Consider the following 115,343-nt stretch of genomic DNA (forward strand, 5'->3'; position numbering starts at 1 on the left):
CTGATAGCTTATAGAGCTTAGTGATTAAGTTGCGTATAATGCGCGGCATTGTTATTAAGCTCTGTGATTTATCACAGTTGACTGTAGTCCGACGAGGATACAGTGAATCATTAACAGAATATATTTGAGTTGAAATAATTTGTTCAAACTCGTTTCAAGTAGGCAACTACAAGAAATGAGTTCTAGCGAAATTAACTGAATCAAGCGTTTTGGTATATGAATCTAATTGAAGCTGTACGGTGCTTAAGTGCACGAAACTCTAACTGTGAGAAAGGCTAGTTTACTAGTTGATCTTGTTGTTAATCTTACTTGTAAGGATTAACGACTGTTTGGGGTTGTATAGTCAAGTAATTAAGTGCATGTGGTGGATGCCTTGGCAGTCAGAGGCGAAGAAAGACGTGATAGCCTGCGAAAAGCTCCGGGGAGGCGGCAAATATCCTGTGATCCGGAGATGTCTGAATGGGGAAACCCACCTGGTATAAGCCAGGTATCGTATGATGAATACATAGTCATACGAGGCGAACGGAGGGAAGTGAAACATCTCAGTACCTCTAGGAAAAGAAATCAATTGAGATTCCCTCAGTAGCGGCGAGCGAACGGGGAACAGCCCATTAAGTCATATCAGTTTTAGTGGAATGCTCTGGGAAGTGCAACCATAGTGGGTGATAGTCCTGTACACGAAAGGGCTGATATGATGATGTCGAGTAGGGCGAGGCACGTGAAACCTTGTCTGAATATGGGGGGACCATCCTCCAAGGCTAAATACTCCTGACTGACCGATAGTGAACCAGTACCGTGAGGGAAAGGCGAAAAGAACCCCTGTGAGGGGAGTGAAATAGATCCTGAAACCGCATGCATACAAGCAGTGGGAGCCGACTTGTTCGGTGACTGCGTACCTTTTGTATAATGGGTCAGCGACTTATATTCAGTAGCGAGGTTAACCGAATAGGGGAGCCGTAGGGAAACCGAGTCTTAATAGGGCGTTTAGTTGCTGGGTATAGACCCGAAACCGGGTGATCTATCCATGAGCAGGTTGAAGGTTAGGTAACACTGACTGGAGGACCGAACCCACTGTCGTTGAAAAGCCAGGGGATGACTTGTGGATAGGGGTGAAAGGCTAATCAAACTCGGTGATAGCTGGTTCTCCCCGAAAGCTATTTAGGTAGCGCCTCGGACGAATACCATTGGGGGTAGAGCACTGTTTCGGCTAGGGGGTCATCCCGACTTACCAAACCGATGCAAACTCCGAATACCAATGAGTACTATCCGGGAGACAGACTGCGGGTGCTAACGTCCGTAGTCAAGAGGAAAACAATCCAGACCGCCAGCTAAGGCCCCTAAATTATAGTTAAGTGGGAAACGATGTGGGAAGGCATAGACAGCTAGGAGGTTGGCTTAGAAGCAGCCACCCTTTAAAGAAAGCGTAATAGCTCACTAGTCGAGTCGGCCTGCGCGGAAGATGTAACGGGGCTAAAACTATATGCCGAAGCTGCGGATTTGCAATTTATTGCAAGTGGTAGGGGAGCGTTCTGTAAGCCGATGAAGGTGGATTGAGAAGTCTGCTGGAGGTATCAGAAGTGCGAATGCTGACGTGAGTAACGACAAAGCGGGTGAAAAACCCGCTCGCTGAAAGACCAAGGGTTCCAGTCCAACGTTAATCGGGGCTGGGTGAGTCGACCCCTAAGGCGAGGCCGAGAGGCGTAGTCGATGGGAAATTGGTTAATATTCCAATACTTCTGTTTAATGCGATGAGAGGACGGAGAAGGTTAAGTCAGCCTGGCGTTGGTTGTCCAGGTGGAAGGTTGTAGGCATGTATCTTAGGCAAATCCGGGGTACTCTATGCTGAGAACTGATAGCAAGCTGTACTTGTACAGTGAAGTGGCTGATACCATACTTCCAGGAAAAGTCTCTAAGCTTCAGTTAAACAGGAATCGTACCCGAAACCGACACAGGTGGTCAGGTCGAGTAGACCAAAGCGCTTGAGAGAACTCTGCTGAAGGAACTAGGCAAAATGGTACCGTAACTTCGGGAGAAGGTACGCTGCCGGCGGTGATAGGACTTGCTCCTTGAGCTGTTGGCAGCCTCAGAAACCAGGCCCCTGCAACTGTTTATTAAAAACATAGCACTCTGCAAACACGAAAGTGGACGTATAGGGTGTGATGCCTGCCCGGTGCTGGAAGGTTAATTGATGGGGTTAGCGTAAGCGAAGCTCTTGATCGAAGCCCCAGTAAACGGCGGCCGTAACTATAACGGTCCTAAGGTAGCGAAATTCCTTGTCGGGTAAGTTCCGACCTGCACGAATGGCATAATGATGGGGGCGCTGTCTCCAGCAGAGGCTCAGTGAAATCGAAATCGCCGTGAAGATGCGGTGTACCCGCGGCTAGACGGAAAGACCCCGTGAACCTTTACTGCAGCTTGACATTGAACTTTGATCTTACTTGTGTAGGATAGGTGGGAGGCTTTGAAGTGGCGACGCTAGTTGCCATGGAGCCGTCCTTGAAATACCACCCTGGTAATATTGAGGTTCTAACTCTGTCCCGTTATCCGGGACGAGGACCATGTCTGGTGGGTAGTTTGACTGGGGCGGTCTCCTCCTAAAGAGTAACGGAGGAGTACGAAGGTGCGCTCAGCGTGGTCGGAAATCACGCGTAGAGTATAAAGGCAAAAGCGCGCTTAACTGCGAGACCCACAAGTCGAGCAGGTACGAAAGTAGGTCTTAGTGATCCGGTGGTTCTGTATGGAAGGGCCATCGCTCAACGGATAAAAGGTACTCTGGGGATAACAGGCTGATACCGCCCAAGAGTTCATATCGACGGCGGTGTTTGGCACCTCGATGTCGGCTCATCTCATCCTGGGGCTGAAGCAGGTCCCAAGGGTATGGCTGTTCGCCATTTAAAGAGGTACGCGAGCTGGGTTTAGAACGTCGTGAGACAGTTCGGTCCCTATCTACCGTGGGCGCTGGAAATTTGAGAGGATCTGCTCCTAGTACGAGAGGACCAGAGTGGACGAACCTCTGGTGTACCGGTTGTGACGCCAGTCGCATCGCCGGGTAGCTATGTTCGGAAGGGATAACCGCTGAAAGCATCTAAGCGGGAAGCCTACCTCAAGATAAGATTTCCCTGTGACTTTATGTCACCTAAAGAGCCGTTGAAGACTACGACGTTGATAGGTTGGATGTGGAAGTGTAGCGATACATGAAGCTGACCAATACTAATTGCTCGTGAGGCTTGACTATACAACACCCAAACAGTTGTTGTACGAACTGCGCAAGCAGTGAGCAGAGATTGATTCATTAAAGACCAAACGGTCTTGAAATACTTGATTCAGCTAACGCTAGAACATACAATTCGACTCAAATATTTCTATTAATGAACGATGTTCAAAACACTGTTTTGAACGAGTGCAAGATTTGACCAAGCAACGGCAAGCAAAGCAGCAATGCAAAGCGAATAAGACCAAACGCAAAGTCATACCAGTTGTGCTGGCGACCATAGCAAGAGTGAACCACCTGATCCCTTCCCGAACTCAGAAGTGAAACCTCTTAGCGCTGATGGTAGTGTGGGGTTTCCCATGTGAGAGTAAGTCATCGCCAGCTCATTATTCTAAAAACACCCCCTGCCAAATGACAGGGGGTGTTTTTTTTATGGCCGAGTCTGATCAATTGATTGCTTGCTGTAAACTGCGGACCAACAGCTCTATCAGGTGAAAATCTAATATAATTCAGCCTGTAGCAAGGGATGGTTTCAATATAGTTAGGACTTATCGGCGCAAGCTAGGATTATTTTCGTTTACGATTGTTAACCTTTTTATGCTTTTAGTGAGCGTTTGAGATGCTAAATTGTAAGTTATTCGTTTTAATAAGTATGTAGAATAACAATGAAACAGGTTCATCTCGCAGCAATGTTGTGTTTAGGCTTTATCCCTTATAGCCTGACTGCCTGTCATGCACAGAACAAGACGTCACAGGAACTCAATAAGAGTCCGGAAGCGGCAAACTCTACTTCCGAAACTGTAACTACACCTTCTTCCACTCAAGTACAGCAAGCCTATAAGGTTAATAATATTGCCGAGTTTAATGAACCATGGGCGATAACACCTTTAAAGGATGGTCGTCTACTGGTTACCGAGCGTAAAGGCAGACTGTATTTATTCGATCCAGAAACCAAGAAAAAGACTGAAATTAAAGGCACCCCGAAAGTGGCTTATGGCGGTCAGGGCGGCTTGGGAGATGTCGCATTACATCCTGATTTCGCAAATAACCCATGGATCTATCTGAGCTATGCTGAACAGAGTCAAGGCGGTTATGGTGCAGTGGTGATTCGTGGCAAGCTGGATTTGAAACAAAGTGCACCACAGCTCACCCAGATCGAAAAAATCTGGACTCAGATTCCTAAATTCTCTTCGGGGCAGGGCCACTATGGACACCGAATTGTATTCGGGCCGGATGGCAAGCTCTGGATCAGCTCAGGCGAACGTCAACAGTTTGATCCTGCACAAGATATGAAGTCTAATGCCGGTAAAATTATTCGCCTGAACGATGATGGCTCGATCCCTGCCGATAATCCCTTTATGAATCAGGGTAAAATTGCCCAGCAGGTTTGGAGTCTTGGACACCGTAATCCTCTGGGAATGGCGTTTGATCCCAAAGGGCAGCTCTGGGTCATTGAAATGGGACCGAAGGGCGGCGATGAACTGAACAAGATTATCAAGGCTAAAAATTATGGCTATCCTTTAGTATCAAATGGTGATCATTATAATGGAAAGCCAATTCCGGATCATAGTACCCGACCTGAATTTGAAGCACCTGTACTGGACTGGACACCGGTAATCTCTCCATCTGACCTGAACTTTTATACCGGAAAAATGTTCCCGCAATGGCAAAATAAAGCGATAGCCACAGGTCTTTCTTCCAAAGCAATTATTATTATAGATACGATGCAGCAACCTGCCAAAGAAGTTCAACGGCTGGATATGAAAGCACGGATTCGTGGCGCAGTACAGGCTCAGGATGGGGGCATCTGGGTGATTGAAGATGGTCCTCAGGCACGTTTGTTAAAGCTCACAGCGCTTTAAGTACTAATTTTTAAAAAAAGAGGATTTTTTGGAATCCTCTTTTCGTTTAAGAGTAAAAATATGCTTATAAAGGTATAAAAGAAAAAGCCCTGACATCCTGTCAGGGCTTTTCCAGATTCATTTATCAAGGTATAACTCCTGTCATACCGATCAGCTTCCTGCTGCATTTATTGTTTTTTATTCTTCAAGACATCCTGTCCTGTATGTCTTAACTATAAGAGGAATTATGGATTTGGTATAGCGTCAACTCTCCCCAATACTTGTGCGCCATAGCGTACAGTGATGCTGAAATTTGCAGCAGGATAGCGAGAAGTACTTAAGCTTATAGACAACCCATAAAGTAAAAGGCCTCGACATCCTGTCGAGGCCTTTTGGATTTGTTATGAAGATCTGACTCATGTCAGATCTGGCAACTTCCTGTTGTAATGCGCTTTTTCTTATTCTTGTATCGCTATTGGACATCCTGTCCGGTGATGACTTAAATATAGCGTGTATATTTGTAGGCAAATAGCAGTAATTTCTGCTTGGCTTGTAAGCTAAAACGGACGTGGCTGTCCGCGGCAACTTACGCACTGACATACTGAATCAGCTTGTCTACCACGCCTCGCAGGGTTTTATTATCGAATTCATTCCCTTCAAAGGTATAGTCTTTAGCACGACTAAAGATATCACGAATTTCGATTACCGCATTCGTATCCACTAAACCAAGCTGTGTACCGACCTGACGGATCTGATCGATAGAGCGCGAGCCGTTGGTCGCACCGTAGCCGACATAAGCCGCCGGTTTGCCTTGCCATTCCTTACCTAGATAATCCAGGGCATTTTTCAGGGCTGGACTGTAGCCATGGTTATATTCCGGGCTGATAAAAATAATGGCATCTGCAAGTGCAATAAAATCAGCCCATTCCTGCTGTTTAGGCTGGTCATAAATACCGGTGAGTGGAGGATGTGCGCCAGCAAACATCGGCAGGTCCCATTCTTTCAGATCGACAATTTCAGCTTCCACTGTACTGAAGTGATAGGTTTTAATTTGTTTAAAGATCCAGTCAGCTACTTTGATCGCTACACGTCCTTCGCGAATACTGCCTACAATGATGTAAATCTTCATCTTATTATCCTGTCATTGCTTCACTCAACTTAAATTAATCAAAATAAGCAAGGATGAATAGGCATGATTTGTATCTTGGTATTTGCATTATAAAAAAAAGCGCCCAAAGGCGCTTTGTCGTGAAATGATGCTTACATCAATTTCACACCTTGTTGACCGGCTGGGGTTACTTTAAAGATTTCTACTTCAAAAGTAATATTCTTGCCAGCTAGCGGGTGGTTGAAATCCACTTCAGTGATGTCATCACCGACGGTTTTCACCACGCCATACAGGCTTTGTTTCGCTTTGTCTTCAAACTCGATCATATGACCTTCAATTGGACGTTCGCCAAATTTCACAGTATCAAATTTTTGTACGTTTTCAGGATTCCATGGACCGAAAGCATCTTCAGGAGGAAGACTTACGGTACGACGGTCACCGGCGCGTAAACCGAACAGTGCTTTTTCAAAGCCTGGTAGCAAGCTGCCATCGCCCATTACCAGACTTACCGGCTCAGTACGACTGCGGGTATTGTCAATTTCAACACCATTTTCAATGGCTACTGAGAAATGAAGCTCAACCTTAGAGCCAGCTTCAATACGAGTTTCCTCGTTAGGATTAATAAAATCAGTCATGTTATTTCGCCTGCTGTTGGTTGCGTTTTCCTTCTAAGAAGAAGGTGTCAATCAGCATTAAAATAGTACCTAACGTAATGGCACTGTCTGCAAGGTTAAAGGCAGGGAAGTGGCTATTCTGATAATAAACATGAATAAAATCGACTACATAGCCGAGAGAAACACGGTCAATCAGGTTGCCGATGGCACCGCCCAGAATCAGGGCAACGGCCAAAGGTAAAACTTTCATGTTCTTTGGCATACGCATCAGCCAGAACACGAAAATCACAGACACTACTCCTGCCAGCGAAGTAAAGAAATAACGTTGCCATCCACCGGCATCGGACAGAAAACTAAAGGCTGCGCCATAGTTATGCAGTAATGTCCAATTTAAAAAGGGCAGGACGGGTACTGGATCTGCGTAATTCAGACTAGTGGTCGCAATCCATTTGGTCCATTGATCCAGAATAATTGAAATAATAGTCAGACCTAACCACCACAAGTTGTGAGGATAGAACTGGAATAAGCCCTTTTTTTCTTGTGGATTAGGCATATTTTCTCTCTTCGCCTTGGCCTGTCGGCAGGTTGATGATACAGCGGCCACACAAGCCTGGGTGTGATGCATGTGTGTTTACATCAGGAAGTACATGCCAGCAACGTACACATTTCTCACCGTCTGCGGCAGAAACTTTCACATTCAGACCTTCCAGATCAGATGCTTCACCTTGGGCAGCCTTAAAGTCATTCACGATCACTTGAGAGGTAATCAGTACAAAACGCAGTTCATCACCCAGTTTGTCCAATACCGCTTTCAGCTCGTTCGACGCCCAAAGTTCAACTTTGGCAGACAGGTTCGAACCCACTGTTTTTTCAGTACGCGCCGCTTCAATAAACTTGTTCACTGCAGATTTTACCGAAATCAGCGTTTGCCATTCAGCTTCAGTCACCAAGTTTGCAGTAGATGCAGCTGGAATATCATACCATTCAGCAGTGAACACATATTTCTCTGACTGCTCAGGAATCAGTGGCCAAGCTTCTTGTGCAGTAAAGCTCAAGATCGGTGCCATCCAGCGTACGAATGCCTGTACCAGATGATACAGTGCAGTTTGTGCAGAGTGACGTGCCTGAGAATCGGCTTTGGTAGTGTATTGGCGGTCTTTGATGATGTCGAGGTAGAAACCACCCAGGTCATTGATACAGAAATTGGTTAAGGCATTGGTTACGATATGGAAGTTCATATCTTCATAAGCTTGCTGAACGGTTTTCTGTACTTCAGCTGCACGTTGCAGGATGTATTGATCAAGCGCGATCAATTGATCTACAGGAAGCGCATCAGTTGATGGTTTGAAACCATTTAAGTTGGCAAGTAAGAAACGCAGTGTGTTACGGATACGACGGTAACCATCTGATGCACGGCTAAATATTTCTTTACCCGCAGTCATTTCATAGCGGTAGTCCGCCGATGCGATCCAGAAGCGTAAACCGTCTGCACCCATATCTTTAATGATGTCTTGTGGGGTAATAATGTTACCCAACGATTTTGACATCTTGCGGCCTTTCTCATCCACTACGAAACCATGCGTCAGCAAGCCTTTATATGGTGCACGTTCATTGATGGCAATCGATGTCAACAACGAAGACTGGAACCAGCCACGGTGCTGGTCAGAACCTTCAAGGTAAAGATCCGCAGGGTCTTGCAGCTCTTCACGTTCACGTAATACAGCGTAGTGCGTTGTACCCGAGTCGAACCATACGTCCAGGGTATCGCGTACCGCATTGTATTGTTCAGCATCATCACCGATGAACTCGCGTGCATCACGGTTGTACCAGCCATCAATACCTTCCTGTTCAATCAGTTTGGCAACTTCTTCGATCAGTTCAGGCGTACGTGGGTGCAATTCATTGGTATCTTTATGCACGAAGAACGGAATTGGCACACCCCAAGTGCGTTGACGAGAGATACACCAGTCTGGACGGCCTTCAATCATCGCCTGGATACGGTTTTTACCCCAGTCCGGCACAAAGCTGATCTCGTTTTCGATCGCATTCAATGCGCCTTGACGTAAGCCTTTGGCATCCATGCTGATGAACCATTGTGGTGTCGCACGGAAGATAATTGGGGTTTTATGACGCCAGCAGTGCGGGTAGCTGTGTTTGATTGGGTGATGTGCCCAAAGCTTGTTGGCCTCTGCTAATGCAGCAATAATTTGTGGATTGGCTTTGTAGATATGCTCGCCAGCAAACAGTGGAGACGTTGGTAAGTAAACACCGTTACCACCCACTGGATTTTCTACTTTCAGGTTGTACAGCAAGCCAACTTTATAGTCGTCCACACCATGGCCAGGCGCCGTATGCACTGCACCGGTACCACTGGTGGCAATCACGTGTTCGCCCAAGATTACAGGCACTTGACGATCGTTAATCAGTGGATGTTGCAGAACCAGGTGCTCAAGTTTGCTACCGGCAAAATCAGCAATGACTTCAACAGTGGTAAAACCGTAGCGTTCAGTTGCAGATTCCACCAGATCTTTCGCCAGGATAAAGTTTTGCGCCGCTTTTTCTTCGCCACGCGCTTTCACCAGTTGATATTCAATTTCAGCATGCAGGGCAACGGCTTGGTTCGCAGGAAGCGTCCAAGGCGTTGTGGTCCAGATCACGATATCAGTACGGTCAGCGACTTCTACACCTAAACGTGCAGACAGGTCAGCCAGATCGACTACAGTGAAACCCACGTCAATCGCATCGGATTTTTTATCTTCATATTCAACTTCTGCTTCAGCCAGAGATGAACCACAGTCCAGACACCAGTTGACCGGTTTCAGACCTGGTTCGATATGACCAGCTTTTGCGATTGCACCCAGTGAGAGAACAATATCCGCTTCCTGTTTGAAGTTCATTGTCAGGTAAGGATTGTCCCAATCACCGAACACGCCCATACGCACGAAGTCTTTCTTCTGTAATTCAACTTGTGTATACGCATATTCGCGGCAAGCTTTACGGAAAGTCGAAGCATCAACTTTTACGCCCACTTTACCGACTTTTTCTTCGACTTTCAGTTCGATTGGAAGACCGTGACAGTCCCAGCCCGGTACATATGGGGCATCAAAGCCATCCATGACACGGCTTTTAATAATGATGTCTTTTAAGACTTTATTGACTGCATGACCCAAATGGATTTGGCCGTTTGCGTACGGAGGGCCGTCATGAAGTACATATTTTTTCTTGCCAATACGCGACGCACGAATCTGCTGATAAATGTTGTCGGCATACCACTCTTCTAACCATTTCGCTTCACGTACTGCCAGATTTGCCTTCATTGCAAAGTCAGTACCTGGGAGGTTTAGCGTGGCTTTGTAATCCACTGCATTTTCAGGAGTTTGCTTATCGCTCATGCAAGTTGTCTTCCAATTCAATCTGTCATTTGACAGACACGTTTTACAATAAAAATATGGGGGATTAAAAGGGAAATGTGGGGTGATTTCGACGAAACTCAAGTAGTTTCTCGACATCGTCATCAATTCCGGCTTTTAGGGCTTCAAGCGAAGGATAATTCTTTTCGCCATGCAAATAGTTTAAGAATGTCACCCGCATCAACAGGCCATACAGATTAGCAGAAACATCAGGGAAATGTACTTCTAATCGCCATTCTGGTTGTTCCTGCTGAATGGCCGGGCGGGTCCCGACATGTCCGGCGCCAAACAGACCGGTGGGATCATAGCCAGCAATGCCTGTTTTGCTTGCATCACCAGCTCTAGCTTTATCTTTTAAAGATTCGGTTTCACATACCACTTCCACGCCATAAATACCCTGCAAACACGGTCTATGACGGTTTAAGCGCACATTAATAGTCGGGAAATCAATGGTGCGGCCAATCTGGTCACCATACTGTACCCGCCCGGTAATGCTATAAGGGCGCCCCAGGAGTTTGGCAGCCAGGGCAAGATCGCCTGCTTGTAGTGTCTGACGGATACGGGTCGAACTGACACGTTCGCCGTCGAGTTGTACGGTATCCAGATTGGTGACCTGAAAACCATAATTACGCAGGAATTCGCTATTGCCCTGACGGTGTTTACCGAAGTGGAAATCATCACCCAGCACCAGATGCTCGGCATTCAGTTTATCTTTTAGAATATCGGCAAACTGTTCTGCATTCAGGCTACGGAAACTTTCATCAAATTTCGCCACCGCAATATAGTCCACACCCAGTTCAGTCAGGTATTCCACCTTTTCACGTAAAGATGATATACGGGGTGGGGCCTCATAGCCTTTGAAATATTCCAGCGGCTGCGGTTCAAAGATCATTACCACGCTTTTCAGCTGTTGCTGTTCCGCCACGGCTTTCAGCTGTTTGATCATGACCTGATGACCTAAATGCACACCGTCAAAATTACCAATGGTAACCACCGTTTTAGGTAACTCTGTGCGAGACGATAAGGCATTTAGACGGAGCAGCTTCATGGGCGAATCAGGTGCTTGGAAATTCGAAGAGGCTATATATTGCCATAATCTTTACGTTTCGTCTTGTTGTTGTGTTTTTATGCAATATCTTTTATTTAAAAATCTTTAGCCCAGAACTTAATCGGCTGAATAAAATAAAAATTAATCAATATTTCCTGCTTCCTTAGCGCTCTAATAATCAGAGCTATCTCTATTTTTCTAGCAGTTTAAACAGGTTTATAGCAGACAGGGCAGAGGCCATTTTCTGCTGAGCAGAAATCGATTTTTATTTGCAGCGCTCACCTGTTTATCTTTTAATAGTCCAGTATTTTAAAATTGATATGGAAACCCAATGTCCGAACATGCACTAATTATGGCTTTGCCCAATGAATCCAAAGGCTTATTTGAAGCACAAGGTATTGATGTGCATTATAGCGGTATTGGCAAAGTCAACGCAGCCTTTAAAGCCTTTGAAGTGATTCAGAACACAGGCTGCAAGACTTTATTGAACTTGGGTACGGCAGGCAGTTCGCATTTTGATGCGCATGCCCTGGTCGAAGTCAGCCATTTTGTGCAGCGCGATATGGACGTATCACCACTCGGTTTTGACGTCGGCTTAACCCCGATGGATCAGCATTTCCCGGGAGCAATCGAGCTTGAGCCTTTCTTTGATCATTTGCCCAAGGGTATTTGCGGAACCGGAGATAGCTTCGAAACAGGACAACCCAAAGTGCCCTGCCAATTGGTCGACATGGAAGGCTATGCACTGGCCAAGGTATGCAAGAAACTTGGCGTACGCCTGATTTCTGTAAAATACATTACCGATGGTGCCAATGACACAGCGCATCTCGACTGGGAGGAAAACTTATTGTTAGGCGCGCAAAAACTGTTATTTTTATATCAGATGTTAAAATAAGAATAAGGTTAAAGACTGGATCGGCGACCATAATGACTATGGTCGTATGCCAAGCAAAACTTATGCGTTTTGTTCAGGACGTGGTAGTACACCGTAAAGCATCATATGTACAGTGTGCTGAATCACACGCTGCTGCATGCTACGGTTACGCAGCGTTTTGCCGGTCACCATTTCCATCTGTATGGCAAAGTCGGCATAGTTCTGTGTCACTGCCCAGATATTCAGGATCAGCAGTTCAGGGTCAATATCTTTAGAAATCTTGCCCTGTTCCTGCCAGTTACTGATCACCTTGGCTTTACGTTTCACCAGTTTTTTCAGTGGACCTTTCAGGATTTCCAGAATATGTGGTGCCCCCTGGATCACTTCCAAGGCGAACAGGCGAGATGCTTTCGGTTGCGTGCGTGATACTTCAATTTTCTGCATCAGATAATTGGTGATCGCTTCTTCCGGTTCTAGCTCGGCTTCAAGCATTTGCAGTGGTGCCAGCCACTTTTGCAGTACGGTGGTTAACACCTCTACATAGAGAGCTTCTTTATTTTCATAGTAATAGAAAATATTAGATTTATGCATTTCTGCAATTTGTGCGATTTCGTCCAGACTTGCCCCACTAAAGCCATATAGGGAAAAAACGTCTAGAGCGGCACTGAGCAGCTGGTTGCGCTTTTGAGTACTCTTTTTTTGTTCCATCAGCAATATAAAAACAATTAAAAAAGGGAATATTGAATTGTACGGCAAATCATCAGATTTGTGCACAAAGTAGAAGTCTAATTTTTTGAATAATGATGATTTATTCTGTAGATCAACTATGTAATCCTTACAAAACTAGCGAATCCCAGTATAAAAATCAAGCTTTTGAAAATGTTTAAATTATTTTGAAGTCTTTTGTTATTGAGAAATCAGTTTAATTAATGTCAGATTCATGACATTTTATTTTTAAGATGGACTGTAATTTTAATTTTGATGAAATTCTAAGAATTATCTATCCTTCAAAGTGAAAACCCGGATTCTAAATCCGGGTTTTGTTTCTTTTTAGGTTGCCAGTACGGCATTCAGAACTTGCTGTTCCAGTTCAGCAAACTGGATTCCTTTCTGACGTGGACGTGGCAAGTTGACACGGAACTCTTTGGCAATATGACCTTTGTCCAGCAGGATGATGCGATCTGCTAACTGTACGGCTTCACTGACATCATGAGTCACCAGGATTGCAGTAAAGCCCTGTTCAGTCCATAACTTTTCGATCAGGTTCTGCATGTCAAGACGGGTCAGGGCATCCAGGGCACCTAAGGGTTCATCTAGGAGCAGGATACGTGGTTTATGGGATAAAGCACGTGCCAAGGCTGTACGTTGACGCTGACCACCCGACAGTTGCGATGGCCATAGCCCTGCTTTTTCCTTTAAGCCGACTTTCTCCAGCATGCTTGATGCATTGGCATGCTGATCTTTCGGCAAGCCCAATTGCACATTTTGTTCAATGCTCCGCCATGGCAACAAACGCGGATCTTGGAACATCACCCGAATATCGTCCGCAGTAATACCTTCACGAATATGACGTGCTGACTTGAACTTGATTTCGCCGTAGCTCTGTTTTTCCAGATCGGCAATCAGACGCAGCAGGGTACTTTTACCACAACCACTACGACCGACAATTGCCAGGAATTCGCCCGGCTGAATATGCAGATCCAGATCTTCCAGAACCTTGACCGAGCCATAGAACTTGTGCAGCTGTTCAATAATAATTTCGGCACCGATGACTGCATGGGGATCAATATCTGCCGCAGCATAGTCTTGTGGTGCAGTTTGGTCATTGGCGAGACGCCCTAAGCTGAGATCAGTCATCACATGCTCCTCCATATTATTCATTTATTTTTGATAGCCAGCATGCCAGCGCAGCAGGAAACGTTCCAAGGCAACCGCCAGAACATCCGCCAGTTTGCCAAGTAAGGCATACAGTAAAATACCGACCAGTACCACATCGGTTTGCAGGAATTCACGCGCATTCATGGTCATATAACCAATCCCGGACTGTGCAGAAATGGTTTCAGCCACAATCAGCAGTACCCACACTAAACCTAACGAGAAACGTAAACCCACCAGAATCGAAGGCATTGCGCCCGGTAAAATAATTTCTTTATAGAGTTGCCAACGGGTGAGGCCATAGCTTTTACCCATTTCGATCAGCTGCGGATCGACTGAGCGAATACCATGATAGGTATTGATATAGATCGGGAAGAACACGCCAATGGCGACCAGAAACAGCTTGGCTGATTCATCGATGCCGAACCATAAAATCACCAGTGGAATTAAGGCCAGGGCAGGGATGTTCCGGATCATCTGTAAAGTGGTGTCGAGCAGGGTAGAGGCAGCTTTGGATGAACCATTGAGTAAACCTAAAAGCAGCCCCAAACCACCACCCACCAGTAAACCAGTAAGGGCACGGCCAGCACTGACTTTTACATGGGTCCAGAGTTCGCCACTCATCAGCAGAGCCCAGAATGCGGCGATGACTGCACTCGGTGCAGGCAAAATTCGGCTTTCCAGCAGACCGGTACTTGACGCGATCTGCCAGATCAAAATTAATCCAATAGGAACTAACCAGGGCAGCAAACGCTGCCCGAGTTGTGTTCCACGTGAAACCTTCTTTTCTGCGATGGTTTCAACAGAAACGACTTTCGACATTAAGCTGGCTCCTGAACACTCGCAGCCTTCTTGTTCTCATCTGGCGTGTAGTTATTTGCCACAATTTCACCGAATGGACCTGTCAGGTTTGGCTGAGTCAATTTTTTCTGGGTTTCAAGTGGTAAAAGTGGGAATACCAGTTCAGCAAAACGGATCGACTCCTCCAGATGTGGGTAGCCTGAGAAGATAAAAGTATCGATACCCAAGGCAGCATATTCCTGAATACGTGCTGCGATAGTTTTAGGGTCACCTACCAGTGCTGTACCTGCGCCACCACGTACCAGACCGACACCTGCCCAAAGGTTTGGAGAGACTTCAAGTTTGCTACGGTCGCCATTATGCAGTTCAGCCATACGACGCTGACCGACTGAATCCATTTGCTTGAATTTTGCCTGAGCTGCCGCAATAGTTGCATCATCCACATACTGGATCAGCTCTTCTGCGGCCTTCCATGCTTCTTCATTGGTTTCACGAACAATCACATGTAAACGGATACCGTAGCTAAGCTTACGGCCTTTCGCTTCAGCTTTGGCACGGACATTTTCAATCTTTTCTTTGACTGCTGCAGGTGGTTCACCCCAAGTCAGGTAAGTGTCAACCTGATCTGTTGCAAGTTCAATCGCAGCATCTGAAGAACCGCCGAACCACAGTGGAGGATGGGGCTCTTGAACGGGTGGATAGAGCAATTTTGCATCGTCTACACTTAAGTGTTCACCGTGGAAAGTGAAGCTCTCACCCGTGTGAGAGCGTTTCAGGATTTCACGCCAGATCGTCGTGTATTCAGTTGCAGTCTTGTAGCGGGTTTCGTGATCTTCATACACGCCATCGCCTTTTAGTTCCTGCTCATCACCACCAGTGACCAGATTTAGCAAGACACGGCCACCAGATAAACGGTCAAAGGTTGATGCCATACGTGCAGCCAGTGCAGGAGTCGTTACACCCGGACGTAGCGCAACCAGGAATTTCAATTTCTTGGTCGCGTCAATCAGGCTGGCTGCGGTTAACCATGGATCTTCACATGAACGGCCTGTTGGAATCAGTACACCTTCATAGCCAAGGTTATCGACTGCAACTGCAATCTGTTTCATGTAGGCATGATCGACCTGGCGTGCACCTTTGCTGGTACCTAGGTAGCGGCAGTCACCATGTGTCGGAATAAACCAGAAAATTTTCATGTCTTTGATCCTTGGATTATTTGCCTGCCCAAACGGCTTGCTGAATATTGATAGATTTTGGAATGATCTTGAGTTCGCTAAAACGGTTCGCGAGTTCTTGCTGGTCGGCAATCACTTTCTTGGTGAGCGGTGCAGCACCAGATGGATTAGGACGACGCTGGATAAAGGTCTGGCTGATAATTGGTGTTAAGCCGGTACTTTGCGCAAAGATTTTTGCAGTTTCAGTTTTATGACGCTGTACCCATTTATCTGCGACATTGACCTGTTTGATAATTCCTTTTAATGCTTGCGGGTGTTTTTTAATTAAATTTTCTGAAGCCAGATAGAAGGTATAATTGGGACTTAAGCCTTTCCCTGAAGATAAGACTCTGGCTTTATCTTCTACTTGAGCTGCAGCATAGTACGGGTCCCAAATCGCCCAAGCATCAATCGCACCTTTCTGGAAGGCTGCACGTGCATCCGCAGGGCTTAACCAGATTGGCTGGATATCGGTCCATTGCAAACCTGCCTTACGTACTGCCTGGACCAGTAAATAATGCGAGCTGGAACCGCGATGAACGCCGACACGCTTACCTTTGAGCTGGCTCAGTTTGGTAATTTTGGAATTGTGTTGTACCAGAATGGCAGAAGAGAGCGGTTTTGCAGTTTCATAAGCAAAATAATGCAATGGCTTATTACCAGCTTGAGCATAGACAGGAGGAGTGTCTCCAGTCGCACCGATATCAATAGAACCTACAGCTAATGCTTCTAAAATTTGTGGTCCGCCTGGAAATTCGTTCCAGCTGATTTTTGCATTTGGAAATTCCTGTTCAAGCAGCTTTTGCTGTTGTGCAATGACCAAGTTTACCGAAGCTTTTTGGTAGCCTACACGAAGCTGTTTCACTGACGGATCAACTGCCCAAGCGGCACTTGAACCCAACATCGCACAAGCAACTAATGCGGCATTCATAGCATGACTGGAGGTCTTGAACCATGTGATTGCTTTGTTGTGTCGCTGATGTTGAGTCATTATTAGATCCCCTGATATTTTCCTATGATTTATTTGGTTAAAATTGCTGATTGAATATTCAGTTTTGCTGGAATCAGTTGCTGGCCATAGAAGGCATCAGCGACCTGCTGCTGTTTTTGCGCCACTTCTGGTGTGAGGGGTTTTACCCCAAAGCCCATACGTGAAATTGAAGTTTTCAATACGTCAAATGCCAGGCCTGTTGGTTTTTCTAGAAGTTTCGCTGCCTCATCCTGATGGCTAGATACCCATTCAGTAGTCAGGTTCAGCTCATTCACTACCGCATCAATGATCTGTGGATTCGCTTCAGCGAACTTACGATCAGCCAGATAGAACTGATGATTGCTCACGATATTCTCACCAGTTGCAATCACACGTGCACCAATCTGATGTTCTGCTGCCGCAAAGAATGGATCCCAGATCACCCAGGCATCAACCGCTCCACGCTCAAAAGCAGCACGTGCATCAGAAGGCGGCAGGTACACCACTTCAATATCGCTGAGTTTCAGATTATTGGCTTCAAGGACTTTTAATAGTAAGTAATGAACATTTGAGCCTTTGTTGAGTGCAATACGTTTGCCTTTCAGGTCCTGGACAGACTGAATATTTGAGTCTTTTTGTACAATCAGAGCTTCAGCTTTAGGTGCTTCAGGCTGGTTTGCGACATACACCAGATTTGAGTTGGCTGCCTGAGCAAAGATTGGCGGTGCTTCACCGGCTTCACCAAAAGACACACTGCCTACATTCAGACCTTCAAGTAATTGTGGACCTGCCGGGAATTCCACCCATTTCACATTTACGCCTTGTTGTTTTAATGCAGTTTCTAAAGTGCCGCGTTCTTTCAAGATTGGAAGGACGCCATATTTTTGGAAACCGATATTCAGCGTTACACTTTCTTCTTTTTTAGAGCAGCCAGAGAGCAACATCACGCCAGCAATAGCAGTACTCAGAGCTGCTGTTTTTGCAATGAATTTAACCGTAGATTGGCGCATGAATATAAACTCCTGACAAAAAGCCAATTAGATGGAATAGACAAGTTAGGCATACGCTAATCGTTTTTTATTTTCCAAAAAAATAACAATTCGGGAATTTCTAATGAGAAAAAAAGATAAATAAAAAAGCGCAAAATTTATGTAGAAAAGTGATTTGGAATCTTTATGGAATTTAATTTTTATACAATTTAAGTTATTGAAATATATATTTAATTTTTTTAATAAAATATAAAGATATGGATATGAAAATCCATGCAAAGCTTTTTAAGTTAAATATTTGAGAAATCTACATATCTTTAGCAAAAAATAAGATATATAAACAAATAAAAAGTCACATTAAAGTGACTTTTTACAAACCAGGGAATTACGCTGATAGTTATATAGCGCCTGACGGGCATCGGGCAGATCATCGACAGAGGACTGTTCAAAACCCTGTTCCAGGAACCAATGTGCAGTGCGGGTGGTTAAAATAAACAGTTGCTGAATACCCATGCTCCGGGCTTTATCTTCCAGATAATTCAGAATCTGGCTGCCGCGGTTGGACTTGCGATAACTTGGATCGACAGCGACACAGGCAATTTCAGCAGAACGCAGCTCATTGCCTGTGGTTGGAATCGGATATAACGCGGCACAGGCCAGAATCATGCCGTCACGTTCAATGACTGCGAACTGTTCAATTTCATTTTCCAGACGTTCGCGTGAGCGATACACCAGAATGCCTTCTTCTTCCAAAGGCCGTAGCAGGTTAATCAGACCGCCAACATCCTGAATGGTAGCCATACGTACATCTTCATAATGAGCATCGGTAATCAGAGTGCCTGAACCATCTCGGGTGAAGAGTTCTTCCAGCAGCGCACCATCATGAGCATAGGAAATCAGATGCACACGGTTGACGCCATTCATCGAGGCTTCCTGTGCAGCGCGAAGTTGCAAGCTTAGTTCGGATGGCAGGTCTTGAGCATCCTGCATTATATAAGCATCCAGCTGACTTGGCTGCACTTCACGTTGCAATTGTCCATCCGTATTCAGCAGGCCATGCTGTTTACCCAGGAAAATCAGCTTGTCTGCCTTGATACGAATCGCAGTTTTGGTCGCAACTTCCTCCGCCAGCAGGTTGAACACTTCGCCAGTGGTGGAATAACCGGTTGGTCCAAGCACCACAATGTTATGGCTGTCAAGATGACGCTGAATCGCATTGGTATCTACGGTACGGACTTCACCGGTTAACTGGAAATCAATACCGTCACGAATCCCATAAGGCTTGGCAGTAACAAAATTACCGGATACGACATCTATACGGGCGCCATACATGGGTGAGTTGGCCAGTCCCATTGAGAGCAAGGCTTCAATCTGCAGGCGGATTGAACCCACCGCATTCATGACACAGCTCAACGATTCACGGGTTGTGATTCGGCGCTGACGATGAAAAGGCGTGCTGATCTGACTTGCTGCCAGATTCTGGTTGATCTGTGGACGCGCACCATGCACCAGAATCAGATGAATTCCGAGAGAATGCAGCAGGGCAATATCGTGAATAATATGCTGGAAATTGTCATGCAGCACCGCCTCGCCATCAAACATGATCACGAAGGTCTTGTTACGATGCGCATTAATATAGGGCGCAGAATGGCGAAACCAATGCACATATTGCAAAGTTGTGCTTTGAGACGGTTCTGCTGGGTTCATGCGCTGGCCTATATTAGAAAATAATACTTAATTGAATTTGATTCTAAAAAAAGCCGGGAACGAAGTACAGCAATAAAAAAACACCTGAAGCGTGGACTTCAGGTGCAATGGAGAAAAGATACAGAATTAAGATTTAGTTGAGGATACGGATAATCTTGTCATTACGCTCATTGACTAGCACATAATCACCATTGATTTTGTACCACTGCTGGTTTCTGCCTGCATTTGGCAGACGGCGTGCTTCATAACCACTTACTTCAAAACGGCGGTTGTCATACTGGTTAGGCAGCTTTTGACCGACACGCCAGTCACGGCTTGGATTTACCACGCGGTTGTTATAGCGTTTATCATTCCAGCGACGGTCATCACGGCGATCGTCCCATTTTTTCGCATCTTTATGATCCCAATGCGGTGCCGGTTTATGTGGCGCATAACGCGGATCATGTTGCGGTGCAGCCATTGCAGAAGTTGCAACTAAAGCACTCAAGGATAAAGCGATTGTTGTTAACACTTTTTTCATGGCATTCACCTGAATTCATCATTATCGTTTCGATGAGACTAAATTAGCGAATCAGTAGAGAGAAACCGTGAGGGCAATTTAGGCGAATTGTTAAATTTATGAAGAAAAAAAGAAGAATAAGAGGGAATTACAGGTTTTTTTAGTCAAGAACAGCATCCAATACCACCTGACTAAAATAAAAAAGACCCAAACAAGTTGGGTCTATGAAAATGTGAGGATTTAATGTCCAAGAATTCGAATGATACTGTTGTTGTCCGAATCCACCAAAATGTATTCATTATTGACTTTATACCATTGCTGTCTGCGGTCAGGTTTTGGCAACTTGTGGTCTTTATATTCAACTTTATAACCATTACCGCGATAATGCTGTGGCATCACATAGCCGGGTTGCCATTTCATTTGCTGTAAACGCTTTACACCACGCTCTTCACGCATACGGCGACGGTCTTCATGGTCATCATCTGCGCGATCACGGAATTTTTTAGACTGACCTTGACGTTGATCCATATGACGTTCATCATCAAAATGCGGCGCAGCATTGGCAACATTCGTCAGCATTAATGTACTGATAGACATTGTCAAAGCAACCAAAAGCTTTTTCATGGTGAACCCTCAATCAATTGTTCATTTTCTACAGTCTAATTTACGCAAAAATTGCAGAGAAACTGTGAAGATCAGGCATGTATTCTTTAAAGAATGCAGAGAGATTATGACTATGCCATGATTTCAGTAGTTTTTGAACACTTCATACAGGCTAAGCGCTTGAGAAGCTGTGAAATACTATCCTGAGGCTAATGTATGGTGAGGTCAAGAGAAACTCGGTTAATTAGGGCAATTTATCTCCTGTATTCCAATCGAATAGTACCTCAATATTTGCAGGTCTGAACTAGTTCCATTGTTCAGTCAAACCCTGTAACGACTGGATCGCTTCAGCCACACATTCCGCTTCAGTGGCATCATCTAAAGCTTGAATCAAGGTAGCTGATAATTGCAGGCTTTCAATATGGCGAATAGTCTCGATTTTACGTTTTTGGTCAGCCATGCTGGATTCTCCTTTATCTGGTCATCATCTTGAATACAGGTATCATAGCGCTCAGGCTTTAATTTGAAAAACCGAATAAAATTATTATTAGTATGTAAAAAACCGATTTATAGCTGTTTTTAATAGGTTTCCCGAATAAAAAAAGAACACGCTTGGCGTGCTCTTATATCGGTTTAAACCTGGCTTAGTAAGCGTAGTTCAGATCGGTATAGTCAGTCAGGGACTTCTGGATATGTGCATTAATAAAGGCACGTACATCATCCGTGGTCATGGGCTTGCCTTGATTGCTAATTACATGTTCGATATCCGGCTGATTTTCAATTTTAATGCGATACACAAAATGTTTAGCCAGACGGTAGCCATCATCCAGTTTTTCAATACCTGTCACATAGTAATAGGCATGTTCAAAGTTCAGATCGGTATGGGAAAAGATAAACTGCTCGAATAGTTTCAGCTTGCTGCCATTTTCGAGTGCCTTGATGTCGTCCACAATGCTGGCTTCAAACTTCACGCCGTATTTTTCAGAAACTGGCTGCTGATCAATCAGAAGTGACACCATGCCATCTTCCAAAGTGGTCACGGTGATGTTGTTTAGGTCAGTCATGTTGCACTCGAATCAAAATCTGTTAGCGATAGTATGGGTGAATTTTAACGAAACTCAATGCGACCAGGGTGGAGTCAGAGAAGATTTATGCATTATTTCTGTCTAAAATAGCAATGAAAAAGGGAGCCAAGGCTCCCTCATTTCAATCATGTTCACTTCAATCAGCAGTTAATCCTGCGCATCAATACTTTGACCATTCATATGCAGACTGTCATCACCCATCAGGTACAGATAAGCCGGCATAATCGATTCCGGGGTTGGCAAGGTTAGTGGATCTTCATCCGGATAGGCTTTAGAACGCATCGCAGTCCGGGTTGCACCCGGATTAATGCAGTTAAAACGCACATGTGGATGTACATTTTCTTTGGCAAACAGCTGGCTTACCGCTTCAATAGCAACCTTGGAAACTGAATAAGCTCCCCAGCGTTCACGCACCTGACGGCCTACACCTGAACTGGTAAAGACCACAGAAGCATGCTCAGATTTTTCGAGCAGAGGAAGCAGGGCCTGAGTCAGCACAAAGGGTGCACGCAGGTTGACAGCCATTACATCGTCCCAGACGCCGGGGCTATAGTTTGCCAGTTCAATCCGTTCACCGAGCATGCCTGCATTATGCAGAATTCCGTCCAGACGACCAAACTGTTTACTCAGTGTTTCGAACAGGAGCTCGTAATCACGCTCAGAAGCACTGGAAAGCTGTAAAGGCAGAATTGCCGGGCGTGGTGCACCCAAACCTTCAATTTCATCGTAGATAACTTCAAGCTTGTTCAGGGTGCGACCATGCAGCACTACCGTCGCGCCATGCAGGGCATAGCTGATCGCTGCTGCACGTCCAATGCCATCGCCGGCACCTGTGATCAGGATAATACGATCCTTTAACAGGTCTGAGCGAGGTTGATATTCTGAATACTTCATGAACGACCTCCTTATTTCTTGCTTATTGTTGTGAAGTTTAATGTTCTGACCGGAACCTGAGTTTTAGCCGAGTACTGGCTTTAAAACCAGATCCTGAATTCGTTGATGTAATTCTTCTACACTATGCACGATACAATCGGCCTGCCAGGCGTTTAAATTATCTTTATGTTCTAAAGGCAGATAACCATAGGCTGCCAGAATAGTATACATATTGGCTGCACGTCCGGCATCGATATCACGTGGATGATCGCCGACATAGATACAGTCTTCAGCCGCCAGGTCAATCTGTTTTGCTGCCAGATACATTGGCTCCGGATCCGGTTTGGTACGGCCCACATCTTCCGGGCAGACCAGTACCGAACAGCGCTCTGAGAGATTCAATGCCGCAAGCAGCGATTCACTTAACCAGCGTGGTTTATTGGTGACAATACCCCAAGGAATACTGCGTGCTTCCAAAGCTTCCAGCAGTGGATACATGCCGTCAAACAGGTCAGTATCTACTGCAATATCGGCACCATACAGGTCTAAGAAACGCTGACGATGCGCCAGCAGGAGTGGATCTTCCAGCTCGAGTTCCGGATAGACCAGCTTGACCATGGCACGAGCACCTTCTGAAACCTGAGTGCGGATCAACTCTGGTGCTACTACTTCACGGCCTTCTTCGCGGCACATATCCTGAATAATGCGGACAAAGTCGGCAGCAGTGTCAATTAAGGTACCATCGAGGTCAAAGAGAACTGCTTTCATTCAGCAGCTCCATTCGCCTGTTCTTTTGCCGTATAGACCATATAGTTAACATCTACATTTGGCGCTAACCAGTAACGTTTAGTCAGCGGGTTATAGTGCAGACCCGTCATATCTTTTAATTTCAGACCTGCGTTGCGGATGTCATGCGCCAGTTCAGATGGCTTGATAAATTTGCTGTAGTCATGCGTACCACGTGCCAGCATACGCAGCACATATTCTGCACCAATAATGGCAAACAGATAGGACTTCGGATTACGGTTAATGGTCGAGAAGAACACATGCCCGCCTGGTTTTACCAGCTTATGGCAAGCCTGAATGATCGATGCCGGATCTGGAACATGCTCCAGCATTTCCATGCAGGTCACCACATCGTATTGTCCTGCTTGTTCCTCGGCGAGTTGCTCAACAGGAACCTGACGGTATTGAATATTGCTGACACCTTCCTGTTCCGCATGTAGACGTGCCACATTCAGGGGTGCTTCACCCATATCGATACCAAGCACATCAGCCCCACGGCGTGCCATGCTTTCGGCCAGAATGCCACCGCCACAGCCCACATCCAGAACTTTTTTGCCGCTCAAGCCGCCAGCATGTTCGTCAATCCAGTTCAGACGTAGTGGATTAATCATGTGCAAAGGGCGGAACTCGGAATGCTGATCCCACCATATGGCTGCGAAAGCTTCAAATTTGGCAATTTCTTGTGGATCAACATTCAATTGCGACATCGGTGTCACCTCAATCAAGTCGTTATATTTTAAAAAAGTTCAATGTTGATTAGTGTAGCGCTTCCTGCAAAAAAAGCGATAAAAGCCTTAAAAAAGTTCACAGAATAAAAACGAAAGCCGCATATTTGATTTATAGTATCTGCATAAGCTAATCATAAAGATTTTGAGGATCATAATTCCAATGAAAAAATTTATTTTAGGCACTGTTGCTGCATCTGTTTTAGCATTTTCTGGTAGTGCGATGGCCAACTTTGTAGCAGGCCAAGACTATCAAGTGCTGGCTAAGCCAGTCAAAGTTGAAAAGCCAGGAAAAATCGAAGTACGTGAATTCTTCTGGTATGGCTGTGGTCACTGCTACACACTTGAACCGCATATGCAGACCTGGTTGAAACAACTGCCTAAAGATATTCGTTTTGTCCGTACTCCAGCTGCGATGAACCCACTATGGGAACAGGCAGCACGTGCCTATTATGTGTCTGAAGCCCTGGGTGTTCGTCAAAAAGCGCACTTGCAGTTGTTCCATGATATCCATGCGAAGCAAAAACCAATTTTAGAACAAGCACAACTCGCCAAGTTCTATACCCGTTATGGTATTTCAGAAGCGAAATTTAACAGTACGTATAAATCATTCCCGATTTCTTCAAAAATCGCCCAGGCGAAAAATCTGGCCGCATCTTATCAGTTAACGGGTGTACCAGCCGTGACCGTGAATGGTAAGTATGTCGTTCAGGGTGATGATGCCAAAGTAATTCAGGTGGTAAATTTCTTGGTAGAAAAAGAGCGTAAGGCAAAATAATTTCTGCCTGATCTTAAAAAACCTGCACCTTGCTGCAGGTTTTTTATTGTTGAAAATATCTATTCTAGCTGCCTGAAGGCTGTTTATGCATGAATGCCTTGAAATAGCAGTTTCATCTGAATAACCGTCTGAGCTTTAAATTCTGCCGCGCGACTTTGTTGAAGATTGACATCTGACAGACCTTGAATACTCAGCCAACCCATCGCCCAATTCAAGGATAAATCCACGAGCATCTGGACCAGCAGCTTCAAGTGTTGAGGCGATTCGATTCCCTGAGCGGAATAAAGATTTCCCAGCTCATCGACCAGATCAGCAACCAAAAATTGCAGTTCTCGCTCAATACTGGTCCGCAAAAAGTCTGATCCGCCCCAACGTTCTGTACTAAAAAATAGCCATGGCTCAGGATGTTCTTCAACAGCCTGAAGGAAAAGATCAATTGAGGTTTCAGTGTCTGAATGTACTTGATACAAGTAAGCTTCTACCAGCCGATTTAAGACACCTTTTAAATTAATGGCGACTTGGTCGAGCAGTTCCAGACCCAATTGCTGCATGTCCTTAAAATGCCGGTAGAACGCCGTCGGCACCAGTCCAACTTCACGGGACAGTTCACGCAGGCTGATATTGCTAAATGCACGACCACGGCTACTCAGTACCAGTGCGGCATCTAGTATTGCCTGATGACTTTGCTGTTTGCGTTCTGCACGTAAAGACATAAAAATCTTCTCGATATTTCCCTTTAAGTTTAACAAAAAATCGGCAATCACGCAGCGCCATTCAGATGGCCTGATTTTGTATTTTGATCGAACAAGACTGAATTGATTTTGTAAATCATGCCAAGGGCCGGGCAATCTTGGCAGAGGCTTCTGCTATACTGAGCCGCAATTATTTTTCAGTCAAAGCAGGACTTATTTATGCGTATCGACCAGCGAGCATTAGATCAATTACGTGACATCAAAATTACCCGCAATTACACACGTTATGCGGAAGGTTCAGTATTGGTTGAATTTGGTCATACTAAAGTGCTTTGTACTGCCAGCATTGACAACTCGGTTCCCCGTTTCCTGAAAGGTCAGGGCCAAGGCTGGGTAACCGCAGAATATGGCATGCTGCCACGTTCAACACATACCCGTAGCGACCGTGAAGCGGCACGTGGCAAACAGAGTGGCCGTACTCAGGAAATCCAGCGTCTGATCGGCCGTAGCCTGCGCGCTATGGTGGACCTGAAAAAACTCGGTGAAAATACGATTACTATCGACTGTGATGTGATCCAGGCAGATGGCGGGACACGTACAGCCTCTATTACCGGTGCTGCGGTAGCATTGATTGATGCGATGAATGTGTTGCTTGAGAAGAAAAAAATCAAGCAAGATCCACTTAAAGGTCTGGTTGCTGCAATTTCTGTGGGTATCTTCAAAGATGAAGTATTACTGGATCTTTGCTATGAAGAAGATTCTAACTGCCAGACTGACCTGAATGTCGTGATGACTCAAGCTGGTGAATTTATTGAAATTCAAGGCACTGCAGAAGACAAGCCATTTACCCGTAGCCAATGCAATGACATGCTGGAAATGGCTGAGAAGGGCATCCAAGAGCTGATCAAGAAACAGCAAGAAGCTTTAGGCTGGTAATTTATCTTCTAGTGAAAAACGCATCTTCGGATGCGTTTTTTTATGGGTATTCTTAGGCTTCAACATTGCCTCACAAAAATTGAACAGGACCTATCTACTGTATCGCTATGTTTCGAGAGATGATTTTCAATCTACTTAACTATAGAGGGTCAACGTATGAAAATATTATTCATGGCACTTTCAGTCTGTACCGTTCTTGGTCTGACTGCCTGTGATAATAATTCCCGTGATGCAGATCGGGATGGTGCTTCTGCACCAGCAGGACAAAATACCAATTAGTCATCATACCCCAGTGTCACTTCATTCATCTTTATTATTTTTTTGTGCAAAAACTGCGCAAAAAAATCGAAAAATAAAAAAAAAGGGTGCTTCGCACCCTTCTTCTATCACGTATTCAGCAAGATCTAGGCATTAAAACGCATGGATAAATCAATTGCTTTCACATCTTTAGTCAGAACGCCCATCGAAATATAATCTACACCTGTACTAGCCACTTCACGTAAATTCTCAATCGTAATATTGCCCGAAGCTTCCAGTTTGCAACGACCTGCTACATGCTTCACCGCATCAACCATTTGCTGCTGGTTAAAATTATCCAGCATTACAATATCTGCTTTGGCTTCAAGTGCCTGATTTAACTCATCCCAGGTTTCTACTTCGACTTCTACCGGTTTACCTGGTGCAATCTGATGTGCCTTGGCAATGGCCTGTTCAATTCCACCAGCCGCCATAATGTGATTTTCTTTAATTAAAAAGGCATCGAACAGCCCCAGACGATGATTCTGACCACCCCCAATCGCTACGGCATATTTCTGTGCAATACGCAGGCCGGGAATAGTTTTACGGGTGTCTAACAGTTTGGTATTTAAACCTTCTAATTGTTTGACATAGCTTGCTGTTTTGGTCGCGACTGCAGACAGGGTTTGGACAAAATTCAGTGCCGGACGTTCTACCGTGAGGAGACTGCGCGCAGAACCTGCCAGTTCCAGGAAGGCTTCATTGGCCCCGACACGATCACCATCATTCTTCAGCCAGATCACTTCAATTTTTGGATTGTAGGCTTGAATCAAAGCATTCACCCAAGGTTGCCCAGCCAGCACCATATCCTCACGACTGATAATGGTGGCAATAGCCTGTTCATCTTCAGGTGTCAGCAGGGCAGTGATGTCACCATCACCAATGTCTTCAGCCAGCGCCTGTTGAATATTGATCTGAATCGACTGCTCTAGCAAAGCTTGAGATATGCTCATGAGTATTTCCGTATCTTTTGTAAGCCGTGAAAATTGCGCGTTATATTAGCACTGTTACATAAAAATGAGCGATTTTTCGTACAGTCATCACAGCTGAATTGAGATTTGGATACGAAAGTTTTAGCATTAGGCCAGCTGCATTGCGCAGCAGTCATTTTGATTGGGGATAGGAAAGTTTTTATGCAACAAGCACCTGCGTTTCATGTGAAGGATGGACAACTCATCGGTGCACGCCAGATTCCCTCACCCAACTTTAACCAGCGTCCGGAAAATACCGAGATTCAACTGATCGTGGTACATAACATCAGCCTGCCGCCCTCACAATTTGGCGGTGGTTATATTGAGCAGTTTTTCCAGAATCAACTGGATTGGTCAGTACATCCTTATTTTCAGACCATTCAGGGCATGCAAGTCTCTACCCATCTGTTGATTCTGCGTAGCGGGGAAGTGCTGCAGTTTGTCAATTTTAATGACCGGGCCTGGCATGCGGGTCGTTCGACCTATCTCGCTAAGAAAGAATGCAATGATTATTCTATCGGGATTGAGCTTGAAGGCAGCGATGACCTTCCCTTTGAACAGGCACAGTACGATGCACTGGTACAGGTGACTGCCTGTCTGCAAGCCCATTATCCAAAAATCCAGCAACATATTGCCGGACATTCTGATATTGCCCCGGGACGTAAAACTGATCCAGGCCTACATTTCAACTGGGTCGCATTCCGTAAACAATTGCATCATTATAAAAATACATCAATACCTGAATAGGAATGTGATAAAGCAATGAACTTCTGCCAGAAGTTTCATTACAATAGGCAAAATTTAAACATTAGGTGAACAGTATGGCGCTGTGGCGTTCGACCGTCATTGTCAGTGCGATGACCATGTTGTCACGGGTACTGGGTCTGGTCCGGGATATTGTACTGCTCAATGTCTTTGGTGCAGGCAAGGACTTCGATACCTTCGTGGTCGCATTCCGTATTCCCAATTTCTTCCGGCGTCTGTTTGCGGAAGGAGCTTTTTCACAGGCTTTTATTCCGGTATTGACCGAATATAAAACCACACGGACGCATGCCGAGGTACAGATCCTGATTAGTAGGGTATTTGGCTGTCTGTCTACCGTCATGAGCCTGCTGACCTTCGTGGCCATGGTGGCTGCACCCGCCATTATTTATGTCTATGCACCTGGCTTCCATGCAGATCCAGAGAAGTTCGCACTGGCATCGGACATGTTCCGCCTAACCATTCCTTATCTGCTGTTTATGTCGCTGACGGCTTTTGCCAGCAGTATTCTGAACAGCTACGGTTCATTCACTACACCCGCTTTTGCACCGGTACTTTTGAATGTAGCAATGATTGCCGGCGCCTTGTGGCTTACCCCGTATATGGCCGAACCGATCATGGCATTGGGCTGGGCAGTATTGATTGCGGGTGCTTTGCAACTGGCGATTCAGATTCCGGAACTGTGGCGCAAGAAACTGCTGATTCCACCCAAAATCGACTTCAAGCATGAAGGCGTAGACCGCATCATGAAACTGATGCTGCCAGCGCTGTTTGGTGTTTCGGTGACGCAGATCAACCTGTTGCTGAATACGATCTGGGCATCCTTTATGCAGGATGGTTCGGTATCCTGGCTTTATAGTGCTGAACGTATGACGGAGTTGCCATTGGGCTTGATTGGCGTGGCAATTGGTACCGTGATTCTGCCATCTTTGTCGGCACGTCATGCCGAACAGGATCAGGTGAAATTCCGTAGCATGATCGACTGGGCGGCGAAAGTGATTGTAATGGTCGGCCTACCGGCCAGTATTGCACTGTTCATGCTTTCTACGCCGATCATTCAGGCGCTGTTCCAGCGTGGTCAGTTTGATCTGGAAGATACCCAGATGACAGCAATGGCGCTCCAGTGTATGAGTGCTGGCGTGATTTCATTCATGTTGATTAAAGTTTTTGCACCAGGTTTCTATGCCCAGCAAGATACCAGAACACCGGTACGTGTCGGTTTAATTGCAGTAGCGGCTAACGCGATTCTGAACGTCATTTTTATTGGCTTCTTCAAGCTGATTGACTGGCATGCAGAACACATGGCATTGGCTTTAGCTTCTTCAGGTTCAGCTTTGGTCAATGCCGGAATGCTATATTTCTATCTGCACAAGCGTGATATTTTCCGTTTTGGTGGCCACTGGAAAAAGCTCATGTTGCAGTTTGGTTTTGCCAACTTTGCAATGATCGCAGCGTTGGCATATGCATTGACCTGGTATAATGGTGAGGTATCGCAATGGATCCGTGTGGCTGAAGTCATCGGGCTGTGCATTGTCGGAGTCACAGTTTATTTGCTCGCATTGGTATTGACCGGTTTCCGACCACGACATCTGAAACCATAAAATTCATGCAAAAAAATAAGAGCCATGAGGCTCTTATTTTTTACTTCTTATTCCATCGGTAGATGGTCTTGAATCAGGACAAGATCCGTTACTCTAGACCTTACCGCGGGACAAGAAACCAACAATTGCAAGAATAACCGCAATTACCAACAGAATAATCGCGAAATCCTTAGACAGACCGGCTACTCCACCAAAACCCAGTAAACTGGCAATCAATGCAATAACAGCGAATATAATAGCCCAACGAAACATCTTTGAATCTCCATGTGTTTTTATTCTCAAAATTAGTATAGGGACAATAAGCTCTTCAAACTGTTAACCTTTTGTTGATAATCTGTCTAATAGTTAGTAATCGTGTGAGTATAGTTATCAGATGCTTACAGTACGTTTATTTTGTGCAGGGCTGCTATAATAGATTGCTCCTGTCTCATCTCTGCCTGCTGTTATGACTGATACTTTGCGTCCTGAATTCTGGAAACACTATACCCTGAATGAGCTGAAGCCTCAGGAGTGGGAAGCATTGTGTGATGGCTGCGGGCTCTGCTGTCTCATTAAATTTGAAGATGAAGATACTCAGGAAGTCACCTATACACGCGTTGCCTGTAAACTGCTTGACTGTCAGACCGCGCGCTGTTCAGATTATCCCAACCGTTTACAATTCGTGCCTGACTGTATTCAGCTCACGCCTGAAAAATTGGCGGCTATTCACTGGTTACCAGCCAGTTGTGCCTATCGCCGGGTGGCTGAAGGAAAACACTTGCCGTCTTGGCATTACCTGATCAGCGGTTCACATGAAAGTGTCATTAAAGCGCGCAAGTCAGCCGCAGGCCGCTGTCTGAGTGAGCTCGAAGTCGATGAAGACGAAATGGAAGATCATATTGTGCGCTGGGTGCGCTAGAAATTTCGTTCTAACACACAGTGCTATGCAGTAATTGCTGTGCTGCACTACCCGCCATTGGCCGATAGAAATAAAAACCTTGTCCGATCTGGCAGTCACAATTAATCAGGGTAGAAAGTTGCTCGGTATTTTCAATACCTTCTACCAGCACATCAAGCTCAATACTCGAACCGATCTGGGTAATGGCTTTGACAATTGCCAGTGCCGAGGGATCGGTATTCAGGCGTTCCACAAAGTTACGGTCAATCTTGATACAGTTCACCGGATATTCCTGCAAACGGGTCAGGGAAGAATGACCGGTACCGAAATCATCTAAAGAAATATGAATGCCCGCCTGTTTTAACAAGTTCAGTGCGCGAATAACATAATTAGCCCCACGTTCTGACAGACTTTGTTCGGTAATCTCCAGTTCAACCTTGTCTGCCGAAATATCAAAGCGAGACAGGCGTTCTAATAACTTTTCAGCATAATCGTCACGCAGGAATTCGACAGGTGCTGCGTTGATCGAGATTGGCAGAACTTCTAAGCCTTGTTCCTGCCATTGGGTCATATCTTCAAAGACTTTCAGCTGCATGGTTTCGCTGATTCGTGAGGCCAGTTCATAGTCCTGAAAGGCACAGAAAATACGGGATGGCAGCTGAACCTGGTGGTGCTGATCTTTCCAGCGCAGCAGTGCTTCAAAACCAATCACCGCACCATCGGACAGGCGTACCTTGGGTTGATAGTAAGGAATAATCTGGTTTGAATTGATAATTTTACGCGCCAAAATTAGTTGACGGGTCATCTTGTCCAGCGATTCAAACATTTCCTGACTGAACATGCGGATGCCACCGCGACCACTGTTTTTCAGATCATTGAGTGCGATATCGGCACACTTTAATAAGTTAGAACTGTTGATGGCATCACGGGGATAAATGGCGCCACCAACACTGATGCCACTATTAATACTTCTACCGGCATAACTGATCGGTATTTCCATCTGCTGACAGACCTTTTTAGCCACCTCTAACAGCTGTGATTCATGCTCAAGATTTTGGACCAAGACAGCAAATTCATCACCCCCTAAACGGGAGACGATGGCTTCAGGTCCAAGATTGTTCTTGAAGCGTTCCCCCAGGACATGTAAAAGATGGTCACCGGCAATATGCCCTAAGGTGTCATTGATATGCTTGAAATAGTCCAGGTCAATCAGGAGCAGCCCGGCTTGGCTCTGTTGTTGCCGTGCTCTGAACAGGACGCGTTTAAACTGTTTGTAGAAGGTACCGCGATTATATAGTCCAGTCAGCTCATCAATTTCTGTGACTGCTTTCAGCCGGGTTTCCACCTGTTTTTGCTGGCTGACATTACGTGAAACACACAGAATCTGTCGAGTCACATTGTGTTCATCCACGATTGGAGTGAGTAAATTATCCCAATACTCTGGTGCTTGACCCTGTAGCTGGCTAGTGCCGGAAAAACGGGCATTCATACCTTGGGCAGCACGCTTTAGCGCACGCCTGCCAGATGGACAGACCTCGGCAGGCAGCAGATTCAGCCAGGACATACCAAAATGCTGTTCGGTTTCGGACAGTCCCAAAGCCTGTCGGCCAGAACGGTTTACATGACTCAATTTACCATCAGGCGTCATGATTTTTATGCAGTCCAAGCTTGCATCCAGCATATTTTGCTGAGTAGTAATGATTTGAGAGAGTTGCTGCTGGATTTCAAAATAATCATGCACATCGGTCAGGGTGATAGCCCAGTGCAGCAGGCTACCCGTTTCATAATGAAACTTCATGTTCAGCAGACACATGCGATAACCGTGATCCAGTTTCTGGATCCGGCATTGCAGTTCTGCATTCTGACGTTTATTCAGTGCAGTATGCCATTCGCTAATAAAATTAGATAAATCATCAGGATGAATAAACTGTTGCCAGTATTCCCGACCGTACTCATTCAGGTCAATCCCGAGATAGTCCTGCATGGCCGTATTAAAATATTCAATCTCATCCCGAGTCTGCAACCACATTGGTTGAGGGAGGGCATCAGCAAAATCCTGGATACATGTCAGCTCTGGGCCAGTGGTCGACCTGAAAGTATCTGACGGTAAAGAATCCGGTGATTCAAACCGGGCAAAAGTGTCCAAATTCTGCTTATCAAATTCCATGTATTCACCGATACAGAGGTTTTATTTGATCTAACCTCGGACCCACTTATCTATTATTAGAATAAAAGAACATTCATTCAGCGCTAGCTGATCTAAAAAGAATATGATCAAATTTGTATGAAGATGCAAGGTCTAATTCACTTGAAATGATAAAAAATATTGTCATACGTCGGTACAGAGACAGAAGCTAGACAAACTTCATATTCGGAATTAAAAACAGCTAATGCTAGAATGCAAACAGATTAAAAGTGAGCCCATTATAAAATGTCAGACAGCCATATCCCTCTTCCTGAACGTTTGAGGCCACGTGACCTCAGGGAAATTATTGGGCAGGATCACCTGCTCGGTGAAAATGCACCTTTACGTCAGATGATTGATCAAGGGCATTTACCGTCTATCATTTTCTGGGGTCCACCCGGTGTGGGCAAAACTACAATTGCACTTTTACTGGCACAGGCAGTGGACCGGCCCTTTGTCAGTCTGTCTGCACTAAATACCGGGGTGAAAGAACTCCGTGAAGTTATTGCCGACAGTGGTGATCTGCTGACCCCCGTGGTGTTTATTGACGAGATTCACCGCTTTAATAAGTCTCAGCAGGATGCTTTGTTAAATGCGGTCGAAAAGGGCAAGATTACCCTGATTGGTGCCACCACCGAAAACCCATCTTTTGAAGTCAATAGTGCCTTGTTGTCACGCTGTCAGGTTTATAGTTTAAATGCTTTAAGTGCCGAGGCAATTGAGACTTTATTGACTCAGGCGATTCAGTCTGATCGTTTCTTACAAGAACGTCATATCCAGATTGAAGAATTCGATGCCTTGATCCAGTTTGCAGCAGGAGATGCACGTAAAGCACTTAATCTGCTAGATCTGGTTGCCAGCACCTTTGAACCGGATATGGAAAATATCATCACCAACGCGGTGGTGGTAAAGGTAGCGCAGCAAAATATTGCCCGCTACGATAAGTCTGGTGAGCAGCACTATGATCTGGTCTCAGCCTTTATCAAATCGATTCGTGGCAGTGATCCGGACGCAGCACTATACTGGATGGCACGGATGTTAAAGGGTGGTGAAGATCCAGTCTTTATTGCACGCCGTATGCTGATTGCCGCCTCTGAAGATATTGGCAACTCCAATCCAAATGCATTGTTACTGGCGGGAGAATGCTTCCGTTCTGTTCAGGCCATTGGAATGCCGGAATGCCGGATTATTTTAGGACAATGTGCAGTTTATCTGGCCACCAGTGCCAAGAGCAATAGCACCTATCTGGCCATCAATAAAGCCATGGAATTGGCAGATAAAACTTCTCATCTGCCAGTACCATTACATTTACGTAATGCACCGACCAAGCTGATGAAAGAGCAGGGCTATGGTGTAGATTATCTGTATCCACATAATTATCCAGAACATTTTGTACTACAGGATTATATGCCACCGGAACTGAAAGGAACCAGGCTATATGAGTCAGCACGAAATAAACGTGAGGTTGAAGGAGAACGCTTACAGCAACGCCGCTGGCAACAACAGCAACAGCAGCAATAAAAATTTCTACGGATATCTACGGTTTATCCTTTTAGGTGTCTATTTTTATTGGTTTTCCTGCCAAAAGCTGTACGATCAACTCAGGCTGAACTCAGTCGCAAGTCCATTACTTTTTTAGAAACTTAAAAAGGTGTGCAAAAAAAAGCCCAGTTCAGGGAGAACCGGGCTGAAAATAGGATGTCCTTGGGGGAGATACATCCTAGAGGGTAGAAAAAATTCTGATCGGCAAGTCTGGCGAAAATAACTTCTAATGCCATGACCTCGCCTGCTATAGAAATGATTTTAAGAGCTTTGATCAGAGATGTAAAACTGATTATTTTTATTAATAGAATTCATTTTTTCGATGATTGTAGAAGGCAATAAAAAACCGAGCTAGGCAGCCCGGTTTTCGATTTGATTCTGCTGAGCAGATTGCAGCAATTCATCCATTTTATGGCGAATTCGACCTTCAATTTTGCGTACATTCTTGGCATTCAGAGATTTACTCATGGCACGTAGCGGGATAAACAGTTTATCTCCCATACCATCAACCAGGACAAACTCCGGTTTACCACTGCGCTTTTCACTGTACATGATGCCGGCAATATTCACTTCCCCATAAACAATATGCAGATCGCAGCAGGCATCAAAAAATTCATTCAGTGCTTTGGCATGTGTGTCATTAAACTCGCCAGTACGGCAGAGTTCGTGCAGGGTAATGCCGTTGCCATTTGGACTGATAATTTTCTCGACAACCAGCCCTAAGCCCTGATCTGTTTCCACAAAGCCATAGGGTGTTTCAATCGGGAAACTAAAAATTTTGTGCTTATAATGATTTTTACACAGCTGTAGGTATTGCAATACTTCACGGCGGAACTGCTTATATACCCCTTGAGCATGCCCACGTTTAAAACGGCCGAGATGTGCCCATTCACCGTTATCATTGATGCGGTTTGGGTTCATCACTTTAATGGCTTTACTTTCATCAGTCGGATGCTGATAAACCAGTTTATAACCGCCTTTACCTAGAAGGGTAAGATCATTAAGTTGATACATCATGAAGACCTGAATAAAATAAATGGGAGAATTTTTAACCGTAATGTAACATAAAATACACGAAAAAGCCCACCCAATACCCTTGGTGAAAGGAGTACACGATGGTAACCGCTTGAGAAATAAATCAAATAACTGAGTGGTTCAGCTCAAAAAAATTGTAAATTAAGCTTCGAGCAGCTTCTGCATCTGCGCTTTAATTTTAGCCTCAACTTTACGCACATTTTTAGCATTAATACGCTTGCTCATGGCACGTAATGGAATAAGCAGTTTTTCACCCATACCATCGACCAGAACAAATTCAGGTTTATTATGCCGCTGTTCGGTATACATGATGCCGGCAATATTCACTTCACCATAGACAATATGCAGGTCACAACACTGATCAAAGAAGAGATCCAGAGCCTGTGCATGCTTCTCGGTAAATTGTTTTTCACGACAAAGCTCATGCAGGGTAATTCCTCTGCCATTTGGGCTGATAATTTTTTCAACGACTAGCCCCAAACCTTTATCGGTCTGAACAAAGCCATACGGAGTTTCAACGGGAAACTCAAACTGGTTATATTGATAGTTGTTCTTGCATAACTGCAGGTATTGCAATAACTCACGGCGGAACTGTTTATACGCCCCTTGAGACAACTGGCGCTTGATCTTGCCATGACCTTTCCAGCCCCCATCAATATCTACACGATCCGGATTCATGATCTTGATAATCTTATCGTCTTGCTCGGGGTGCTGAAAAACAATTTTTGAGCATCCTTGGCCCAGACGGGTAAGTTCATCAATTTTATACATCATGTAATGTTCCTGATAAGTCGAGGGATCTCATCCTAGGCCGATGGCGAAATGGACAGATGGGTTAATGCTACCTAAAAATAAGAAAAATTTCATGTGCTGACATAGAAATGATATTTAAACTGATGATTTGCAAAAGCATAAAAATAAAAAACCGAGCCATTCAGCCCGGTTTTTTGAATCTGTCGATAACAGATCAGATATTGTCTAAATCAATACCTAAACGTGCAGCAACTTCTTCATACGCTTCAACCACACCGCCTAGGCCTTGGCGGAAACGGTCTTTGTCTAGTTTTTTCTTGGTATCTTTGTCCCATAGACGGCAACCGTCTGGAGAGAATTCATCACCCAGTACGATACGGTCGTGGAACACACCGAATTCAAGTTTAAAGTCAACCAGAAGCATATTACCCGCTTCGAATAATGCTTTAAGCACTTCGTTCACTTGGTAAGTCAGTTCTTTCATTTTTGCCAGTTGTTCAGCAGTTGCCCAACCCAAAGCAATCGCTTGAGATTCGTTCACCATTGGATCGCCAAGGGCGTCATCTTTAAAGAACAATTCGAATGTAGGAGGTGTTAACTCTTTACCTTCTTCAACACCAAGACGACGGCATAAAGAACCCGCAGCATAGTTACGTACAACACACTCTACTGGAATCATTTTGAGTTTTTTTACCAATACTTCGTTTGGCGTTAATAGCTTCTCAAAATGAGTTTCAATACCAGCAGCAGCCAGCTTTTCCATGATGAAGGCGTTAAAACGGTTATTCACCTTACCTTTACGATCCAGTTGTTCGATCTTTTCGCCATTGAATGCTGACGCATCGTCACGAAAAACTAAAATCAGGTGGTCTTCACTGTCTGTGGTATAGACAGATTTCGCTTTACCAGTATAGAGCAAGGTTTGTTTTAACATGAGGGAACCTTCTACAAAAAAAAATGCCTAGAAAATGTCTAGGCTGGCCAATTTTGGTAAATCTGGTTTAACAGTTCTGCTGCTTTTTCGCGATCGGCAAAACTGTTATCAGGATTAAACACAGCCAGGGTGTTACTCGAACCTGCAGGAGAGAGTCTTAAAACATAGGTCTGCTGATCGACCTTAATCGTTACCTGGTAACGATCTTTGCTTTGACCAACGACGGAATGGTTAAGGCTGCTGAGCGTGGCAAGAGTGTATTGCCATATTGTAGCAGCATTTCCATCAATTTTGAGCAACGGATTTTGATTTCCATCCATCACCAGTTGCGGCTTTCCTGTTATATCTGTAACAGTTTCATCAGCTTGAGTTGAACGAACTGGCTCAGCAGAAGGGCGTGGCAGGGCAAAACGGTTGCCACGTTCATTTTCCAGTTTTGGTGCATGTTCAATCGCAAGCGGATCTACTGTGGGAGCAGGATACAATGGCGTTGCAGGACGAACCATAGCACCTTCAGGGTATTGCAGAGGCTCTAGCGTAGTGGTGTCCTTGTAGTCCAAAGTGCCATTTTTAAAGGCCATTGAACTACAACCCGCTAAACTGAATGCTGAAAGGGCAAGGATAAGTCCTAAACGTAATTGCATAGTATTGTGCTCTTATTTAATGACGCCCGCTGCAGCAAGTGCTTCATGAAGCGGAGCGCGATATTGTTCTGCAAGTGGTGTTAACGGCAGGCGAATACCTGTACCGATGAGGCCCATGTCATGGAGTGCCCATTTCACAGGAATTGGATTCGATTCGCAAAATAAAATATTGTGTAAATTTGCAACCTGAGCGTTAAGCGCTTCAGCGTGAGCATCAGCACCGCGAATAGCAGCGGCACACACTTCGCTCATGGCTTTTGGTGCAATATTGGCAGTTACAGAAATGTTACCTTTCGCACCATGTGCCATCAGCTGATATGCCGTTGCATCATCACCAGAATAGACGGTCATGTCTTTGCCTTGTAAGCCAGCAATCAGTGCAGCACCGCGTTCAACATCACCTGTCGCATCTTTAATCCCGACAATTTGCGGGATATCTGCCAGACGAATCACTGTTTCGTTTAACATGTCCACACCGGTACGACCTGGTACGTTGTACAGGATTTGCGGCAGATCTACGGCTTCAGCAATCGCTTTATAGTGCTGATACAGGCCTTCTTGAGTTGGCTTGTTATAATACGGAGTGACTAGAAGTGCAGCATCTGCGCCCAGGTCTTTGGCTTCCTGGGTCAGCTCAATGGCTTCACGTGTTGAGTTTGCGCCTGTGCCGGCGATGATTGGAATGCGTTTGTTCGCGACACGAATGATTTCTTTGATCACTTGCGTGTGTTCACTCATGCTGAGTGTAGACGCTTCACCTGTTGTACCAACCGCGACAATACTGTTGGTGCCCTCTGCAATGTGCCACTCAACCAGCTTCTCGAGACCCTTCCAATCTACGCTGCCATCTTCAAACATAGGGGTGACGATTGCGACAATGGAACCCTGAATGGTCTGTGCTTGCTGAGTCATTTTAAAAAACTATCCTATTTGTCCATCCGAAGAGAATGAGAAAACATATTTGGGATGGGTTTGTATTTTGATTTGTAGCAAATTCAATGCATTTGCGCGGAATTGAATATTGCGTATGCAAATTATGACTGATCAGCAGCATAAGAACAATATGCTTTGCTGAAAGCCACTCAATTCTTTATACAAAGCTCTGTAACAACAAGCAAGCAATAAAAAGAATGAAGCTTCTTGTAAAACGATAAAAAGAGAAGAGTATTTTCACATGGTCTGGATAATTGGACACTTAAGTAGAATTGTCATATAAATGACTGTTTAAGTAAGTTATTACATTTGAAAATTCAAATAGTTAAGCGATTTGTTAAGATTTATAAATGATTATCCAATAGCTAAAATATATCAATGATACAAGGGTATACATGGTTAAAAATGCATTGAAATCCCTGTACTAATTCTTTTTAGATATTAATGAATCTTTAGATATTTATTGAATGTTGGATTTTTTTAGCTGATCTGTAAGCCTTAAATCCTTAAACAGGAATTTTCTGGCAATGACAATAATTGTTTTTGCGACTTTCTAAGGATTGTATCTCAAACAACAGCACCGACTCCTGTATCTGTATATCCCACTAAAACATTCAACTTATTGGTAGTTAAATCCGACTTCGGTCTCATAGATGATGACGGCTCTATTTGAACGCTGATTGAACAAGGATAATCCAATGGAAAAATCAGATAATAAGCATGCTATCGTCACGGTCGCGATCTGTTTTCTGATTGCAGTGATTGAAGGCTTAGATATTCAGGCTGCAGGTATTGCAGCAGCGGGTATTCGTGAGCATTTTGGTCTCGATAGCTCACAATTGGGTGTATTTTTCAGTGCAGGGATTCTGGGTCTATTGCCTGGTGCACTGGTCGGTGGTCGTATTGCGGACCGTATTGGCCGTAAGACTGTTTTGATCTGGTCTACAGCGGTGTTCGCTGTATTCACACTTTGTACAGTATGGGTCAATAGCTTTAACTCATTATTGGCTGTACGTTTCTTGGCAGGTGCGGGTCTTGGAGCGGCAATGCCAATTTTAATTACGCTTGCATCTGAAGCTGTCACACCTGCAAATCGTGGTCGTGCAGTCGGCTTGATGTACTGTGGTATGCCAGTCGGTGCAGCAATTCTGTCACTGATTGCAGCGACTGAATTTGGTGCAAACTGGAAAAACATTTTCTACCTTGGGGGATTATTACCAATCATCGTGATTCCAGTGATGATGTTCTTATTGCCTGAGTCTAAAGAGTACTTAAAAGCGAAAGATCTAGCAGAAAATGCACCTGCTGATGCTGCGCCTAAAGGTGCGTTTAAAGACCTGTTTAACTCACAAAACCTGCTACGTACCATATTCATCTGGGTAAGCTACTTCTTCACATTGATGGTGGTATACATCATGCTGAGCTGGTTGCCATCTCTATTCCAAGAACTTGGCTTCACACATAAAGAAAGTGCTACGGCTCAGTTCTACTTCATGCTCAGTGCGACTGTAGGTACAGTGATTTTAGGTGTGTTAACTGACCGCTGGAAGAAAGCATACGTCATTCTATTAATGTACGGCGGTATCTTGGCAGGTCTATTGGCGCTAAACGCCGCAGGTTCATTAACACAAATGTACATGGCATCAGCGCTAGTGGGTGCATTCGTTATTGGCTGTCAAGGTGTATTGTATGCCTTCGGTGGTATCGTTTACTCAACAGAAGTTCGTGGTACGGGTGTTGGTGTGGCATCAGCAGTAGGCCGTATTGGTGCAATGCTTGGACCAGCAATTGCAGGTAGTCTGTTAACTGCAGGCTTCGGTGCGGCGGGTGTAATCTCAGCAGCGATCCCATGTATTATTATCTCAGCAGTATTCATGTTGTTCTTGGTTCGTAAAATGAACAGTGCGGCATAAGCGAAACTGAATAAAAAACCCGCAGGATGCGGGTTTTTTTATGTCTCAAAGAATGATTCAAACGACATAAATGAACGTCTTAAAACCTATGTCGCTATTCGAATTCAGCCATATTTGTCATGATTGCACTGAAAAATAATTACAAATAAGAAAGAGTGCTTGGCTCAAAAACTACGTATTGCGCATTTGCTATAACAACATCAAAACTATACGCTATGGATCATTCAGGGCGAAATTCAGCGTGAGTTACCTCATCTCCTTGAAACTCAAACACACTCTTTCTGGACGGGCATAGCTCAGCTTTGAAGATCAAGCGCGTATGATGATGTAAATCTACACATCATTGTCTTTAAGCTGATGATGCAATGCCGGAATATTTTGATTGGCTATATACGACGTTATACACGGGCTTATTTTTACTTTCATGTGGCATCGCTAGGTAAAGCCAAAATCTACCTATGTTTTGTACGCTATTTGGCCCAAGAATTGCCCGAATACGATTTTTGTCAGAATGCGCAGTCATTCTATTTTTGTCACCGGGACTAAAAAACAGCATGGTTTTTAGGCTATGCTTGGGCATCATCAAGATTTCAAGGAATGAGAGCGTATGCAGCAGAATGCCGCGTTGATTGTTGTGGATGTTCAGAAGGGATTTACCCCGGGAGGTAATCTGGCAGTCGCAGGTGCGGATCAGATTATTCCGAATATCAATCAACTAGGACAATACTTTAGTAATATTGTACTGACCCAGGACTGGCATCCAGAAAATCACATTTCCTTTGCAGCTCATCATCCTGACAAAGCTGCCTATGACACGATCCAGCTAGAGTATGGCCCTCAGGTGCTCTGGCCAAGCCACTGTGTGCAGGGCACTGCGGATGCTGAACTGCATCCAGAATTGGATCTGCCACAAGCGCAGCTGATTATTCGCAAAGGCTTTCATCAAAATATCGACAGTTACTCTGCTTTTATGGAAGCAGACCGGAAAACCAGTACCGGTCTGGCAGGTTATCTGCGAGAACGTGGTATCGATACGGTATTTATTGTTGGAATTGCCACCGATTTCTGTGTGGCGTGGACGGCGATGGATGCCTGCAAACTGGGCTTTAAGTCCTATGTCATTGCGGATGCTACTAAAGGCATTGACCTGAATGGTTCACTGCAACATGCCTGGCAGGACATGCTGGCTCAAGGAGTAAAAAGGATTTATCTGAAAGATATAATCGATGTGGCCTAAGCGCTGGCTTTTTATTTTTGAGCTGATCTGCTTTCAGACGAGTTGATATATTTATATATTTTGAGGCATCAAACGATGCCTCGATTTCCTTTTAAATGCCCCCGGATTTCCCCATGTCAGCACTCCTTCAATTTAGCCAGTTTGTCCAAAAGACCTTTGCTTTGTGGGTGATTCTGTTTTCTGCTATTGCCCTGATGCTACCGGAGCTTTTTGTCTGGCTACGCGCCTATATTCCCTGGATGCTGGGCCTGATCATGTTGGGTATGGGCATGACCATGACAGTAGGCGATTTTAAAAGTGTGTTACAGAGTCCAAAAGCAGTGGCAATTGGGGTAGTGGCCCAGTTTATGGTGATGCCAGGGCTGGCTTTTCTCCTATGTCAGCTGTTCCAGCTCCCGGCTGAAATTGCGATAGGGGTAATCCTGGTGGGTTGTTGCCCGGGTGGAACTGCATCCAATGTGATTACCTACATGGCCAAAGGCAATACAGCCCTGTCTGTGGCCTGTACTTCGGTTTCAACTTTGCTAGCACCTGTTTTAACGCCGACTATTTTCTATCTGTTGGCTAGTCAGTGGATTGAGATCAATGCCTGGTCAATGCTGGTATCAATTCTGCAAGTGGTATTATTTCCGATTATTTTAGGCCTGATTATCCGTGCCATTTTAAAGGCTAAAGTTGAGGCTTATATCCAGGTAATGCCACTGATCTCGGTGATTGCGATTGTCGCAATTGTCGCCGCAATTATTGCTGGCAGCAAAACCCAGATTCTGGAATCCGGACTAATGATTTTAGGCATTGTCGCCTTACACAATGGCCTGGGTTATTTACTTGGTTATTGGGCCAGCAGGATCTTTAAGCTGGCTGAAATTGACTGCCGTGCGGTATCGATAGAAGTGGGCATGCAGAATTCTGGTCTAGGTGTAGCTTTGGCTGCGACTCATTTTGCTGCATCTCCCATCACAGCCGTACCGAGTGCCATTTTTAGCTTATGGCACAATATTTCTGGACCAGCCTTGGCCACTTATTGGGCAGCCAGAAAACCCGCTGAGACTGATCAGCAGAACTGATGCCAGCAGAAACAAGGAATAAAAAAAGCCCGATGCTAAGATCGGGCTTTTTACTCTTCAAAATTTATTAGGAGGCTTTAGATTGTTTCGATTTCAGGATATCGGTTCGGAAGCTTTGCGCCAGTTCTGCCATCTCGGCATCCATCCCATTCATCACGAAAGCATGACGGGTCAGGACATTTGTTGGATTTGGCATGCTGACCAGTTCATAGTGATCAGAAATGGATTTAAGTAAGAAGTTCGGGACATGTACCGCACCTTCACGCGCTATCAGTTGCTGTGCCAGACGTTCAGCCGCTTGAGCTGAATTCAGCTGCATTTCATCCACTTTCGAAGCAATCGCGCTACGTGTCTGCAAGACAAAACGTTTATCTTCACGGTAGCGTTTGTACAGCACTTCAGAAAGTAACTGGAAGACATAGCTGATCAGGGTGAGGCAGGCGAGGGCATTGGGCTTGTCTGCGGCAATACTCAGTGTTGCACCTTTTTCATCAAACTTGTGTACCGTCCAGACATCCGAACTGTTCAGTTTATAATGTTGTACGCACAGTTCAGTGGCCTTATTCAGGAAGATCTGACACAGGTTGAAATAAGGCACAGACACAGTTTTGTTGACCGAATCCAGCAGCTGTTTGGGATCATAGAACTGGATATTCAGCGACAGGGTATCTTTTTCGACCACGACTGACGTGTTGTCTTTTTCCTTTGGCTTGTTTTGCACAGCTTGCTGTGCCTGAGCAATTGCCAGGGCAGCATTATGTTTTTCCTGTTCCAGTGCCTGAGTCAGCGTCTGAATTTCAAATTTCAGACGTGATTCATTATTGATGCGCGTCAGGTATTCGCTGCGGCTTGGACGGGCAATGGCGCGATAAGCTAACCATAATAAACTATGCAAAATAAAAGAGAATAAAATCGCTGTCCACTGGGTACGCAGAATTTCACCGATACTTGGCTCAATCAAAGTAATCTCAACTGAACCGACTTTTTTCTCGTTAAGTAATGCTTCGCGGACAAAAATCTCGCCCTCTCGGGTTTTCGTCAGACCACCAGTGGCTAAAACCTGAGCATTTGCATCCAGGATGCGAATTGAGGCAACACTTGGGTTAGTGGAATAACGATTTGCCAGTAAAGCCAGTGAAACACGATTGGCTGGATCCAGCTCAGCCAGGCTGTCTGTCACCAGTTGACTGGTCATGAGCTGACCTTGGCTGGCACGGTTTTCATTCAGCTGGTGAGTGGTTGCCAATACCAGTAAGAAGGTATGAAGGGCAAAACTTATAATCAGTAGGCTAGCAAATAGCCCTTGTCTAGGCGCATTCAACGTAAACTTCCAAGGCAATTCTATTCAAATTCGATTATGATTCTAACAATAGTTGTAGCTCAGACCCGAGTCAATTCATGCGAGAAATCATTCTTATATCATTCTTAGGACCCGACCAGCCTAATCAATTTACACGATTAATGCAGGTTTTGTCCGCTCATTCCTTACAGATCCTGGATGTTGGACAAGCGGTTATTCATAACCAGTTGACCTTAGGTATTGTTGTATCTTCGGACGACCAGACCGCTACCGCATTAGCCATGAAGGAAATCCTGATTCTAGCACATGATATCGGGTTAACAGTGCGCTTTAAACCGATCTCTGTCACAGAATACAATCAATGGGTCAAAGAAGGGGGTCAGACCCGTTATATCGTGACCGCATTGGCCCCGGAATTAAAGGCTTCCCACCTGCAAGCCGTGACCCAGATCGTGTCCAGTCAAGGCTTTAATATTGAAACTGTAACCCGACTCTCCGGTCGTCCGGTACTGGACGGTGATGATACGGAGGCTGGACCAAAACGTGCCTGTGTACAGTTCAGCCTGAAAGGCCAGATGCTAGATGCCGCAGCAATGCGTACAGCCTGCCTCAGCCTGTCTACGGCACTGAATGTCGATGTTGCAGTTCAGGAAGATAATGTTTATCGCCGTAACCGTCGTCTGGTCTGCTTTGATATGGATTCAACCCTGATCGAGCAGGAAGTGATTGACGAGCTGGCGATTGAAGCAGGTGTCGGTGCACAGGTGGCTGAAATCACCGAACGTGCCATGCAGGGCGAGTTAGACTTCCAGCAAAGCTTCCGTGCACGTGTAGCACTACTAAAAGGCATGGATGCATCTGTGCTGCCGAAGATCGCAGAACGTCTGACCATTACTGAGGGCGCAGAACGTCTGATCTCTACCTTGAAAGCACTGGGTTATCGCACCGCAATTCTTTCTGGCGGTTTCCAGTACTTTGCTGAGCATCTGCAGGCCAAGCTAGGCATTGATGAGGTCCATGCCAATGTCCTCGATGTTGAGGATGGGATTGTGACAGGTGAAGTCAAAGGTCATATTGTTGATGGTGCGCGTAAAGCGCATCTGTTAATGACGATTGCTGAAGAGATGGGTATTTCCCTGGAACAGGCAATTGCCGTGGGTGATGGTGCCAATGACCTGCCAATGCTATCGATTGCCGGTTTAGGCGTCGCATTCCGTGCCAAGCCACTGGTCCGTCAGAATGCCAATCAGGCGATTTCTAGTGTCGGTCTGGATGGCGTGCTGTACCTGCTTGGTGTGCATGATAAAGACCTCAGCCGTGCTTGAGATTAGCGATTTTTAAGATAGAAACGCGGTCAAATGGCCGCGTTTTTTATGCTGATTGATCACGCGCTGAAGAATAGTAGAGGGAGCTGTATAGAAATATACCGATCATCTTAAACGGAAAAATAATTTTTTCAGTGCAGAAAAACGGCGTTTATTTTGTAATGACACGCCAGCATCGATGGGGCAAATGTTTCGGAAAAACTCTAAAAATAAAAAATGTAATGACAAAATAATATCGCGACAGAATATGTCGTTGAACAGAAATAAAGGACTTTTTTTAGTCAAAAAACTCATCATAATGCTGGCATAGATAGACAAATCAATATATTCCACGAAGTGGGTTTTACGACATTCAACCATGAGAACCGCTGCATTGCTTGCATGATCTGGGGTTGGACGGAGGGGATTTTATGGTAACAGCGAATTTAGCAACAATTGTGGGCTTTAGTCTGGTAGCCGCTGCTGTACTTGTTGTGTTCTTCTCGCCGTATCGTCGCTGGTTAAGTTTTATGGTGGCTGGAATGTTTACTTGGGGGCTGATTGAAGTCATTCGCCTGGGAACACAGACACTATTTGAACTGCCAATGACCTATGGTTATTTAGCGGCGTTATCGAGTGTGATGGTTATAGTAACTCTATTGTTGCTACGTGAAGATCGTCGTGCCGAGCGCGCACTGGCCAAGCGCCGCTGCATCGAACATACACCTGTTTATGAAGATGACCACCAGCAGTTATCCAGCCGATAATTGCGCTATTAAAAACAATAAAAACAAATGCACCTTCGGGTGCATTTTTTGTTAACGATCATCTACAAACTGCATGCTTAACCTTCTTGTAATTTATGCTAGGATAGCTATCAATTTTCGTACAATTACAATAGGCATAATTCATGAAACTGTCGTCAATTCCTGTCCTGAAACTTCCTTTGGTCGATCTCAGTACCGACCCGCTTGATTTACTGGTTGCAGGCTTGGCTTTGCGTATGAAGCAGTTGGCACGTACCAGTCCGAAATTTATTGAATTGGTCCATGAGCGTCAGTTCCGTATTCAGATCGGTACAGATGAAGGTCTGGCGCGCCAGATTATTGTCAATAACGGCGATATTGATACTGTATCAGGTAATGCTGAGCCGGCAGATTTTGTATTGCAGTTTGCAGACAGCGAGCAGGGTGTTAAAACTTTGATGAAAGGTGACCCAACCGCATTTATGACCGGCATGCAAAATGGCACTATCAAAATGGAAGGTGACTTTGGCTTGCTGGTCTGGTTTAACCAGGTGGCGAAGATGCTTCCACCAAAATTGCCAAAACCAGTCAAAGAAAAGGTGAAGCTGGTACGTCAGTTCATCAAAGAGAAAACGGGTAAATAAGATTTAAATTTTTTAAAAGATCTGGAATGCTAGTCAATTAAATAATTGGTTAGCATTTTTTTCGAGCTTAGAAAATATTTGATATATGAAATATCATCCGCAACTGTTTCAGGCAAAACTAGAGCTAAAAGAGATTGTTTCTGCGAGATATATATTCATTAATCAGATCTGACGGGTTTTGCAGTGAAGAGCATTGCTCCGCAAGATGCCTCCCTTGTGAAGCTCCACTTCTCATTCGGGCAAAACCAAAGTAATAAGGACTGATCTAAAAGAATAGTTTATAAAGAAAAAATTTCGAGAAAAAAGTATCTGAGAGCTTATTATTCAACTTCTAAATTAAACGTCACCGGTCCGTCATTGACCAGATGCACTTTCATGTCGGCAGCAAAAATACCAGTTTGTACATGATCGAACTGGCTTTGAGCATACTCCACCAGCTGCTCATACAGCGCTTTGGCCTCAGCCGGTGGCATGGCCGGACCGAAGTCAGGACGTAAACCTTTTTGGGTTTGGGCCATCAGGGTAAACTGTGAAACCAGCAATAAACCACCGCCCGCCTGGGCAACGTTCCAGCCCATTTTTCCCTGTTCATCATCAAAGAAACGGTATTTTAGGATTTTATCAATCAGTTTCTGGCCTTTTTCTAAGGTATCTTCCTTGCCAATCCCTAAAAAGACCAAGATACCATGCTGAATTTCTCCGGTTGTTTCACCCTCAACAACGACTTTGGCTTCTAGCACTCGCTGTAATAATGCGCGCATATTTGACTCAAAAACTGAAAATTATGTGCATTGTACAAGAACCGCAGTAAGTCTGCAGATTAGCTCTGCTTAAAATGTATTCTAATCTATTGTCTATATTTGATAATATTTTAAATTATCTAAAAACACGATCGTAATCATAAAAATTATCCGTTTTATCTATTTTTTACTCTCACGTATCTTAGCTGCATGCAGGAAAGGTATTAAATTGAGAGATTTAGAAATGTTTAAGCGTTCATTACTTGTTGCAATGCTTGCAACGGTGACAGCTGCACAAGCTGCGCCATTAACCAAAGATAACGGGGCACCAGTCGGCGACAACCAGAACTCGATCACTGCGGGTCCACAAGGTCCAACTTTGCTACAAGATGTGCAACTGGTTCAAAAACTGCAACGTTTTGGCCGTGAGCGCATTCCTGAACGTGTGGTTCACGCACGTGGTACAGGGGCTTATGGTGAATTCGTTACGACGAAAGATCTGTCTGATTTAACGATTGCTTCTTTATTCAAGGCCGGTACCAAAACTCCAGTTTTTGTGCGTATGTCTACCGTCATTCATGGTAAAAGTTCACCAGAAACCCTACGTGACCCTCATGGTTTCGCCATCAAATTCTATACCCAGGAAGGTAACTGGGACTTAGTCGGTAACCAGACGCCAGTCTTCTTTATCCGTGATGCGATCAAATTCCCGGATTTCATCCATGCGATGAAACCAAGCCCGGTCACCAACGTACAAGATGCCAACCGTGTATTTGACTTCCTGTCTAGCCAGCCTTGGGCAACCAACATGCTGACTTATGTTTATGGCAAGCAAGGTGTCCCAACCAGCTACCGCGAACAGGACGGTTTCGGTGTACATGCCTACAAACTGTATAACGACAAAGGCGAATACAAGTACGTGAAATTCAACTTCCGCTCTAAACAAGGCGTGAAGGGCTTGAACGTGAAAGAAGCGGCTGACCAGCAAGGTAAAGATTTCAACCACTTGACCAATGACCTTTATAACAACATCTATGCAGGTAACTTCCCGAAATGGGATCTGTACATTCAGGTGCTTGATCCTAAAGACCTGGGCAAGTTTGATTTCGATCCACTAGATCCAACTAAAATCTGGCCAACTGAGCTGGTTCCAGAAACTAAAGTCGGTACCTTGACCCTGAACCGTATGCCGAAGAACTTCTTCAACGAGACTGAACAGTCAGCATTTGCGCCAGGTAACCTGGTACCAGGAATCGAGCCATCAGAAGACCGTCTGCTACAAGGCCGTATCTTCTCTTATTCAGATACACAAATGTACCGTCTGGGTGCAAACCACCAGCAGATTCCGGTCAACCGCCCAGTGGTGAATGTGAATAATAACAACCAGGATGGCTACATGAATGTATCTGAGCGTGACTCAGATGTGAACTATGAGCCTAGCCGTAAAGAGCCAAAAGCTGCAACTGCGAAAGCACGTGCGGTTCAAACTCCACTTACTGGCACAGTTCAACAGATCGGTGCCAAAGAACAGAACTTCAAGCAGGCTGGTGAACTTTACCGCTCATACACAGCTAAAGAGAAAGATGACCTGATCATGAACCTGGCTGCTGACTTAGGTGCAGTGAAAGATTCAGAAACCAAGCACATCATGTTGTCTTATTTCTACAAGGCAGATGCAGACTACGGTACCCGTATGACCAAAGCAGTCAACGGTAACCTGGCGACGGTTAAAGCCAAAGCTGCAAAATTAAAAGACTAATCTCGATTGGTCTTGAGGAACTGGTGACTAGGGTATAGCACATCACCTCCGAAAAGTCCTGTAAAACTCCAAACCTTTCCTGCACCCTAGGGGGAGTTTTACAGGCACTCCGTTTCTATCTCATCTCAGGTGAATTGAATCCTGAGTGACTGAAATTTTCTTTTCGATTTCTGTTGGAGTTCATCATGAAATTTATGCCAAAAGCATTTTTAGCCAGTATTCTTGCCTTCAGTTCCGCATTTGCAACTGCTGCTGAAGTGAAGAATGTCTCCCCTGCAAAAACTGTGGCAAGCGTTCAGATGACTTCACAACAGGAATTGGTCGACCTCTTCTTCGCTGCTGCCAAAATTGGCAATAGCGAAGTCATCAACGAATTTTTAAAACATGGCTTTCCGGTCGATGTGCGCAATAAAGACGGTTATACCCCGCTGATGATGGCGACCTATTATGGTCATCAGAGTATTGTTACAACCTTGTTGAAACATGGTGCAGACCGCTGTGCCCGAGACAACCGCGGCAATACCGCTTTAATGGGGGCCTTGTTCAAAATGGAATTTGCCATCGCCAAACAGCTGCGTCAGATGGATTGTGATGCCCAAGCCAAAAAGGCCGGACAAAAAACCACGGCTGAATTTGCTAAAGTGATTGGCCAGGAAAAACAGCTACAAAAAATCATCCAGGAAGCAGAAAAACCTAAAGCAAAAGTAGACAAATAAGCTGTTATTTATGGCAGTACTTTGGTCTATATTTCTCCTGGCTGTATGTAATTGCTGCAATATTGCAGGGCTTTTTATGCTTTAATGCAAAGATAAGCACAGCGATATTTCCTAAGTTATGGCGCCAATCATCCAATCCCTGCTTGATACTGACTTGTACAAATTCACCATGTTACAAGTGGTATTACACAAGTTTCCGCAAACACACAGTCTTTATCATTTCCGTTGCCGTAATCTTGAAGATACGGTTTATCCACTCACGGATATCCTGGATGATCTGAACCATCAGCTTGATCTGCTGTGCCAGCTGAAATTTAAAGAAGATGAACTGCAGTATTTACGCAGCTTGCGTTTTATCAAAAGTGATTTTGTGGATTATCTGGAGCTGTTCCAGCTCAAACGCCGCTTTATCAAGGCGACCATCGACAGTGAAGGTCGTTTAGACATTACCGTTGAAGGCCCAATGGTTCAGGCCATGATGTTTGAAATCTTTGTCCTAGCGATTGTCAACGAACTGTATTTCAGCCGGATCCGTACTCCAGAAGTGCTGATAGAAGGTGAACGTCGGCTGCAGGCCAAAATGGAACTGCTAAAACAGTACGATGCTTCGCAGGATTCAAATGATCCGCCATTTCTGGTATCTGATTTTGGTACCCGCCGCCGTTACAGCTTCGAGTGGCAAAAGCATGTGGTGGAAGAATTTAATAAGGCAGCGCCACAAGTCTTCCGTGGAACCAGTAATGTACTATTAGCCAAAGAATTGGGTATTACGCCAATTGGTACGATGGCACATGAATTCCTGCAAGCTTTCCAGGCACTGGATGTACGCCTGCGTGATTTCCAGAAAGCAGCACTTGAAACCTGGGTGCAGGAATATCGTGGTGATCTGGGAATTGCCCTGACTGATGTGGTCGGGATGGATGCCTTCTTACGTGATTTCGACCTGTATTTTGCCAAGCTGTTTGATGGCCTGCGTCATGACAGTGGCGACCCTTATGAATGGGGCGATAAAGCCTATGCCCACTATAAAAAACTGAAAATAGACAGCAAAACCAAGATGCTGACTTTCAGTGATGGCCTGAATCTGGAAAAAGCCTGGAAACTGCATCAGTACTTCAAAGATCGCTTCCAGGTCAGCTTCGGGATCGGAACGAATTTGACCAATGACATGGGGCAGACACCGCTGAATATCGTGCTGAAACTGGTGGAATGTAACCGTCAGTCAGTCGCAAAAATTTCCGACAGTCCAGGAAAAACCATGACCGACAATGATACCTTCCTTGCGTATCTGCGTCAGGTATTTGACATCAGCGAAGTCGCTGAACAGTAATCTCAATCAGCCGTCTCCAACCTGAGGCGGTTTTTTTATGCAATGTCCTGTCTGCTAGGGTCATTAGCATAAATTGTGATAAATAACCCAATAAAAACCGCATAATTGTGAAAATGAGCTGTGCTAAGATCAGACTGATTTGAACCAGAATACCTATGATAACGATGACAGCTTCAGTTTTTAATTTGGGTCTGCTGATAGAAACAGAAGACTTGGTGCCGCATCTGGGCAATGAAAAACTCCGTATTGTTGACCTGAGCCGTGCCTCTGTTTATGAACAGTTGCATATTCCGCATGCACTCCATTTACAGCCAAAAATGCTGGTTCGTCAGGAAGAGCAAGCTTTGGGTTTATTACCGGATCAAGAAGGCTTGGAAGCACTGGTTCGTTATCTGAATATTTCTCCTGAGCATCATGTCGTGGCTTATGATGACGAAGGTGGGGCTTGGGCAGGGCGTCTGTTATGGAACTTACATTGTTTAGGATTTGAGAACACCAGCTTACTCAATGGCGGTATTCATGCCTGGTTAGCGGCTGGGCTGCCGACTTCCTCTGATCCAGTGAAGCTGGAGCCAGTCGAACAACTGGTGCAAATCAACCTGAACCAGGAAAATGCAGTACGGATTGACTATGAAGCCCTACGTCAGCAGGTCGATCAAGGGCAGATCCAGCTCTGGGATTGCCGTACTGAAGATGAATATACCGGCCTGCGTCTGACAGCACGACGCGGCGGTCACATTCCGGGAGCACGTCATTTTGAGTGGAGTACTGCCCTTAACCGTGAAAATCATTTAAAATTACACCCTTTGCAGCGCACACAACAGCGCCTGGAACAACTGGGTTTTAATCTTAAGCAGCCTGTGGTGGTGTACTGTCAGTCACATCACCGCTCTGGGCTGGCCTATATCTTAGGACGTCTGCTCGGCTGGAAAATCCAGGCTTATGACGGTGCGTGGAGTGAATGGGGCAACCGCCTCGATAGTCCAATCGCTACAGGGGAGTTGCCATCTTGAGCATCACATCGCGTTTAAAACAACAATTATTTATCCAGGCTCAGAAAGTGGTGCCACAGCATCGTCTGTCTCGTGTGGTAGGTAAAATTGCAGCCAGTGAAAATCCGGTTGTAAAAACTGCGGTGATTTCTGCTTTTAAAGCCAAATACGGCATCGATATGTCGATTGCGGAGCAGACCAATGCCTTGAAGTTCAAGTCATTTAATGATTTCTTTACCCGCGGTCTAAGAACCGGAGTGCGTGCGGTTGACGCTGACGAGGGCAGTATTGTTTCTCCTGCCGATGGTGCCATTTCCCAGCTCGGCAAGATTGAAAATGGTGATGTGTTCCAGGCCAAAGGCCAAAAGTTTACAGTTGAAAATCTGATTGCCGATCCACAACTGGCGCAGCCATTCAAAAACGGTGAATTTGCCACAGTATATCTGTCACCACGTGACTATCACCGTGTGCATATGCCATTTGCTGGCACACTGACAGAAACCCTGTATGTACCGGGTGAACTGTTCTCGGTCAATCAGACGACAGCAGAAAATATTCCAGGTCTGTTTGCACGTAATGAGCGCATGGTGTGCCTGTTTGATACTGAGCTTGGTCGTATGGCAGTGGTGCTTGTTGGGGCCATGATTGTAGCCGGTATTGAAACCGTGGCGACGGGTAAAGTAAAACCTTCAGGCCGGATTGAATTGAACCAGCATAATCTGTTCCTGGAAAAAGGTGCAGAACTTGGCCGTTTCTACCTGGGCTCAACGGCTGTCATTCTGTTTGAAGAAAACAAGATGCAATGGGATGAGAAGTTTAAAGCCAATTCAACAGTGTTGATGGGTGAAGCTTTAGGGCATACCGTTTAAGAAAATTCCTCCTGACCTTCCTTTGAAAAGGGAGGAATTAAAAGGTACAAAAAAAAGCGCCATCAGGCGCTTTTTTTAGATCTAGAATTTATTTATTGCTTCACAACAATCGAATCGATACCACTATGCTGCAAAGTCTGTTGTGCAATCACTGCCGCTTCTACAGAATCATAAGGGCCGGAAACCACACGGTACCAGACCTTGCCATTTTCAACGCTTCTGACCACATCCGCAGATAGGCCATTCAGGATAATCTCGGCACGGCGTGCATCCGCCTGATCCGGATCATCAAAACTGCGTACTTGTAGAATATAGGTCGCTACTGGTGCAACAGGTTCTTCAGTTACCAGTCCCGGCTCATTCACAGTTTCAGGTGCAGCTTCCTCAGTTCGAGGAGCTTCTACAATGACCACAGCATCCTGTTTATTGGTTTCAGGCACAGCCTGTTCAGGAATTGGAGTAACCTGCTGTTTCGGCAACAGGTCATAGAAGCGATAATCCTTGTTGGTGTCTTCCTCTTCATAATGCTGAGAAGTGATCTGATCATTGTTTGGTTTTACAGGTTCCCATGGCTTCCACAGCATGAGCGCCACAAGAAAACTTAACACGATTAAAATGATCACGAGTGTGCCTAACCATGCAGGAATCAATGGCTTCTTTGGCTTGCTCGGACGTTCAGATACACCGCGTTGCGTTTTTCCAAACACTGGGGATTTCCTCTTGTATTTATTTTACCAGACAGAGAAAGGCATAACCGGTGTTATGCCTTACTCTCTGCATCGTATGTGATCGTAATACAAATGTCATTATACAAATCACCCACTCCACAGGATATTTTTATGAACTAGATGTCAAATTGGACATCTAGTTCATAGTTTTGGCTGTCTGCTTGCATGCTTACTCTGAACAAAGTTCTTCGTCTCGCGTCAAATAGAAAAGCACTGCTTTACATTTCCACTTCGAGCCTAGCTCTCGTCTTGCGAGTATGCAAAGCAGTGCTTTGACTATTTACCTTCTTGTATCAATGTAAAAGCAGTGCTTTACATTGATTCAGGAGCTGATACGCCAAGAAGTTCCAGACCATTACGGAGCACTTGACGTACATTTACAGACAACAGCAGACGAGCTTGAGTCAGTTCAGCATCATCACCGAGTACTTTGTTCTCATTGTACCAACCATGGAACAATGCAGCCAATTCTTTCAGATAATTACCCACCTGGTGCGGTTCATAGCTGTTTGCAGCACGAAACACAATCTCAGGGTAGGCTGCCAGTTTTGCCAAGATTTCAGTTTCAGCATCCAGCTCGAGCTTAGCGGCCAGACCACGTGCAGTCACAGCATCAAAGTTTACGCCAGTCGCAACCGCCTTTTCTAACATACGGCAGATACGTGCATGGGCATACTGGATATAGTACACAGCGTTGTCCTTGCTTTGTGACACTGCAAGGTCAAGGTCAAAGTCAATGTGCTGCTCAGACTTACGCATCACATAGTAGAAACGTGCTGCATCATTACCTACTTCTTTACGCAGGTCGCGTAAAGTCACGAACTGACCTGAACGAGATGACATTTGCACCATCTCACCACCACGCCATAAGCTGACGAACTGCACTAACAGCACAGTCAGTTTCTTCGAATCATAACCCAGTGCATCAATTGCAGCTTTTACACGTGCGATATAACCGTGGTGGTCTGAACCCCAGATATCAATGATATCGGTATAGCCACGTTGGAGTTTATTTAAGTGGTACGCAATGTCTGATGCGAAATAAGTCGTTTGACCATTACGGCGTTTGACCACACGGTCTTTTTCATCACCAAATTCAGTTGATTTGAACCAGATATTGCCATCTTTTTCGTATAAGAAACCACGTTGATCCAGCGTTTGTAATGCTTCTTCAATTTTTTCTGTCAAAGATGCTTCGCTGAACCACTGGTTGAAAGTTACGCCAAATTCACCAAGGTCATCTTTAATGTCATCAAGAATCGCTTTAAGCGCTGCTTGATGGAACACGCGGTAACCTTCGCCAATTAAGCTTTGAGAATTGAAGATCAAGCCATCGATATGTTTTTCTTTATCGCCTGAAAGTATGACTTTATTGCCTTCAGCATCCGGTTCTGCCGCATATTGCACATCTTCAGGTACATCTTTGTAGACATCTGCCACCGGGCGTACATAGGCATCGCCATCCTGGTCGATAATACTTTGTGCGATCTCTTTAACATAGTCGCCTTGATAGGCATTTTTCGGGAATACCAGTTCTTGGCCAGTTAATTCCAGATAACGTAAATAAGTTGAAGTCGCCAGAATATCCATTTGACGACCAGCATCATTCACATAATATTCCCGGTCAACTTTCGCACCTGTTGCCTCTAACAGGTTCGCTACGGTCATACCATATGCAGCACCACGGCCATGACCCACATGCAGGCTAGAGGTTGGATTCGCAGAAACGAATTCTACCTGGATGCGTTTTTCCGCATTGGCCTGGGTACGACCATAAGTCGCTTGTTGCGCCTGGATCTGGTCCAGAACTGCGAAACGCTGATCAGCATTCAGGAAGAAGTTAATGAAACCCGGGCCTGCAATCTCGGCTTTGCTGATATCTGCAACTTCTGGCAAGGCAGCAAGGATTTTTTCTGCTAAATCACGCGGCTTCATACCCGCAGCTTTAGACGCGATCATGGCAATATTTGATGCAAAGTCACCGTGGCTACGGTCTTTGGTACGCGTCAAATTACTTGTATTGTTCCAGTCAGATGGGAGTACGTTTTGTGCCTGTAAGGTTTGCACTGCATGATCGAGAGCTGCTTGGATTGCCGTATTCATAATCAGTCGAAAATAGATATCGCAGAAAAACAGCAAATATAGCAAATTTCCGACTCTTTAGGTAAAACCATTTATGGGGAATAAAAAATATACGATCGGTAGCTGGAAGATTTATACAGAATTGTCATTTATTCGTTCGTATATCACATAAAGAATATCGTAATAAGTAAGTTGCAAAATTTGCTATAAAAATGAATTCTTAATCACTAAAAATAGCCTATATTAACCAGACTGAAATAACAAAAAGAGCTTGCAGTGGATTCGCAACAACGCCCGGTTATCTTTGGCAATATTCCTAGACTTCCCGCTAAATGGGCACTGATAATTATCCCTTTCATCCTGTCCTGCCTGATGAGCGGTATTATTTCTTTCATTAATATGCTGCGTACTTTGGGCTGGATTGAAGGTTTTATTTCATTATGGCTGCACAACTGGATGATTTCCTGGGCGTTCGCTTTTCCGATCGTGCTGCTATTGTTGCCATTCGTGCGTAAGCTCACTGGCTTATTGGTGGATATGAGTGGCTCACAACTACCGAAGTAGATTTATTGATTGCATACAACTCACGCGTTGATTGAGTTGATTTACCTGCCGATTTTGAAAAGTATACAGCTGGCCCGAATGATCAATTTTCAGGACTCTGGCTTGCACTAGAGCAAGCCGGAAGATCTCCAGCTTTTTGAGATTAAGCAGGACAAAAGGATTACCAAGATTGTTCTAGCAGGAACTACACATGACCTTGTACTGCTTAAAACACGCTTAAGGTTTCCTACGGTTCTTATCTGGCAAATAGAAACTTGGACGATAGCTCAATCCCTGAGATTTGAGCATAAGCTAAGAATCAAAGCACATATTCGACAATGGCCCGGATAATCCCCAATACCAGGCCGATAAAGGCCCCGACCACCACACCGTTGACCCGGATCATATGCAGATCGCCACCGACCTCATTTTCAATCTTGTCAATCATTTCACGTGAATCCCATTCATGAATCCGTTCACTGATAAAACGGATGACTTTCTCGCTGTATTGATCACTTAAGTCAACTGCCATATTACTCATACGGTTATTCAGTAATTCACGGACTGAACTGTTGGAAATGATATTTTCACCCACTTGCTGAATGGCAATACGTAGATTCTCTGCAATACCGGAATCTGCTTTTTCCAGATCTGCCTTGATCGCATCACAGAGAATCACCACGGCACCACTAATGAAGTTCAGTACCTGTGGGCTGTCCAGCAGGGCATCTTTGGCAGAATTTAGACGTTGACTGGCATCGCTATCATTGTCAGCCAGTTGCAGCATCAGCTGATGGGCAGACTCTTCAATCTTTAAGCGCCAAGGATGATCCGGATCTGCCAGCATGGCTTCGACGCGCTGAATTACCGAGTCGATACTGCGCTGTTGCACGTCAATCCCGATCCAGCTGGCACCCTTTGCCAATTTCCACACCCCCATTTCCTTAAACAGGGTACGGGTCAGTTCACGGGTCTGCTCCGGATGTGACGTCATCCAGGCATGTACCAGATCGAGACCACGTTGCAATACGTCCTGATGGAAGTCATTTTCCAGCACGGCACGTAGCATCTCACTGGCCAGATGATTGATCTGGGTGCTTTTCACCCATTGCACACTATTGCTCTGAATAAAGCCGGAAATCTGTTCCTGACCGACAAATTCAAAGATCCGTGGAGCAGTCTGCTGGATGACCTGAGTCACCTGACGGTTATTCTCCGGATTTGCCAGCCAGCGGCCTGCTGCCAGGCTCAGGTCGGTACTGGCCAGACTACGCTCCACAATCTGGGGAGACAGGAAGTTTTCCTGCACAAAGCGACCCATCGACTCGGCAATACGGGCCTTATTGCGTGGAATGATCTCGGTGTGGTCACGCAGAAACCTAGGAATGGGCAACTTGCCAAAAGGATTGCGGAACAGAACGGTAATTGCGTACCAGTCTGCCATTCCACCTACCACACCCGCTTCTGCAGACAGCATCAGGATATGGATCAACCATACATATTCTGGCATTAATTTGGCAGTGACCATCAGTGCCAGCCAGGTGACGACAGCCACAATTAAGGCAATGGTGGCAAAACGTTTACTGCGTTGCAGGCTCGGTGAACTGGTCTCTGTCTGCATAAAGACTCCTATTTAGTCATAGTCACGGGCTGTGGCTGCAGTATCTCACCTGTTGGGCTCAGACCATATTTAGCGCCGAGCGATTGTAGAATCAAGCGAGCATCGAAGGCATCTTTGGGTGCCTGTCCCTGTTTAAAGCATTCAATCGTATAGGCAATCTGTGCTGGCTCTAAAGTGACACGATATGGCATGTCATAGAAAGGATCAGGCCAATAAAATGGATGCCGACGATAATAGCCATAGGGATATGGCATGGGTGTGGGATAGACGATTGCTTCACGCGGAGGTCGTTGGGTACGGTTGCTTGGATCATCCAGCACCCGAAAGAACTGGAAACCATTCTGTATAGTCGTCTGGGCCGCCTTAACTAAGGTAATTTCTTCAGCTGTCCCAAAGCTCATGTTTGGACGCGCCTTGAAACTGATCCGGTAAGTCTGGGCATTGAGAGGTGTAGTACTGTACTGGCCGAGCTGATCAAAGGTCAGTGGTTTGGAAGGGGTCGTTGCACAGCCTGAAAGCAGGGCAGTGCTTGCAAATGCTAAGGCGATGATGGTCTTCTTCATCTTCGTTCTCCTGATGGGGTGATCCAGCGACAGCAGTACCTGAAAATACCTAAAAACTGCTATCCGGCTGGGTCAGGAAACTTAATTCTTCCTCGGTAGATTCACGGCCCAGAATCTGGTTGCGATGTGGGTAGCGTCCAAAGCGTTCGATAATGATTTTATGCTTGATTTCATATTCGAGATTAGACGGATTACCGAGGCGTTGAAATAGTTTGAAGGCATATTCATGAATCAGTCTGGATTCACTGTGCATGAACGGCATATATAAAAAAGCCCGCTGTTCCGGACTGAGCTGCTTGTCCAGATCCAGACTAATGGCTTCCTGTGCCAGAGCTAGAGCCAGGCTATCCTGGGCAAAAGCACGTGCAGTACCCCGAAAAATATTGCGAGAAAACTGGTCCAGAACAATGATTTCTGCCAGACGGCCTTCAGCAGTTTTACGCCAGGACCATAATTCAGCCTGACTTGCCTGTTCCAGAATTTCTGAAAATTGCTCAGTCAAACTTTGGTCGAAATGGTCGCTTTTGGCAAACCAGTTCGGCTGGGTTTCGGCACTAAACCAGAAGTCCAAAATATCTTGATAATTCATAAGGTTTACAATTCGTTAGCATTTATTCGTTAATAAAATCACAAATTTCACATGTCTTATAGAGAAAGTTTGTGTTAAAAATTTGCGGAATTAAAATCAATGATTTGCCTGAAAAGCAGGCAGGGTGTAATGTGCGGATCTAAAATCACGTTATACTCTTATAAAATGATGATTTTATATTAATAGTTTAGCCCATTAAGCGAGATTGTAATGAGTCAACCTGAATCGACCAGCCAAGCTGTATTACCAACTTGGGTGGATTCGTCGCTCATCAAGGGGATGCTGCGCGGAATTGAGCGAGAAAGCCTGCGTATGCAAGGTAATGGCTTTCTGTCGCAAAGGCCGCATCCTGTAGCACTAGGTTCAGCCCTGACTCATCCGCATATCACCACTGACTATTCTGAAGCTTTGATGGAGTTTATTACTCCGCCAAAAGACAGTATTCGTGGCGCTTTGGATTACCTGATGGATATCCATGCCATCGTACATCGCAAACTGGAAGATGAAGAAAAGCTGTGGCCGATGTCGATGCCATGCATGCTCGATAGCAGCGATGACAGCATTCCACTGGCGCAGTACGGTTCTTCCAATATTGGTTTATTCAAGACACTTTATCGTCGTGGTCTAGGTGTGCGCTATGGTCGCCGTATGCAGACCATTTCGGGCGTACATTATAATCTGTCTTTCCCGGATCATTTCTTCGAAGCGTTACAGGCCAACGAAAGTGACGCGTCACTGCGTAACTTAAGCCTGCAGGATTACCGTAGCCACCGTTATATGGGGCTGATCCGTAACTTTATCCGACTGACACCATTGGTGATGTTCCTGGTTGGTGCTAGCCCGGCAGTGTGCCAATGCTTTATGACCGGACGTGATCATCAACTGTTGCCACTTACTCGTGGCACCTTATATACCCCATATTCAACTGCATTGCGCATGGGCCGTTTTGGTTATCAGAACTCAGCCCAAAAGCAGCTCGGTATTCATTACAACAACTTGCAGGACTATCTGGAAGGTCTGCAAAAAGCAGTTAAAACACCATATAAACAATTTACCCGTCTGGGCCTTGAAGATGCAACAGGGCAACCCATCCAGATCAATGATCATGTGCTACAGATCGAAAATGAATACTACAGTCTGGTACGTCCAAAACAGGTGCCAGAAGCAGGTGAAACTCCATCACAGGCACTGGCAAATCGTGGTATTGGCTATGTGGAACTGCGTGCAGTGGATGTCAATCCATACAGCCCGATCGGGATTGATGAACATACCGCAGGCTTCCTGGAAGTAGTTGCACTGTACTGTTTATTGCAGGACAGCCCGGCACTGCTCAGCGATGAGCAGGACATCATCGAAAAGAATCAGGCTGAAGTGGTCAATCGTGGTCGTGCTCCGAATGCGGCTATTCTGGAAAATGGTCAAAAATATCTAATCGAAGACTGGTGTGCAGTTCATCTGGCGCGCATGCAGCCGCTGGCAGAATTATTGGATGCAGCATATGGCAATAATCTTTACACGACGGCCATGAAGACCATGCAAATCCGTGTTGATGAAGTCGATGCGACACTTTCTGCGCTTGTGGTGGGTGATATCCGTAAGCAGGGTGGCATGTGGCATTTCGGCCAGGTGCTGGCACAGCAGCATGCTGCGGTTTATCAAGCGCATCAGCTCAGTAAAAAAACCACTGCATATTTTGATGAATTATCACAAAAGTCCTTGCAGCAACAGCAGGAACTCGAGCAAGATAGCAGCATCAGGTTTGCTGAATATCTCGCTCAATTTCGATAAAAAACAAGAGGATCGACCATGAAATGGGGTTACCGCTTCGTGAGTGGTGCGTTATTTGCCGCATCCGTGATGGGGATGGCATTTGCATTATATCTAGAACATGTGCAGGGCCTTGAGCCTTGCCCGTTGTGTATTTTTCAGCGTATTGGCCTGATTGGTCTGGGGATTATTTCTTTCATTGCTTTCTTGCATAATCCGAAAGCAAATGGCATGAAACGCCTGTATGCCTTTTTAGGATCACTGAGTATTTTGTGGTCCGCAGGTGTAGCAGCACGTCATGTCTGGCTGCAAAACCTGCCGCCGGATAAAGTCCCAAGTTGTGGTCCGGGTCTGGATTACTGGCTGGAAACCTTGCCAATGAAGTCGGTGTTCCAGCAGGTACTCAGCGGTTCAGGTGAATGTGCCAAAGTGGACTGGACTTTTCTGGGGCAGTCTTTACCGGTCTGGTCACTGGTATTTTTCAGTATCTTGTTGCTGGTCAGTTTATGGCAGTTATTCCGTAAATATCAGACAGCGCCAGTCAAACGCCTAAGAGATAAATACTGATGCAAATAAAAGCCCTCATTTGAGGGTTTTTTTTATAACTGAATCAGGTCAGAGCAATGCCTTCAACACTTTCCAGATCCATCATATATTCATGGATCTGGTCAAAGACTTTGTCCTCCACACTCGGATAGAACCAGCGCACGATCTGTTCAGCCACTTGTGGGTGAAACCGGATTTCAAAATGGTTCAATCCATAGAAAATTGCTTTATGGGAGTCTGGAACTTTCAACTGAAAACGCGGGTTCGGATGCTCACCCAGTGCACTTTTGACACTGACCAGATAATCCCCAATCACATTGCGGGTGCGGTTATGCCGGTTTTCATATTCAATTGTACCGGCCACCAGATAGGTCTGGATATGTGATGGAATCGGTGCTGGCTTACGGTTATCATCCATCAGGCCAATCCTGACTTCATTATGTTCCCAGTCATCATCCCGAACACTGCCGTAGCGCAGATCCAGAATGCCATTACTGCGGATATTCACCACATGACCAATAATCTTTCCAAACGGGAAGCGTCCTAGTTTATCCTGCAGGCTAAAACCAAAGCGCTCTAATGCCGCGCCATGATGTGGTGAGCCGAGACAGACCAGATTGTCGACCATATTGACCCATTCATAGACATGCTGTTTGCCATAGAACAGGGCACTACGAGCGACTAATCCGCCCATACTGTGTCCGATCAGATCAATACTGGTAATGCCGGGATTGCGGGTGATCAAGTCATGCAGGGTATTGGCCAGACTACGGCCATTGGCGGAAATGCGGCGTCCGGAGTTATAGTTGAGATATAACATGGTATTGTTATCGCGCTGTGCCAGCAGCTTTTCACCAATGCCTTCATGCTTATGATTGGACCAGGTCAGATGATTCATACATAAGCCATGCACGAATATAGTAATCCGGCCAGTCAGTTCGCCTTGCTGCAATGAAGTATAGTGATCATAAACTACCATCGGCAATGCCATCGGATTTTGATGCTTGAGCAGATAGTCGCCAATGATGCCATTTAGCACACCAACCAGAAAATGCAGGCTCGGCGTCAGCGGCTTGTCATGCAGACGTGGGAATCTGGTAATAATACGGCGTAGTCCAGGGGCAACCATGGTATTGCCATAGTGAAACAACAGGTCATAGGAACGTTGATAGAGCCGGACAATGGCAGGCAGGTTCTGGATTTTTTCTGAATGACGTTCACTTAAACCAAAGAAACTATATAAGATTTCACGCTGGATAGTCTTGATCAGTTCTTGGGCAACATCATTAAACCGCATGGTAACAAGCTGAGCAAGTCCTTCCAGTACATCTGCCTGGGTAGGAGGAGTACGATCCCACTTGCAATAGGTTTCATGCAATGGCGTTAAGCTTGTCATCGGATCCGTTCCTTTCATCAATGCGAATATCTGAGACCTTTCTTTTTAAAGATGTTCGCGGTATAAATTCTTCTGAACTTTGATGTTTCTAATTTTTCTGGGAATATTCTTAAAATACCGAGGAACGTGAAAAACTGCGGTGTTTTTTGTCGGACAATTCACCAAAAACAGATTAGATAACGATGATCCATCTCTCATATATAAAATAGATTTTGATTAAAATATAGGCGCTTTTTATTAATAATTGATGAATGTCATTTACTTACACGGCTTTCGAAGCAGCGCTGCCTCGATCAAGGGCCAGCTGCTTCAGCAGTATTGCGAAAAAAATCCACAAATTCAGGTGCATTTGCCGGATCTGAACATGTCACCTGTGGAGACAATTCAGCACATGTCAGCGCTGATTGAGTCACTGGATCATGTAAGCTTGGTGGGCAGTAGCCTAGGGGGATTTTATGCAACACATCTGGTCGCCAAGCACAGTGTGCCGGCTGTACTGATCAATCCGGCCATGCGACCATGGCAGCTGTTCCGCGAACTGTTCGATGATGAGCTGCCGTTACAGGTGCATCCGAACTGGCGTCTGGATAATTCACATCTTGACCAGCTGGAAGGACTGGCACTGCCAACTGCACAAGATGCAGACAAAATACTGGTACTGTTACAACAAGGCGATGAAGTTTTGGATTATCGTGAAGCACATCGCTATTATAGTGCTGCTCATCCTCCGGCGATGCTAATGACTGAGGCCAATGGCAATCACGGGATGGATGATTTTGCGGAGAAAATTCCGCTGGTGTTACAGTTTTTATTGGACTGCATAAAAAAGGAAACCGAATAACGTGTCTCAATATACGGCTCAATCTCTTGAAGTTCTGTCTGGTCTGGACCCGGTCCGTCGTCGTCCGGGCATGTATACCGATACCACTCGTCCGAACCATCTGGCACAGGAAGTGATTGACAATGCTGTGGATGAGGCACTGGCCGGACATGCCAACAAAATTACCGTGACAGTCTATAAAGATGGCTCGTTATCAGTCGAAGACAATGGCCGTGGTATGCCGGTGGATATTCACCCGGAATATGGACAAAGCGGGATCGAAATCATCCTAACCAAGCTGCATGCCGGCGGTAAGTTTAGTACCGATAACTATCAGTTCTCTGGTGGTCTACACGGTGTAGGGATCTCGGTGGTAAATGCGTTGTCGACCCGTGTTGAAGTCGCAGTCCAGCGTCAGGGCAACCTGTACAAAATGGCCTTTGAAAATGGTGAGCCAACAGGTCCGCTAGAAGTCCTCGAAGGTAAAGCGCCAAAACGTGCGTCTGGGACTACGGTGCAATTCTGGCCAGAAGCCAAATACTTTGATTCACCAAAATTTGCTTTAAAAGCTTTAAAACATAATCTAAAAGCCAAAGCTGTTCTGGCCGCAGGTTTAGAAATCAATTATATCGATCAGATTAATGACGAAAAGATCACCTGGCAGTTTGAAAATGGTCTAGTCGACTATCTGATGGATGAGCTGGAAGACCGTGAGATCATTCCGGCACCAGCCTTTGTTGCAACGGGTGATGCCGAGCGTGCCAGTGCTGAATTTGCCATCTGCTGGAATGTGGAAGGTGGCGAAAGCATTCAGGAATCCTACGTCAACCTGATTCCAACTGCGCAGGGCGGTACCCATGTCAATGGTCTGCGTTCTGGCGTGACCGATGCGATGCGTGAGTTCTGTGAGCTACGTAATCTGCTACCGCGTAATATGAAGCTGTCTGCCGAAGATGTCTGGGATGGGGTGAACTACATCCTGTCACTGAAATTCCAGGAGCCACAATTCTCAGGTCAGACCAAAGAACGCCTGTCGAGCCGTGAAGCAGCAGGGATTGTGCAGAATATTGCCAAAGATGCTTTTGCCCTGTGGCTGAACCAGAATTCTGACATTGCCATGCAGCTGGCAGAAATGGCCATTTCCAAAGCAGGACGCCGTTTAAAAGCTGCGAAAAAAGTTGAGCGTAAGAAAATCGTTGCGGGTCCAACTTTGCCGGGGAAACTGTCGGATTGTGTAGGCCATGATCTGGACCAGTCAGAACTGTTTATTGTAGAAGGGGATTCTGCAGGCGGTTCAGCCAAGCAAGCACGTGATAAGAACTTCCAGGCCATCATGCCGATTCGAGGTAAGATTCTGAATACCTGGGAGGTCTCTTCTGATGAGGTGCTGGCGTCTCAGGAAGTACATAATATCGCGATTGCCATTGGGGTGGATCCGGGTTCGGATGACCTGTCTGAACTGCGCTATGGCAAGATTTGTATTCTAGCCGATGCCGACTCGGATGGTCTGCATATTGCAACCTTGCTGTGCGCACTGTTTGTGAAACATTTCCCGACGCTAGTCGAAGAAGGCCATCTATATGTCGCAATGCCGCCTTTATTCCGGATTGATGACAACAAAGACGTGCACTATGCTTTGGATGAAGACGAGCTAAATAGCATTCTGAAAAAATGCAAAACCAAGAATCCGCAAATTACTCGATTCAAAGGTTTGGGTGAGATGAATGCCAGCCAGTTACGTGAAACCACACTTGATCCAAACACACGTCGTCTAGTGCAACTGGACCTGGATGATGCCCATCATACCGCAGGTTTACTGGATAAATTGCTGGCGAAAAAACGTGCCAGTGACCGCAAAGACTGGTTAGAGCAAAAAGGTAATCTGGCAGATCTGGTGGTTTAAACTACCGATTTTAAGCAATCAAAAAATCCCGCCAGAGCGGGATTTTTTATGAATCAAGATTAGACATCGCATAAAGCACAGTTAACGCCGCGGCAATTATGTAAAACCGAGCTGCGTGCGCTATTTTTGTTGGTACCGGGTCCTTCTACCAGAGGCCCTGCAAGTTGTTCAGCACCTGAACCCGGACGCCATTTGCTTTTCATATTAATTTGCTGATGACCAGTAATCATCGGTTTAGCTAAAGTCTGCTGTTGGCAATAATTACATTCAATCGTATCGGTCGAGATACGGGCAATTGGAACCCGTTGTTCAAAAATTCCCTCGCAATGCTCACAGCGGAAATCATATAACGGCATTTCTGTACTCCTGTAGCATGAAGGCCTTAAATTAAAAAGACGAGTAGCCGAAAGTTTTAAGTTGGATGACTACCCGTTGCGAAGCTAAAACAACAATAAATTGTAAAACTAGCGTTTATGCCCCCAGAATTTGTCATCGTTCAGTGCACCCTGAGGAAGGATGTTCTGCTCGAAGATTGAAGTTGGCAGAGATACAGTACATGCACAGTTTGGAATATCCACGATACCGCCGATACGGCCTTCAACTGGTGCCGCAGTCAGTAACATATACGCCTGTGAGCCGGTAAAACCAAAATTCTCAAGGTATTTAATCGCTTTTAAACATGCCTGACGATAGGCCACAGTGGCATCCAGATAATGGTTTACGCCATCTTCAACACTGATGCCTTCAAAGGTCAGCCACTGGTCATAAGCCGGACGGACATTACTCGGCACAAAGATTGGAGAATCGATATTGTATTTTTCCATACCGCCCTTGATCAGATCGAAGCCCACACGGGTAACACCATCCATTTCGATCGCGCCACAGAAACCGATTTCACCATCTCCTTGCGAGAAGTGCAGATCGCCCATCGAGAAGCCAGCACCTTTCTGATAAACAGGGAAGTAAATACGGCTACCGGCTGCCAGGTCTTTAATGTCCGTATTTCCGCCATGTTCACGTGGTGGAACAGTGCGCGCAGCTTCTGCTGCCATACGGTCGAATTCGGCACCTGTTACGCCACGCAAAACGGCAGTACGCGGATCAGGTGGGTTGGCTTGGCCTTTAGGCACCAATAGTGCCTCACGACGGTTCCACTCTTTTAGCAGGTCATGTGAGGGTAAGGTTCCCATCAGGCCTGGGTGTTTGAGGCCGGCAATACGCACGCCCGGAATATGACGTGAAGTCGCAAATAAGCCTTTTAAATCCCAGATGGCTTTATCAGCTTCAGGGAAATAGTCAGCCAGGAAGCCACCACCATTTTCCTTGGCAAATACGCCAGAGAAACCGACATCTGAAATTGGCTGAATGTCGAGCAGGTCAATTACCAGCAAGTCACCTGGTTCAGCACCTTCTACATAGAAAGGTCCGGTCAATGGATGGGCACGGGTCAGGTCGACATTTTTGACATCAGAAATGTCATCGGTATCCTTAATCTGCGCATCCAGGAAATCCAGACTTTCAATCAGGATTTCTTCACCCGGTTTTACCGAAGTCAGAAATGGCAAATCCGGATGCCAGCGGTTATGTCCAATTTCCGCCTGTTCTGCCAGCGGAACCCCCGGTTTAATTTTAATATGTTGCATGTTTTATCCCCTGTGTTGAGGTCGAATAAAGCTAGTTTTTGATGTTATTGCCCGTGTCATCCATGATGAACAGCGGATCTTCGATCACGCTTTCAACAGGAACTGACTGAACCTGGATCGTTTTGCCGTCATAATCAATGATGATTTGACCGGCTTCTGGATGCTGAATAAAAAACCTGGCGAGTTGTGGCTCAACCAGAACCCGAAAGCGGCGACTCAAGCCTCGTGCACCGAAGCGAACATCGTGTCCGGTAGATAGAAACTGAGTTGCAGCGGGTGTAAGTTCAACCGTGCGGCTCTGCTTACAGAGTCGCTGATTCAGTTTCTCGATTTCCAGGCTGACCAGTGTTGGCACAAAATTAGCTTCTACCGCTTCATAATTCAGAATGCGTTCAATACGATTCAGAAACTCTGGATCAAATTTCTTGTACAGGGCGCGTTCGGTAATCTGGCTGTCATCCAGTTTGGCCAGTCGGGCCAGTTTTTGAATAGGCTTTGGAAGCTTGGCCAGCTGTCTTAAGCGTGCCTGAGCATCTTTGGCGCCGACGTTACTGGTCATAAAGATCATACAGTTTTTGAAATCCAATACTTTGGTACCCGCGGTCAGCCTTAAGGTTCCGGTTTCCAGAACGTTGAGCAGACCGCGAATGACTTCGGTACTGGCTTTTTCAATTTCATCAAACAGCACAATACCTGGCTTGGAAAAACTGCCCTGAATATGGGCTTCATCAAACAGGGTATTGCCTTCTTTAGAGCCGACATAGCCTGGAGGGGCACCTGTCAGTGCCGCAGCATAATGTTCCTGTGCCAGTGTGTTCATGTCGATCCGGCAGAATGCATCGGGCTTGCCATGGATTGCCTCAGCAATCAGCCGAACCGTTTCAGTTTTCCCCACACCCGTCGGTCCTAGCATCAATGTGACTGCCAGTGGCCGGGTGGGAGCATTAAAATCTGCCTTGACGGTTAAGAGCATGTTTTCAATTTCATCCAGTGCGGCACGCTGCCCAATGATATGACCACGGACATGCTGCATGACTTTTTCAGGATCAAAGCTAAAGCGAGAGGTACGTGCAATACGTTCTTTGCTCTGCATCTCATAACGCTGTTTGGCCAGGGTTTCCTGATTGGCACTGATGCGGTCGCTGGCAAATGTCATATCGAATACCTCCTCTCAGACCAAACTTAAGATGCTTCTTTTTCTAAGCCTTCATGTGGCAGATTGCCGATTGGGCATTCTGCAACACCGATGGTAGAGCGGGTAATTTTTTCCACGTTCTCTTGCGCTTTTTGAGCATCCAGAACCCAGGTTTTGTAGAAGTCGAATGGACAGTCCGCAACGCCTTTATCGCCGTCACCATTGTTATAGACACCGGTATAGCCGCGGTGCAGTAATTTAAATAAATGGTTTTGTGACTGGTCGTATTTACGTGCATCACGAATTTCATGCAGTGACAATTGCGCGTATTGGATGCCGTTTTCTTCTGTACCACATTCACCCAAGGTACGGCCGTCGAAGCCGACTACTGCTGAGTGACCGAAGTAGGTGTAGACCCCATCAAAACCGGTACAGTTGGCAACAGCAACATAAACGTTATTTGCCCATGCCATGCATTTCGCCATATTGATCTGCTGATCTGCAGCCGGGTACATATAGCCTTGGCAACGCACGACCAGTTCAGCGCCTTTCATGGCACAGTCACGCCAGATTTCTGGATAGTTACCGTCATCACAGATGATCAGTGACATCTTGATGCCCTTCGGTCCTTCAGTCACATAAGTGGTATCACCTGGGCACCAGCCTTCAATCGGGCACCATGGAATAATCTTGCGGTATTTCTGAACGATTTCGCCCTTGTTATTAATCAGGATCAAAGTGTTATAAGGCACCTTGTTTGGATGTTCCTCATGTTGTTCACCGGTAATCGAGAACACGCCCCAGACGTTGGCTTCAATACAGGCTTGTGAGAAAATCGCGGTTTCATCGCCTGGAATGGTGGCAGCGGTTGCCATCATCTCGTCATGGTCGTACATAATGCCCATGGTGCTGTATTCGGGAAAAACAATCAGGTCCATACCCGGTATACCCTGTTTGATTCCTTTCAACATTTCAGCAATTTTTTTTGCGTTCTTAAGCACTTCCGCTTTAGTGTGCAAACGAGGAATTTTGTAGTTTACAACTGCCACACCTACTGTATCTGGGCTGCTTGAGATATCACCGTGACGCATTCAAATTTCTCCAACTCTTTTATCGATTCAACTTTATGATTCGAGTGTCGCGTGAAATGCGTTACAGCAAAATACGTTGAATTGCGTATATGGAGGCGTAGACTGAAAGGAATTTTTAAATGTGAATAATCAAATAAAATATTAAAATTAGCTGCCGATTAATTAAGTGAAATAGAAATTAAAAATCCCCCGACGAATCGGGGGAGGTGGAGAAAAATTACAGCCAGATTAAACAGACAGATATTTACTGATGGTGGTCTCATCAACATTTTCACGGACATTTTCATAAGCAAAGCGACCTTTGTCGATCACCAGGAAGCGATCTGCCATCGCCATGGTGAAACTCAGTACCTGCTCAGAAACCACAATGGTCAGATCACGCTGATCCCGAATTTCTTTCAGAGTTCTGGCAATGTCCTTGATGATAGAGGGCTGAATCCCTTCCGTTGGTTCATCTAGCAGCAGTACTTTAGGATTAGTCGCTAAGGCACGAGCAATTGCTAATTGCTGTTGTTGCCCACCCGATAAGTTTCCGCCTTTACGTTTGCGCATATCCCAAAGCACAGGAAACAGCTCATACAGGTCATCCGGTACTTTGCCATGGGCAGAAGCCGGTAAACCGGTCTGGATATTTTCCAGCACCGACATGGTGGAGAAAATCATCCGGCCTTGTGGCACATAAGCCACACCGTTTTCTACACGCTGGTAAGGATCCAGTTTTTCCAGATTCTTGCCATCCAGCTTGATTTCACCTTTGGTATTTTTAATATCACCAATCAGGGTTTTAAACAGGGTGGTTTTACCCATGCCGTTACGGCCCATGATCGCTACAATTTCCTTCGGCTGGATCTTCAGTTCCAGGTCGTGAATCACCTGACTTTGTTTATATCCTGAACACAAAGCATTAATTTCTAATAATCCGCTCATAGTGGCCTCCTTAGTGTCCCAGATAAACTTCAATCACTTTTGGATCATTTTGTACATCGTCCATTTTTCCTGCTGCCAAAATTTTACCCTGGTGCAATACCGTGACTTTGTCCGCAATGGTTTTGACGAATTCCATATCATGTTCAATCACAAGTACAGAACGTCCTTTACTGATTTCCCGTAATAATTGGGCTGTCTGCTCACGCTCTGACACACTCATCCCCGCAACAGGTTCATCTAACATGAGTAGTTCAGGATCTTGCATCAGCAACATACCGATTTCTAGCCATTGTTTTTGACCGTGAGAGAGCAGGCCTGCCGAGGTATCCAGCAGGTCAGTCAGGAAAATCTTGCCAGCAACTTCACGAATACGCTCATCGACATCTTTGGTACGTCTGAAGAACAGTGCACCAAAGACATTACGGCCACGCGGGAAGGACATTTCCAGGTTGTCATAGACCGACAGATTTTCATAAATATTCGGGTTCTGGAATTTACGCCCAACCCCTTTACGGACAATGTCGAACTCTTTCAGTTTGGTCAGTTCAATATCATTAAACTTGATCGTGCCTGACGTTGCTTTGGTCTTGCCGCAGATCAGATCCAGCACTGTGGTTTTGCCGGCTCCATTGGGACCGATCACCACATGGACTTCGTTTTTATCCAGATAGAAGTTGAGATCACTGACTGCCTTGAAACCGTCGAAGGACACGGTGAGATCTTCAATGACCAGAACTGGTTTATTCATTTCTACGCCGACTTTATTCATTTCACACCTCCTTCCACAATTGGATCGATCGTTTTATCCGGATCACTACTTGGCGGTGGCGAAGTGCTGTCGATCGGTTTCTTTTTCAGGAACAATGGACGGACATATTTTTCATACAGACCCGCTAAGCCATTTGGTAAGAACATGACCACACCGATGAACAATGCACCGAGGAAGTACAGCCATATTTCAGGGAAGGCTTCAGAGAAGTAAGTTTTACCCAGGTTCACCAGAACAGCACCATACACTGCCCCAATCAGTGACAGACGACCACCGACTGCAGCCAGAATGACCATTTCAATCGAAGGTACGATGCCGATAATCGTTGGTGACATGAAGCCGACTTGCAGGGTAAACATCGCACCACCAATAGATGACACCACAGCTGCGAAACAGAAAATGAATACTTTGTACATGGCCACGTCATAGCCAGAGAAACGTACACGTTCTTCTTTGTCACGCATCGCAGAAAGTAGACGTCCGAGTTTAGAACTGAGGACAAAACGGCTGATCATGATCACTGCAATGAGCAGCAGGGCATTGATGTAGTACAGGACATATTTGGCTTCATCGGTACGGATATCCCAGCCATGCAGGGTTTTCAGGTCTGTAATCCCGTTAATGCCGCCAGTGAAACCTTGTTGACCAATAATCAGAATGGTCAGGATCGCTACAATGGCTTGCATGATGATCGAGAAGTACACATCACCGACACGACGGGTAAACATCGCGAAACCGATAATGAAGGCAAGCAAGATTGGAATGATGATGATGGCAAACAAAGTAAACCCGAAGCTATGGAAAGGTTCCCAAAAGCCTGGCAAGCTGGTGATCTGGTTCCAGTCCATAAAGTCTGGAATTCCTGGCGTGGTTTGCGCTGCTGTAGATTGCATGTCTGAAGCTTCAAGTTTCAGGAACATGGCCATGCAGTAGCCGCCAATGCCAAAGAAAATCCCTTGACCTAAACTTAAGATACCACCGTGTCCCCAGCACAGAACCAGGCCGATTGCGACAAAAGCAAAAGTCAAATATTTACCCATCAGATTCAGACGGAAAATATCCAGGAACATTGGCATGACTAGCAGGATCAGTACGGCAAGAATCACCAGACCAATCGCACCTTCTTTACCGCCTAAAAAGGCATTCATTAGATTCTTCATAATATCTCTCCTGAATCCCTATTTACGTACTTTGATTGAGAAGAGACCCTGAGGACGCAGCATCAGGATGATGATGACTGTAGCTAGTGTCAGGACTTTAGCGACAGAACCAGAAAGGAAGAATTCCAGGATAGATTGTGCCTGCGCGATACTGAATGCAGAGGCAACAGTGCCAAGCAAGCTTGCAGCACCGCCGAAGACCACGACTAAGAATGTATCAACGATATACAGCGAACCGGCTGTTGGACCAGTAGAACCGATGGTTGTGAAAGCTGCACCGGCAATACCTGCAAGCCCACAACCCAAGGCAAAGGTTAAGCTATCAACACGTTTGGTATTGATCCCGACAGCACCACTCATAAAGCGGTTCTGGTTGGTTGCACGAAGCTGTAAACCCCAGCGTGAACGGTAAATCAGAAAGTAGACAAATGCAGTGACACAGAGGGTAACGCCCACCAAGAACAAACCATTGATAGGAATATCGATGGCTTCCGTCGGTTGGTAAGAACCCATTAACCAGTCAGGTAAAGTCGGGCTGACTTCCTTAGGGCCGAAAATAGAACGGAACAACTGCTGCATGATGAGGCTCAAGCCCCATGTTGCAAGAAGTGTATCGAGTGGCCGTTGATAGAGCCGGCTGATCATGAGCCGTTCCACCATGTAACCGATAATGCCTGCTGTGAGGAAGGCTGCAATGATTGCAATCAGGAAATAGTAAGGTAGGAGTTGAGGGAAAAAACTTTCAGTCAGTGTGGAAATGAAAAATGTCGTATATGCACCAATGGTCAGAAACTCCCCATGTGCCATGTTAATTACGCCCATTTGCCCAAAGATAATTGCAAGGCCGAGCGCCATCAATAACAGCACACAGAACACAGAGAGACCATTAAAGCCTTGCATGGCAAATATTGCACCGAATTCTGCAAATGATAGATCCATCGCATCATCCTCCAAGCTTTAAAAAATTGTGTGGAATAAAAAGATCAGGAGAATGGCTTCCCCTGATCATGTGGCTGTTAACTCAGTAACCTTTAGGGAATGGGTTTGGTTTGATTAGACCTTTAGACTCGTAAACAACCTTGAACTGACCATTTGGTTGCACTTGACCAATACGTGATTTGCTCCATAAATGGTGGTTCGGGTCAATTTTCACATAGCCTTCAGGCGCGTTTTTCATTTCTAGGCCTTTAGATGCTGCAGTCACTTTCGCGACATCGAAGCTACCGGCTTTTTCAACTGCTGCTTTCCATAACCATGGACCTAGGTAGGCTGCTTGTGTTACGTCACCTACCACCGCTTTAGGACCATATTTCGCTTTAAAGGCTTTTACGAATGCAGCATTATTGGGGTTATTCAGGCTTTGGAAATATTTCATTGAAGAGTAGAAGCCCTTCATATTTTCGCCGCCAATCCCCAGCAATTCATCTTCAGTCACTGAAAGGGTAAGCAGTGTCTGTTTGTCGCCTGTTACACCCGCAGCTTTCATTTGTTTGTAGAAGGATACGTTCGAACCGCCCACAACTGCTGCAAAGATGGCATCTGGTTTACGCAGTTTGGTTTTGTTGATGAGGGAGCCGAATTGTGTATGGCCCAATGGATAGTATTCTTCGCCGACCACTTTGCCTTTCAGTACTTTCTCGATGTGGGTACGGGCAATTTTCATGGTGGTGCGCGGCCAGATGTAATCAGAACCAATCAGATAGAAGGTTTTGGCTTTTTTCTCTTTTGCTAGCCAGTTCAGTGCTTCAAGTACCTGTTGAGTTGCTTCCTGACCGGTGTAGATCACGTTTTTAGATTGTTCTAAGCCTTCATAGAAGGTTGGGTAGTAAAGTAGAGAGTTGTTGCGTTCAATAATCGGCAATACGGCTTTACGAGAGGCTGAAGTCCAGCAACCGAAAATTGCAGCAACACGGTCTTTTTCAGACAATTTACGTGCTTTTTCGGCAAAAGTTGGCCAGTCAGATGCACCATCTTCCTGAATAATTTTGATCTGTCGGCCGAGAACACCGCCCTGTTTATTAATCTGTTCAATTGCCAGACGTTCTGCCTGGATTGAACCAGTTTCAGAAATCGCCATGGTGCCGGTTGCTGAATGTAGCTGACCCACATACACAAACTTGTCATCGACTTTAAGTTTGGTGGTATTGACCTTTGCTGTTGCAGGAGCGCTGGCATTGGTTAGTACTGGTGCCAGCAGGAATGGAACAGCAAGTAAACCTGCCAGTAATCCAGATGTCTTTACTTTTGATTTCAAGCTCATGTCGGGCTCCCCTATAGAATTTGATGTGCTGGTGCGCTTAATCATTGGTTTGCGCTTGGTATGGAACTAAGCCTAAGGGGAGTTAAAAAATGAGCATATACGTCACTTTACGTATATACCGTTTAGCTGAATTATTTTTAGATACTAATAGGCTGGGCATAGTTATTGCTTTTAAGAGCAGATATTTAGCTTTATTTGATCTGTATGGACCCAACAGCGAATACCAGTCAGGCACCGCAGCGCGTCATTCATACCCGGCGTAAATACAATACCTGGGTGGTCGATGAAAGTATTGAGGATTACGCCCTGCGCTATGCCCCTAAATCCGTCCGGAAATGGTCACTATGGACAGTGACCAACACGGCGCTTGCGGCCGTCAGTTTCCTGGCAATGGAGGCACTTGGAGCAACCATGCTCTGGCAGTACGGTTTCAGTAATGCTTTCTGGGCACTGGTGGTTGTGGCGATTATCATTTTCCTGACCAGCTGGCCGATTGGTTATTATGCTGCCCGTTATAATGTCGATATTGATTTACTGACCCGTGGTGCCGGATTTGGCTATATTGGCTCCTCCATTACCTCGGTCATTTATGCCAGTTTCACCTTTATCTTTCTCGCCTTTGAAGCCGCTATCATGGCGCTGGCATTGGAGCTAGGCTTAGGGATACCCCTGAGTATTGGCTACCTGATTTCAGCACTGGTGATTTTGCCATTGGTGGTCAAAGGCATTGGCTTCATCAATAAGGTGCAGGCTATCACCCAACCACTCTGGTTATTTCTGCTTTTATTACCATGGTGCTTTGTCTTGGTGAAGCAACCTGATTTGATCAGCAATCTTGCATTGATTGAGGGCGCAAAAAGCCAGAGCGCTGCCTTTAATCTGTCTTTTTTTGGTGCATCCTGCACGGTGCTCTTTGCCTTGATCACCCAGATCGGAGAACAGGCGGATTATCTGCGGTTTTTACCCGATAAAAAACATATTCAGCGTAAATGGAATTGGGCAGTCTTTTTAGGTGGACCAGCTTGGATTCTAGGCGGATTTATCAAGATATTCATGGGTATGCTACTTATGGCGCTGGCAATGCAGTATCTGGTTGCCGATTCCGAACTGAGTAACCCCAATTATCTGTACTGGATTGCCTATCAACAGGTGGTCAATCATCCCGGCATCGCTTTATTTCTGACTGTTCTATTTGTCTGCGTCGCTCAGATCAAGATTAATGTTACCAATGCCTATGCAGGGTCATTGGCTTGGTCGAACTTTTTTGCGCGTCTGACACATAGCCATCCAGGGCGCGTAGTCTGGCTGGTATTCAATATCTTTATCGCTTTGCTGTTGATGGAGCTAGGGGTAATCCATGCGGTGGAGCGTGTACTTGGCTTATATAGTAATGTGGCCCTTGCTTGGATTGGTGCCATTGTTGCGGATCTGGTGATCTGTAAACCACTGGGACTGAGTCCAAAAGGAATTGAATTTCGACGGGCCTATTTATATGACATTAATCCGGTTGGAGTCGGTAGCCTGATCATTGCATCGGTCTTATCCATGCTGTGTTACTGGGGAGTTTTTGGAGAGATTGCCCGGTCCTTGGCCGGCTTTATTGCACTCGGTACGTCGATGTTATGTGTACCGCTAATTGCCTGGTTTACCAAAGGTAAATATTACTTGGCACGTCAAGAAAAGCCTGAGCTGGAACTGGTCGAAACCCAAACCTGTGTAGTCTGTGAGCATGATTATGAAACTGCAGACATGGCCAGTTGTCCAGCCTATAGCAGTCAGATCTGTTCTCTGTGCTGCACGCTTGAAGCACGTTGTCATGACCTGTGTAAGCCGCATGCACGCTGGTCTTCACAGCTCAGAGTTTTTGCAGCCTGGTTCCTGCCGAAATACTGGGTACAACATATTAATACCCGATTGAGTCTGTATATCCTGCTGATTTTCGTCTTAGGCGTGGTGCTGGCAGTCAGTCTGAGCCTGATTTATTTACAGGAGTCTGCCAGCCTGGGTGCTTTGTCACAGCAGCAGGATGCGCTGACAATGCTGTTCGTCAAAATCTATGCCGTACTGTTCCTGCTACTGTGTGTGGCCGCCTGGTGGTTAGTACTGAATGATGAAAGTCGACGTCAGGCACAGCTGGAAAGTAATACCCAGACTCAACTGCTGATAGATGAGATTGAAGCGCATAAAGTTACCGATCGCCAGTTGCAGGATGCCCGCATTCAGGCTGAAAAGGCCAATGAAGCCAAAAGCCGCTATGTGATTGGCATCAGTCATGAATTACGAACACCGTTGAACAGTATTCTCGGTTATAGCCAGCTACTGCAGAAACAGGAAAAACTGTCTGAACAGGGCGAATCTGCCCTGGGTGTGATTAGCCGGAGCGGTCAGCATCTGACTTCTCTAATTGATGGTCTGCTGGATTTGGCACGGATTGAAACTGGTAAGATTTCTTTGGAAAATTCCAATATCGACCTGCCAAAATTTCTTAAACAGATCGTGCATATATTCGAGCCACAGTTTGCCCAAAAGCAGCTGAAGTTTGATGTGGAGATCAGTAGCAAGATTCCACAGTATGTCCGTATTGATAAAAAACGTCTGGAACAGATACTGATTAATCTGTTGGGTAATGCTTTGAAATTTACCCTGGAGGGGGGAGTCAAATTTAAGGTCGATTACCGTTTTCAGACTGCTTATTTTGAAATTCAGGATACCGGTTGTGGGATTGCTGAGTCGGATGTTGAGCGGATCTTCCAGCCTTTTGAACGTGGCCGTAATGTAGTACAGGGCAGCTTTGCCGGCACGGGTTTAGGGCTGCCAATCGTGAAGCTTCTGGTCGATATTCTTGGTGGCGAGCTGACCCTGAGTAGCCAGTTAAAACAGGGTTCAGTGTTTAAAATAAAACTGTATTTACCTTCTAAATCCCTGATCCATCCGATCGCGGATGTTGCCTCTAATACCGTGACCGGTTATACCGGAGAACGCCGTAAAATACTGGTTGTTGATAATGAAGCAACCGACCGTGGCCTGGTTCTGAATTTCCTGAAACCACTGGGTTTTATTTTAGAAGAGGCAGAATCAGGTTTAGCCTGTTTGCGTCAGGTTCCAGAATTTAATCCTGATCTGATTTTGATGGATTTAAGTATGCCTTTACTGGGCGGTTGGGAAACGGCGAAATTGCTGCGCCAGAATAAAATCACCAATGTACCGATTATTATTATTTCCGCAGATGCTAATGAGCGGATGATTAATCCGGAAACGGATGTATTGAATGAAGACTTTTTAGTAAAGCCGGTCGATCTCAATTTATTATTAAACAAGATTGGCGATAAGCTGGGCTTAAGCTGGCTTCATCAGCATGAGCAGCAGACAGAACAAGAACAGCCTTCTGATCAGAAAGCACAGATCTCCACGCTGGTGGTTGAAAGCGAAAATGAATTGAACCCATCCATTTCATTGTTGAATGTGGCAGAGGTGGTCATTCAGTTGGAACAGTATTTAAGTATTGGTTTTATCCGGGGGGCAAAAGATGTCCTGCATGAATGTGGCCAGCACTTTGAACAATATAACGATATATGGCATCAGATTGAGCAGGATTTAAAACAATTTGATTTTAAAAGAGCAATTCAGCGACTTCATGAGCATGCAGATGTGCTGAAGTAGGGGTAAGGTGGACATGTTGGAAAGTATTTTGATTGTGGATGATATACCTGAAAATCTAAGTCTATTGCATGAGAGCCTGGATCAGGCTGGCTATCAGGTACTTGTGGCGACCAATGGATTTGATGCAATTGAAATTGCGCATCGCATTCAACCCGACATGATCCTGCTCGATGGCAGTATGCCGGAAATGGATGGCTTCGAAACCTGCACTCAGCTTAAAGCCAGTCCAGTGACTGAACATATTCCAGTGATCTTTATGACCGGGCTGACTGAAACCGAGCACATTCTTAAAGGCTTTCAGGTCGGTGGGGTAGACTATGTCACCAAGCCTTTAAATATTGATGAAGTTCGGGCACGAGTAAAAACCCATTTGTTACAGGCTCGTTTAATGCATCAGCAGCGACAAATGCTGGATGCAACCGGCAGTGCGATTCTATCGCTGAATCTGGAAGGTGAAATTATCTGGCAGACCCCAATCGTCAGTGAATTACTGAAAAATCATCAGGTGGATGTACAGCATTTTCAGTCCAGTTTGAATCAGTGGCTACAGGACTTGTTCAAGCAGCCAGATCAAGCACATTTACTGCATGGTCAGTATGGTTATGGCCATCAGCAGTTACAGCTTAACCTGCTCACCAAACTGTATGCAGGGCATATCTCTAAACATGTCTTGGTACAGTTGAAAGAGCAGACCCAAATGCCGAGCGCAGAGGAAATCGCGCAGGCTTGTCCCAACCTGACGCCGCGTGAAGCAGAAGTGATGCATTGGGTCACGATGGGGAAGACCAACCGGGATATTGCCGAGATCCTGCAACTCAGCCCACGGACGGTAAACAAGCATCTTGAGCATGTCTTTGAAAAGCTTTATGTAGAAACACGGACGGCTGCGGTATTGCATGTCATGTCAGCTTGTCAGAATCAGGCAGTGGCTTAGTTTTCCCTTAGTATAGGAATCTTTGGAGGATTTACGACCTCACCCTAACCCTCTCCTAGAAGGAGAGGAGACTTAAAATTTTTATTTAGATCTCGGTATTTTCATTCCAGAGGAAATAGCCGCCATACTGACTTGGTCTAAACTCACCACCAATTTCTTTTCCTTGCTCAGTTAGAAGGTGTTTACCATTTTCATTGAGTTTTAGAAAACCTTTCTCTGTCATCTTATCGAGTAAATCAGCTGTTTTAATTTTGTGCTTTGCAGCGAGTTTAGACGTGGTAAGTCTAGAAAAAGTATTACTTTCTTCATCTACCTCAGTTTCTTTAGAACCAGATTCATTTTTCACTTCATCTAGACTAATTCGGACTTCTTCACTGATACGTATAATCCGCTGAGCTTCCTCGTAGGCTTCTTTAAAGACAATATCATCTTCGTATTTGCGAACCAGAATGCCCATCTCATTATTATTGACCTGACTAAACTCATAGAGATTTAAGCTTGAGATAATACATTCAGACTCATTGAGATAGCATTTAGCATGTAGGTTCTTACAGAAACTAAGACGGACATAATCAAGTTTTTGCAGCCATTTAATCTCTTCTGGATGTAGATCGCTCTTCCCATATACGATGCGAATATCAATTTTTAGCCGATCTTTATCTTCTAATAATTCTTTAATTCGATCATTCAAACGCAAGTATGGACTAATCAGGATTAAACGTTCTTTTGCACTCTTAATCAGCTCTTCCAGGAAGAAATTCGTTGCGCTGGTATTTAAAAATTTTGCCATCGTTTCCCTCTAATCTATTTTTATTGTCTGCGGTATATTAAATGATAATTTTTATAAAATTGAAGATTTATTCAACTTTCAAATAAACTCCACTCGCCGACACATTATGACCAAAACCACAACTCATGATGTTAGTTTCTTTTACATGAAGCTGCTGCCCAACTTTTGAATCAAATTTAAAATCCAAATCAATTTTACAGTCATCTGCACGATAGCTGGTTTGAGTTTTCTTAAATGGCATGGTGGTCTGGAATTCACCGATATTCGGTCCATAAATCAGACTGCGAATTCCCATATATAAGCCATTAAATTCTATTGCATAGGACTTTGCAGTACGTTTCACTTCAATAGTATTCCATTGCCCAAAACCCGCGTAACGTACATATTTTCCAGACAGGTGAGAACTTTGCCTTGGGGCAGGAAGCTGTTTCAAGTTGAACTGGCTGTTTTTAGCGTCAGGATAGACAGAAAACCAGGCACGTGCCCATTGCGGTTTGCCTAGTTTGGCATAACTCAGACCAACATTATTAAACGCAGTACTAATTGCGTGCTCGGTAAAAGCAATGCCCCCATCTTCTACATTCATACTGCAAAAGCTTGACCATGCTGCCTGTTGTTCAAACTGTTCAACGGCCTGAGCATACTGTTTCTGATCATAGAATTGCTTGCCAGTGGCTGCATAGCTTTTGACTTTGGCACAGCCAGCCCGTAATTCCTGTTGAAAGGGGGTATCTGAAAAACAAAGAGGACTCAAAGCAGTCAGGGCGATAGCAGCTAAAGATTTATACATGGTTTGCTCAGTTTTAATTCTTATTCTGAATAAAACACACAGCATACTTCAAGTAAATATTGGTCTTGTGATTAGAAGAGATTTCCTTCGATTTTGAAAGTTTCAGGAAACTGATATACATCGCAATTATGTCCGGTACCAATCCGGTCGACCACGGCAAAATCACTGGGTTCCTCTAGTGTCAGCAGGGGATGATGCCAGGTACCTGCCCGGTAATTGACCCCCTGTGTCCCATCTGTAATAAATGCACAAAGCTGAGACAGATCCGGAGTATCTGTATCCAAACTTGGCGCAACGACAATCAGGAACTTTTGTCCCTGCATGGGGATAAAGGCTTGAGAACCATTCGGATGGCGTTCCAGCATGGAGATTTCAAAAGGAATTTGAGTACTTTTAATATTTCTAAAAATACTGATCCCCGCTTTGGCATCTCCCATAATTTCAGTCATCACCAGTGCATGATAACGCTCGGTATGTGCATCGTTGATATGGAAATAGTCATTACCCTGACAGCTGATGACTTCACCAAAACGAGCAAAGTTTTCACTGGTTAATAGCTGAATTTGGATGGTATTTTTCATTCTTTTATATTCCTTTTGCTCGTATTTTTATGACAAGACTTTCTTGATTAATCTCACTATTTTATCCCTGTATATTAAGTAAGCAAGAAGGATACTTTGAGGAAAATGTGAGTAGAAAGTAAATGAGCGGATTTGATCTGTCAGAAGGTAGGGATAAGTTTGGCAGTGAACCCGATTCTGAGATCAGGTCCACTGCCATCTGTTAAAACAGCTGTTCGATTGACCATCCTGTGGAGAGGGAGGGTCAATCGCATTAATCAGCTACCTTTCCCCATAAACGGATACGGCTAATACCGCCATCAGGAATCATATTCACACGGATATGTGAAATCTTTTCATGTGCCAGAATTTCATTGATAAAGCTATGCACATGATCCATCTGCATGGGCTGGGCTTCAAGCAGGAAAGGCCAGAACATACTTTGTGGAATCAGTTGCGGATCAGTCGCATCTTCTATATAGACAGCTTGAATGGAGACTTCTGCTGGATAGTTGCCTTTGAAGTGTGCAGTATCAATATCAATTTTTTCAATTTTTCCAGCTTGGCCTAAAGCCAGAATACACCAGTCAAAACCTGGAGCACGGCGACGTTTGGTTTCCCAGCCATCGCCCATATTGATGCCACGGCCTGGGTTAATCAGGTTACGTGGATGACCAAAGTGCGCATCACTGTAGGCGATCACACGGCCGCCATTTTCCAGTGCCAGCAGATCCAGAGTTTCATTACTGTCTTTTAACTGAATCTGGACCTCCCCATAAACGCGCAGACGGGCTACACCACCATCCGGGTAAATATTTAAACGCAAATGGGTATAAGTGTTTTCTGAAGCAATTTGAAAAATATGATGCTGGCTTGGGCCTAATATACTGTTTGGTAAAATTTGGTGCCATTCAACCTGCTCCAGGTTCTGATCTGGTGCATAGCAGGCTTCAACTGCAGCAGAGGCAGGATAGTTGCCACTAAAAAAAGTGGTATCAATATCCAGTGCACTAATTTTTCCCGCAACACCGAGCTTTACAATTGCCCAGTCATAGCCGGCATGACGCTTGCGGCGGGTTTCCCAACCGTCCATCCATTTACCATGATCATCGAACTTATCTTCGACAAAAATAGGTGCTGTAAATTGGAGCATGCGTTGTGCTTCAGCAAAAAAATCATCTGAACATTGCAATACTTTTGCACCAATACGCTCATCTGCCAGATTAGTAAGTTGCTGTAACTGTGCAGGTATTTCAAAAGCAGGTGCAAACAGGGTCGCCATATCAATCTTCCATTCTAAATTTATTCAACTGTCATTTCTTACAGGCTAAACATAGCCAATGCCCTGTTTTTTCTCCCCAAAACAAGGCAGTTCTTTAAAAAATAATGCACAGCATGTGCCAACTTAAATCTGGGTATTTGAAACTATTCGGAAAATGGCACACTTTTCGCTTTGTCTCCTTGAGATGGATCAACATTTATGAACTTAGGGGGAACAATGAATATCACCATTATTGGCGCCGGGATGGCGGGCTTAACCACAGGCATTGCATTAAAGAAGTTCGGACATCAGGTCAGCATTTATGAGCAGGCCGAACAGATTTTGCCTGTGGGTGCTGCGATTTCTCTCTGGTCCAATGGGGTGAAATGCCTGAATTATTTAGGTTTAACTGATCAGGTCGCCCAACTGGGCGGGCAGATGGATAATCTGGCTTATGTTGATGGTCTGACTGGCGATGTGATGACCCAGTTCAGCCTTTATCCGCTGATTGAAGAAGTAGGACAGCGTCCATATCCGGTCTCTCGTGCCGAATTACAGAATATGCTGATGGATGAATTTGGTCATGCTGATATTCATCTCGGTAAAAAAATGGTGGCGCTCAATGATGATGGACAACAGGTCACCGTTAGCTTTGCAGATGGTTCAGAAATTCAAACAGACTTGCTGGTTGGTGCCGATGGAACCCATTCCATGACCCGCGCTTATGTGCTCGGTGAAACTGTATCGCGTCGATATGCCGGTTATGTGAACTGGAATGGTCTGGTTGAGGTATCGGAAGATTTAGCCCCTGCTGATCAATGGACCACTTTTGTCGGTGAGGGTAAACGTGCTTCACTGATGCCGGTTGCAAATAACCGTTTCTACTTCTTTTTTGATGTGCCCTTGCCAGTAGGGCTAGAGAATGAGCGTAGCCAATATAAAACATTACTCAAAGAATACTTTAAAGACTGGTGTCCTCAGGTTCAAAAGCTGATTGAGGCAATTGATGAGCAGCGTACCAATCGTGTCGAAATTCATGACATCGAACCATTTGCCGATTTTTATAAAGGCAATGTCGTCATTGTCGGCGATGCAGCCCACAGTACAACGCCGGATATTGGTCAAGGCGGTTGCCAGGCGATGGAAGATGCAATCTATCTGGCTCGTGCACTTCAGATCAATACACTGGGATTACAGGACTCATTACGTCGCTATCAGAATAAACGCAATGAACGTGCGAATGAACTGGTGCTGCGTGCGCGTAAGCGCTGTGATGTCACTCATATGAAAGATAAAGAGGTAACAATGGAATGGTATGAAGAATTACGTCGTGAAAATGGCCCACATATTATGAAAGGCATTATTAGCAATATTATCGGTAACCCTTTGGACTGAAACTTGTATGAAAATTCATGATAATAAGCATATAAAATAATAACAATGATTGATCAGCAGAAGGGCGTAAGCCCTTTTTTTTATCTCTGTATTTTCTTGTTGCAGTCAGTTTTTAATATAGAAAAATCTAAAGTGAATTTTGATCCAGGTTCAGCTGAAGCAAGACCAGATCACGCCACTGACCAAATTTTTCTCCCACCTGTGGCATATAACCCGTTTGAATAAAGCCAAGTTTTCGATGCAAATGAATGGAGGCTATATTTTCCGAATCAATTGCTGCCACCATGATATGTATGCCCTGCCTGCTGGCAATTTCCATTAAGCGCAATAACAACTGTTTTCCTATCCCTTGACCAGTGTAGTCAGGATGGAGAAAGACCGCATGTTCAATTGTTTTAGAGAAACCCTGAATACTACGGAACTCATCATAATTGGCATAGCCAATGACTTTAGCTGTAGGCTGATGTTCTGCAACGAGTACCGGATAGTTCTGATCTTGAAGGGTTTTGAACCAGGCCTGTATATCTGACCATGCCATCGCAGTATGGTTCCAGGTGGCAGTACCGTTGATAATCTCCTGATTATAAATATTAAGGATACTTTCAAGGTCGTCTATATTGGCTGTACGGATCTGAACTGCACTCATTGAACCACCTACTGATTAAGTTAAATTAAAGAAATAAAAAAAAGCAGAACCGAAGTTCTGCTTTTAAGATAACATCTCTTAGAAGTGATACTTCACAAGAGCGCTGACATCGTGTTGATCTAAACCTTTAATGGCATATTTGTTATTCCAGACAGAATGCTCAATACCAAGGTAAAGTTTAGTCTCAGGAGAAATGTGTTTGCCTACATTCCATTTGTACTGAGATGTCCAGTTCAATTCACTTGCGTGACCATTTTTCTCAGCAGTTGACCAATCCAGGAAAGCATCTGCCAGGAATTCTTCAGAACCGATTTTAAATGGCACTGCATAAGTGATGGTCATTTGATAATCATCTGGTGTGTCATCGTTGTCAGCTTTGTAGAAATTGATATTCGCATAACTTGTGTATGGAATATCAAGTGCAAAACCAATACCATATAAATAGTTGTTAAAGTCAGTATTAGCGCTAGCGCTGCCTTCCCAAGTTGTCGCGATAAGAACGTCTTTAATTGGACCCAATTCAAGTTTTTGACCTGTTACAGCGCCCAGGCTTAAACGTGGTGCAACTTCGAAATAGGTTTCATTACCAAAGTCAGTATTACTACGGTCAGCAAAAGCAAAAAAATCGCCATACTTAAGACCTGCTGCATATTCAGCAGTAATCGTGGTCTGTTTGTTGTCATCACCTGCAAAAGGGACAGCATAGTTTTCACCATACAGACCTGTTAAGCTAAAGTCTTGCCAGATAGGTGCTGCTTGAGTAACAGCCGCAGTAGAAGCCAATGCACAAAGTGCTACGATTTGTTTAAGTTTCATTTAAAATCTCTCCCCCAAGAAAGCAGATAAAGCATACAGATTAATAAGTAAAAATAAAGTGAAAATTGACCGGTAACTGAAATTTATATGCAATATTCCGACCAACTTTTTTAACCCAGGTTTAGTGGTGGCTATCTACTGCCGGTTCAGCATTGGCCAAAGTCTTAGTCTTAAACCAGTTTAAATGGTTGAATAAGATATTCAGTAAAATGGCCATTAAACAGGTTGAACTAATACCAGAGTGGAATAAAGTTTGAACCCATTTTGGAAAATCTGCATAAAAACTATGATCAATAATAGGCACCATGCCGGCAGCGATTGACGTTGCTACAATGATCAGGTTCTTTTGCTCGTTATAGTCAATCTTCGCTAAGGTACGAATACCACTGGCTGCAACTGTTCCAAATAACACCAAGCCTGCACCCCCCAGCACCGGTACGGGAATAGACGCAATTAAACGGCCCATAATTGGTAGCAAGCCCAGTACCACCAGAATAATGCCGCCTGCGGTCACAACAAAACGACTCTTAACTCCAGTAATCGCTACCAGTCCAACATTCTGTGCAAAAGCACTTTGCATAAACGAACCGAAGATAGGGGCTGCGGCACTCGATAGCATGTCCGCACGCAAGCCATCAGAAATACGGTCAGCATCGACTTTGGTGCCAACAATTTCACCAACTGCAATAATATCAGCCGTGGTTTCAGTCATGATTACCAAAGTCACAATCAACATGGAAAGAATAGCTGTCAGTTCAAAAGTAGGCATGCCAAAAGCAAAAAAACTTGGGAATTGTAACCATGCACCATCTGCCACTTTAGAAAAGTCACCAAAACCGATTAAACCTGCAATTATGCTTCCTAATACAATAGATAGCAGAATGGACAAACGACGTACTGTGGCATTGCGGGATAAATTTAGCAAAATCACAATAGCTAAGGTCATTAGCGCCAAGCTAACATTTTCTGCGCTACCCCAGTTTTCAGCATTTTTGTTGCCACCCATCATCCAGCGTACTGCAACTGGCAGTAAGGACAGACCAATGATGGTGATCACACAGCCAGTGACTACCGGTGGGAAAAACCGGATAATTCTAGAGAAATAGGGTGCCAGGAAGAAACCGATCAGACCAGAGACAATTACAGCGCCATAGACTGCCTGCAATCCTCCTCCGGTGGTCACGATCGCCACCATAGTGGCTACGCCAGCAAAAGATACCCCTTGTACCAAAGGCAAACGAGCACCGACATATTTTACGCCTGCTGTTTGTAAAATCGTTGCCAGGCCACCTACAAATAGTGCTGCGGCAATCAACAGACCGATTTCCATACCACTCAGGCCTGCAGCAGTACCCACAATCAGGGGTGGGGCAATAATACCGCCATACATGGTCAATACATGCTGCAAGCCATAAGCCGCACTTTTTCCAACCCCTAAAAATTCGTGTTCGGGTGAGACAGTTTTTTCTTGTTCTGACATATAAAATCCTTCTCTATTCTGAATAATGAGCGGGCTAACTTAACTACCGCGATAGGTCGAATAAGCAAAAGGGCTGATGAGTAATGGAATGTGATAATGCTGAGCAGCATCTAAAATGCTGAAATGGATCACAGCCTTTGGAAAAAAGGTAGCCAGGCCTTGGGCATCAAAATAGGCTTTGGTCGCAAACTCGATGCAGTAGTCACCGGCATGAATACTGTCTAAGCCAAAATCCGGTACCAGTACCCGGCCATCATTATTGGTGCTAGCAGTCGCCAATACCTGACCTGTGGCATCCATTAATTTGACTTCAACATCGGCTGCAGGTTTACCCAGATGAGTATCAAGAATATGGGTGCTGATCATGAATCAATCTCCTGTGCCAGACGTAACAAAGCAATTTCTAAAAGTTGCTGATGAACAATACGCTTTTCAGTATCCAGGTCATTCACCAGGCGGTAATTCAATGCTGTCAGAATCTCTTCGCTACTACGACCTGCTGCGCGAATCAGGAAGATGAAATCAAATTTTTTCTCATAGGCCAGATTGCCTTTTAGCAAAGCGGCTTGAGTTTCTTCATCTTGTGAAATCGAGGCCTGTTCCCGTTCGGAAAAACCTTCTTCTTTGGCGGTTAAAGCAGTCTGTGCCTGCTTTTCACCAATCCGAGGATGGGTTGCGAGCGCCTTGTAAATTTCTTCCCAAGTCCAGGTCTGTGCCTGTCTTTTGGCAGCTTCGAGCAGCTCATCGCATGAAGTAAAAGGTCGTTGCTGTTTTAATTCTTTAGCCCAACGGTCAATATGCACACACTGCTTGAGCAGCAGTTCAATATCGCTGTCAGATGCCTGGTTAAATTCAGTTAATTGCATAATTAAAGTTTGTTATCCATATTTCTCACTGGAAATTGCAATAACAATGCCAAATTGTTGAAAATCGCCTAATAGGGGGGCAACCAAAAGGTCAAAATAAAAAAAGAGAGCATGAGGCTCTCTTTGGATGATTTGAGTGAATGATTAATCTTGGTGCGCAGGAAAATGATGCGTATACCAATGCTGTGCAATATCGTTGCGACGACAGATCCATACTTTGTCATGGCTCTGTACATAATCCATAAAGCGCTGCAAGGCTTTGAAGCGTCCCGGACGTCCGAGCAGGCGACAGTGCATGCCAATTGACATCATTTTTGGTGCAGTTTCCCCTTCACTGTAGAGCACATCAAAGGCATCTTTTAAATATTGGTAAAATTGCTCACCTGAATTGAAACCACCCGGAGAGCTAAACTTCATATCATTGCACTCTAATGTATAGGGGATGATCAAATGAGAGCGTTTTTGACCATTTGGTTCAGTTAAGGTGCTCCAAAATGGGAGGTCATCACCATAATAATCAGAGTCATATTTAATCTGAGAAAATTCAGCTAATAATTGACGTGTATTGGGACTATCGCGTCCGGTATACCAGCCAATTGGCGTTTCACCAAAGAGTTCAGTCAGCACACTTAAGGCCTGATCCATATGCTGACGTTCAATTTCAATCTCCATATCCTGATAATGCAACCAGCGCTGACCATGTGAGACCACATCATAATCAGCCGCCTTAATGGCCTCGACGATATAAGGATTACGAGCCAGTGCCATACCGACTCCAAAAATTGTCATAGGCCAGCCACGTTTTTGAAACTCCTCATGAATACGCCAAAAACCAGCACGTGAGCCATATTCATACATTGAATCCATGGAGCGATGTACTGCTGGAAAACTGGCAGCCCCCACGATTTCGGACAGAAACTGCTCGGAACCGCTATCACCATGTTCAACATGATTTTCACCGCCTTCTTCATAGTTCAATACAAACTGTACCGCGATCCGGGCAGCATTGGGCCACTGTGCAGGGGGTGGTTTGCCGTGATAGCCGATTAAATCGCGTGAATATTCTTGCTTTTGTATCGTTTCAATCAATTGTTTTCCGCGTAAGTAAGCAGTAGTCACTATTGGTTGTCCTTTTGCTAAAAAAATCAAAATATCACTTGCATATTTTTAAGAGAGGACCGATATTCAAGGTATAAGGACACGGTTCTGCAGACTCAAAAATGTGTTCATCATTCAATGTGGAGGGTTAATCCAAAACGATTTGAAGAAGTGAAATGCAATACAAAACAGCAAGCTACAAACGTGCCAAGATAAAAAATCTGCACTAAAAAGTTACAATGATTTGAGGATGGTATTTTATGAACATTGAACTCCGTACCGATAAAAATATTCGCAATAGTGATCGTCTAATTACTTACGTTCGTACCGAATTAAATCAGGAATTCCAGCGCCACAGTGAGCGTATTACCCATTTCTCCGTGCATCTTAGTGATGAAAATGCCGCAAAAGGTGGCGATGATGATATTCGCTGCATGATCGAAGCACGTCCTGCTGGCTTGAAGCCAATTGTGGTCAACCATCATGGTCACAATATTGATACCGCAATTCGTGGGGCCATTGATCGTTTAAAACGCAGCCTGGAACATGTAATTGAGAAAAAAGACAATGTGCGTGGTAATCCGCTAAAACTTGCCGAAGAAATGGTTACAGATATAGAAGAATAAAAAGTTTGCAGATGAAAAAGGCCCCTACGGGGCTTTTTTCAATTTTAGATAAAGTAAACGAATGAGAATAAAACAAATCCTGCTTTATTCGGCATAATAGTCGAAAACGAATTGAAGTGAGCTCCATCATGTTAACTGCGCAACAACAGCTTTTTGTGCAAGCACTCGAAGAACTGGATCTGAATCAGGTGAAAAAGCTCCTGGCAGATGGACTCAACCCAAATTTTATTGATATGGAAAAAGGCCCGGTCATTTCTGTCTGGTCAGATGGTCTGTTCAAGTGGTGGGAAGAAGTTTGTGAGGCTTATGAAGCAGGCAATGTTCTATCTAACGAAGAAAAACAACAGAAGCTTCAAGTGCATCTTGATATTCTGGATGCCCTGATTGCAGCCAAAGTGAATCTGCACCTGTGGGATGCCGAAGAAATTTATGGTCCACTTTGGGACGCTGCCAGTGCTGCCTGTGTACCTGCCGTACAACGTTTACTGGATGAAAATGTCGATCCAAATACCCGGGATGAAGACGGTCTGACGATTCTATCTTCAATCTGTGATCTGTTCTTTGACTGTGACTTTGATGAAGTTAACTGGGCAGAAGCACTGGAAGAAGAAAAGCAGACACTGGAACTGCTGCGTAGCCGTGGCGCGAAGATGTCCAAAGAACTCGGTTAAGACTTAAAAAGAAAGAGTAGCAATCTATGACAACATTAAAGACATTGGGTTTTGTGGCACTGGCAAGTGTGAGCGCGCAGGTATTTGCTGCAGATTTTGCTTTCGACCGTCCAGGCACGGGGTTTAGCACGACGACGATACCAGTAGGGCAGTTAGCCTGGGAACAGGGCCTGCCTTCTGCCAGCTATGTTGAATCAGGCAATGACTATAGCACCACACTCAATGCTGATATGTTGTTGCGTACCGGTTTAAGTGACAGCCTGGAATTACAACTGGGCTGGCAGGGTCCATCTTGGTCTAAAAGTAAAATAGATGGTATTAAATCAGAAGATGATGGTCTCGGTGATGTCAGTATTGGTCTGAAGAAAGCTATTGATCTGGATGATGAGCGACTTTCAATGGCCTTACTGGCTGAAGCACTGATTGCGACAGGTAATCCAGGCTTTAGTAATGAAGAAGATATTTATAGTTTAAGTTCAGCTGTGGCTTATCAATATAATGATCTGGTCAATACTTCAATTACCATGCGCTATGAATGGCAGGATGATCAGTGGGCCATCCAGGCCGTACCGACACTGGAATATAAAATTACTGACAAATGGTCAGGCTTCTCGGAATTTGTCTATCGTAAGGCTGAAAGCCAAGATTATGAATATGGGCTGGGTACAGGCGTAATGTATGCCCTGAATGATCGTGTTCAGCTGGATGCCAGCGTGGGCGTGGATCTGAATGGTACTGATAAGAGTTATACCTCAGGTCTGGGCGTAGCCTTCCTGTTCTAGGAGTTTTGACCAGTCGTCATGGATGCCGAAAAACTGAAAGCCTGGAGTAGATCTGGCTGCCGAATCCTGTTCGGGAGCCTGCTGCTAAGTTGTGCAGTACAGGCGCAAGCACCTTTATTGTCGCCTGATCAGGCTTTTCCATTTACGGTGGTTTCCAGCAGTCCGCAGCAGGCGGAACTCAGCTGGGAAATTCCAGACAACTATTATATCTATCAGCATATGGTGGAAGTTCAGCAGGGTGGCCAAATACTGCAACTGGATTTGCCACCTGCTGAAGACCTGCATGATGATAATTACGGTCAGACTCAGGTTTACTATCAACAATTACAGTTCAATATTCCGACACAAGCCTTGCAAACCTATCAGGTGACCTGGCAAGGTTGTGCCAAAGATCGGCTCTGCTATCCGCCACAAACGGTTGAATTTAAGACTGATCTATCCGGCTTGGTACAGTATCAGCCTACAGAAGGCGGTTCTAAACGGTTACTTGATCTGAGTAATTCATCAGACCAGAAAAATACTATTCTGAATAATAGTTCTGAATCTGTCGAGGTGAGTACATTAGATAATAAGGATGGCTCCAGCTTTGCTGCCAAAGACCAGAAATGGTCTGAACAACTGGCAGAAAGTTCATTAGGCTATGGCCTGTTGCTGTTTTTTGGCTTAGGTATGCTGCTGGCTTTCACGCCTTGTTCCTTGCCAATGTTACCGATCTTGACCTCACTGATTGTGCGGGATCGACGCGGAATGCAGGCCTGGATGGTTGCCTTGTGCTTTGTCACCAGTATGGCTCTGGTCTATGCAGTACTAGGCTTGATTGCTTCTTCTGCCGGACTGAATTTCCAGCGCTGGCTACAGCAGCCCGCTACTTTAATTGCCTTTAGCTTATTATTTGTGGCTTTTGCCCTCAACCTGTTTGGTCTGTTTGAAATCAAGTTGCCACAGCGTTTGGTACATCGACTGGATCAGGTTCAAGCCATGCAACAGGGCGGGACTCTGGTCAGTGCCAGTATGATGGGCATGGTGTCAGCACTGTTGGTGGGTCCCTGTATGACAGCACCGCTGGCAGGGGCATTACTGTTTATTTCTCAAACCCAAAGTCAGTGGCAGGGTGCTTTGCTTCTATTTACCTTAGGCTTTGGTATGGGAACCCCTTTACTACTCGCCAGTGTTCTCGGTTCGCGTATATTGCCTAGAGCGGGACATTGGATGAATCAGGTCAAGGTTCTGTTTGCTTTTATCATGCTGGCGCTGGCATTGTATTTTATTCGCCCCCTGATTTCAGAAGCAGCACTACAGTGGCTCTCTCTTGGGTTGGGCTTAAGCTTTGTGGCCTACATATTGGCACGGCTGTTCTGGAAAAATAGCGGACTGCGATGGTTGTATATTATCTGCCTAGCAATGGCAGTGCCGTATATTATTTATAGTCAGTATCAGCACAGTCAGCGCTTTTTTGTTGAAACTTCTCAGCAACAAGCGACTTGGCATGTCGCAGCGACTGCTACCGATTTTGAGCAGTTACTGGCTACAGTACCAAAAGGGCAGCGAGTTATTGTCGATGTCTATGCCGACTGGTGTGTGGCCTGTCAGCCCATCGAACACCGGGTGCTAAAATCAGCTCAGGTACAGCAGGCTTTGGCACCGTATTTTCTGATCAAACTGGATCTCAGTCATTATGATGTAACGCATCAAGCACTGTTAAATCAGTGGGAAATTCTAGGTCCACCTACATACCTATTCTTGAATGATCAGCAACAGGAAATTCGTGGCTTGCGTTTGACTGGGGCTTTTACTGAAGCTGAATTATTAGAACAAATAGAACGTTTTGTTCAAGCGCAATAAAATAATTTCATGTACTGTGCAATTATGGAAAAGTCAATTAAATCACGAATGATGCAGTTGCATCCCGCCATCAAGTGTAGTGTTATAAGCTTTAACCAGATTACGACCACTCGCTTTGGCTTGATACAGGGCTTTATCTGCCTGACTCAATAACTGTTGTGGGCGAAGTTCTGGACTAGATAATGCAATACCAAAACTTGCAGTGACATGAATGCGCTGACCATCATCACTATAAATTTCCAGTTGCTGAATTGCAGCACGGCAACGTTCTGCAACCTGACGCGCCTTTTCCAGATTGGAATTTTTCAGGATCAAAATAAATTCTTCACCACCAAAACGGCCAACCACATCACTTTCACGTAGCAGCAAGGTGAGCACCTCACTGACCCGGATCAGGGTTTCATCACCTTTATGATGCCCATAGTAATCATTAATTCTCTTGAAATGATCCAGATCTAACAAAACTAATGCATAACTTTCCAGTTTCACGCTATTCAGTTTATCCAGACATTGATTGATACTACGTCGGTTAAACAGATTGGTTAATGGGTCAATCTGGCTTAGGTGCTGAATCAGTTTTTCACGGTGTCGCCACTGGCTGAGCAGGATTTCAAACAGCATCATACAGATAGCCAGAATAGGTAGAATAAAATACAACATGGATACCAGCCAGAAACCGTTATAGAACAGTTTGCCTGGAATGGTAAAAAGTGGTGAATAAGTAAGCTGGCCGGTATAGCTCAAATAACCGCAAATACTGAGAAAAATTGAAGCTGGAATCAGCATGCTATATACCAGCGTTCGAGAAAACAGGACCAGCCCTACTGTAATCAGGCTCACATAGGCAATCATGGCCACTGGACTGACGACACCAACAATATAGGCATCACGGCAAAGGGAAACCACAAAGATGCCGACTGAGATATAGGGCAGATAACGTTCGACGCGGGTGTTATTTCGAAATTTATAACAGGGATAAATCAGGCAAAGCAGAATCAGTAAAAACAGGCTATTGAGGATAATCTGCATTTTTGCCACGCTTATATCCACATATTGCCAATATTCAGGACTGAGTAAAACAAAGATATCCCAAAGCATCCAGCTGAGATGGATACCACAGCCAAGTACAAGCATGAGGATACATTTTTTCAGTATCCCCCAATTCATCACCACTTCTTCTTCAACCAGATACTTGGTAATTTTATACTTGAAAATAGCTTGCAGAGCAGGCGAGATACGCTTCATACAAGGCTGTATCCTATAATGACCATTCTAAATTATAAATATCGTAATAAATAAAATGTTTTATTTCTTGGGCTTAAGATAACATGAATATACTGCGAAAGAGAATGGTTATATTTTGTACAGCTGGGTCATTTTAGTAAAGTTTGAAATTTAGATCGTTGTAACATGCAAAAAGATTACAGGATGGGGTAGGTCACAGTGATGTGTCTGGCTTTTTAAATATTTACCAAATAGAAAATTTTCCCGCACCATCCTGAAAATTGAAAAATATAAAAGCTGGGCATTTAGTCCTGATCCAGACGGTGTGCGAAGTCGGCCAAATCAGCCAGAGATTGTCGGGCTTCATCAAACCAGGCGCTAAACATCTGAAAATTGTGCCACATACCTGTATATAGCTTGAACTCTACTTCAACCCCTGCTGCGAGGGCCTTATCACGGAGACGCTGCGCATCATCCAGTAGAATTTCCTTGGAACCGACCTGAATATGCATGGGTGGCAGACCAGTTAAGTCAGCAAAATAAGGTGATACTTCAGGATTGCCATGCTCAATCGACGAAGGTACATAGTATTGAATGCCATTTTCTAATGTTTCAATGGATAACAGGGCATCATGTACCTGATTGTAGCGCAAGGATTCACTGGTCAGGGTCAGATCAACAAAGGGAGAAAGCAGGATCAAACCACTGGGCTGCGGAAGTTCCAGTTTCTGAATTTTCAGGGCTAGCGCCAATGCCAGATTTGCCCCACAAGAATCTCCAGAGAGAATGATATCTTTGGCTTGCACGCCTTGATCTAACAGTTGCATATACACATTGAAAACGGCATCCAGTGCGGCTGGATAAGGTGCTTCAGGAGCAAGTGGATAATCTACATGCAGCACCTGCATTTGGGTACGGGCAGCAATCTGGCTCATAAAAGCACGATGGGTCTTCATTGAACCCAAATAAAAAGCACCCCCATGAATATGGAAAATCAGCTGGGTAGCTTCTTGTTGAGGCTTGATTTCTTCTGCATTCAGGCCTGCCAGTTTTAAGGATCGTATTTCAACATTTTTGTCTACAGGAAAAAGTTTGCAGAACTGTTCAAGGGCTTTTCTAAGCGCAGCAGGCGGGAGATTAAACTGGCTGGGTTTACGGATGGAAGTCTTTAAAATCGTTTCTGTAATTAACTGTTTCGTAAGGGGACTAATCTTCATTTTCTTTCCATCTTTTTATGTTTTCATTGGTCTGGTATGTTATTTACCAACAATATTTACAAGGTTACACTAGATAGTCACATCCAGAAATTGAAAAATTGTTGTGACTTAATTAATACTACAACGGTCTACTCACAGACTTAGGGAAAGAAACAAAAATGAAAAAAATCGCGCTTATGTTAGGACTACTGGGTTTAAGTGCATTGGCGAATGCCGCAGATCCTTTAAACGGAACAGTCTGGAAAACAATTGATGACAAAACCAATCAGCCAAAGGCGATTGTAAAATTTACTGAACAAAGCAATGGGACGTTAAGTGCCAGCATTCAGAAGGTTTTGACCAAAGGTGAAGAAAATGCCTGCACAAAATGTGAAGGTCCATATCACAACAAATCTCTGAAAGGCCTGACCATTGTTAAAGGTCTGAAAAATGTTGGCGGTACCAACTATGAAAGTGGTTCGATTCTTGATCCACAATCAGGTAAGACTTATAAGCTAAAAGGTAACTTGGCTGATGGTGGCAAGAAGCTGCAACTACGTGGCTTTATTGGTGTAGCTGCGCTGGGCCGTAACCAGACCTGGATTCGTGCGAACTGATTCTGAGTCTGAGACTGTTAAAGCCTGACGATTGTCAGGCTTTTTTATGGCTATAAATCGGTTGCTATATTGAACTTTATTATCAGTTCGCTTTAATTATTCAACGCACGATAGGCAGTTTCATCAAAACCCGCGATCAAACCTGAACCAGTTGCCAGAATTGGACGTTTAATCAGACTGGTATGAGTCATTAAGGCAACAAGCAGATTTTCTTCATTTGCCAAAGCGGTTTGCTGCTCTTCTTCACTGAGTTTGCGCCAGGTGGTACCTTTTTTATTCAGCACAACTTCCTGACCCAATGTATCCAGCCAGGTCTTTAAAGTTTCAGCATCGATTCCCTGTTTTTTATAGTCATGAAACTCATAGCTCAAACCCAGTTCACCTAGCAGATCAAATGCTTTCTTCATTGAATTACAGTTTTTAATTCCATAGATCTTCAACATGATCATCACCCATCTAAATTTTACTGTAGCTTAGCGAACTTTAATGATTACAACCATGAGTAGGAAACAAAACTCAAGTAAAAAATGAGATAAAAATAGATACATAGCAGATACAGGAATGTCATGAAATTGACATCTGATTTGTGCAAAATAGTGATAAAGATAAGGACGCAGAATAAAAAGAAATGAGAAGCTGATAATGTTATAGAGGCGCTAAAATGAGAAAACCCGCATCTAATCATCCTGATTATGCGGGTCTCATCTCAACGTCCGATGTCACATCCATGCAAAACAAGCTAAATCTTGTAGTCTGTTTTATTTCTTCCTACGGCTTCCTGTCCTTTTGTTGTCATCCTGACATGTCCTTGTGCCGTGTAAATATAATGCTCTGTATTTAGCCCTAAAAATAGCTGTTAATACGTCTTGTTATGTAAGTGATTAACACCAACTCAGTGAACAATTGTTCACTGAATTTATCTATTGGATTAAAGTTTGTAGTCAATAATTACTGGAGCATGGTCACTAAACCATTCATCCTTATACACCCAGGCATTTACGGTACGCTCTTTCCAGTCGGGTGAACAGGCTTGATAATCAATTCGCCAGCCTACGTTTTTGGCACGGGCCTGGCCGCGATTCGACCACCATGAGTATAGCTCAGCTTCTTTGCGTACTTCACGGAAAGTGTCGACATAGCCCAGATCATCATAGATGTGATCCAGCCAGGCGCGTTCATGTGGCAAGCAACCCGAGGCTTTCTGGTTACCTGACCAATTTTTAATGTCGATGCGTTTATGCACGATATTGTAGTCACCGCAGACAATCACCGATTTATTTTCATCGCGCCATTGTTTCAGGATCTTTTTATATTCATCCAAGAAATGATCTTTACGTGCCTGTGCTTCATCACCCGATGAACCGGATGGCAGATACAGCGAACAGATATGTGCAGTTTTATCTAAACCTAAGTCAAATTCGGCAGCAATAAAACGGCCTTGTGAATCGGCCAGTTCAAAACCCAGGCCATCAGTTAAAGATACAAAAGGCAGACGGCTATAAATGGCCGTACCGGCATAACCCGGACGCTCGGCAGGAAACAGGTGCGTGTACCAGCCTTCAGGCTTGAATTTGTCCGTCCACTGCGCATGCGTGATCCGGCTTTCCTGCATGCAAATCACGTCGGCATCAGACTGTTCTATCCATTCCAATAGACCTTTGGTGACAGATGAACGTAAGCCGTTGACATTAATTGAAACGACACGAAGAATTTTTTGATCACCTGGATAGCTACTCTTTGGTATCATGCGCAAGTCTTACCTTAATTAATGGATTTAGGAGCACCTCATGTCAACGCCAGCTCAGTTTAACTCGCAAGCTTTTATCGAACTCGCATTATCACGCGGTGTGCTTAAATTTGGTGAGTTTACTTTAAAATCAGGTCGTGTGAGTCCTTATTTTTTCAACGCAGGTTTGCTGAATGATGGCGAAGCGTTGACTGGCCTGGCATCTGGCTATGCAGCAAAACTGACTGAATGTGACAATGTTGAATTGATCTTTGGTCCTGCCTATAAAGGCATTCCTTTTGTGGCGGCAACCGCAGTTGCATTGTCGCAAAATCATGGCGTGAGTGTGCCTTGGGGCTTTAACCGCAAAGAAGCCAAAGATCATGGCGAAGGTGGTGTACTTGTTGGTGCTGCTGTAGAAGGTAAAAAAGTCTGGATCATTGATGATGTGATTACAGCAGGTACTGCAATTCGTGAAGTGGTCACTATTCTGAAAAATGCCGGTGCGCAAATCGCGGGTGTGCTGGTCGCATTAGACCGTCAGGAAAAAGGTCAGGGTGAGCTTTCTGCGATTCAGGAAGTACAAAAAGAACTGGAAATTCCGGTGCATGCACTGATTACCATGAAAGACTTAATGGATTACTTGGATACTAAAGGTGACAAAGAAGCGTTAGCAAAAATGGAAGATTACCGTGTTAAATACGGAATCTAAGCCTAGATTGGCATAGAAGAGGAAGCTTGTGCTTCCTTTTTTTATAGATACTCGATTTTCTAAGTATTTGAAATTTATTATCTCTGTCTATTTTTGTAAGCATTGGCTTACATTAATTCCAGCATTTTGCAGCTGTTTTGAATGGTGGAAATTTCCTATGATAGCTTTAACAGGAACAGGACGTTCCGCACAAGAATAACAATAGATAAATACAAGGAAAGTAAGGTACGACAGGAGTTATACCAAGCGAATCCATACGGAAAACCCCTAGCAGGATACCAGGGGTTTTTCATTTCTATTTCTTTATAGAGCAACGCTTAGAACAGCAATGATTTAGAAACATGATTCTTAAAAATTCACTGTTGATGAGCTAAACAGAGAAGCAGAAAATCTTTCACCAAAATTATAAATCTTCAGTGCTAAAAAAAGCACCTAAAGGTACTTTTTTTTATTGCTGGGCTAAATTATAGCGCAACGATATTGATCGCATTTGGACCTTTTTGACCATCAACCACGCTAAAAGAAACGCGTTGACCTTCAAACAAAGTTTTGAAACCAGAACTGCTGATTTCTTTAAAGTGTGCAAAAACGTCAGGACCTGATTCTTGTTGAATAAAACCAAAACCTTTAGTTTCGTTAAACCATTTTACTGTACCGGTAACTGTAGTAGATATAATATAACCTGTTAAATTTTAATAATTTTAGTCATAGAAATGACTATGGATAACTTGGAAAAACAACAAGAATTGAAATAAAGATCTGAAAAAACTGAGGATTATAAATAATACTGCGGCACTTAAAGAAGCTTAACTAAACAACGCTTTTTTTCTAGTTAAAGACAGCATAGCCTAAATCAGAAAATATTCAATTTTTTTATATTTATTATTTATTTTTCTTATAAAAGTGGCTCAATTCTTCTTTTTTAAAGAATTTCAAGCTGGTTTGCTTGAACTTTATCAGTTGTATTTGAGCTTTAACGAAGCTAAACAATAAATACACGTTGTGTTTACGTTACTTTATGTTAATCAGAATCGTTCAGTACTCAGCAAGATTTTACTAAGTCAGTGTATTTTATAACTTTGGGTAAATTAACATTTGTAGCTTTAAGATAGTTATCGTCATTGCTCATGTATAAAAATCCACCTATATTAAAATTCAATTGGAAAAATTAACTATAAGAATTTCTTAATTTTAATTTAAAACCAAATACGAGTGAGTCTCATGGATTACTGGAACAGTGTGTTACTTATATCCATCATCACCATGGTTGGACTGGCCATGATCATCCTGTTCGTCGGATGTAAAATGTGGAAGAACTTGGTGGTCACTTTACTGATTGCCACCTTGATTGGATTTCTGATTGTATGTGTGATCAATTTTATTTTTGGCGATCGTCTTCAATTTCTATGGGGTGCCTCTGAGACTGGCGATAGTAATTTTATGTTGGAAATGGGGCTGATGAGCCTGTTAATTGGCGGCGTGAGTACCTTCATCATTATGTTAGGCACTTTGGTGGCTAAAAGTAACAGTAGAAATCAAGGCGATGAAGACTAGTTTTTCGCAAAATAACAAGTGTCTTAATGAGCGGGAAAGTGCAGAAAAGCATTGCATGTACAGTTCATAGGATTAAAAAATCTTCCTCAGCCAAATATATAGTGTCATAGCGCTACGGGACATGAATGGAGCTTCATATCCCGTAGCTGCATAATTTTCTGTATCAAAAATTTAGAACATTATTCTTAGACCTGCACCATAGATCCAGCCTTTTTCTGAATCTGAACTTTGCTGCCAGGCTGTCTGTTGGTTGCCTTTACTATATTCATAACCGACTTCCAGATAAGGCATGAGCTTTTTGCTCAGTTCATAGCGTGTTTCCAGGCCCAAGGTCGCATGACTAAGACCGGTTTTTTTCGCATTAGCTGCCTGATCATTCAGGATGACATCCAGTTCGACAAAGGGTTGCATAATCAGTTTCTGAGTCAGTAACAGGTCACGCTCTGTTTCCAGTTTTAATCCGACAAAGTCATCTTCACCGATATAGACATGAGCATCCGTTTCGAAAAAGTAGGGGGCCAGGCCATGCAGGCCAAATACTGCATCGAAGCGCTCGTTCTGCTGGTTTATAGAAGGCTCGGCTAAATTTTCCTGTCGATAGCGCACCCCGGTCTGCACATCCCAGAAATCAGAAATATTTCGGCTATACAACACTTTGGCATCATATTCGGCCTGACGGGATTCATGTTTGTCGGCTTCTAGCTTGAGGAAAATTTTATTTTCATCCGTGCCGACTCTGGCCTGGTTCTTGGACTTGAATGCTCCATTTCCCTCTGAACTATGCTGCCATTTCTGGTCCAGAATAATCTGGCTATAAATCTGTGCGCCATGTTCTTTACGATGATCATGTTCGCTGGCAGAACTGACTGAATTTTGTGGTGTGTTCAGCGCCTGCTGTTGATGCAATAACTTTGGTGGCGGTTGATGAGAAACGGCATCTGCTGTTTCAGTATGCTGTGCGTGGTCATCAGCCATGTTTTGCATGGCATGATATCCGCTATGATGCTGATGTTCATTATGACCCGTATGCTCGCTAGAAGCTGCCGCAAAAATACTCAGACTGCTTAGGGTAAGCGCACTGCTGAGCACTGACTTTACCAAAAGATTAGTGATGTGCATGGCTTTCTCCTTGAGCAGCTGCTGGCTTTGACGGCATTTTTTGTGAAGAAGGGTGAGATGCTTGATCTTCATCAACCTGTGCCACAATCAGCTTGTTCATCATGCCGGCACTCATGTGATAGAGCAGATGGCAGTGAATCGCCCATTCTCCCAGTTCGTCTGCTGTGAGCAAGGTCGTGACCGTTTTCCCGGGCGGCACAATCACGGTATGTTTATTTGGCATATTTGCAGCAGACTGACCATTTTCCAGCTGCATAAACATGCCATGCAAATGCATCGGATGGGCCATCATGCTGTCATTGATAAATTTCAGCCGGATCCGCTCGCCATATTTCACCTGAAGTGGCTCGGCATCACTGAATTTTTTACCATTCATGGTCCAGATGTAGCGCTCCATGGTTCCACCCAGACGAATCACCAGTTCACGTTCTGCTGCGCGGGTATCAGGTTGTGGTGTCAGGGCTTTGAGGTCTTGATATTGCAAGGCTTTGTGCCCTGCAGGCGTAGACATATTGGCCCAGCCCTCAACCGGCTGATGAGGCTGATTGGTTCCGGACATGGCATTATGACTTGCATGCATGTCGTGCTGGGCATGTTGATCATGTTCACTTGTGGCAGTCTGCATGGTCTGACTGCTGTGTGTGTCATGTGACATGTCATGTTGTTCGCCATGTCCCATATCTTCCATGGTCAATAAGGCACGAGGGCGCGGTGTTGGTAATTGAACCGGAGCCGGGGCTTTACTTGAATCAGTTGCCTGATGCAGACTGCCAATGGCAAAGCCTGAGCGGTCGATCGATTCCGCTTCAATCTGGTAATGCGCTGCAGTGGGTTCCACAATCACATCATAGGTTTCAGCGGTTCCGATACGGAATTCATCTACATTGACCGGCTGCACCGGTTGTCCATCGGCACTGACCACGGTCATTTTCAGCTGGGGAATACGCACATCGAAAAACGACATGGCTGAGGCATTGATGAAACGCAGGCGGACTTTTTCATTGGGCTGGAAATGGCCACTCCAGTTTTGTTGCGGCGTTTTTCCATTGACCAGAAAGGTATAACCGGTAACATCAGACAGGTCGGTTTTCAGCATACGCATCTGATTCCACATCTTGCGATCTGACCAGGTGGCCTTGAGGCCGTCACGTTTTACCTGCTTAAATACATCGCCAACGGTTTCGCGCTGGTTCTGATAATATTCGGCCGATTTTTTTAAATTGTTCTGAATCTGCTGGCTGCCCTGTTCGTGAAAATCCGACAGCATCACCACATAATCCCGCTCGGTTTGTTCATGTGGAGGTAGTAATGTCTGTGCTTTGGGGCGAATCACCAATGCGCCATAGAGGCCGTCCTGTTCCTGACCTTTGGAATGTGCGTGATACCAATAGGTGCCGTTTTGACGAACCTTGAAGCGATAAGTAAAAGACTGTTTCGGTTTGATCCCCTGAAAACCGTTAAATCCGGGGACACCATCCATCAGCCCGGGCAGGAGGAGGCCATGCCAGTGCAGCGAGGTATCCTGATTGTTCAGGTTGTTTTGTACATGAATGACTGCATCATCACCTTCTTCAAATTCCAGCAAGGGTGCAGGGAATTTTCCGTTTACAGTGATACGCTTGACCGTCTTTCCGGTGAGATTGATCGGGCTTTCATCAATGACCAGATGATATTCTTTTACGGCTGCAAACAAGGCAGACGACGAGATGAGACCGAAGCCCAGACACAGGCTTTGACTGATTTTAAGCAACATAACTTAATCCTTAATGAATAAAAAAATTTAAAAATTCAGGATCAAGCTTTGGGTGGGCGCAGGATTTCTTGCCAGTAACCGGCAAGGTGCTGGGCATGGTAAGCAGGGAGGAGGGTTTTTTCCGGATAACCTTGATCAGGCACGCTTAACTCGGGCGTTGTAATGGGCAGGCTGGTGACCAGGTTCTGGCAGGCCATAGTGCCACAATCCAGACAATCTGATGACTGCTGGGTGCTGTCACTGACACAGTCCGGCTGAATCAGTTCCTGATCTTGATGATGATCAGTCTTATGCAGCGAGTGAGAAGCAGAGGGTTTTGTCATTTCCAGACAATGAGGATTCGTTTTTTCAGACGGCATAACCAGATGCATGGTATTTGCAGATGCGACAGACACACTGCTCCAGCCTATGGCAAAAACCACAAGCATCACCAACCAGATCTGTTTGACGAGCCGTATGAGCAAAAGTACACCCTGAAAAAATGCGCTGCATGTTTGAGTAATAAAAGCATAAATGCAGTAACTCAAATTAGCAAATTCTGGACAAGATTATTTTTTAGGTCACCTACATACTACTTTTTTCATAGGTTCAGGTTTCAGTTTCGCACTTTTCACATTTTTTACAGTCCAGCAGCATCCCGAGTTTTTCTTTGCGCCCTTGCTCGGTCATCACCCATGGGCGATTTTGCCATGGCGGGGTATGCCGCACATGCTGGCCATGTCCGCAGGCCAGTTCTGCAACCCAATGCTGTTCTTCATCCAGATGAAAACCGATAATGGCCTGTTGCATGGCAAACCTCCTATGAGTTCAATCTGCCTCAGTACTTATCTAAAAACCTATATAAAATAAGTCATGCAAAATCACCATAAACAAAAGAATCGACACAAGCTATACTCCTTGCCAAGTCATTTTTTGAAAAAGAGCAGAGACACATGCGCGTACTTGTTGTGATGGATCCCATTGAAAATGTAAACCTGAAGAAAGACTCGACCATGGCCATGCTGTGGGCAGCAGCACGTCGCGGGCATGAACTCGGTTATGCATTGCAGCAAGATTTATATATCGATCAGGGCAAGGCCTTTGGTCTGATCGCGCCGTTACAGGTATTTGAAGACTACGACCATTATTATGAACTCGGCGAAAAACGCAAAGAGTCGATCGCTGCTTATGACGTTGTCTTGATGCGTAAAGATCCGCCTTTTGATATGAACTTTGTCTATACCACTTATATTCTGGAACAGGCAGAGCGCGAAGGGGCATGGATTATCAATAAGCCACAAAGCCTGCGTGACTGTAATGAAAAGCTGTTTGCTACCCAGTTCCCGGAACTGCAAGTACCAACTTTAGTGACTTCACAACAAAGCCTGATACGTGAATTCATTAAAGATCATGGTGATGTCATTGTTAAACCCTTAGATGGCATGGGGGGAATGGGGATTTTTCGTCTGTATCAGGACGGAGTAAATATCGGTTCGACTATCGAAATCCTGACCAATAATGGGACTCAGCCCATCATGGCACAGCGTTATATTCCAGAAATTGTTGAAGGCGATAAACGTATTTTGATGGTGAATGGTGAACCAATACCTTACTGTCTGGCACGTATTCCCCAAAATGGTGAAGTGCGTGGCAACCTGGCAGCAGGTGGTCTGGGGGAAGCGCGTCCTTTAACTGAAAATGATAAAGCCATTGCTGCAAAAGTTGGCCCATTTTTACGTGAAAAAGGTCTGGTCTTCGTGGGCCTGGATGTGATTGGTAACTATGTCACTGAAATTAACGTAACCAGCCCAACCTGTATCCGTGAAATTGATACCCAGTTTGGGACTTCGATTGCGGATGACCTGTTTGATGTGCTGGAAGCAGGGGTCAAGCAGGCCTAAGCTTTGCAGTCATAAATAAAAAGAGCCTCTATTGAGGCTCTTTTTATTTACCATGCCGTCGGAACAGATAGCTGCTCATCATCAGACCGAGTACCGAAAGGCAGACAGTAACCAGTGCAATATTGGCCCATTGTCCAGTCGCAGAAACCAGTGATGCACTCAGTGGCGGGACAAAAAACTGTGCAAATGCCGAAACTTGAAGAACAAGACCGACACTGGCTGCCGCGACATTGGCCTGAGGTGCGTATTTCAGGGTAATCGCAAAAACAGTCGTCGGAATAATTCCGCCAATCAGTGAAAACAATACAGCACTCAGTACCTGTAATTCCAGCATCAACCAGGAACGAGCAGCAAAGGCCAGAAAGCTGGTCAGCATCATACTGATAAAACCACTCCAGAGCAGGGTTTTCGGCTGCCAGCCACGTTGCAACAGCATACCGGCACCAAAGGTACCGCCCAGATTGGAAACCACGACCAGTGAAGTCAACATACCTGCAGTTTTTAAATCAATCTGATTCGCGACATACATACTCGGTAAAAAGCCGATTACAGTCAGCCACTGACTGGTATAACAGGCAAAAATTACCGCCAGACATAAAATTGGTGGATGAGTAAGGGTGACCCGAACAATTTCCCAGAAAGAAGAACTTGTAGCCGATGATGATGCTGTTTCAGAGGTAGGTACTTGCGGTTCAAGATGCAGATAACGATGTACCATTAAGGCAATCAACAGACACAATCCACCGAGTAAAACCCAGATAGTCTGCCATTGCAGCCATTCCAGCAATATCGGAATACACAGAACGGCTAGACTCACCCCTACACCCATATAGGAACTCCACAATCCCATCTTGAAATTCAGATGTTCTGGCCGGCTGATCCTTTTCAGAATGGCTGGTGCACACAGGGAGATGGTCAGGAAGCCAATGCCCTCAGTAAAACGAAAAAAATATAATGCAGCGACATGTTGAATCCAGAGTCCGGCAATACTGCTGAACCCTAGAATCGTTAGCGCCAGAATCAGGCAACGTTTTAGACCAAATTTTTCAGAGAATGCACCAATACTGAGTGCAAACAGCGTGCCTGCGCCCTGAACTAGAGACAGGGAAAAACCTGCTTGGGTAAAACTGAGTCCTAAGTCCTGCTGCAAAATTGGAATTACCGCAGAGAGTTTGCCGACATGAATGGCGGCCAGATAACCTGCCAGGATCACCCAGCTGTCATGCACTGAAATTTTTGACATCTGTCATCGCTTTATCTATTAAATCAATTCATTAAAGAATTGATGGTATTTATTCAGAATATAAATAACATAGAAAAAGAATAAATTTCATGCTGTTTAGACCTAAGTTTAGGTCTGAAAAATAGTGATCAGTGCAATAATGTTTTCGCTTCATCCTGCGATAAAATCTGTTTTATATCTATAAAAAAGAAATCATTGAAATCAATTAATAAAATCCGTTTTTTTTCTGAAAATTGAATAAAAATGCAGACCTGATTATAAATACAGTTTAAACTTTAAAATCGTGTGAAAAAAAACAATGAAACGCTCGTTGAAATAAAGTAAATAAACTTTCATGGCTTAGCGATTGTGATTACAATTGACGACTTAAATTACACCTCCTGTTTATATTTTAGAATTGAAGAATTAGACCGTGACCGATGCTCAGCAAAAACAGCCTAAACATGTCATGATGATGGCCGCAGGTACCGGTGGACATGTATTTCCAGCGTTAGCCGTTGCAAAAGACTTAGAACAGCAGGGGATCAAAGTGTCTTGGTTGGCAACGCCGGCAGGCATGGAAAACCGACTTTTAAAAAACCATAATATTCCAATTTATCAGATTGATATTCAAGGCGTGCGCGGCAATGGCGTCGTGCGTAAATTGGCGGCACCGTTTAAAATTCTAAAAGCCACTCTTAGCGCCATGAAGTATATGAGGCAGCTGAAGGTGGATGCTGTCGCCGGTTTTGGTGGCTATGTCGCCGGTCCAGGTGGTCTAGCAGCGCGAATGCTGGGCATTCCCGTGATTATTCATGAGCAAAATGCTGTAGCCGGTTTTACCAATACCCAGTTGTCCCGTATTGCCAAAAAAGTCTGTCAGGCATTTCCGAATACTTTTCCGGCCCAGGATAAAATTGTCACTACAGGCAATCCGGTACGTAAAGAAATTACTGAAATTTTCAATCCATCCTGGCGTTATCAGGAACGGGAAAAAGCTGGCCAGCCACTGCGTATTTTAATTGTCGGTGGTTCACTGGGCGCACAGGCACTCAATGAACGTGTGCCTGAAGCCTTAAAACAGCTGAATGTCCCATTGAATGTTTATCATCAGTGTGGTCAAAATCATGCAGATGCGACGCGTGCCCGTTATGCTGATGCACCTGCAACTTTAAATGTTGAAGTACAGCCATTTATTGAAGATATGGCACAGGCCTATAGCGATGCGGACTTAATTATCTGCCGTGCCGGTGCGTTAACCGTAACTGAAATTGCCACAGCAGGCGTGGCCGCAATCTTTGTGCCATTACCAAGTGCGGTAGATGATCACCAGACCGCCAATGCCCGATTCCTGGCGAATCTTGGCGCAGCAAAAATCTGCCCGCAAGCCACAATGACCCCAGACAGTCTAAAAGCGCTGCTGGAACCGATGCTGAATCGCCAGTTCCTTATGGAAATGGCTGTAAAAGCACGCCAGCAGGCTCAACCAGATGCAACCCAACACGTGGTTCGTTTAATTCAAGAATTGTAAACCGAGTAAATTATGTCTCCATCAACTCCAGCTGACCAAGCGAAAAAATTAATCAAAGTGCCAGAAATGCGCCGTATCAAACACATTCATTTTGTGGGGATCGGCGGTGCTGGCATGTGTGGTATTGCTGAAGTATTGAAAAACCAGGGTTATAAAGTCTCTGGTTCAGATATTAAAGCGTCCAAAACCACGGCTCAGCTGGAAGAAAATGGAATTAAGGTTTACATCGGTCATGCCGCTGAAAATATTCAGGGGGCCAATGTCATTGTGGTTTCAACCGCAATTGATCCTGAAAATCCGGAAATTAAGACTGCGATTGAAAAGCGTATTCCAGTGGTTCGCCGTGCTGAAATGCTGGGTGAATTGATGCGCTACCGTCACGGTATTGCAGTAGCAGGTACTCACGGTAAAACGACAACCACCAGTCTGGTGACTTGTATGTTGGCCGAAGAAAATCTTGATCCAACCTATGTGATCGGTGGCTTGCTGAACCGTACGGGTGTGAATGCTGCATTGGGTGCCAGTCGTTATATCGTGGCAGAAGCAGATGAATCAGATGCCTCTTTCCTGCATCTGCAGCCAATGGCGACCATTGTCACTAATATCGATGCTGATCATATGGATACTTATGGCGGCAGCTTTGATGTGCTGAAAGATACTTTTGTTCAGTTCCTGCAAAAACTTCCGTTCTACGGCCTAGCCGTGGTATGTGGTGATGATGCCAATATACGCGAAATTATGCCGAGGATCGGTCGCCCACTCATTACCTATGGTTTCAATGAAGACAATGACATTCGTGCAGTTGATATTAAACAGGATGGCATGCAGTCGCACTTTACGGTATTACGTAAAGATCGTGAGCCACTACGTGTTACGATCAATATGCCGGGTGCACATAATATTCTGAATTCACTGGCAGCAATTGGTATTGCGACTGATGAAGGCGTTTCTGATGCTGCGATTTGCCGTGCCTTGGAAAGCTTTAGCGGTGTTGGTCGTCGCTTCCAAGTGCAAGGTCAGTTCGAGCTTGAAGGCGGTGATGTGAAGCTGGTGGATGACTATGGTCACCATCCTAAAGAAGTTGAAGCAACCATCAAGGCGGCACGTGCCAGTCATCCAGACCGTCGTCTGGTAATGATGTTCCAGCCGCACCGTTTTAGCCGTACCCGTGACTGTTTTGAAGACTTTGTCGATGTATTGTCCACGGTAGATCAGTTGTTATTGCTGGAAGTTTATTCAGCAGGGGAGAAACCAATCGTTGGTGCAGATAGCCGTGCTCTGGCGCGCAGTATTCGTCTGCGTGGTGAGGTAGAGCCGATTCTGGTTGATCCGGTTGAAGGAAACCTCAGCAATGTCATGAAAAATGTGCTACAAGCAAATGACCTGCTGCTGACTCAGGGTGCCGGTAATGTAGGTGCAATTTCAATTGAACTTGCTCAGAATCATCTATATGTAAAATAGTCGCCTTGTGTGGCTCAGATAGAATTGACCAGATTTAAAAGTTTAAGGATATAAACGTGTCAAATGCTTCAAAATTCGGAAAAGTTGCCGTATTGCTTGGTGGTAAATCTGCAGAGCGTGAGGTTTCGCTAGACAGTGGTACGGCAGTGCTTGAGGCATTGCTGCATTCTGGGGTGAACGCAGAAGGCTTCGATCCTCAGGAGCGTAGCATCACGGAACTAACAGCTTATGATCGTGCTTTCATCGTACTGCATGGTCGTGGTGGTGAAGATGGCCAGATTCAAGGTGCACTGGAGTGGCTGAATATCCCTTATACCGGTACAGGCGTACAGGGTTCAGCGATTGGTATGGACAAGGTTAAAACCAAGCAGGTTTGGCAAGGTTCAGAACTGCCAACAGCACCTTACCGTATTGTGACCAAAGATTCGAATGCTGAAGAAATCGTTGCAGCACTGGGCTTGCCACTGATTATCAAGCCAGTGCATGAAGGCTCAAGCATTGGTATGAGCAAGGTTGAGAAAATCGAAGACTTTGCCACTGCCATTGCGAAAGCGACTGAACATGATGCCATTGTGATGGCAGAGAAATGGATTACCGGCCGTGAATTCACTATTGTCTTGTTAAATGGTCAGGCACTTCCGGTAATTCGTTTGCAACCACCAGAAGATGTGGCTTTCTACGACTATGAAGCCAAATATAACCGTAATGATGTACAGTACGGCATTCCATGCGGTCTAAGCGAAACAGAAGAAAAAGAACTGCAAGCCTTGGCTTTACGGGCTTTTCAGGCAGTAGGTGCTAGCGGTTGGGGTCGTATTGATGCCATGCAGGATCAGGACGGTAAGTTTTGGCTACTTGAAGTGAACACGGTGCCAGGCATGACCAGTCATTCTTTGGTGCCAAAAGCGGCAGCAGCAGTAGGCTATAGTTTTGAAGCGCTATGTGTGGCGATTCTGGAACAAACTCTGAACGGTGTGGCTCACTAAGATATGGCTCAACTTCCTGCATCCATGCGCCGCAAACGTGCTGCGATTACCTCAATTCACGACAAGCCGCCCACACGAAAAGAAAAAATGGCCAATCTAGGTGGTTGGTTACTGCTGTGTGTGGCGTTTGTAGTACTGGCTGCAGGAATACTGGGATTCTATCGTGTGATGACCGATGCCCAGGTAGCAGAGCTTGAGGTGATTGGTTCTCGTTCGGCGGCAGAAGAACGTCAGATCCTGCAACATGTATCGCCAATTATTACCGAAAATTATTTTACCTCGGATTTAAGATCAGTCCGTGATAAAACTCTAGAATTGTCTTGGGTAGATCGTGTTGTGGTATCACGTGCCTGGCCGAATGCAATTCGGGTAAGGGTAATGCCGCACCATGCGATTGCACGTTGGGGCACTGGACGTCTGCTCAGTGATAGCGGAAAAATTTTCACGGAAGTACTTCCTCAGAGTTATCCGGAGTTGCCGTTACTGCATGGTCCTGCCAGTCAGGCCAAAACCATGATGCGCCGCTATAACGAAATTAATCAGCTGTTCGCACCGCATGGCATTCGTTTAAAAGAATTATATTTAACGGAACGCATGACATGGTTTATGCAGTTTGATTCGGGATTACGCGTGATTGTGGATCAGGATCAAACCATGAGCAAGCTGCAACGTCTTAGCCATCTTTCCTATAGCGATTTGAAGCCAGTTTGGTCTAGAATTTCTTCAATTGATCTGCGCTATAGAAATGGGCTTGCGATTCAGTGGAAGAATGCAGCTCCACCAAAGATACAAAATGGTCATTTTATTGTAACGAATAATGACACCGGCGTTGAGAACGGCGTTACAGTAAAGCCATAATGTTCGGCTTTGAAAAATAGAGGCTTAGAGCCATAAATTAAACACAGGTAATGGTAGTAACGAATAATGAATGAAGCTGTTCCCTCAGTTGTTGCGATTGACATTGGGACGCACAAAGTTTCAGTTTTGATTGGTAAGGTACATGCGCCAGACAATATCCAGGTCATTGGGATGGCGACTGCTCGTAACCGAGGCATGAATAAAGGGAAAATTGTAAGTCTCGATAAAGTCATTACCGCAATAAAAAATGCCGTTCAAGAAGCGGAAGACATGGCGGAATGCCGTGTACATTCAGCCTGGATTTCAATTCCAAGTGCGGAGCTGAAAAGCTTTTATGCTTCAGGCCGTACTTCAGTTGACAATGCGGAACATACAATTACCACCAGTGAGGTGGTGCGCGCGCTTGAATTGGCTAAAGCCAGTCGTCAGATCTCAGATCATTATCTGGTCAGCGCAGTTCCACTAGGTTTTGAGCTGGATGATGCACCGGAATGGGTGTTGAATCCGATCCGTATGTCGGCGCACAGCATGACCGGGCATTATCATTTAATGATGTTGCCAATTAGCACCATGCAGAATATTGACCGTGCCCTGAAAGGTGCCAATATTGGTGTAGAGCGCATGGTGGTATCATGTCTGGCCACTGCTGAAGCCAGCTTGCTGAAAGATGAAAAAGAATATGGCGTATGTCTGGTCGACATCGGTGCCGGAACCACAAATCTTGCAGTTTATCTGGATGGTCGTCTGGCATTGACCCATACCATTCAGCGTGGTGGAGAACATGTAACACGTGATATCGCAGCGGTGTTACAGACTACCACTGAAGAAGCTGAACGTATTAAGCTGTTATATGGTTGTGTCGATCTGAAAGTAGTAAAACCGGACCATATGATTCAGTTCCAAGGTATTGATGGTCCGCAGACCATTAGCCGGATTGAACTGACTGAGATTATTATTGCGCGTTATAGTGAAATTCTGGGTCTGGTACGTGATGAGTTAGTGAAAAATGGTGCCATCCAGGGCTTGTATCATGGTGTGGTATTAACCGGTGATGCCAGCCATATTGAAGGTATGGTCAGCTATGTACGCCGCACTTTGGGTATATCGGCGCATTTGGGTAATCCGCCAGCACCAGTACATGCAGATGAAGCACATCAGGCAGCGCTGCGTCGTTCGCAGTACGCTACAGCTGCAGGTCTGCTGATGTTCAGCCAGAGTGACGCGCAGGAAACTATCGTAGAATCGGAAGAAAATGAAAGACTGTCGGTGACTCAGCGCGTTAAACGTGCCTGGTCAGGCTTTAATGAAACATTGAAGTCAATTTTTTAGTCGACATTTATTGTGAATATTGTTGAGAAGTTGTAGTAAAAAATGCCTGCACTTGACAACTGAGTTGTGGAGCAGCATTCTTAAAAACAATTTTTTATTAAGATCAGGGCAGTATACGGGCTTAGTGACTGCCAGTACTAAATTAGGAATTTTATAGGTCATGGCCTCATTTGAATTTTTTGAAGACGATCAAGACGATAGCATTGGTCAAGCCCGTTTCACTGTGTTTGGTGTAGGGGGTGCGGGTGGTAATGCTGTGCAGCATATGCTGCAATCAGACATCCAGGGTGTAAAATTTGTCTGTGCCAATACGGACAAACAGGCACTGGATCGCATGGAAGCTGAATTTAAAATTCAGCTCGGCGAACAAAGTACCCGTGGTCTAGGTGCAGGTGCAAACCCACAAGTCGGTCAAGCGGCAGCAGAAGAAAGCCGTGAACTGATCCGCCAGCATCTTGAAGGCACAGATATGGTGTTCGTGACTGCTGGTATGGGCGGCGGTACAGGTACCGGTGCAGCACCAGTGGTTGCAGAAATTGCTAAAGAAATGGGCATCTTGACAGTTGGTGTCGTGACTACGCCATTCAACTTTGAAGGTAAACGCCGTTTACAGTCCGCTGAGAAGGGTATTCAAGCCCTGGAACAGCACGTTGATTCCCTGATCATCATTCCAAACCAGCGCCTGCTGAAAGTATTCCGTGACATCTCGATGAAAGATGCTTACAAGAAGGCAGATGACGTTCTGTTAAATGCAGTACGCAGTATCTTTGATCTTGTGGTACGTCCAGGTCATATCAACCTTGACTTCGCCGATCTGAAAACAGCGATGAGCACACGTGGTTATGCCATGATGGGTGTAGGTCTTGGTCGTGGTGAAAACCGTGCACGCCAGGCAGCTGAACAGGCAATTCGCAGCCCATTACTGGATAACGTCACTATCATGAATGCCAAAGGCATCCTGATTAACGTGACTGGTGGTGATGATGTAACCTTCGGTGAAATTGAAGAAATTACCGATGTTGTGAACCAGATCGTGGACCTGGATGAAGGTCAAGTCTTCTACGGTACCGTATTCGATCCAGATGCGCGTGATGAAATTAGCGTAACTGTAATCGCAACAGGTCTGACCCGTAACTCGGCAGATGCTGCTGAGCCTGCGAAACGTACCAATGTACAGCAGTCACGTCCTGCAACAGCCCCGGCTGCAGTAGATGAAGATGATGTGCCAGCGATTCAGCGTCAACAAACTGGTGCAGGTGCGGCAGCGACGCCGGCTGCCTCTGTTTCAAGCCCACGTCCAACGCCAATGAGTATTCAGGATTATCTTAAAAATCAACAGCGTAAGTAATATGTAACAATATGTGTTTACGATGTTTCAACAGAAAAGGTGGCTTTAGGGCCACCTTTTTGTTTTTTATCAATGGCTAAATATGCTACCGTATAGCGGTTTTGTTGATGAACAGATGATAAAAGCATGTTGAAACAGCGTACCCTGAAACGTGTCGTGAAAGCGAGCGGCATCGGTCTTCATAGTGGGCAGAAAGTCATGATTAACTTCGTGCCACACCATGCCGATGGGGGAATTGTGTTTCGACGCATCGATCTGAATCCACCAGTGGACATTCCCGCCAATGCCATGCTGATCGAGGAAGCCTTCATGTGCTCGAATCTGGTTCAGGAAAATGCCAAAGTGGGTACCATTGAGCATGTCATGAGTGCCATTGCCGGCCTGGGCATCGATAACCTGATTATTGAAGTGTCAGCTTCTGAAGTGCCCATCATGGACGGTAGTGCCGGGCCATTTATCTATCTGCTGATGCAGGGTGGACTTCAGGAACTGCAGGCACCAAAGAAATTTATTAAAATCATCAAACCTGTAGAAGCGCTTATTGATGATAAGCGTGCGGCTTTTAGCCCGCATGAAGGCTTTCAGCTTAATTTCACCATCGACTTTGACCATCCTGCTTTCAAGAAAGAATACCAGTCTGCCACCATTGACTTCTCTACTGAAACCTTTGTATATGAAGTCAGTGAAGCGCGTACATTTGGCTTTATGAAAGATCTGGACTATCTCAAAGCCAATAATCTGGCTCTTGGTGCAAGTCTGGAAAACGCAATTGGCGTGGATGAAACTGGGGTAGTCAATGAAGAAGGGCTACGTTTTTCAGATGAATTTGTGCGTCACAAGATTTTGGACGCTGTCGGTGACTTATATCTGATGGGTCATCAGATTATCGCTAAATTCGACGGTTACAAGTCAGGCCATGCCTTAAATAACCAGCTTTTGCGTAATGTCAGCAGTGATCCGGATAGCTATGAAATTGTAACATTTGATGACATTGAAACTTGTCCAATTCCTTATGTGAATGTGACATAAGTCATTGTCTTTTAGTGTATATGTTATATTATAACAATATAGAATGAGAACTGGTTCTCGCAATTTACATTGTAAATCAACATGATTTAATTTGTATGTTATTTTTTATTGCTTGCCAAACGTAGTAAAGCTTGGCTAAGCTTAGGGTCGCTTATAAAGTCAGCAGCACTACGGAGCATATCCTGTGTTTCTGGGCTTAAGGCTCTTTCGGATTTTTCCGTAATCAAAGGTGTTTTGGATGGATTTCG

General features: G+C 44.9%; 109 protein-coding genes and 2 rRNA genes (1 of these 111 running past the window's edge). 45 read left to right on the plus strand and 66 right to left on the minus strand.

Translation table 11 applies throughout. The features are described from left to right. Positions 1-341: 341 nt before the first annotated feature. From ACS72_RS10805 to ACS72_RS10815, 3 genes are all read left to right on the plus strand, one after another. Positions 342-3,235 (plus strand): 23S ribosomal RNA (locus ACS72_RS10805). A 245-nt stretch (positions 3,236-3,480) separates the two neighbouring features. Beyond that, positions 3,481-3,595: ribosomal RNA gene (rrf, locus tag ACS72_RS10810) — 5S ribosomal RNA — on the plus strand. A gap of 281 nt (positions 3,596-3,876) precedes the next feature. After that, complete coding sequence (locus ACS72_RS10815; RefSeq protein ID WP_048882115.1) at positions 3,877-5,073, plus strand: PQQ-dependent sugar dehydrogenase; 1,197 nt, start codon at positions 3,877-3,879, stop codon at positions 5,071-5,073. 565 nt (positions 5,074-5,638) lie between these two features. Here ACS72_RS10815 and ACS72_RS10820 read toward each other — a convergent pair. The 5 genes from ACS72_RS10820 to ribF all read right to left on the minus strand — a co-directional run bounded on the left by ACS72_RS10820 (position 5,639) and on the right by ribF (position 11,232). Beyond that, positions 5,639-6,181, minus strand: a complete 543-nt coding sequence (locus tag ACS72_RS10820; RefSeq protein ID WP_048882116.1) for an NADPH-dependent FMN reductase — start codon at positions 6,179-6,181, stop codon at positions 5,639-5,641. A gap of 131 nt (positions 6,182-6,312) precedes the next feature. Next, the gene (locus ACS72_RS10825) at positions 6,313-6,795 is read right to left on the minus strand and encodes a peptidylprolyl isomerase (protein ID WP_004890959.1); all 483 of its coding nucleotides are present in this window, start codon (positions 6,793-6,795) and stop codon (positions 6,313-6,315) included. A gap of 1 nt (position 6,796) precedes the next feature. Beyond that, a complete protein-coding gene (gene lspA / locus ACS72_RS10830) occupies positions 6,797-7,327 on the minus strand; it encodes a signal peptidase II (protein WP_008305917.1) in 531 nt (176 codons plus the stop codon). Further along, positions 7,320-10,166 carry an isoleucine--tRNA ligase gene (gene ileS / locus ACS72_RS10835; RefSeq protein ID WP_048882117.1) on the minus strand — a complete coding sequence of 949 codons (2,847 nt, stop codon included), beginning with the start codon at positions 10,164-10,166 and terminating at the stop codon, positions 7,320-7,322. Before ileS ends, lspA begins: the two co-directional genes overlap by 8 nt. A 64-nt stretch (positions 10,167-10,230) precedes the next feature. Beyond that, entirely contained in the window at positions 10,231-11,232 is a 1,002-nt protein-coding gene (gene ribF, locus ACS72_RS10840) for a bifunctional riboflavin kinase/FAD synthetase (protein ID WP_048882118.1), read from the minus strand. 331 nt (positions 11,233-11,563) lie between these two features. Here ribF and ACS72_RS10845 point away from each other — a divergent pair, with 331 nt between their 5' ends. Beyond that, a complete protein-coding gene (locus ACS72_RS10845; RefSeq protein ID WP_004890952.1) occupies positions 11,564-12,127 on the plus strand; it encodes a hypothetical protein in 564 nt (187 codons plus the stop codon). A gap of 60 nt (positions 12,128-12,187) precedes the next feature. Here the strand turns inward: ACS72_RS10845 and ACS72_RS10850 are convergent, their stop codons facing one another. The 14 genes from ACS72_RS10850 to ubiG all read right to left on the minus strand — a co-directional run bounded on the left by ACS72_RS10850 (position 12,188) and on the right by ubiG (position 24,215). Further along, complete coding sequence (locus ACS72_RS10850; protein WP_171058634.1) at positions 12,188-12,823, minus strand: TetR family transcriptional regulator C-terminal domain-containing protein; 636 nt, start codon at positions 12,821-12,823, stop codon at positions 12,188-12,190. A 333-nt stretch (positions 12,824-13,156) separates the two neighbouring features. Continuing rightward, positions 13,157-13,963: an ABC transporter ATP-binding protein gene (locus ACS72_RS10855; RefSeq protein ID WP_008305908.1), complete on the minus strand. Its 807-nt coding sequence runs from the start codon at positions 13,961-13,963 to the stop codon at positions 13,157-13,159. 24 nt (positions 13,964-13,987) lie between these two features. Next, complete coding sequence (ssuC, locus tag ACS72_RS10860; protein WP_008305905.1) at positions 13,988-14,803, minus strand: aliphatic sulfonate ABC transporter permease SsuC; 816 nt, start codon at positions 14,801-14,803, stop codon at positions 13,988-13,990. Then, positions 14,803-15,978, minus strand: coding sequence for an FMNH2-dependent alkanesulfonate monooxygenase (ssuD, locus tag ACS72_RS10865; protein WP_048882119.1), 1,176 nt, complete (start codon positions 15,976-15,978; stop codon positions 14,803-14,805). The genes ssuC and ssuD overlap by 1 nt, the downstream gene beginning before the upstream one ends. Positions 15,979-15,994: 16 nt before the next feature. Next, the gene (locus ACS72_RS10870; RefSeq protein WP_048882120.1) at positions 15,995-16,987 is read right to left on the minus strand and encodes a sulfonate ABC transporter substrate-binding protein; all 993 of its coding nucleotides are present in this window, start codon (positions 16,985-16,987) and stop codon (positions 15,995-15,997) included. A 29-nt stretch (positions 16,988-17,016) separates the two neighbouring features. Further along, the gene (locus tag ACS72_RS10875; protein WP_048882121.1) at positions 17,017-17,976 is read right to left on the minus strand and encodes a sulfonate ABC transporter substrate-binding protein; all 960 of its coding nucleotides are present in this window, start codon (positions 17,974-17,976) and stop codon (positions 17,017-17,019) included. Between the two features lie 336 nt (positions 17,977-18,312). Further along, complete coding sequence (gene argA / locus ACS72_RS10880) at positions 18,313-19,662, minus strand: amino-acid N-acetyltransferase (RefSeq protein ID WP_048882122.1); 1,350 nt, start codon at positions 19,660-19,662, stop codon at positions 18,313-18,315. A 133-nt stretch (positions 19,663-19,795) separates the two neighbouring features. After that, positions 19,796-20,182 carry an RcnB family protein gene (locus ACS72_RS10885; protein WP_048882123.1) on the minus strand — a complete coding sequence of 129 codons (387 nt, stop codon included), beginning with the start codon at positions 20,180-20,182 and terminating at the stop codon, positions 19,796-19,798. 219 nt (positions 20,183-20,401) lie between these two features. Next, complete coding sequence (locus ACS72_RS10890; RefSeq protein ID WP_004813917.1) at positions 20,402-20,785, minus strand: RcnB family protein; 384 nt, start codon at positions 20,783-20,785, stop codon at positions 20,402-20,404. 283 nt (positions 20,786-21,068) lie between these two features. Then, entirely contained in the window at positions 21,069-21,224 is a 156-nt protein-coding gene (locus tag ACS72_RS18200) for a hypothetical protein (protein WP_167367438.1), read from the minus strand. 184 nt (positions 21,225-21,408) lie between these two features. Continuing rightward, positions 21,409-21,828, minus strand: a complete 420-nt coding sequence (locus ACS72_RS10895) for a hypothetical protein (RefSeq protein WP_004813913.1) — start codon at positions 21,826-21,828, stop codon at positions 21,409-21,411. A gap of 168 nt (positions 21,829-21,996) precedes the next feature. Beyond that, entirely contained in the window at positions 21,997-22,743 is a 747-nt protein-coding gene (locus ACS72_RS10900) for a YciK family oxidoreductase (RefSeq protein ID WP_004813911.1), read from the minus strand. Between the two features lie 63 nt (positions 22,744-22,806). Next, positions 22,807-23,490, minus strand: coding sequence for an HAD family hydrolase (locus ACS72_RS10905; protein WP_048882124.1), 684 nt, complete (start codon positions 23,488-23,490; stop codon positions 22,807-22,809). After that, positions 23,487-24,215 (minus strand): bifunctional 2-polyprenyl-6-hydroxyphenol methylase/3-demethylubiquinol 3-O-methyltransferase UbiG, encoded by a 729-nt coding sequence (gene ubiG / locus ACS72_RS10910; RefSeq protein WP_048882125.1) that lies wholly within the window; start codon positions 24,213-24,215, stop codon positions 23,487-23,489. The genes ACS72_RS10905 and ubiG overlap by 4 nt, the downstream gene beginning before the upstream one ends. 181 nt (positions 24,216-24,396) lie before the next feature. Between ubiG and ACS72_RS10915 the strand changes: the two genes are divergently transcribed. Beyond that, the gene (locus ACS72_RS10915) at positions 24,397-25,011 is read left to right on the plus strand and encodes a thiol:disulfide interchange protein DsbA/DsbL (RefSeq protein WP_004813905.1); all 615 of its coding nucleotides are present in this window, start codon (positions 24,397-24,399) and stop codon (positions 25,009-25,011) included. An 83-nt stretch (positions 25,012-25,094) separates the two neighbouring features. Here the strand turns inward: ACS72_RS10915 and ACS72_RS10920 are convergent, their stop codons facing one another. After that, a complete protein-coding gene (locus ACS72_RS10920; protein ID WP_048882126.1) occupies positions 25,095-25,724 on the minus strand; it encodes a TetR family transcriptional regulator in 630 nt (209 codons plus the stop codon). 198 nt (positions 25,725-25,922) lie between these two features. Here ACS72_RS10920 and rph point away from each other — a divergent pair, with 198 nt between their 5' ends. After that, positions 25,923-26,639 carry a ribonuclease PH gene (gene rph / locus ACS72_RS10925; RefSeq protein WP_004813903.1) on the plus strand — a complete coding sequence of 239 codons (717 nt, stop codon included), beginning with the start codon at positions 25,923-25,925 and terminating at the stop codon, positions 26,637-26,639. Positions 26,640-26,795: 156 nt separating this feature from the next. After that, positions 26,796-26,918, plus strand: coding sequence for a hypothetical protein (locus tag ACS72_RS18900; protein WP_004813902.1), 123 nt, complete (start codon positions 26,796-26,798; stop codon positions 26,916-26,918). Between the two features lie 125 nt (positions 26,919-27,043). Here ACS72_RS18900 and nadC read toward each other — a convergent pair whose 3' ends face one another. Further along, the gene (gene nadC / locus ACS72_RS10930; protein ID WP_048882127.1) at positions 27,044-27,889 is read right to left on the minus strand and encodes a carboxylating nicotinate-nucleotide diphosphorylase; all 846 of its coding nucleotides are present in this window, start codon (positions 27,887-27,889) and stop codon (positions 27,044-27,046) included. A gap of 180 nt (positions 27,890-28,069) precedes the next feature. Here nadC and ampD point away from each other — a divergent pair, with 180 nt between their 5' ends. Both ampD and murJ read left to right on the plus strand, forming a co-directional pair. Next, complete coding sequence (gene ampD, locus ACS72_RS10935) at positions 28,070-28,654, plus strand: 1,6-anhydro-N-acetylmuramyl-L-alanine amidase AmpD (protein WP_004813900.1); 585 nt, start codon at positions 28,070-28,072, stop codon at positions 28,652-28,654. 65 nt (positions 28,655-28,719) lie between these two features. Beyond that, positions 28,720-30,270: a murein biosynthesis integral membrane protein MurJ gene (gene murJ, locus ACS72_RS10940; protein WP_171249862.1), complete on the plus strand. Its 1,551-nt coding sequence runs from the start codon at positions 28,720-28,722 to the stop codon at positions 30,268-30,270. 93 nt (positions 30,271-30,363) lie between these two features. Here murJ and ACS72_RS17510 read toward each other — a convergent pair whose 3' ends face one another. After that, positions 30,364-30,522, minus strand: a complete 159-nt coding sequence (locus tag ACS72_RS17510; protein WP_004647174.1) for a DUF1328 domain-containing protein — start codon at positions 30,520-30,522, stop codon at positions 30,364-30,366. A 193-nt stretch (positions 30,523-30,715) separates the two neighbouring features. Here ACS72_RS17510 and ACS72_RS10950 point away from each other — a divergent pair, with 193 nt between their 5' ends. Further along, complete coding sequence (locus ACS72_RS10950) at positions 30,716-31,168, plus strand: YcgN family cysteine cluster protein (protein WP_048882129.1); 453 nt, start codon at positions 30,716-30,718, stop codon at positions 31,166-31,168. 10 nt (positions 31,169-31,178) lie between these two features. Here the strand turns inward: ACS72_RS10950 and ACS72_RS10955 are convergent, their stop codons facing one another. Beyond that, positions 31,179-33,314 (minus strand): bifunctional diguanylate cyclase/phosphodiesterase, encoded by a 2,136-nt coding sequence (locus tag ACS72_RS10955; protein WP_048882130.1) that lies wholly within the window; start codon positions 33,312-33,314, stop codon positions 31,179-31,181. A 264-nt stretch (positions 33,315-33,578) separates the two neighbouring features. Between ACS72_RS10955 and ACS72_RS10960 the strand changes: the two genes are divergently transcribed. Then, positions 33,579-34,853, plus strand: coding sequence for a replication-associated recombination protein A (locus ACS72_RS10960; RefSeq protein WP_048882131.1), 1,275 nt, complete (start codon positions 33,579-33,581; stop codon positions 34,851-34,853). Positions 34,854-35,225: 372 nt separating this feature from the next. Here ACS72_RS10960 and ACS72_RS10965 read toward each other — a convergent pair whose 3' ends face one another. The 5 genes from ACS72_RS10965 to dapA all read right to left on the minus strand — a co-directional run bounded on the left by ACS72_RS10965 (position 35,226) and on the right by dapA (position 39,152). After that, on the minus strand, positions 35,226-35,891 hold the full coding sequence (locus ACS72_RS10965; RefSeq protein ID WP_048882132.1) for a YrbL family protein: 666 nt from the start codon (positions 35,889-35,891) through the stop codon (positions 35,226-35,228). A gap of 159 nt (positions 35,892-36,050) precedes the next feature. Beyond that, complete coding sequence (locus ACS72_RS10970) at positions 36,051-36,683, minus strand: YrbL family protein (protein WP_048882133.1); 633 nt, start codon at positions 36,681-36,683, stop codon at positions 36,051-36,053. Between the two features lie 193 nt (positions 36,684-36,876). Continuing rightward, entirely contained in the window at positions 36,877-37,596 is a 720-nt protein-coding gene (gene purC / locus ACS72_RS10975) for a phosphoribosylaminoimidazolesuccinocarboxamide synthase (protein ID WP_005220503.1), read from the minus strand. Between the two features lie 38 nt (positions 37,597-37,634). Then, the gene (locus tag ACS72_RS10980) at positions 37,635-38,240 is read right to left on the minus strand and encodes a lipoprotein-34 precursor (NlpB) (RefSeq protein ID WP_048882134.1); all 606 of its coding nucleotides are present in this window, start codon (positions 38,238-38,240) and stop codon (positions 37,635-37,637) included. A 12-nt stretch (positions 38,241-38,252) separates the two neighbouring features. Beyond that, the gene (gene dapA / locus ACS72_RS10985) at positions 38,253-39,152 is read right to left on the minus strand and encodes a 4-hydroxy-tetrahydrodipicolinate synthase (RefSeq protein ID WP_048882135.1); all 900 of its coding nucleotides are present in this window, start codon (positions 39,150-39,152) and stop codon (positions 38,253-38,255) included. 719 nt (positions 39,153-39,871) lie between these two features. On the opposite strand from dapA, the gene mhpT reads away from it, so the two are divergent. The 3 genes from mhpT (at position 39,872) to ACS72_RS11005 (ending at position 43,390) form a co-directional block, all read left to right on the plus strand. Next, the gene (mhpT, locus tag ACS72_RS10990; RefSeq protein WP_048882136.1) at positions 39,872-41,086 is read left to right on the plus strand and encodes a 3-(3-hydroxy-phenyl)propionate transporter MhpT; all 1,215 of its coding nucleotides are present in this window, start codon (positions 39,872-39,874) and stop codon (positions 41,084-41,086) included. Between the two features lie 607 nt (positions 41,087-41,693). After that, positions 41,694-42,323 (plus strand): bifunctional nicotinamidase/pyrazinamidase, encoded by a 630-nt coding sequence (pncA, locus tag ACS72_RS11000; protein WP_008305864.1) that lies wholly within the window; start codon positions 41,694-41,696, stop codon positions 42,321-42,323. Positions 42,324-42,436: 113 nt separating this feature from the next. Further along, on the plus strand, positions 42,437-43,390 hold the full coding sequence (locus tag ACS72_RS11005; protein ID WP_004813879.1) for a bile acid:sodium symporter family protein: 954 nt from the start codon (positions 42,437-42,439) through the stop codon (positions 43,388-43,390). Positions 43,391-43,457: 67 nt separating this feature from the next. On the opposite strand, the gene ACS72_RS11010 is transcribed toward ACS72_RS11005, so the two are convergent. Beyond that, complete coding sequence (locus tag ACS72_RS11010; RefSeq protein ID WP_048882138.1) at positions 43,458-44,711, minus strand: hypothetical protein; 1,254 nt, start codon at positions 44,709-44,711, stop codon at positions 43,458-43,460. A 77-nt stretch (positions 44,712-44,788) separates the two neighbouring features. On the opposite strand from ACS72_RS11010, the gene serB reads away from it, so the two are divergent. The 3 genes from serB (at position 44,789) to ACS72_RS11030 (ending at position 47,384) form a co-directional block, all read left to right on the plus strand. Then, a complete protein-coding gene (serB, locus tag ACS72_RS11015) occupies positions 44,789-46,015 on the plus strand; it encodes a phosphoserine phosphatase SerB (protein WP_048882139.1) in 1,227 nt (408 codons plus the stop codon). Positions 46,016-46,425: 410 nt separating this feature from the next. Continuing rightward, complete coding sequence (gene aciT / locus ACS72_RS11025) at positions 46,426-46,761, plus strand: ciprofloxacin tolerance protein AciT (RefSeq protein ID WP_048882141.1); 336 nt, start codon at positions 46,426-46,428, stop codon at positions 46,759-46,761. Positions 46,762-46,904: 143 nt separating this feature from the next. Next, complete coding sequence (locus ACS72_RS11030) at positions 46,905-47,384, plus strand: hypothetical protein (protein ID WP_004813874.1); 480 nt, start codon at positions 46,905-46,907, stop codon at positions 47,382-47,384. A gap of 320 nt (positions 47,385-47,704) precedes the next feature. On the opposite strand, the gene dtd is transcribed toward ACS72_RS11030, so the two are convergent. Next, positions 47,705-48,145: a D-aminoacyl-tRNA deacylase gene (gene dtd, locus ACS72_RS11035; protein ID WP_008305853.1), complete on the minus strand. Its 441-nt coding sequence runs from the start codon at positions 48,143-48,145 to the stop codon at positions 47,705-47,707. 223 nt (positions 48,146-48,368) lie between these two features. On the opposite strand from dtd, the gene ACS72_RS11040 reads away from it, so the two are divergent. The 5 genes from ACS72_RS11040 to asd all read left to right on the plus strand — a co-directional run bounded on the left by ACS72_RS11040 (position 48,369) and on the right by asd (position 53,790). Next, positions 48,369-49,883 (plus strand): catalase, encoded by a 1,515-nt coding sequence (locus ACS72_RS11040; protein WP_048882142.1) that lies wholly within the window; start codon positions 48,369-48,371, stop codon positions 49,881-49,883. Between the two features lie 185 nt (positions 49,884-50,068). Continuing rightward, positions 50,069-50,599 (plus strand): ankyrin repeat domain-containing protein, encoded by a 531-nt coding sequence (locus ACS72_RS11045; protein WP_048882143.1) that lies wholly within the window; start codon positions 50,069-50,071, stop codon positions 50,597-50,599. A 118-nt stretch (positions 50,600-50,717) separates the two neighbouring features. Continuing rightward, complete coding sequence (pncB, locus tag ACS72_RS11050; protein ID WP_048882144.1) at positions 50,718-51,929, plus strand: nicotinate phosphoribosyltransferase; 1,212 nt, start codon at positions 50,718-50,720, stop codon at positions 51,927-51,929. 164 nt (positions 51,930-52,093) lie between these two features. Further along, entirely contained in the window at positions 52,094-52,942 is an 849-nt protein-coding gene (locus ACS72_RS11055; protein WP_048882145.1) for a sulfurtransferase, read from the plus strand. Beyond that, a complete protein-coding gene (gene asd / locus ACS72_RS11060; RefSeq protein ID WP_048882146.1) occupies positions 52,939-53,790 on the plus strand; it encodes an archaetidylserine decarboxylase in 852 nt (283 codons plus the stop codon). The genes ACS72_RS11055 and asd overlap by 4 nt, the downstream gene beginning before the upstream one ends. Before the next feature lie 92 nt (positions 53,791-53,882). On the opposite strand, the gene ACS72_RS11065 is transcribed toward asd, so the two are convergent. Together ACS72_RS11065 and argS are read right to left on the minus strand one after the other, a co-directional pair. After that, positions 53,883-54,497 carry an SPOR domain-containing protein gene (locus ACS72_RS11065; RefSeq protein ID WP_048882147.1) on the minus strand — a complete coding sequence of 205 codons (615 nt, stop codon included), beginning with the start codon at positions 54,495-54,497 and terminating at the stop codon, positions 53,883-53,885. A gap of 333 nt (positions 54,498-54,830) precedes the next feature. Beyond that, positions 54,831-56,621 (minus strand): arginine--tRNA ligase, encoded by a 1,791-nt coding sequence (gene argS / locus ACS72_RS11070; RefSeq protein WP_048882247.1) that lies wholly within the window; start codon positions 56,619-56,621, stop codon positions 54,831-54,833. 255 nt (positions 56,622-56,876) lie between these two features. Here argS and ACS72_RS11075 point away from each other — a divergent pair, with 255 nt between their 5' ends. Continuing rightward, positions 56,877-57,164, plus strand: a complete 288-nt coding sequence (locus tag ACS72_RS11075) for a DUF2798 domain-containing protein (RefSeq protein WP_048882148.1) — start codon at positions 56,877-56,879, stop codon at positions 57,162-57,164. A gap of 298 nt (positions 57,165-57,462) precedes the next feature. On the opposite strand, the gene ACS72_RS11080 is transcribed toward ACS72_RS11075, so the two are convergent. From ACS72_RS11080 to ACS72_RS11090, 3 genes are read right to left on the minus strand one after another with little or no spacing between them, the layout of a single operon-like run. Further along, a complete protein-coding gene (locus ACS72_RS11080; RefSeq protein ID WP_048882149.1) occupies positions 57,463-58,764 on the minus strand; it encodes a DUF445 domain-containing protein in 1,302 nt (433 codons plus the stop codon). An 8-nt stretch (positions 58,765-58,772) separates the two neighbouring features. Beyond that, positions 58,773-59,327, minus strand: coding sequence for a hypothetical protein (locus ACS72_RS11085; RefSeq protein ID WP_048882150.1), 555 nt, complete (start codon positions 59,325-59,327; stop codon positions 58,773-58,775). A gap of 49 nt (positions 59,328-59,376) precedes the next feature. Then, positions 59,377-59,916 (minus strand): DUF924 family protein, encoded by a 540-nt coding sequence (locus ACS72_RS11090; RefSeq protein ID WP_004813851.1) that lies wholly within the window; start codon positions 59,914-59,916, stop codon positions 59,377-59,379. A 210-nt stretch (positions 59,917-60,126) separates the two neighbouring features. Here ACS72_RS11090 and gshA point away from each other — a divergent pair, with 210 nt between their 5' ends. Beyond that, positions 60,127-61,704 (plus strand): glutamate--cysteine ligase, encoded by a 1,578-nt coding sequence (gshA, locus tag ACS72_RS11095; RefSeq protein WP_048882151.1) that lies wholly within the window; start codon positions 60,127-60,129, stop codon positions 61,702-61,704. Positions 61,705-61,722: 18 nt separating this feature from the next. Further along, positions 61,723-62,250 (plus strand): disulfide bond formation protein B, encoded by a 528-nt coding sequence (locus ACS72_RS11100; protein ID WP_008305837.1) that lies wholly within the window; start codon positions 61,723-61,725, stop codon positions 62,248-62,250. A 43-nt stretch (positions 62,251-62,293) separates the two neighbouring features. Here ACS72_RS11100 and ACS72_RS11105 read toward each other — a convergent pair whose 3' ends face one another. Continuing rightward, complete coding sequence (locus tag ACS72_RS11105; RefSeq protein WP_008305835.1) at positions 62,294-63,625, minus strand: hypothetical protein; 1,332 nt, start codon at positions 63,623-63,625, stop codon at positions 62,294-62,296. A 247-nt stretch (positions 63,626-63,872) separates the two neighbouring features. On the opposite strand from ACS72_RS11105, the gene ACS72_RS11110 reads away from it, so the two are divergent. Further along, positions 63,873-64,466, plus strand: a complete 594-nt coding sequence (locus ACS72_RS11110) for a YqiA/YcfP family alpha/beta fold hydrolase (RefSeq protein ID WP_048882152.1) — start codon at positions 63,873-63,875, stop codon at positions 64,464-64,466. A gap of 1 nt (position 64,467) precedes the next feature. After that, on the plus strand, positions 64,468-66,348 hold the full coding sequence (parE, locus tag ACS72_RS11115; protein WP_048882153.1) for a DNA topoisomerase IV subunit B: 1,881 nt from the start codon (positions 64,468-64,470) through the stop codon (positions 66,346-66,348). Between the two features lie 59 nt (positions 66,349-66,407). On the opposite strand, the gene ACS72_RS11120 is transcribed toward parE, so the two are convergent. The 9 genes from ACS72_RS11120 to urtA form a co-directional block, all read right to left on the minus strand. Further along, entirely contained in the window at positions 66,408-66,704 is a 297-nt protein-coding gene (locus tag ACS72_RS11120) for an FmdB family zinc ribbon protein (RefSeq protein WP_008305829.1), read from the minus strand. A 108-nt stretch (positions 66,705-66,812) separates the two neighbouring features. Continuing rightward, on the minus strand, positions 66,813-67,991 hold the full coding sequence (gene fmdA / locus ACS72_RS11125; protein WP_001163819.1) for a formamidase: 1,179 nt from the start codon (positions 67,989-67,991) through the stop codon (positions 66,813-66,815). A 31-nt stretch (positions 67,992-68,022) separates the two neighbouring features. Further along, positions 68,023-69,147 (minus strand): AAA family ATPase, encoded by a 1,125-nt coding sequence (locus ACS72_RS11130; protein WP_048882154.1) that lies wholly within the window; start codon positions 69,145-69,147, stop codon positions 68,023-68,025. Positions 69,148-69,173: 26 nt separating this feature from the next. Then, positions 69,174-70,217 carry an aliphatic amidase gene (locus tag ACS72_RS11135; RefSeq protein WP_004777704.1) on the minus strand — a complete coding sequence of 348 codons (1,044 nt, stop codon included), beginning with the start codon at positions 70,215-70,217 and terminating at the stop codon, positions 69,174-69,176. 228 nt (positions 70,218-70,445) lie between these two features. After that, a complete protein-coding gene (urtE, locus tag ACS72_RS11140; protein ID WP_004756673.1) occupies positions 70,446-71,144 on the minus strand; it encodes an urea ABC transporter ATP-binding subunit UrtE in 699 nt (232 codons plus the stop codon). Positions 71,145-71,154: 10 nt separating this feature from the next. Beyond that, positions 71,155-71,913 carry an urea ABC transporter ATP-binding protein UrtD gene (gene urtD, locus ACS72_RS11145; protein WP_048882155.1) on the minus strand — a complete coding sequence of 253 codons (759 nt, stop codon included), beginning with the start codon at positions 71,911-71,913 and terminating at the stop codon, positions 71,155-71,157. Then, positions 71,910-73,073 (minus strand): urea ABC transporter permease subunit UrtC, encoded by a 1,164-nt coding sequence (gene urtC, locus ACS72_RS11150; RefSeq protein ID WP_048882156.1) that lies wholly within the window; start codon positions 73,071-73,073, stop codon positions 71,910-71,912. The genes urtD and urtC overlap by 4 nt, the downstream gene beginning before the upstream one ends. 18 nt (positions 73,074-73,091) lie before the next feature. Beyond that, positions 73,092-74,012 carry an urea ABC transporter permease subunit UrtB gene (urtB, locus tag ACS72_RS11155; RefSeq protein WP_000365952.1) on the minus strand — a complete coding sequence of 307 codons (921 nt, stop codon included), beginning with the start codon at positions 74,010-74,012 and terminating at the stop codon, positions 73,092-73,094. Between the two features lie 82 nt (positions 74,013-74,094). Continuing rightward, the gene (urtA, locus tag ACS72_RS11160; RefSeq protein ID WP_048882157.1) at positions 74,095-75,333 is read right to left on the minus strand and encodes an urea ABC transporter substrate-binding protein; all 1,239 of its coding nucleotides are present in this window, start codon (positions 75,331-75,333) and stop codon (positions 74,095-74,097) included. 204 nt (positions 75,334-75,537) lie between these two features. Between urtA and ACS72_RS11165 the strand changes: the two genes are divergently transcribed. Continuing rightward, positions 75,538-78,993, plus strand: a complete 3,456-nt coding sequence (locus ACS72_RS11165; protein WP_048882158.1) for an ATP-binding protein — start codon at positions 75,538-75,540, stop codon at positions 78,991-78,993. 13 nt (positions 78,994-79,006) lie between these two features. Further along, entirely contained in the window at positions 79,007-79,927 is a 921-nt protein-coding gene (locus tag ACS72_RS11170) for a response regulator (protein ID WP_048882159.1), read from the plus strand. Between the two features lie 85 nt (positions 79,928-80,012). Here the strand turns inward: ACS72_RS11170 and ACS72_RS11175 are convergent, their stop codons facing one another. The 4 genes from ACS72_RS11175 to alc form a co-directional block, all read right to left on the minus strand. After that, positions 80,013-80,717 (minus strand): phospholipase D family protein, encoded by a 705-nt coding sequence (locus ACS72_RS11175; protein ID WP_048882160.1) that lies wholly within the window; start codon positions 80,715-80,717, stop codon positions 80,013-80,015. A gap of 67 nt (positions 80,718-80,784) precedes the next feature. After that, the gene (locus ACS72_RS11180; protein ID WP_008305805.1) at positions 80,785-81,507 is read right to left on the minus strand and encodes a hypothetical protein; all 723 of its coding nucleotides are present in this window, start codon (positions 81,505-81,507) and stop codon (positions 80,785-80,787) included. A 71-nt stretch (positions 81,508-81,578) separates the two neighbouring features. Beyond that, complete coding sequence (locus ACS72_RS11185) at positions 81,579-82,088, minus strand: ureidoglycolate lyase (protein ID WP_048882161.1); 510 nt, start codon at positions 82,086-82,088, stop codon at positions 81,579-81,581. Between the two features lie 253 nt (positions 82,089-82,341). Beyond that, positions 82,342-83,349, minus strand: a complete 1,008-nt coding sequence (gene alc / locus ACS72_RS11190; protein WP_048882162.1) for an allantoicase — start codon at positions 83,347-83,349, stop codon at positions 82,342-82,344. Positions 83,350-83,565: 216 nt separating this feature from the next. Here alc and hpxO point away from each other — a divergent pair, with 216 nt between their 5' ends. Beyond that, positions 83,566-84,723, plus strand: a complete 1,158-nt coding sequence (gene hpxO / locus ACS72_RS11195) for an FAD-dependent urate hydroxylase HpxO (protein WP_048882163.1) — start codon at positions 83,566-83,568, stop codon at positions 84,721-84,723. A 127-nt stretch (positions 84,724-84,850) separates the two neighbouring features. Here the strand turns inward: hpxO and ACS72_RS11200 are convergent, their stop codons facing one another. The 6 genes from ACS72_RS11200 to puuE form a co-directional block, all read right to left on the minus strand. After that, a complete protein-coding gene (locus ACS72_RS11200) occupies positions 84,851-85,369 on the minus strand; it encodes a GNAT family N-acetyltransferase (RefSeq protein ID WP_048882164.1) in 519 nt (172 codons plus the stop codon). 78 nt (positions 85,370-85,447) lie between these two features. Next, positions 85,448-86,185: an outer membrane protein OmpK gene (locus ACS72_RS11205; protein ID WP_005220527.1), complete on the minus strand. Its 738-nt coding sequence runs from the start codon at positions 86,183-86,185 to the stop codon at positions 85,448-85,450. A gap of 121 nt (positions 86,186-86,306) precedes the next feature. After that, entirely contained in the window at positions 86,307-87,665 is a 1,359-nt protein-coding gene (locus ACS72_RS11210; protein WP_048882165.1) for a nucleobase:cation symporter-2 family protein, read from the minus strand. 39 nt (positions 87,666-87,704) lie between these two features. After that, a complete protein-coding gene (uraH, locus tag ACS72_RS11215; RefSeq protein ID WP_048882166.1) occupies positions 87,705-88,031 on the minus strand; it encodes a hydroxyisourate hydrolase in 327 nt (108 codons plus the stop codon). Beyond that, positions 88,028-88,531: a 2-oxo-4-hydroxy-4-carboxy-5-ureidoimidazoline decarboxylase gene (gene uraD / locus ACS72_RS11220; protein WP_048882167.1), complete on the minus strand. Its 504-nt coding sequence runs from the start codon at positions 88,529-88,531 to the stop codon at positions 88,028-88,030. The genes uraH and uraD overlap by 4 nt, the downstream gene beginning before the upstream one ends. 144 nt (positions 88,532-88,675) lie before the next feature. Beyond that, positions 88,676-89,650 carry an allantoinase PuuE gene (puuE, locus tag ACS72_RS11225; protein ID WP_048882168.1) on the minus strand — a complete coding sequence of 325 codons (975 nt, stop codon included), beginning with the start codon at positions 89,648-89,650 and terminating at the stop codon, positions 88,676-88,678. A gap of 239 nt (positions 89,651-89,889) precedes the next feature. On the opposite strand from puuE, the gene ACS72_RS11230 reads away from it, so the two are divergent. From ACS72_RS11230 to dsbD, 4 genes are all read left to right on the plus strand, one after another. Beyond that, positions 89,890-90,255, plus strand: a complete 366-nt coding sequence (locus tag ACS72_RS11230) for an HPF/RaiA family ribosome-associated protein (protein WP_048882169.1) — start codon at positions 89,890-89,892, stop codon at positions 90,253-90,255. A 128-nt stretch (positions 90,256-90,383) separates the two neighbouring features. Further along, positions 90,384-90,926 carry an ankyrin repeat domain-containing protein gene (locus ACS72_RS11235; RefSeq protein ID WP_004890821.1) on the plus strand — a complete coding sequence of 181 codons (543 nt, stop codon included), beginning with the start codon at positions 90,384-90,386 and terminating at the stop codon, positions 90,924-90,926. A 26-nt stretch (positions 90,927-90,952) separates the two neighbouring features. Further along, on the plus strand, positions 90,953-91,708 hold the full coding sequence (locus ACS72_RS11240; protein ID WP_048882170.1) for a transporter: 756 nt from the start codon (positions 90,953-90,955) through the stop codon (positions 91,706-91,708). Positions 91,709-91,726: 18 nt separating this feature from the next. Continuing rightward, complete coding sequence (gene dsbD / locus ACS72_RS11245; protein ID WP_048882171.1) at positions 91,727-93,550, plus strand: protein-disulfide reductase DsbD; 1,824 nt, start codon at positions 91,727-91,729, stop codon at positions 93,548-93,550. 42 nt (positions 93,551-93,592) lie between these two features. Here the strand turns inward: dsbD and ACS72_RS11250 are convergent, their stop codons facing one another. Next, complete coding sequence (locus tag ACS72_RS11250) at positions 93,593-94,795, minus strand: GGDEF domain-containing protein (RefSeq protein WP_008305784.1); 1,203 nt, start codon at positions 94,793-94,795, stop codon at positions 93,593-93,595. A gap of 284 nt (positions 94,796-95,079) precedes the next feature. Further along, the gene (locus ACS72_RS11255) at positions 95,080-95,991 is read right to left on the minus strand and encodes an alpha/beta hydrolase (protein WP_008305782.1); all 912 of its coding nucleotides are present in this window, start codon (positions 95,989-95,991) and stop codon (positions 95,080-95,082) included. Positions 95,992-96,149: 158 nt separating this feature from the next. Here ACS72_RS11255 and ACS72_RS11260 point away from each other — a divergent pair, with 158 nt between their 5' ends. After that, complete coding sequence (locus ACS72_RS11260; protein WP_004813793.1) at positions 96,150-96,587, plus strand: DUF2147 domain-containing protein; 438 nt, start codon at positions 96,150-96,152, stop codon at positions 96,585-96,587. 92 nt (positions 96,588-96,679) lie between these two features. Here ACS72_RS11260 and ACS72_RS11265 read toward each other — a convergent pair whose 3' ends face one another. Then, a complete protein-coding gene (locus ACS72_RS11265) occupies positions 96,680-97,030 on the minus strand; it encodes a Spx/MgsR family RNA polymerase-binding regulatory protein (RefSeq protein ID WP_008305779.1) in 351 nt (116 codons plus the stop codon). Positions 97,031-97,515: 485 nt separating this feature from the next. Continuing rightward, positions 97,516-98,334 carry an exodeoxyribonuclease III gene (locus tag ACS72_RS11270; RefSeq protein WP_008305777.1) on the minus strand — a complete coding sequence of 273 codons (819 nt, stop codon included), beginning with the start codon at positions 98,332-98,334 and terminating at the stop codon, positions 97,516-97,518. Positions 98,335-98,374: 40 nt separating this feature from the next. Between ACS72_RS11270 and pyrE the strand changes: the two genes are divergently transcribed. After that, positions 98,375-99,025 (plus strand): orotate phosphoribosyltransferase, encoded by a 651-nt coding sequence (gene pyrE, locus ACS72_RS11275; RefSeq protein ID WP_048882172.1) that lies wholly within the window; start codon positions 98,375-98,377, stop codon positions 99,023-99,025. 464 nt (positions 99,026-99,489) lie between these two features. Here the strand turns inward: pyrE and ACS72_RS17515 are convergent, their stop codons facing one another. Further along, a complete protein-coding gene (locus ACS72_RS17515) occupies positions 99,490-99,699 on the minus strand; it encodes a cold-shock protein (protein ID WP_004281299.1) in 210 nt (69 codons plus the stop codon). A 547-nt stretch (positions 99,700-100,246) separates the two neighbouring features. Between ACS72_RS17515 and ACS72_RS11280 the strand changes: the two genes are divergently transcribed. Next, the gene (locus ACS72_RS11280; RefSeq protein ID WP_008305775.1) at positions 100,247-100,579 is read left to right on the plus strand and encodes a hypothetical protein; all 333 of its coding nucleotides are present in this window, start codon (positions 100,247-100,249) and stop codon (positions 100,577-100,579) included. Between the two features lie 171 nt (positions 100,580-100,750). Here the strand turns inward: ACS72_RS11280 and ACS72_RS11285 are convergent, their stop codons facing one another. From ACS72_RS11285 to ACS72_RS11300, 4 genes are all read right to left on the minus strand, one after another. Then, the gene (locus tag ACS72_RS11285; RefSeq protein ID WP_008305774.1) at positions 100,751-101,698 is read right to left on the minus strand and encodes a copper resistance protein B; all 948 of its coding nucleotides are present in this window, start codon (positions 101,696-101,698) and stop codon (positions 100,751-100,753) included. Further along, complete coding sequence (locus tag ACS72_RS11290; RefSeq protein ID WP_008305772.1) at positions 101,685-103,451, minus strand: copper resistance system multicopper oxidase; 1,767 nt, start codon at positions 103,449-103,451, stop codon at positions 101,685-101,687. Before ACS72_RS11290 ends, ACS72_RS11285 begins: the two co-directional genes overlap by 14 nt. Before the next feature lie 41 nt (positions 103,452-103,492). Then, positions 103,493-103,915, minus strand: a complete 423-nt coding sequence (locus ACS72_RS11295; RefSeq protein ID WP_034592696.1) for a hypothetical protein — start codon at positions 103,913-103,915, stop codon at positions 103,493-103,495. 124 nt (positions 103,916-104,039) lie between these two features. Then, positions 104,040-104,240, minus strand: a complete 201-nt coding sequence (locus ACS72_RS11300; protein ID WP_004281307.1) for a DUF3565 domain-containing protein — start codon at positions 104,238-104,240, stop codon at positions 104,040-104,042. A gap of 143 nt (positions 104,241-104,383) precedes the next feature. Between ACS72_RS11300 and gshB the strand changes: the two genes are divergently transcribed. Continuing rightward, positions 104,384-105,331 (plus strand): glutathione synthase, encoded by a 948-nt coding sequence (gshB, locus tag ACS72_RS11305; protein ID WP_008305766.1) that lies wholly within the window; start codon positions 104,384-104,386, stop codon positions 105,329-105,331. 43 nt (positions 105,332-105,374) lie between these two features. On the opposite strand, the gene ACS72_RS11310 is transcribed toward gshB, so the two are convergent. After that, a complete protein-coding gene (locus tag ACS72_RS11310; RefSeq protein WP_008305763.1) occupies positions 105,375-106,574 on the minus strand; it encodes a CynX/NimT family MFS transporter in 1,200 nt (399 codons plus the stop codon). A gap of 412 nt (positions 106,575-106,986) precedes the next feature. On the opposite strand from ACS72_RS11310, the gene murG reads away from it, so the two are divergent. From murG to lpxC, 7 genes are all read left to right on the plus strand, one after another. Next, positions 106,987-108,084: an undecaprenyldiphospho-muramoylpentapeptide beta-N-acetylglucosaminyltransferase gene (murG, locus tag ACS72_RS11315; RefSeq protein WP_048882173.1), complete on the plus strand. Its 1,098-nt coding sequence runs from the start codon at positions 106,987-106,989 to the stop codon at positions 108,082-108,084. A gap of 12 nt (positions 108,085-108,096) precedes the next feature. Further along, positions 108,097-109,545: a UDP-N-acetylmuramate--L-alanine ligase gene (murC, locus tag ACS72_RS11320; RefSeq protein ID WP_048882174.1), complete on the plus strand. Its 1,449-nt coding sequence runs from the start codon at positions 108,097-108,099 to the stop codon at positions 109,543-109,545. A 56-nt stretch (positions 109,546-109,601) separates the two neighbouring features. After that, positions 109,602-110,531: a D-alanine--D-alanine ligase gene (locus tag ACS72_RS11325; RefSeq protein WP_048882175.1), complete on the plus strand. Its 930-nt coding sequence runs from the start codon at positions 109,602-109,604 to the stop codon at positions 110,529-110,531. 3 nt (positions 110,532-110,534) lie between these two features. Continuing rightward, positions 110,535-111,389 carry a cell division protein FtsQ/DivIB gene (locus ACS72_RS11330; protein WP_048882176.1) on the plus strand — a complete coding sequence of 285 codons (855 nt, stop codon included), beginning with the start codon at positions 110,535-110,537 and terminating at the stop codon, positions 111,387-111,389. Positions 111,390-111,455: 66 nt separating this feature from the next. Beyond that, entirely contained in the window at positions 111,456-112,718 is a 1,263-nt protein-coding gene (ftsA, locus tag ACS72_RS11335) for a cell division protein FtsA (protein WP_048882177.1), read from the plus strand. 160 nt (positions 112,719-112,878) lie between these two features. Continuing rightward, positions 112,879-114,066 (plus strand): cell division protein FtsZ, encoded by a 1,188-nt coding sequence (gene ftsZ / locus ACS72_RS11340; protein WP_004813752.1) that lies wholly within the window; start codon positions 112,879-112,881, stop codon positions 114,064-114,066. A 126-nt stretch (positions 114,067-114,192) separates the two neighbouring features. Further along, positions 114,193-115,095, plus strand: a complete 903-nt coding sequence (gene lpxC, locus ACS72_RS11345) for a UDP-3-O-acyl-N-acetylglucosamine deacetylase (protein WP_048882178.1) — start codon at positions 114,193-114,195, stop codon at positions 115,093-115,095. 98 nt (positions 115,096-115,193) lie between these two features. Here the strand turns inward: lpxC and ACS72_RS11350 are convergent, their stop codons facing one another. Then, positions 115,194-115,343, minus strand: the end of a protein-coding gene (locus ACS72_RS11350) for a DciA family protein (protein ID WP_048882179.1). Its footprint extends 291 nt past the window's final position; the window shows 150 of its 441 coding nt (coding positions 292-441); its start codon lies beyond the right edge, outside the window; its stop codon occupies positions 115,194-115,196.

Origin of the sequence: Acinetobacter sp. VT 511 (assembly GCF_001077515.1) — a bacterium.
Lineage (GTDB): Bacteria > Pseudomonadota > Gammaproteobacteria > Pseudomonadales > Moraxellaceae > Acinetobacter > Acinetobacter schindleri.

Excerpts from the sequence above, each read along its gene's own strand:
- aciT (WP_048882141.1), top strand. The coding sequence starts at position 46,426 with ATGGTAACAGCGAATTTAGCAACAATTGTGGGCTTTAGTCTGGTAGCC.
- dtd (WP_008305853.1), bottom strand. The coding sequence starts at position 48,145 with ATGCGCGCATTATTACAGCGAGTGCTAGAAGCCAAAGTCGTTGTTGAG.
- ACS72_RS11280 (WP_008305775.1), top strand. The coding sequence starts at position 100,247 with ATGGATTACTGGAACAGTGTGTTACTTATATCCATCATCACCATGGTT.
- ACS72_RS10825 (WP_004890959.1), bottom strand. The coding sequence starts at position 6,795 with ATGACTGATTTTATTAATCCTAACGAGGAAACTCGTATTGAAGCTGGC.
- ACS72_RS10980 (WP_048882134.1), bottom strand. The coding sequence starts at position 38,240 with ATGCAATTACGTTTAGGACTTATCCTTGCCCTTTCAGCATTCAGTTTA.
- ACS72_RS11105 (WP_008305835.1), bottom strand. The coding sequence starts at position 63,625 with ATGACAAGCTTAACGCCATTGCATGAAACCTATTGCAAGTGGGATCGT.
- fmdA (WP_001163819.1), bottom strand. The coding sequence starts at position 67,991 with ATGCAACATATTAAAATTAAACCGGGGGTTCCGCTGGCAGAACAGGCG.
- ACS72_RS11270 (WP_008305777.1), bottom strand. The coding sequence starts at position 98,334 with ATGATACCAAAGAGTAGCTATCCAGGTGATCAAAAAATTCTTCGTGTC.
- ACS72_RS11255 (WP_008305782.1), bottom strand. The coding sequence starts at position 95,991 with ATGAAGATTAGTCCCCTTACGAAACAGTTAATTACAGAAACGATTTTA.
- ACS72_RS11290 (WP_008305772.1), bottom strand. The coding sequence starts at position 103,451 with ATGTTGCTTAAAATCAGTCAAAGCCTGTGTCTGGGCTTCGGTCTCATC.
- ACS72_RS10965 (WP_048882132.1), bottom strand. The coding sequence starts at position 35,891 with ATGATGTATCAACTTAATGATCTTACCCTTCTAGGTAAAGGCGGTTAT.
- ACS72_RS10955 (WP_048882130.1), bottom strand. The coding sequence starts at position 33,314 with ATGGAATTTGATAAGCAGAATTTGGACACTTTTGCCCGGTTTGAATCA.
- urtB (WP_000365952.1), bottom strand. The coding sequence starts at position 74,012 with ATGGATCTATCATTTGCAGAATTCGGTGCAATATTTGCCATGCAAGGC.
- murC (WP_048882174.1), top strand. The coding sequence starts at position 108,097 with ATGTCTCCATCAACTCCAGCTGACCAAGCGAAAAAATTAATCAAAGTG.
- ACS72_RS11110 (WP_048882152.1), top strand. The coding sequence starts at position 63,873 with ATGAATGTCATTTACTTACACGGCTTTCGAAGCAGCGCTGCCTCGATC.
- ACS72_RS10845 (WP_004890952.1), top strand. The coding sequence starts at position 11,564 with ATGTCCGAACATGCACTAATTATGGCTTTGCCCAATGAATCCAAAGGC.
- ACS72_RS11200 (WP_048882164.1), bottom strand. The coding sequence starts at position 85,369 with ATGAGTGCAGTTCAGATCCGTACAGCCAATATAGACGACCTTGAAAGT.
- ACS72_RS11135 (WP_004777704.1), bottom strand. The coding sequence starts at position 70,217 with ATGCGTCACGGTGATATCTCAAGCAGCCCAGATACAGTAGGTGTGGCA.
- uraH (WP_048882166.1), bottom strand. The coding sequence starts at position 88,031 with ATGATCAGCACCCATATTCTTGATACTCATCTGGGTAAACCTGCAGCC.
- ACS72_RS11180 (WP_008305805.1), bottom strand. The coding sequence starts at position 81,507 with ATGTATAAATCTTTAGCTGCTATCGCCCTGACTGCTTTGAGTCCTCTT.
- purC (WP_005220503.1), bottom strand. The coding sequence starts at position 37,596 with ATGTTAAAACAAACCTTGCTCTATACTGGTAAAGCGAAATCTGTCTAT.
- lpxC (WP_048882178.1), top strand. The coding sequence starts at position 114,193 with ATGTTGAAACAGCGTACCCTGAAACGTGTCGTGAAAGCGAGCGGCATC.
- ACS72_RS11285 (WP_008305774.1), bottom strand. The coding sequence starts at position 101,698 with ATGCACATCACTAATCTTTTGGTAAAGTCAGTGCTCAGCAGTGCGCTT.
- ACS72_RS18200 (WP_167367438.1), bottom strand. The coding sequence starts at position 21,224 with ATGGCTGACCAAAAACGTAAAATCGAGACTATTCGCCATATTGAAAGC.
- ACS72_RS11080 (WP_048882149.1), bottom strand. The coding sequence starts at position 58,764 with ATGCAGACAGAGACCAGTTCACCGAGCCTGCAACGCAGTAAACGTTTT.
- nadC (WP_048882127.1), bottom strand. The coding sequence starts at position 27,889 with ATGAGCATATCTCAAGCTTTGCTAGAGCAGTCGATTCAGATCAATATT.
- ACS72_RS11210 (WP_048882165.1), bottom strand. The coding sequence starts at position 87,665 with ATGTCAGAACAAGAAAAAACTGTCTCACCCGAACACGAATTTTTAGGG.
- ACS72_RS10885 (WP_048882123.1), bottom strand. The coding sequence starts at position 20,182 with ATGAAAAAAGTGTTAACAACAATCGCTTTATCCTTGAGTGCTTTAGTT.
- ACS72_RS10855 (WP_008305908.1), bottom strand. The coding sequence starts at position 13,963 with ATGACTGATCTCAGCTTAGGGCGTCTCGCCAATGACCAAACTGCACCA.
- ACS72_RS11165 (WP_048882158.1), top strand. The coding sequence starts at position 75,538 with ATGGACCCAACAGCGAATACCAGTCAGGCACCGCAGCGCGTCATTCAT.
- ssuD (WP_048882119.1), bottom strand. The coding sequence starts at position 15,978 with ATGAAAATTTTCTGGTTTATTCCGACACATGGTGACTGCCGCTACCTA.
- mhpT (WP_048882136.1), top strand. The coding sequence starts at position 39,872 with ATGGAAAAATCAGATAATAAGCATGCTATCGTCACGGTCGCGATCTGT.
- ACS72_RS11090 (WP_004813851.1), bottom strand. The coding sequence starts at position 59,916 with ATGAATTATCAAGATATTTTGGACTTCTGGTTTAGTGCCGAAACCCAG.
- ACS72_RS10915 (WP_004813905.1), top strand. The coding sequence starts at position 24,397 with ATGAAAAAATTTATTTTAGGCACTGTTGCTGCATCTGTTTTAGCATTT.
- gshB (WP_008305766.1), top strand. The coding sequence starts at position 104,384 with ATGCGCGTACTTGTTGTGATGGATCCCATTGAAAATGTAAACCTGAAG.
- ACS72_RS11030 (WP_004813874.1), top strand. The coding sequence starts at position 46,905 with ATGAAACTGTCGTCAATTCCTGTCCTGAAACTTCCTTTGGTCGATCTC.
- ACS72_RS11005 (WP_004813879.1), top strand. The coding sequence starts at position 42,437 with ATGTCAGCACTCCTTCAATTTAGCCAGTTTGTCCAAAAGACCTTTGCT.
- ACS72_RS11205 (WP_005220527.1), bottom strand. The coding sequence starts at position 86,185 with ATGAAACTTAAACAAATCGTAGCACTTTGTGCATTGGCTTCTACTGCG.
- lspA (WP_008305917.1), bottom strand. The coding sequence starts at position 7,327 with ATGCCTAATCCACAAGAAAAAAAGGGCTTATTCCAGTTCTATCCTCAC.
- ACS72_RS10920 (WP_048882126.1), bottom strand. The coding sequence starts at position 25,724 with ATGTCTTTACGTGCAGAACGCAAACAGCAAAGTCATCAGGCAATACTA.
- pncA (WP_008305864.1), top strand. The coding sequence starts at position 41,694 with ATGCAGCAGAATGCCGCGTTGATTGTTGTGGATGTTCAGAAGGGATTT.
- hpxO (WP_048882163.1), top strand. The coding sequence starts at position 83,566 with ATGAATATCACCATTATTGGCGCCGGGATGGCGGGCTTAACCACAGGC.
- pncB (WP_048882144.1), top strand. The coding sequence starts at position 50,718 with ATGGCGCCAATCATCCAATCCCTGCTTGATACTGACTTGTACAAATTC.
- ftsA (WP_048882177.1), top strand. The coding sequence starts at position 111,456 with ATGAATGAAGCTGTTCCCTCAGTTGTTGCGATTGACATTGGGACGCAC.
- ACS72_RS11250 (WP_008305784.1), bottom strand. The coding sequence starts at position 94,795 with ATGAAGCGTATCTCGCCTGCTCTGCAAGCTATTTTCAAGTATAAAATT.
- ACS72_RS11260 (WP_004813793.1), top strand. The coding sequence starts at position 96,150 with ATGAAAAAAATCGCGCTTATGTTAGGACTACTGGGTTTAAGTGCATTG.
- ACS72_RS11130 (WP_048882154.1), bottom strand. The coding sequence starts at position 69,147 with ATGACATTTGCCAGCGACCGCATCAGTGCCAATCAGGAAACCCTGGCC.
- ACS72_RS10870 (WP_048882120.1), bottom strand. The coding sequence starts at position 16,987 with ATGACTCAACATCAGCGACACAACAAAGCAATCACATGGTTCAAGACC.
- ACS72_RS11085 (WP_048882150.1), bottom strand. The coding sequence starts at position 59,327 with ATGAAGAAGACCATCATCGCCTTAGCATTTGCAAGCACTGCCCTGCTT.
- ACS72_RS11040 (WP_048882142.1), top strand. The coding sequence starts at position 48,369 with ATGTTTAAGCGTTCATTACTTGTTGCAATGCTTGCAACGGTGACAGCT.
- ACS72_RS11175 (WP_048882160.1), bottom strand. The coding sequence starts at position 80,717 with ATGGCAAAATTTTTAAATACCAGCGCAACGAATTTCTTCCTGGAAGAG.
- ACS72_RS11265 (WP_008305779.1), bottom strand. The coding sequence starts at position 97,030 with ATGTTGAAGATCTATGGAATTAAAAACTGTAATTCAATGAAGAAAGCA.
- pyrE (WP_048882172.1), top strand. The coding sequence starts at position 98,375 with ATGTCAACGCCAGCTCAGTTTAACTCGCAAGCTTTTATCGAACTCGCA.
- ACS72_RS10950 (WP_048882129.1), top strand. The coding sequence starts at position 30,716 with ATGACTGATACTTTGCGTCCTGAATTCTGGAAACACTATACCCTGAAT.
- ACS72_RS17510 (WP_004647174.1), bottom strand. The coding sequence starts at position 30,522 with ATGTTTCGTTGGGCTATTATATTCGCTGTTATTGCATTGATTGCCAGT.
- ACS72_RS10875 (WP_048882121.1), bottom strand. The coding sequence starts at position 17,976 with ATGCGCCAATCTACGGTTAAATTCATTGCAAAAACAGCAGCTCTGAGT.
- ACS72_RS11310 (WP_008305763.1), bottom strand. The coding sequence starts at position 106,574 with ATGTCAAAAATTTCAGTGCATGACAGCTGGGTGATCCTGGCAGGTTAT.
- uraD (WP_048882167.1), bottom strand. The coding sequence starts at position 88,531 with ATGCAATTAACTGAATTTAACCAGGCATCTGACAGCGATATTGAACTG.
- ribF (WP_048882118.1), bottom strand. The coding sequence starts at position 11,232 with ATGAAGCTGCTCCGTCTAAATGCCTTATCGTCTCGCACAGAGTTACCT.
- dsbD (WP_048882171.1), top strand. The coding sequence starts at position 91,727 with ATGGATGCCGAAAAACTGAAAGCCTGGAGTAGATCTGGCTGCCGAATC.
- ftsZ (WP_004813752.1), top strand. The coding sequence starts at position 112,879 with ATGGCCTCATTTGAATTTTTTGAAGACGATCAAGACGATAGCATTGGT.
- urtD (WP_048882155.1), bottom strand. The coding sequence starts at position 71,913 with ATGAATAAAGTCGGCGTAGAAATGAATAAACCAGTTCTGGTCATTGAA.
- ACS72_RS10815 (WP_048882115.1), top strand. The coding sequence starts at position 3,877 with ATGAAACAGGTTCATCTCGCAGCAATGTTGTGTTTAGGCTTTATCCCT.
- ACS72_RS11045 (WP_048882143.1), top strand. The coding sequence starts at position 50,069 with ATGAAATTTATGCCAAAAGCATTTTTAGCCAGTATTCTTGCCTTCAGT.
- ACS72_RS18900 (WP_004813902.1), top strand. The coding sequence starts at position 26,796 with ATGAAAATATTATTCATGGCACTTTCAGTCTGTACCGTTCTTGGTCTG.
- ACS72_RS11240 (WP_048882170.1), top strand. The coding sequence starts at position 90,953 with ATGACAACATTAAAGACATTGGGTTTTGTGGCACTGGCAAGTGTGAGC.
- ACS72_RS11055 (WP_048882145.1), top strand. The coding sequence starts at position 52,094 with ATGACAGCTTCAGTTTTTAATTTGGGTCTGCTGATAGAAACAGAAGAC.
- serB (WP_048882139.1), top strand. The coding sequence starts at position 44,789 with ATGCGAGAAATCATTCTTATATCATTCTTAGGACCCGACCAGCCTAAT.
- dapA (WP_048882135.1), bottom strand. The coding sequence starts at position 39,152 with ATGACTCAGCAAGCACAGACCATTCAGGGTTCCATTGTCGCAATCGTC.
- urtC (WP_048882156.1), bottom strand. The coding sequence starts at position 73,073 with ATGAAGAATCTAATGAATGCCTTTTTAGGCGGTAAAGAAGGTGCGATT.
- argS (WP_048882247.1), bottom strand. The coding sequence starts at position 56,621 with ATGAATACGGCAATCCAAGCAGCTCTCGATCATGCAGTGCAAACCTTA.
- ACS72_RS11330 (WP_048882176.1), top strand. The coding sequence starts at position 110,535 with ATGGCTCAACTTCCTGCATCCATGCGCCGCAAACGTGCTGCGATTACC.
- urtE (WP_004756673.1), bottom strand. The coding sequence starts at position 71,144 with ATGAGCGGATTATTAGAAATTAATGCTTTGTGTTCAGGATATAAACAA.
- rph (WP_004813903.1), top strand. The coding sequence starts at position 25,923 with ATGCGTATCGACCAGCGAGCATTAGATCAATTACGTGACATCAAAATT.
- gshA (WP_048882151.1), top strand. The coding sequence starts at position 60,127 with ATGAGTCAACCTGAATCGACCAGCCAAGCTGTATTACCAACTTGGGTG.
- ACS72_RS10890 (WP_004813917.1), bottom strand. The coding sequence starts at position 20,785 with ATGAAAAAGCTTTTGGTTGCTTTGACAATGTCTATCAGTACATTAATG.
- ACS72_RS11120 (WP_008305829.1), bottom strand. The coding sequence starts at position 66,704 with ATGCCGTTATATGATTTCCGCTGTGAGCATTGCGAGGGAATTTTTGAA.
- argA (WP_048882122.1), bottom strand. The coding sequence starts at position 19,662 with ATGAACCCAGCAGAACCGTCTCAAAGCACAACTTTGCAATATGTGCAT.
- ACS72_RS10900 (WP_004813911.1), bottom strand. The coding sequence starts at position 22,743 with ATGAAGTATTCAGAATATCAACCTCGCTCAGACCTGTTAAAGGATCGT.
- ACS72_RS10970 (WP_048882133.1), bottom strand. The coding sequence starts at position 36,683 with ATGATGTATAAAATTGATGAACTTACCCGTCTGGGCCAAGGATGCTCA.
- ileS (WP_048882117.1), bottom strand. The coding sequence starts at position 10,166 with ATGAGCGATAAGCAAACTCCTGAAAATGCAGTGGATTACAAAGCCACG.
- ssuC (WP_008305905.1), bottom strand. The coding sequence starts at position 14,803 with ATGTCGAAAGTCGTTTCTGTTGAAACCATCGCAGAAAAGAAGGTTTCA.
- ACS72_RS11235 (WP_004890821.1), top strand. The coding sequence starts at position 90,384 with ATGTTAACTGCGCAACAACAGCTTTTTGTGCAAGCACTCGAAGAACTG.
- ACS72_RS10960 (WP_048882131.1), top strand. The coding sequence starts at position 33,579 with ATGTCAGACAGCCATATCCCTCTTCCTGAACGTTTGAGGCCACGTGAC.
- ACS72_RS11300 (WP_004281307.1), bottom strand. The coding sequence starts at position 104,240 with ATGCAACAGGCCATTATCGGTTTTCATCTGGATGAAGAACAGCATTGG.
- ACS72_RS11100 (WP_008305837.1), top strand. The coding sequence starts at position 61,723 with ATGAAATGGGGTTACCGCTTCGTGAGTGGTGCGTTATTTGCCGCATCC.
- ACS72_RS11185 (WP_048882161.1), bottom strand. The coding sequence starts at position 82,088 with ATGAAAAATACCATCCAAATTCAGCTATTAACCAGTGAAAACTTTGCT.
- urtA (WP_048882157.1), bottom strand. The coding sequence starts at position 75,333 with ATGAGCTTGAAATCAAAAGTAAAGACATCTGGATTACTGGCAGGTTTA.
- ubiG (WP_048882125.1), bottom strand. The coding sequence starts at position 24,215 with ATGTCGCAATTGAATGTTGATCCACAAGAAATTGCCAAATTTGAAGCT.
- ampD (WP_004813900.1), top strand. The coding sequence starts at position 28,070 with ATGCAACAAGCACCTGCGTTTCATGTGAAGGATGGACAACTCATCGGT.
- ACS72_RS10905 (WP_048882124.1), bottom strand. The coding sequence starts at position 23,490 with ATGAAAGCAGTTCTCTTTGACCTCGATGGTACCTTAATTGACACTGCT.
- ACS72_RS10820 (WP_048882116.1), bottom strand. The coding sequence starts at position 6,181 with ATGAAGATTTACATCATTGTAGGCAGTATTCGCGAAGGACGTGTAGCG.
- ACS72_RS11170 (WP_048882159.1), top strand. The coding sequence starts at position 79,007 with ATGTTGGAAAGTATTTTGATTGTGGATGATATACCTGAAAATCTAAGT.
- ACS72_RS10895 (WP_004813913.1), bottom strand. The coding sequence starts at position 21,828 with ATGACTGACCTAAACAACATCACCGTGACCACTTTGGAAGATGGCATG.
- alc (WP_048882162.1), bottom strand. The coding sequence starts at position 83,349 with ATGGCGACCCTGTTTGCACCTGCTTTTGAAATACCTGCACAGTTACAG.
- ACS72_RS11230 (WP_048882169.1), top strand. The coding sequence starts at position 89,890 with ATGAACATTGAACTCCGTACCGATAAAAATATTCGCAATAGTGATCGT.